Source organism: Natrialba taiwanensis DSM 12281 (assembly GCF_000337595.1).
Taxonomy (GTDB): domain Archaea; phylum Halobacteriota; class Halobacteria; order Halobacteriales; family Natrialbaceae; genus Natrialba; species Natrialba taiwanensis.
On sequence record NZ_AOIL01000050.1, the window covers coordinates 1 to 111373 of the forward strand.

The window sequence follows — 111373 nt, forward strand, 5'->3', positions numbered from 1 at the left end:
GAATCTTCTGCACAAAGACGCCTCTTCCGCTTCACCTCAATCGTTCTGACGACTTACCCCGATGCCGTCCGTGGATTCAATAGAACCGTGCAAACCGTTTCAGTTGTTACTATCGGCTCTATTCCCTCGGCTTTCTATGTGCCAGAGACGTTCGGCTCACCGTCGAGTTCAGCTCACGACGCGGCCGTCGGACGAGCGCGCAGCGTCGCGATCCCGATGTACGCACCGCTGCCGACGAACACGAGGAGCCCCACGAGCGCCTGCGGGCCGGCCGTCGCGAGCAAAAAGGCCAGCAGTCCAACGGCTGCGCCGCCGTGAGCCGCGGCGAAGTCTCGTCGACCGTAGGAACCGTGTAAGAGTGCCAGAAGAGCGAACGTGGCAGCGAAGACCCAGGTCGCAAGGATCGTCGTTCGAACGCCGCCGATCGTCTCGTTGATGGCCGTCCCGTAACCGACGAGAAGCACCGCAATTGCCGACCCGATCCCGATCACCTCTCGCTGCGCGTCCACCGTTTCGGCCATAGCCGCCATTTCGAGAGCGGATGTAAAGCCGTGCCGTTTCGCCGGCCGCGAAACGAGCGCAAATGCCGGCTCAGAGCAGCCGATACTGCCCTCGACTTTCGCTCACCGTCCCCTGTCTGGCGAGTTTTTCGAGCGCATCTCGAGTGAACTCGGGGGAAACGCCGTGTTCGCTGGCGAACGCAATAATATCGTCCTCGGTCGGCCGCTCGAGTTCGGCGAGCGCCCGCTCGACGATTTCTTTCTTGCTCCCGCTTCGGGAGGAGCCGCGCGGGTCGCGGTCGCCGGCCGCCTCGACTTCAGCGGCGTCGAGGCCCGCCTGTTCGATGTACTCGGCGTCGTCGACGACGCCGCCTGCAACGTCGTCCTCAAGCGCATCGAAGGAGTCGAGTTCGGCGAAGGCTTCGCCCTGGTCCTGGCGGTTGGCGAGCATCGAGGCGCGGACCTCGCGGGCGTGGTTCGCGTCGTCGGTTTCGACGAACTTCTTGCGCTTTTCGTAGGCGCGGCGGGTGCCACAGCGGGGGCACTGGGTCGTCTCGGAGCGCCCCTCGATGATCCAGAGATTCGAACACTCGCTACAGCCGACGACGGCGTACATGCTGGTTCGTGGGGCGGCGTTGTAGTTGAAGGTTGGGCAACCGCAGCGAAAGTGAAGCGCCGGACGAAGGGCGCACCGGCTACCACGCGCCGTCGACATCGAGGACGACCTTGCCCGTCAGCCCGCTTCCCTCGACCAGTTCGTGGGCCTGTGCTACCTCCGTGACCGGACGCACCGAGTCGATGACGGGTTCGAGCCGCCCCGCCTCGACGAGTCGGCGAAGCGCATTGAGTGGCCGGCGGTCGCGCTCCAAGAAGCACATCTCGAGCGTGTAGTTTTGCTGGTAGGCGCTCCCCCACTCCCCCTCGGGTTCGAGGATCGTGACGAGTCGGCCGTGCGGATTCGTGACCGCGGTGCTGTCGACCAGCGTCTCGCCGCCGACGGTGTCGAAGACGAGGTCGACACCCTCGTCGAACTCCGAGTCGATCACGTCCGCGAAGTCCTCGGACTCGTAATCGATGGCGCGCGCTGCGCCGAGTTCTTCGGTCTGATCGACCGTCTCGGGGCTGGTCACGGCGACCACCGTCGCGCCGCTCTCGTCGGCGATCTGGACCGCGTGCGCCCCGACGCCGCCGGCACCGTGGATCAGGGCCGTCTCGCCGGCCGTCACGTCGCCCCGCGTGACAATCGCCTCCCAGGCGGTTGCCGCGGCAAGGGGCAGCGCCGCGGCCTCCTCGTGGGACAACGACTCGGGCTTGGGCGCGACGATCGACTCGTCCGCCGTCTGGAACTCGGCGTAGCTTCCCTGTTCGCCGAAAATTTCGGGGGTGTAGAAGACTTCGTCGCCGACTTTGAAGTCGGTGACGGCCTCGCCAATGTCCTCGACGACGCCCGACACGTCGTAGCCGATGATCGTCGGCGGAGAGATGCCGGCCCACGAGCCGGCCTGCCGGATCTTGCAATCGACGGGATTGACAGACGACGCGTGGACGCGGACGAGCAGTTCGGTCGGCCCGGGTTCCGGGCGGTCCACGTCACGCTGTTCGAAGACATCGGTCTCGCCGAACTCGGTGATGACCATCGCGTCCATACGGACCGCTGTCGTCGGGTGAGCGGATATAGGTTCGACCCTCCTTTCTCGTGCCGTGAAACTCGTTTCGGTGTGTACGTTCCGCTTCCGCTCCGGCGAGGTACGCGGGGAGCGGTGCCAGCCCGTACATTATTGGGAGAGCCCCCCGTCCCCGCTCGTATGCAACGGCGTTCACTGGCCGACATTGAGAGCACGGAAGCCGCGGACGGAGTTCACCTGGCGCTCATGGCCGGGTCCGACTCGATGAACGTCCAGCACTTCGAGATCGAACCCGGCGCGACCGTCGAGGAGCACAGCCATCCCCACGAACAGACGGGATTCATCTACGAGGGCGAACTCACCTTCCGCAGCGACGGCGACGAACTCGTCTGCGGCCCGGGCGACTCCTACGCGTTGCCCGGCGACCAGCCACACGCCGCCGAGAACAGGGGCGAGGTGACGGTTCGCGGCGTCGATATCTTCAGTCCGCCCCGCGAGAATCCGACCTGGAAATCGGAGTAGCCGGCCCTTGATACCACGGTAGAATACCACGGAGTTATATGGTGGGCTTGGCAAGGGAGCCCAATGGCAGCCGAGACGCGCTCGACCGAACGGTCGCTCGGACGAATCGGGGCGTTTGTGAGACGATTGGGGCCGACGTGGCTCGCCGGCGCGATCGCGGCCGGCCCGGCGACGATGGTCAGCCTGCTGGTCGCGGGAGCGAGTTTCGGCTACTCGCTGCTGTGGGTTGTCGTCCTCTCGGCCGTCCTCGGCACCGTCGGCCAGTACCTCGCGATGCGGCTGGGATTGCTCACCGAGGCCGGTATCGTCGCCGTCGTCGAGGAACATCTCGGCTCGGTCTGGGCCTGGGTCCTCGTCGTCGACGCCGTCCTCGCTGCCGGGCTCGCACAACTGGCAATCATGAAGACGCTCGCGGATGTCAGCGCGACGATCGTCGGCAACGCCGGACTCGCTGCGCTTGCAGATCCCCGACTCTGGGGGCTCACTTGGGCGGTGCTGCTCGCGCTGGGCCTCGCCGGTGGCGGCTACCGGATCGCCGAGATCGGTGCCAAGGTACTCGTCTCGCTGGTCGTCCTCGCGTTCGTCGCCTCGCTGGTCGTCGTTCCGATCGATCCCGCCGCGGCGACGACCGGGCTCGTCCCCGAACTGCCGGCCGGCGGCGCGATCGTCGCCGCGGGCGTCCTCGGCGGCGCGGTCCACATCACGCTGCTGACGATGCAGAGCTACACGATGCGCGCCCGCGGCTGGACCGAACGGGACCGGGACATTGCAACCTTCGACGTCGCGAGTTCACTGCTCGTCGCGTTCGGGTGCTTTAGTCTCGCCGTCTTCCTCGTGGCGGCGAGCGTGTTGCCGGCGACCGGGATCGATCCGGCGACGATCACGGAGATTCAGGCCGCGGAGGCGCTCGGGCCGATCGCTGGCGAGCACGCGATGTGGGTGTTCCTGGTCGGGCTCCTCGGGGCTGCGGTCTCGACGCTCGGCGGCAACACGATCGTGCCGCCCTATCTCGTCGCGGATAAACTCGGCTGGGAGCAGTCGGTCGCCGACCCGCGCTACCGGGCGGCGCTCGTCGTCGTCGCGCTCGGCTCCGCGCTCGGGGTCTTCCTCGAGGGGGCGTTCGTCCAACTGCTGGTGCTCGTCCTCGCGTTCGGGCTGGTCGGCACTCCCTTTGCACTCGCGGTGATCCTCTACCTGCTCAACGACCCCGCCGTCGTTTCGGAGCCGAACTCGGTGCTCGAAAACCTCGGCGGCATCGCGCTCTTTGCGGTCGCGACGGTGCTCGCTGGCGAGTTCGTGCTCGATGAACTCGCGGGAGCGACGGCGGGCGACCCGGTGTCGGTGTTCGTCGTCGCCTTCGCGGCCGCGATGGTGCTTGCGATCTGCGGACTCGCGGGGCGATACGTTCGCGAGCAGTACTGACGACGAGGCCGTCGGCTTCCGTTTCAAAACGCAAAACGTGTTCGATCGAGGATATTGTAGGGGCTGCGGTCGAATCGTCCGGTATGAGCGAGCGCACCCCCTCCCGGAGCGTTCCCGGCTCGATCCGGTCGTTCGTCGGCGTCGCCGCCGAGCGCCAGACCTACCGGAACCTCTGTTACCTGCTCCTGGCGGTTCCGATCGGGATCGCCTACCAGTTCGGACTCACGCTCGGCTCCCTGGGCGCTATTTTCGCAGTTGTTCTCGTCGGGATCCCGATCCTGCTGTGTACCATCGTCGGCGCTCGCTACCTCGCCGCCTTCGAGCGGCGACTCGCCAACCGACTGCTGACGACCGACATCCGGCGACCGGCCAACCGGCGAACGGTCGCGGACGACGGTCTCGTCTCAACGCTCGTTGAACTCGTTCGCTCGCAGACGACCTGAAAGAGCGGTGGGTTCGCCCGCTGGAAGCACGTCACAGTCACTGTTTTCGGCATGAAGAGAGCCACGGCTTCCGCAAAACCGAGAATCGACTGAAGTACATGAGCGACATTCGGGAAGTGCTTAATCTGGAGGACGGAGACGTGCCCGACTTCAATACGCTCAACAAGTCGTTTGATCGATTCAAGATGTGGGTCTGGCGGGCATTGCTGCGCATTTCAGCGCAGCAACACCCGCAATCTGGTCATGTCGCCCTCGACAGCACGTTCTTCGACCGTGGGAACACGTCAGCGTACTATCTCAATAGGTCAGACCAAACGGTAGAAATTCTCCAAGTGACATCGCTGACCGATATGGAGTCACTTGCTGCGCTTGATGTGCAGTGTTACACCCAGTGAGGCATGATACGAAGACTGGCCCGTAGGTCGTCCGCCGGAACGCGGACGACCTGCAGTACGTGGCCGCTGATAACGGGTTTCAAGATTGGCACACCGAGTACGAGTACTATATCCTTGACGTTGAGCCGCTGATTCACTATCACAGTTCCTCGCTGAATGCTGTGGGACACAACGCAGTGATCCGAGAACAAGATTACACGCAACGATGGATGGGTGGAACGTCGTATTCGTCAATCAAGCGCTCGCTCGGCGATGCCGTGCGAGCGCAGTTCTCGTATCGAGAGTTAGAGATCGTCCTGATGTTCGCCATCTCGAATATCGAACAACTCTGTGATCCGCTATGATCACCGCGCCGTACCCTATTCAACACAACAGAATATAGAGTTATCTAATCATGATAGAAGATTTATTCGATAAAGATCAAACAATCAAAATTTTAAATGGGTGAAATAATAGTACATTTTAAGTTTTAATAGACCATTTACAAAAACCTGACCATGCCCGATAGCTCAGAAACGGACGTTGACCTGCGGCACACCGGAGAAACGGATGAAAGGGAGACCACGCGACGGAAATTCGTTCAATCGGGGGCGATGGGTCTCGCGATGCTAGGAGTATGGGACATCTCCGGGGTAGCAGATGCTAAAACTACTCAACGATCCAGTATAAACACTCCCCTCCAGAGACCTGTAAATAAATATTCTTTCAGCAATGGACTCATTGGTCTGCTACAGCGAAACCAAATGTGGACAAACGCATTACCGGACGACTATTTCAGCGATGTCCAAAACAGTCAAGAACCCTCTGTGACCACAGTCTGTTGCTCTGATTCACGAGTCTCCCAAGAAGGCATGTTTCTTGGTTCTCTTGGGGTAGATTTCTTGTTTAAACCAAGTAATATAGGAAATAAAGCGATTAGTGTAGTAGATGGTGAACGAGTTGTAGACGGTGATTTTCTTTACGGACTCGAAAAGGCGGATTCCGAAAACGGAGTTGTTGTCGGGCATACTGACTGCGGTGCGATTACTGCTGCCTATGAGGTTGCAACTGGAAAACAACTCAATGAACCACCTGGAATCAGACAAGAACTGGAAGTACTGGTAGACATTGTTGATGATGGGCTCAAATCTGACCTTGTTAACACAGAGACGAAGGATCTTGAGGTCATCAATCAACTCGTCGAATACAATGTTCATCGACAGATTCAATTCCTTCTCGACAGTGACGCAGTATCTGAAGAGCGGAATCTCTATGGGTTCGTCTACGATTTCCAAGGGGCGTACGAAGGTATGCGAGGACGAACCTATTTGGTCAATATCGACGGTGAAACCGACCAGTGTCAACTCAAGCAACAAGTTCCGAATCGGTACAAGATGTTTGTTCAGAGTAAACTTCAGTAAGTGCAAACTATATCTCACAGGTTTTTAAGTGGCAAGGGATGGGTTTTCTCTACCCAAATACGGCAACCCAAATCAGTCATCAGTGCCACGGTGTAGACGGTGCGAAGAAGCAGTGTCACGGTTAAAGGATCAACATGGACAACTCTCGGCACTCCACGACGATATCGAGAACGAGAACCTTCTCATCGCTCCGATCATCGTCCGTGAGGCGGCGATAAATTCGCAAATCGAAGGTACTGATATCACAGTCTCCGTGTGCTGTATTGACTCGATGGAAACGCTGGCGGTCGCGTTGCTCGGGGATCAGGGGGCGTCGTCCGATCGCGACCCGGTCGATCCGGCGTAGCGCCACCTGAACGCGGCCACGGACGGCTGCGTTCATGTTCGCGCTGTATCTCCGGATCGTCGACCATGCGAATACAGGCGGCGGTCGCAAGGGTATCATTGCCGTAGGAACGTTGAATGCAGCTACCCGAGATAGCGAGACGGGACGGTCGCCCGCGTTGTCGTATCGAGCGTGCGAGTTCACGTCCCACGCTGGTCGTCCAGCGTTCGGTTCCGTTTCTGAACTCGACTCACCGTCTCGACAGCGACGCTACTGTGCCATGACCGTAGCACTCAAGCCGCTCGACGAGCAGGTGATCGTCATCACCGGCGCATCCTCCGGCATCGGGTTGACCACCGCACGGATGGCAGCCGACCGCGGGGCGCGACTGGTGCTCGTGGCCCGGAGTGAAACAGCCCTCGCGGAGTTGACCGAGGAGATCAGACGCGGGGGCGGCGATGCAGAATACGTCGTCGCCGACGTATCGGAGCCCGACGACATCCGCGAAATCTCGCAGGTTGCACGGGAGGCCTACGGCGGATTCGATACGTGGGTAAACGGAGCCGCCGTCCCTATTTACGGCAAACTCAGAGAGATCCCGATCGAGGACCTCCACGAACAGTTCGACGTCAACGTCTGGGGCCTCCTGTACGGATCGTTCGAAGCCACCGAGCAGTTCCGAGAGCGAGCGCAGGAGCAGGACCGAGATTACGGCGGCGCACTCATCAATATCGGCAGTATCGCCTCCGAGCGCGCCATCTTACTGCAGGGAAGCTACTCGGCGTCCAAACACGCGGTCAAAGGATTCACCGACGCCCTGCGAATGGAACTCGAGGAGGAGGACGCTCCCGTCTCCGTGACGCTCGTCAAACCGAGTTCGATCGATACCCCATACCCGGATCACGCGAAAAACTACATGGATGACGACCCGACGCTCCCGCCGCCTGTGTACGCACCGGAGACGGTTGCGCGGGCGATTCTCCACGCAGCAGTGCACCCACAGCGAGAAGTAACCGTCGGCGGGGGCGGCAAGAGTCTCACGGTACTCGACCGCTACGCACCTGGGCTGCTGGATCGGATTATGGAGACCGTGTTCGTCCGCCAACAGCAAACGGATCACTCCTCTGGCCCGGAACCGGAGCGAGATCTCGACACCCCGTCCGGGACGCTCGACGAACGGGGCGACTACGAGGGCCACGTCGTCGAGACGAGTTCATACACCAGGCTCCTCCAGCGGCGGTCGCTTCCGACGACGCTCGGTGCCGGCGCTGCTGCGATCGGGGCATACGTCCTCTACAGGGTGCTCCGCGGTACCGATCCTGGTGACCAGTGACTGGTGACCGGTAACCCCGGTCCCATCGCACCGAGTCGACTCCGGTGAGTCCTCAGTGTTCGTCCCCGTCCAACTGTTTTCGCATTTTGACGTGCGGGATGCCCGCCTCGGTGAACTCGTCACCGATGGTTTCGTAGTCGAGTTCACGATAGAAGCCGGCCGCGTGCGTCTGAGAGTGAAGCGTGAGTGCGGCAAGTCCCTGCTCGTCGGCTTGCGCTTCGATGGCGAGCATGAGTGCGCGACCGACGCCGGTCTTGCGCCAGGGTTCGCGGACGGCGACGCGTTCGACCTTCCCGATGTTGCTGGCGTCCGCCGTTCGGAGCCTCGCGGCGCCGATCGGGTCCGCGTCGGGGGCGTCGGAGGCGTCAGTTTCGTCGCTGTACGCGACGAAGTGCACGGCGTCGGCCTCGGGTTCGTCGTATTCGTCGTACTCGAGCGCTTCGTCGACACCCTGTTCGTCGACGAACACCTCGTGGCGAACGTCGAAGGCGTCCTCGCGCGCGGCATCCGCGTCAGCGACACGTACGTCGACCATCGTGTGTTCTTCAGCCTCGGCTCTCGAGAACGTTACGACTCCGGAGACCGGCCAAAACCGGAATCCGATCGGTCACGGTCGTCAACTGCCGATGTCTTCGAGACGAAATAAGAACTGGGATAGAAAAACCGCGTTCGGCTGCGCTCGCGCTTACGCGAGTTCCTCGATATTGCTGACGACTTCGTCGGCGAACTCGCTGGTGGCGAGTTTCTCGGCGTCGTCGAGCTGGCGCTCGAGGTCGTAGGTGACCTTGCCCGAAGAGATCGTCTCTTCGACGGCGTCACGGACGAGGTCTGCAGCGTCGGTCCAGCCGAGGTACTCGAGCATCATGCGGCCCGAGAGGATCATGGCGGTCGGATTGACCTTGTCCTGGCCCTCGTACTTCGGTGCGGAGCCGTGGACGGGTTCGGCGAGCAGGCGACCGTCGCCGAAGTTGGACCCGGGAGCGATGCCGAGGCCGCCGATCTGTGCACCGGCGGCGTCGGACATGTAGTCGCCGTTCAGGTTCATCGTCGCGATGACGTCGTACTGGTCGGTACGGGTCAACAGCTGCTGGAGCATGTTGTCCGCGATGCGGTCGTTGACGACGACGGCGTCTTCGGGCGCTTCGCCGTCGTTTTCCTCCCAGAGGGTGTCCTCGGTGATGACCTCGTCACCGTACTCCTCTTCGGCGACCTCGTAGCCCCAGTCGCGGAACTGACCTTCGGTGAACTTCATGATGTTGCCCTTGTGAACCAGCGTGACCGAGTCGCGGTCGTGTTCGAGGGCGTAGTCGATGGCGCGCCGGACCAGCCGCTTGGTCCCGAACTCCGTGATCGGCTTGACGCCAATGCCGACAGGGCCGTCGTGGATGACGTCGTCCTCGCCCATCTCGTCCTCGACGAACTCCTTGACTTGCTCGACTTCGTCGGTTCCGGCTTCCCACTCGATGCCGGCGTAGACGTCTTCCGTGTTCTCACGGAAGGTGATCATGTCCATCTGTTCCGGTTCGGAAACGGGAGACGGAACGCCGTCCAGATGATAGGTCGGACGAACGTTCGCGTAGAGATCCAGCAGCTTGCGCAGTCCGACGTTCAGCGATCGAAAGCCGGCACCGACGGGCGTCGTGAGCGGACCCTTGATCGCAACGCGGTGTTCTTTGATGGCTTCGACGGTCTCGTCGGGCAGGTTCTCGTCGTACTTCTCGCGGGCGGACTCGCCGGCGTAGACGCGCATCCAGTTGATCTCGCGGCCGGTCGCATCCGCTGCGGCCTCGAGCACTTTCTGTGCGGCCGGGCCGACATCGCTGCCGACGCCGTCGCCGTGGATGATCGGAATGATCGGGTTATCGGGGACCTCGAGTTCGTCCTCGGTTCCCTCTTTCAGCGTGATCTTTTCCCCGTCCTCGGGGACCTCGATCTTGTCGTAGCTCATCTCGTCTAGACGGTTCTCCGACTGTGGTAAAAGGGCTACCATTTCTATTGCGACCGGCGAATATTGCACCCGAGTTCGACGAGGGGTTTCCACCGCGGGGAGCAGACTGGGACGAGAGCCGAACCGAGTTCAGTGATCGAAACCGTCAGCGAGACGCCGAGTGCTGCCCGTCAACTCCCGTCTATGGGGAGACTCCGATGAGAACGCGATCCAGCGGAGCGTTGTCTTTCACGGACGTGCTCTGTGGCAGATGCGCTCTCGGTCGGGGCTGTCAGGCAACGGCTGTTCCTTGAACTGGGGTCCCGTTTAGTATTGCTGCTCTCTGGGAGACGGCTGACAGCGTCCTCACCGGTGTGCCATTCCGGTGTCCGGATCGGTCTTTCTTCCCGGCGCATCTTTCCTGGTTTCAGGAACGGGGCCCCTTCGGACCGACATCGTCGCTCTCCGTCTCGTCCCAGTAGCGCACGAGCAACCAGCCGCCGACACAGCAACTGGTTCCGCCGGCCAGTGCGAGCAGGAGCTGCGCCCCGCCTGGAAGTCGCGAGTGGGTGCGAACGGTCCACAGTATCGAAAACAGCGCGATCCCGGCGACCAGGGCCGTCGAGCCAAGGTCGACCCGATCCCAGTCCGCCTTGATTCCCAGCCGCACGACCGCGAGCAGTGCCATCGCCGTACAGAAGACCCCGAGCAACGCGGCTGGCGTCGTCATCCTCGGTGGCGGTTTTCGCGCTGCCGTGGTAAGTATGTCTGTTTCGGTGCGTCCTCCGGTCCGCGTCGGTCGAATCCAAAACCCGTTATGAGCGTCACCCGTCAGTCAGGGTATGCAGGTACTCGCCCACGGTGGTGCCGGTAGTGATCCCGACGACCCGGCCCCGCGACAGGCAGTCCTCGACGAGGCTGCCGCAACCGGTGCAGCGACATCCGACCCAGTCGGTGCAGTCGAAGCGGCGCTGCACGTCCTCGAATCCTCGCCGCGGTTCAACGCCGGGGTCGGCAGCGCCGTTCAGAGCGACGGCGAGATCCGCACGGATGCGGGGATCATGACCGATTCCCGGGCGGTCGGTGCCGCCTGCTCGATGCCGGGCGTCGAACACGCGGTCAGCGTCGCCCGCGTCGTCATGGAAGCGACGCCACACGGCTTCGTCTCCGGCGATCACGCCGTCTCGCTCGCCGACGCGTTCGGCATCGAAACCGGCGTCGACCTCTGGTCGGAGCGAACGCGCGAGCAGTGGGCCGAACTCGATCGACCGACGGACGGTGTACAGAGTGAACTCGCGTGGATCGAAGATCAGTACGGCCAAACGGACCCGGGCGGACGCGCCGGCGAGAATAACGGCGAAATAGACCAGCCAGCACAGACGGCAACCGACCCGCACGAGAGCACCCACGATCACGACACCGCCGGACAGGACCCGACGGATCACGACACCGTCGGTGCCGTCGCCCTCGATGACGACAGCGGCCGCCTCGCCGCCGCGACCTCCACGGGCGGCCGCTGGCTCGCACTCGCCGGCCGCGTCGGCGACGTCCCGCAGGTCGGCTCCGGCTTTTACTGTGCACCCGCCGCCGCCGTCAGCGCAACCGGTGCCGGGGAGGACATCGCCCGCGTTACGCTCTCGCGACGCGTCGCCCGACACGTCGAACAGGGCCGCGACGCCGATACCGCTGCTGCGCTCGCGATCGACGAGTTCGCCGAACTCACCGGCTCGACCGCCGGCGTGATCGCCGTCGATGCAACCGGGACGCTCGGCTCGGCGTACAACAGCGCCGCGATGCAGACGGCATGGGCGACGGATCGCTGAGGCCATCCCGCAGCGATCGGAGACGCAACCTCTTTTTGCCGACCGGTGCAACTCCAGTGCATGGCCGACTCCGAGGATCAGGTGGACCTCCAGTCTGAGAAGTACGAGAAGCACCGCGAAGCGGGCGACATCCTCGCACAGGTGCGCGAGGAGACAGCCGAACGCGTCGAGGTCGGCGTCAGCCACCTCGAGATCGCGGAATACGCCGAGGACCGAATCCGCGAACTCGGCGGCAAACCGGCGTTCCCCGTCAACATTTCGATCGACGAAGAGGCTGCCCACGCAACCCCGTCGATCGACGACGACTCGACCTTCGGTGAAGAAATGGTCAACCTGGACATCGGCGTCCACGTCGACGGCTGGCTCGCAGACACCGCCATCACCGTCGACCTCTCGGGCACTCCTGAACTCGCGGAGGCCTCCGAACAGGCGCTCGAAGCTGCTCTCGAGATCGTCGAACCCGGCGTCGAGACGGGCGAGATCGGAGCCGAAATCGAAGACGTGATCGACGGCTACGGCTACAACCCGGTCGTTAATCTCACCGGACACGGGCTGGACCACTGGGAGCAACACACCAGCCCCAACATTCCAAACCGCGCCGTTTCCCAGGGAACGACACTCGAGGTCGGCGATGTCGTTGCAATCGAACCCTTCGCGACCGACGGCGGCGGCAAGGTCACGGAGGGCGCGACCGAGGAGATTTTCGGGCTCGAACGCGAGGGGTCCGTCCGAAACCGACAGGCCCGCGAGGCGCTCGCACAGATCACCGACGAGTTCAAGACGTTGCCGTTCGCGACGCGATGGCTCGAGACGGATCGGGCGGAGATGGCCCTGCGGCGGCTCAAGCGAAACGATATCGTCCACGGCTATCCGGTGTTGCAGGAGGACGACGGCTTCCTCGTCAGTCAGAAGGAGCATACCGTGATCGTGACCGAAGACGGGTGTGAAGTGACGACGCAGTAGGGCGTTCGCCGCTGTCAGTTTTCGTCTGTCTTTTCCGCGATCAGTTTCCGTTCACAGCCCACAGCCCCGCTTGGTCCGTCGGTCGGTGTCGTCTCGCTCTCGGGCGCGGTGAATAACGGATTTGCTGGCCGCGAGTCGACGTGAATTTGCCGGCCGCGAGGAGAACGCGACGGCGACGATTCTAGAGACGGTCCGAATGCACTCGACAGGGGCGGACAGTAGAGCGCACTATCCGTGTTGAGGGGTGACAGTGAAGGGATGATACCCGGGAGAGCAAGTAACGCGCGGAAATAGCAGAGAGGGCGGCAGCAGTACGACAGATCAGGCGTTGTTCATCCGCTGACTCGTCCGATTCCCACAGCGCTGGCACTCGCTTACGCGGTAGGGTTCACGGGAAAACTGAGCGTTTTCCTGTTTGACACTCTCGGTTCGAATCTGGACCGACACTTCGTGGAGCGTTTGCAAGTCGCAGTCATCGCAGTATTCAGTAAGGCCGTTTACAGAGTCGTCAGTCGTTGCCATTACTGGAGTAGTTGCAATAGTGAACTCTTAAAGGCGCGTCTCATTTCGAACTCTGAGTCAAGGTATCTGACATGTTATGGGAAACCACTAGATCTTTCAATAGTCGTCCTCGAACGAAGAGAGCGATTGTCTCTATAGCTAAGGTATTCAATATCACGGTAGTGAGAAGCACAGCTACGCTCGGATTGAGATGGGGACACTCGTAACTGACACACATTTTATGCTATTTCAAATCACAACTCGAGTGGGGGAAACGGATTTCGGATCGATTGTGGGTCGCCTGTCCGGAGACACAATCAGTATAGGGTCGCCGCAAGTGATACCGTGTATGGACCAGGTGTTTGCCCCGTGGCGGATCGAGTGGATCAAACGCGACGAGCAAAACCCCGATATCGAGGAGTGTGTCTTCTGCGAGTTCCCCGAGATGGATGCCGACCGGGAAAATCGGATCGTCGCGCGGAGCGAGCACGCGTTCGTCCTGTTGAACAACTATCCGTACAGTCCGGGACACGTGATGGTGATCCCACACGCACACACGGGGGAGTACGGCGACCTGACCGAAGCGGAACTGCTCGATCACGCGCGACTCAAACAACGAACGTTCGATGCGCTGGAGACGGGACTCGGACCCGACGGCTTCAATGCGGGGCTGAACCTCGGCGACGGCGCTGGCGGCTCGATCGACGATCATCTCCATACACACATCGTGCCGCGCTGGCAGGGCGATACCAACTTCATGCCCGTTATCAGCGATACGAACGTGATCGTGCAGGCGCTCGAGGAAACGTACGATCAGCTCCACGAAGCGTTTGCAGCCCAGGACGGCGCGCGTGTTGTCGATGCGGAGACTGCCGTCACCTTCGACTAATCGTGCGAGAACTCGCCGTCGGATCGCTCGTCAGGCGTAACTCGCGTCGAGGAAGTCGACGATCCGTTCGGACTCGGCCATCGTCACGCCGGCGTCTTCGTCGACGATAACAGGGACCTGACGCTGACCGGAGACGCGCTTGACCTCGTCGCGTTCGGAATGGAAGCTCTCGACCCAGTTGCTCTCGTAGTCGACATCGAGTTCATCGAGCCGGTCGGCGACGCGTTCGCAGTACGGACAGCCCTCGAGCTGGTAGAGCGTAATCGCACCCATGGCGGGCATTCACGGTACGGCGGTAAAAGCGTACGTGACGGTCGACGCGGATCGAAATCGACAGCGGTGCGGGACGCGGTGAACTCGAGGCTCACTCGATCGGGACGTGGGCTTGGGTCTCGGCCGGGTCGGTGGCGCGACCGGGACGTTCGGCGAGTACGACCTCCTCGGTCGTCCGCTGTCCCTGCCGTCGCACCTCGATCTCGATGATCTGTCCCGGCCGCGTTTCGGTCAACAGGTAGCGCTGGAGTTCCTCGTGGGAGTCGATCTCGTGTCCGTCGATGCCGACGATCACGTCGCCGCCGACGGGAACATCGCGACCGCGTACCCGGCGGACGCTTCGACAGCCGCGCAGTGCGGCGCTCGCGGGGCCGAGCGGCGCGTCCACGACGAGCACACCTTCCGGAGTCGCCAGGTCGTTGGCCTCGGCGACGGTGGGCGAGACGTCCACCGTCCGAACTCGCAGGTACGGATGGCGGAATCGGCCACGTTCGACGAGGTCCGGAACGACCCTGGAGACGACGGCCGCGGAGATGGCGAACCCGATGTTCTCGCCGGTTTTCGCCCGGTTGACGCCGACGACGGTCCCGTCGAGCGTGACGAGCGGGCCGCCGCTGTTGCCCGGATTGATCGGCGCGTCCGTCTGGACGGTGTCCGGGATGGTGAACCCGCTTCCGGTCGGCGACGACCGGTTCACGCCGCTGACGATCCCCGTCGTGATCGTTCCGTCCAGGCCCATCGGATTACCGAGCGCCGCGACCGGTTCGCCGGGCGTCGGCGGCCGGTCCGCGATCGGCAGGGGGTCAGCGTCCGACGGCAGCGCGTCGGTACGGATCACCGCGAGGTCCGTGTGGGCGTCGGTTCCGATCACGTGCCCGGTTTCCCAGGACGCGTCGCTGAACCGGAGATCGACCGCCTCAATGTCGCCAACGACGTGTCGGTTCGTGATCACGTGGTCGGCGTCGTAGACGAACCCGGATCCCGTCCCGCCCGGTCGACGGCGCTCCGGATCGACGTACACCGAGACGACCGACGGGATCGTTTCACGGTACAACTGTTCGAACGTAGTTGGCGTACTCATTTATCTCCCGGGACAGCACACCGCCGTGCTGCCGCCAGGTTCACCATCGGTTAGGGGGNACAACTGTTCGAACGTAGTTGGCGTACTCATTTATCTCCCGGGACAGCACACCGCCGTGCTGCCGCCAGGTTCACCATCGGTTAGGGGGTGTGATAGCATAAGCCAGTCGGTGCCCTGAACTCGTCAGTCGTCAGTTGCCAGTCGCCGATCGTCCCCCTTCCTGCCCGTTCCGTACACTCGTACTGAGTCCATTATGACCGCTGGCGAGTTCAGCGGAACAGAGACGGAGCAGTCGCGGTCGCTCGATCGGCGCGAGGCGTCACACCGGCTCGCCGAAGGCGTACATCGTCTCGTGGGCCGTCACGTCGACGTCGATGAAGTCGCCGGGTTCGATCCCGTGCTCGCTCGCGTTTTGAACGATGATCTGTCTGTACGCGGAGTCCCGACACTTCACGGAGTCGGCGGTCCCCTCCTCGACGACGAGCACGTCCTCGCGACGCTCGCCGACCATGTCCGCGTAGGCGTCGGCGACGATGTCGCGCTTGACTTCGCTCATCTCCTTCGAGCGCTCCTTCTTGATCGTGCCGCCGAGGCCTTTCATGTCGGCGGCGTCGGTCCCCGGCCGCTTGGAAAAGCGGGTCACGTTGATCTTTTCGGGGCGGGTTTCGCGGAGCAGCGCCATCGACTGCTCGTGATCGTGGTCCGTTTCCGTCGGGAAGCCGACGATGAAGTCCGTCGAGAGCGTCCAGTAGTCGAGCGCCTCGTCGAAGGTCTCGACGACCTCGACGTACTCCTCGACCTGGTGCTGGCGGCGCATATCGCCGAGTACGTCGTCGCTGCCCGACTGGACGGGCGCGTGCAGGAACCCGTAGAGTTCGTCGTACTCGGCGAACACGTCGGCCAGTTCCTCGCGGATGCCGTGGACCCCCTTCGGGTTGGCCATCCCGACGCGAACCCGGAAGTCGCCCTCGAGTTCACAGATTTCGGCGAGCAGGCGGTGGAGCTTGCGCTCGCCCTCGTCCCAGCCGTAGACGCCGGTGTCCTGGCCCGTAATTCGAATTTCCTTCGCGCCAGCGTGGATCAGGGCGCGAGCCTTCTCGACGTTCTCCTCGATCGACGGGGAGTCGATCTTGCCCGTCGCGTGCTTGGTGATGCAGTACGAGCAGTTCGACATACACCCCCGAGCGATCGGGAGGATGCCGACGACGCCGTCCAGAATCGGTTCGGCGTCGGGCGTCGTCGTCGGACACTCGCCGTTGGTTACGGCCTCGGGGACCTCGTCCCAGTGAAGCACCTGGCCGTCGACATCGGCCTGAGCGAACTCTTCGCCCTGTGCGAGGGCCATACAACCGGTGATAAAGAGGTCGGCTGTCTCCTCGGAGAGTTCTTCGGCCCGCCGGAGCATGTTGCGCTCGGTTTTCTCGACGACGGTACAGGTGTTGAGGATGGCGACGTCGGCCTCGTCGGGGCCGTCGACCTGGTGGTGGCCGGCATCGCGGAGCCGTCGCTCGATCTCGCGGCTCTCGCCGCGATTCGATGTACAGCCGTATGTTTCGATGTGATAGCGGGCCATCCGTTGTGATTCGGTTCAGGGTCGGGAAGGCAAAAGCCCGACGGATCGGGGCTCTCGAACTCGTCCGCTCACGTCATCCCGTACTCCTCCGCGAGTCGCTCGTAGTTGTCATCGAGGACGTTGATCGTCGCGATCAGCGCACCGAGGACGACCGGGCCGAAGAACAACCCCATCACGCCGAACGCGTACACGCCGCCGAGGACGCCGAGGATGATGACGGCGGGATTGAGCTGGGCGTACCGATCGACGACGATCGGCCGCAGGTAATCGTCGGAGATGCCGACGATGACCGCACTGTAAGCGAACAACGCGACGGCCAGGATCGGCTGGTTCATCGCCAGGAGATAGACGACCGCGGGTCCCCAGACCAGAAACGCCCCGACCAGCGGGATGAGCGCGAGCACGATCATGATGACCGTCCAGAAACCGGCGTTCGGAATGCCGGTCGCAAAGAGGCCGAGCCCGGCGATAATCCCCTGGATGAGCGCGATCAGGACGTGACCCGCGAGGACGGCCCACATGACCTCGTCGAGTTCAGTGTAGAACTCGTCTTGCACATCCGACGGAAGCGGCGTTACGTCGCGAATCCAGGCCAGGAGCTTGTCCCCGTCTCGGAGGAGGTAGTAGAGCAGAAACAGGGCGACGCCAAACCCGACCAGGGCGTGCGTGAGGACGCCGATCCAGGCCGTCGTCTGTTCGACGAGAACGGAGCCGAGCTGTTGTGCCGAATCCGAAAGCGTGGCCGCCAGGTCGACCTCGTACCCGGTTTCGGCCGCGATGTAGCGCTCGATCTCTGCGACCTGGAGCGTTTCCGAATCGAGATTCTGGAGCATCCGCGCCGCGTCGTCGGCGACCGCCGCGAGGACGATAACGAACGGAACGATAAACACGGTAATCGCGAGCGCCAGGAGGGCAAACGCCGAAACCGTCGGCGAAAACCGTCGTTCGAGACGGCCCTGGAGCGGATACAGGACGAAGGCGAGCAAAATCGCCATCAGAATGTACTGGAGAAACGGCACGACGAGCTGCCAGGAGAGGTATGCAAAGATCGCGACGAGCGTGAGGAGATACCCCTTGCTGATGTTCACGAGTGAACCGACCACGCTCGCCGGGATAAAATTGCTACCGGCATCAATCAATCTCCGCCGTTCAACCGGTCGCGAGACCCCTTACCTGCGGAAAGAGCGAGCCGACTGGCGGAGACACGTCGCCGTCTCCGTTCACCCTGTCGCTGCTCCGGACCTAGTCCTCACGGTCGGCGACCGTTGCAGCGGGGACGGCCTGCCGGACGCCGTGGACGGCGCGCTTGGCGTTGGCCCGACTGGTGTAGCCCTCGCCGCTGTCGGCGAGGATGTTGCCGTTCCAGTGGACCAGCCGCCACCGCCACTCGTCGGCGCGGTCCTGGTAGACTTCGAAGCGGCTGGTGCGGCCGAATTGGGCGTCTGTTCCCGTTTCAGCCGTTTCCTCCGCGCTCTCCCCACTGGAACCGTCCATTTCCGCCGCGTCGTCCACCACGTCAGTTCCGGCGTCGACTCCCGGTGAAAGCATCACGGGATCGGGCCCCGACGCGTCGACATCGGTGTCGTCGACGATTCGGGCGGTTTCGTTTTCCTCGTCCCACTCGAGTTCGATTTCGAACTCGACGGTGGCGGGGCGGTCGGCGTCTGCTGTGTCCGTAGCTTCGTCCTCGTCGTCTTCATCGCCCTCGTCTGCGTCAGCCGGCTCGCGTTCGGCTTCGAGTTCGAGGTCGACCTGTGATGGGATCGTTACGGAGACGGTTCGGTCGTCGTTCTCGTCACCGAGCAGGTGAATTGGACGCTCGTCCTCGATAGCGACGGCGAGGTCTCGAAACAGTGCTCCGAGTTCATCTCGGTCGACGGCCGTCTCTCGTTCCAGTTCGAACTCCGGGGGGTGGTCGTCGTCCATGGCGGAGGGTACGGCGCGCGAGGGTGTAATGGTTGCTGACGATTACGGTTCGGGTTCGGGTACGGATTCGGATTCAAATTCGATTTCGGATTCGAATCCGGCTCCAGTCGAGACCCGAATCAGCGACCGACTCGACGGCGATGGTACGTTGTTCCAGTAGTGGAATGAGTTCTTCGTTCGGAACTCGGATTGAAAGTGACCCGGCTGTTCGGTGACTACGTGTGCGAACTCGCCGACAGAAGGCCTATTACCCGATCAATCGAGTAACGCCTATGGTTGACTGGTCGTTTGATTATACCGTCGCTATCCTAATCACCGTCACCGTCATCCTCTCCGCGTTAGATGTCTTGGGTACTACGCAGGCGATCGCTATGCTGTTCATCACCGGATCTGCCCTGCTGTTCTGGATTGCGAAATACGTGTTACGAGGATACTCGGACGCGACGCAGGATCCGAATGAATAAGGGCAAACGGGCCGCGACACGGATCGCGCGGCGGATCGGGCCCCACCCCGCTGGTCGCCGAGAAAGGGTGACCGAGGCCGGAGTGCTTTTGTCGGCGCGCTGTCTTCGCTCGCTCGTGACTTCCCGCGAGTGGGACATCGACCGGCGCGTCGTATTCGATCGAGACGAGTTCACCTGCCAGCACTGCGAAAGCGCGGGTGACGAGGAGACGCTTCGGCTGTATCCAGTCGGCACCGTCCCGACCGACGGCCCGGTCCACGAGAGTTCACTCGTGACGGTCTGTTCGACGTGTGCGGCTGTCCTCCGGGACGACGCCCGACCTGCTCGCGAGCGGAGCGCCGTCGACTCGGCTGCTTCGATCGACGCGGACGGCCCAGCAGCGCTGGCGGCTATCGCTCCCGACGAACTGTTCGCGCTCGTCCACGAGACGACCCGCAAGCAGGGAACGGCAGTCTCCGATGTCGCCGCGTTCGCCTCGTTCGCGACGACACTCCCGTCCGCGCTTGCGGGCTCCGACGGCGACACTGCCGGGAGTGCGGGTAGCACCGATAGCACCGATAGCGCTGATCGCGCCGAGAGCCCCGTGAGTCCCGAAAGCACTGCTCCTGCAACTGGAGACGAGACTGACGGTGAAACTGCGGATACAGCCCCTGAATCGAGCGTCGACGACCTATCACGCGAGTTCGTCACCGCTCGGCGCACGCTCTTGCTCACGCTCTCGGTCGTCGACCGCCGCCTTGCCCGTCTCGACCAGTTCGAGAGCGACGCAACCGAGTCGGCAGCAGCGCCGCTGCTACTCGACTTCGTCGACACGGCAACGAAACTGCAGTCGGAACTCCACGACCTCGTCTCGCTGGCCGAACTCGTGGCCGCATCGATCGGTCGGTGCCACAACTGCTTCGAGCCGCTGGCCGTCGCTGCTCCCGGCGGACCGGCTCCATCACAGCCCTGCCCGACCTGTGCCCAGTCCCCCCGCGATACCGAGGCGTGGCACCGCGCCGATTCGAACGTCGTCGACTTCGAACGCCTCTTTTCGGCGACGAACGACACCCTCCGCGACGCCGCGGCCACGACCGAGACGCTCACCGAGCGAACGACGGCACTCGCAACTGAACTCGTCGAAAAATAGCGCGAAAACGGTCGGCGCTCGTGGGTCGGCGTCGCGTGTCTACAGGTCGGTCGCCGCTTCGAGTGTGATATCGATTGCGCGGCCGACGTTGTTCTTTGCCTTTTCAGGGAGTTCGTCGTCCTCGGTGTCGGTTCCCTTCTGGGTCCCCTCGACGAGGTTGCCGTCGACGGTACAGATCGCGCCGGCGCGCAGCCCCTTCCGGCGGGCGAGCGTGAAGATCGATGCGGCTTCCATCTCGACGGCGAGCAGCCCTGCGTCCTCCCAGTCGGTGATGTACGCGTCGGTCTCGGCGTAGTACGCGTCGTCCGAGGCGATCGGGCCGACGTGAACCTCCTCGTCGTTCGCTTCCGCCGAGTCGACGAGCGACGAGAGCACGTCGTAGGACGGAACGGCCGGGTAGGAGACGTCCTCGTAGCGCTTGGACGTGCCCTCGTTCTTCGCTGCGCCGTTGGCGACGATCATGTCGCCGATCTCGATGCCCGATTGGAGTGCGCCGGTCGTTCCGACGCGCACGAAGGTCTCGACCCCGACGTTCGCGAGTTCTTCGACGGCGATGGCGGCCGAGGGGCAGCCGATCCCGGTCGAACAGATCGTCAGCTCGCGGCCCTCGTAGGTGGCGTTGACGACCTTGTATTCGCGGTTCTGAGCGACCGTCTCGGACTCGTCGCAGTGGTCTGCGATCCGGTCGACGCGACCGGGGTCCCCGGGGACGAGTGCGATATCGGTCAGGTCACCCTCCTCAACCAGTAGATGTGGTTGTGTACCCATACCGTCGCCTTCCGCGGGTGGCGAGAAAAAAGATTCGAGAGCGACGGAGTCGACCGTCAGTCAGCCGAGACGACGACCTCCTCCGGATAGACGGTGACTGCGGCGTCGTCGACGCGGAACGTCACCTCCTCGACCGCCCGCGGCATCCCCGTGTTCGTGTCCTCGAAGAGGGCATCGAGGGCCTCGGGGTCGACGTAATCGTACAGACGGGTGCTAGCTGCTGTCACGTCTTCGTCCCGGAAGCGTGCCAGTGCTGTCGCAGCGGCGATACTCGGTGGTTCCGATGCTGTTCGATCGTACCGGACGCGCCGCCCGAGTTCGCATCCGTAGGACTTGCGTGGCCTTTGATCTGTCATGTCTCTCCGTCACGTCTCCGTGACTTTCTATGCTAATTGCCAACGGGATCGCCCATATAGCTACCGTCAGACAACATGGGGTGAGAACGCCGGACGGCGTCGACATCGCCCCACTCGAGCGTATGACGTATTTTTCGGTTAGAATCGCGTTCTGAGAAACCCTTCGACTGCCGGTCTCGTCGGCGCACTTCGAGCCCCCTCCTGGCTCGCTGTCAGGGCCCCGCAAGCGTTTGCGAACTCGAGAGCGCGTTCGATATTCGACTCGGCCTCGAGTTCAGGTGTCGAGTCGGCTGTGAGTGTCGCCAGCGTGTCGACTCGGTCGAGGAGTGTCGCGATGAAGCCGGCAGCGAAGGCATCGCCGGCACCGGCCGTGTCGACGGTTTCGACGTCGAACCCCGGGTGGACGTACGAGCCGGCGGGGGTGTGAACTTCCGCGCCGTCGCCGCCGTATTTGACGGCGACGATGCGGTCGTCGAAGTCGGAGCCGACGTACTCGTCTTCGAGGAGGGCAGCGATTTCGCGGTCGTTTGCGAAGACGATATCGGCAGCAGCGAGCGCGTCGGTGTAGTCGCGGTCGCCGAGTCGTCGGCCGGGGTCGAAACTGACGGTGAGGCCGGCCTCGGTCGCCGTGCAGGCGATAGCCGCGGCGGTATCCGGGCGCTGACTCGTCAGGTGGACGTGATCGGCGGTTCGAATCCGTTCTCGATCGAGATCGGCCGGCGTCACCGCCTCGTTGATGCCGTCGTTGCCGAGGACGGCAACCTCCCCGTCGTCGTCGACGAGCAGGTACTTGACGGCCGTTTCGGCACCGTCGACGACGCGGAGCCCATCGAGGGTGACCCCAGCAGCCTCGAGTTCGCGGCTGGCGAGCAGTCCGTTGTCGTCGTCACCGACGCTGCCGATAAGGCCGGTATCGACGGCGAGTGTTGCGAGTGCGGTCGCGACGTTTCCGGCGCTCCCGCCGCCGGACTGGTGCTGGGAGCGGATCGCAGCCTCGCAGTCGGCCTCGGGGAGCCTGTCGACGCGCAGCGTCACGTCCCAGTTGACGTGACCGGCAGTGAGCACCCTGACCATGCACCGAACCGACGACCGCCGGCGAGAAAAGTCTAGGCAACTGCGAACAGAACGACGTTGTGAATCCCCGGTCCGAAGCCGACGGCCGCGATGAACGCAAGTAGTAGTCGGGCCTGCCGCGGCGCGTCCTCGACGTACTCGCGGAACAGTCCGAGGACGCCCATCACGAGGGCGACCTTGACGACGACGAACAGCCAGCCCGCGCCGATGAACTCGGCGGTCGGCAGCGCGGAGCCGGCATTGAGTATGAGTGCCGAGAGGGGGACTTCCTCGCCGGCGTTAAGAACGTCGTAGCCGATGGCCGTCGAGACGGCGTCGAGTGCGTGGCCGAAAATGACGAGCACACCGGTCGTGGCCGTGACTGCGGCGACATCGGTAAACCAGAGTCCGAGGATTAGCCAGGCGATGGCAGTCGCGATACCCGCGGCGACGACGGCGATAACGGACCAGAACGGTTCGAACGTTCCGGACTCGATACTCTGGAGGAGTGCGAACATCGTAAAGACGACGAAGAAGCCGGTGCCGACGGTCCCGAGAACGCGTTCGATCGTGGGCTGGAGCCCGCCCGTATAGATGAAAATCGAGAGAATCCAGACGAGCCCGGCCCCGGTCGCCGTGATGAGGTAGACTGTCGGCGTGGCAAACAGGACCTCGATCGAATCCGGATAGGCCTCGAACCGGTGCAGGACGTGTAACGTCGCCCCGAACATCATCCACGGGGTCAACGCGAGAACGGTCCGGTCGGTGACCGGCGGATCGAGCGCCCACAGCAGTGCGACGACACCCCCCAGCACGGCGAGCAGCGGTACCAACAGGTACCACGGTGGCAGCACGAATCCCTCAGGCAATACCATACCCCCTACTGTCGACACCAGTAACTAACACTTTCCGATCAGCGGTGACACTTCGGGGTGGAAGATGGTCTCGAACGCGGACACAGGGCGGCGCTCCATGTCTGGGAGTTAGGTGGTATCCCAGGGTTCGGCGGTCGTTTCACCGAATAATTCGCGCATGAGCGTGACGATACTCTCGGGCGGGAACTGGCCGCGTTCGGTGACGATCGCATCGACGTAGCGCGGCGGGGTAACGTCGAACGCGGGGTTTTCGACGCGCAAGGGCGGCATCTCGTCGGCGTTTCCATCAATCGCCGTCCGCTCGTCCGCCGAGAGCACTTCCGCCTCCTCGCGCATTTCGATTGCGACCGTCTGTCCCGTCATCGTGTCCGGATGCAGTTTGATCGTCTGGGCCGCAACCATCACGGGAACGCCGCGTTCGCGCGCGTTGACCGCCAGTCCGCTGGTGCCGATCTTGTTGATGACGCTCCCGTCCGCAGCGATGCTGTCCGCCCCGACGAGGACGTGATCCGTCTCGTCCAGATACCGACGCGCCGCGTTGTCGACGATCAGCGTCACCGGCACGCCCAACTCCCGCAACCGTTGGGCCGTGATGTGACCTTGCTTTCTGGGACGCGTTTCCTTGACGATTGCCTCGACGGCCGTTCCCGATTCGAGCGCCGCCTCGATGCACGCGAGCGCGTCCGTCGAATGGCAGTGAGTCATCACGACATCGCCGTCACGCAATCGATTCGCACCGATCTCCCCCAGTTTGGACTGGGCCTGCTCGAGTTCAGCGCGGAACGTCTCGGCGGCGTCGATGGTCGACGATTGCAGCGCCGAGACGGTTTCGCCCTCCGTTCCGCGGAGCACATAGCGGAGTGCGTTCGGCAGACTGACCGCCGTCGGACGCGTCTCGTAGAGTTCACGTGCACTGGCCCGCAGATCGCGTTCGAACGCCGCCGGGGTCGCCGCGTCGGAGCGTTCCGCCTGCGTCGCAAGTGCCGCTGCGGCCGCGTCCGCGATCGTCGCCGCCCCGCGAATCTGCATGGCTGCGATGTCGTCGGCGGTCGCCGTGACGGCTGGATCGACGACAGGCTGGTCCGATCCCATGCCACCTGGTTACACGCCCCAGGTCAAAAGTAATCGGGCGGGTTTTTGCCCGTCCGCCGAGTCGGTCCGCTATGGCCACGGAACTCACTCGCAGTGAACTCGCGCCGCTGATCGATCACACGGTGCTCGGGCCCGAAACGACGCCCGCCGACGTCGAAACCGTCCTCGCAGCGGCCGGTGATCACGGCATGAACGCCTGTATTCCACCCTACGCCGTCGCCGAGGCCGTCGAGTTCGAGTACGCCCCCGACGTGACCATCGCGACGGTCGTCGGCTTTCCCCACGGCCAGCACGACCACGAGGTCAAACGCCGCGAGGGCGTGGCGGCCTGGCAGGCCGGCGCGGACGAACTCGACGTCGTCATCAACGTCGGCCGCCTGAAGGCCGGCGAGGACGACGCCGTTCGCGCCGAACTGGCTGAACTCGTCGCTGCGGTACCGGTTCCGGTCAAGGTGATCATCGAGACGGCGCTGCTCACCGATGAAGAGAAGCGTCGGGCCTGCGAGGCTGCCGTCGCGGCGGACGCGGCGATGGTCAAGACGTCGACCGGGTTCGCCGATGGCGGGGCGACCGTCGAGGACGTCGAGTTGATGAGCGAGTACCTCCCCGTCAAGGCGAGCGGCGGTATCGGCAGCTACGACGAGGCGATGGCGATGATCGAGGCTGGCGCGGAGCGGATCGGAGCCTCGAGTGGCGTCGAGATTCTAAACGGCGCGCCGGAAGCGGAGTAGTGCAGTCGATGGAGCAGCGTTCGGTTTCGATGGGCGGCATGAATTCTGGTCGGTGAGCAGGCGGGAAAGTGGCGAGCGATCGTCGTGGTTTCGCCCCTATAGTGACAAATCCTTTGTGAATCTCGCTGAAACGAATTTCGTGGCCGTTTCTGCTTTTCGGAACCCGAAACCGATACCGCGCTACGCTCTCAGCACTGCGTCCGAGCGAGTTCGAGACTGCTATTCCGTCTCGAGCAGCCGCGACACCACCGGCGACTCGTCCGACCCGAGCGCCGAGCGGACCAGCAAGTGACCGCCGAGTTCAGTCAGGTTGATGACGTCGTCGGCACCGGCGCGCTCGAGTTTCGGCGTGTTCTCGCGGTCGGTGGCGGCAGCGACGATGCGAATGTCCGGTCGGAGTTCGCGTGCGGTGAGGACCGCCAGGGCGTCTCGAGCGTCGTCGTTCGTCGCGACGAGAATCGCGCGCGCATCTTCTATTTTCGCCCGCTGGAGCGGCTCTTCGTCGCTCGGGTTCGCATCGAGAACGCGAATGTCGCGGTCCGTGAGCGAACCAGTCACTGATTCGTTTTCGGTGACGATGAGAAACTGTTCGCCCGTCGCGTCGAGTTCAGTCACGATCGGTTCGGTCAGGTCCCCGTAGCCGAGGACGAGGACGTGGTCGTCTAGGAGTTCGAGTTCTGAGTCGGTCATCATTCCGAGTGTCTTCGAGATGCGGTCCTGTATCGCGGGCCCGACGAGCGCCCCGATGGCGATACCGAAACTGGCGACGCCGAGGACGACGACGGACATGGTAAACAGCTGCGCCTCCGCGGTTTCGGGTCCGATGTCTCCGTAGCCGACGGTGCTCGAGGTGATCAGCGTGAAGTAGAAGGCGTCGAGCAGGTGTTCGATGCCGTCGAAGTCGTCTCGGAGCGCGTACGCGCCGAAGGTACCGTAGGCCTGGACGCCGACGAGCGCGCCGCCCGCGGCGAGTTGCGTCGTCGTCAGCGAGAGCGATCGATCGAAGCGCTTGTAGGTGAGAAGGAGCGTCGGCATCGAGACCAGCGACAGCACGACGAGCGGAAGCGAGTACTGACTCGCCTGGAGCAGCCCCTGGATCGCCGTCAACGGTAACAACAGCAGCGTTGCCCACCAGCCGACGCGCAAGCCGCGCCTGAGCGCGAGCGCGCTGGCGACCATGAGAAACCCGGTGAGTGCACCGGTGAACCCGACGGCTTCCTGGACGGCGAGCGGTACGTGCGGTGCGATAGGACCGAAATCGGCCGCCTCCTGATCGATTCTGAGAATGCCGGTGGCGACTGAGAGCAACGCGACGACCAGCGCGAGAACGACGGCTGCGCGCGTCGTCACGATCCAACGCCAGTTCTCCGGTACCTGCTCCGTCACCCGCTCGCCGACCATACATACCGTTTCCAGTCCGGGCGTAGTTAAGCGTCTCCGTCGATCCAGACCCACATCGCAAGCGCCACAGCGCTCCGACCAGCATCGGCACCCACCTTCGGAGCGGTAGCTACTTGCCTCCGGCACCGATACCGCCACCTATGCCAACGGAGTGGAAACTGTTCGCGGACCTCGCCGAACGCGCCGGCGACAAACACGTCACCGTCGAGGCCACCGCCGGCGACACCGTCGGCGACGCCCTCGATGAACTCGTCGCCAACCGCCCCGCCGTCGGCGAGCGCGTCCTCACCGATGACGGCGATCTCCGATCCCAGATCAACGTCTTGCGAAACGGAACCAACGTCCTCGTCGAAGAAAACGGACTCGCAACCGAACTCGAAGCCGACGACGAGTTGGCGCTGTTTCCGCCGGTCAGCGGCGGGTAACACTGTCCTGCGATCCCTATTCGCCGTCACCGAGTGCAACGCTGAGGACGAAGTCCGGTTCCTCGGCGATGCTGACACCGGCATACGAGGCGTCGCTAACCACGGCCGTCGTCTCGGGGATCAGCACTCGAGCTCGGTCCGCGTCGAGGGCGGCGGCGTCGCGGGAGAGTGCGGCGAGCAGCGAGCGGGCCGCGTCGATGTCGTCCCAGGCACTGACGCCGTATTCGGCCCACGTTTCGGTCTCGCCGTCGTCGTTCTCCCGCTCGTAGCTTCGGACCCGATAGGCCGCTCCCACCCCGTTTCCGTCGCGCTCGACCGAGAAGACGGCAGTGTCATCGTCACGATCGTCCGCGAACGCCAAGAAATCCTCGCGCGTGAGTTCGCGCATGGCCCACGTCTCCTCCGGCGCAAGTCCCAGACCCCGCAGGTGTTCGTGGGCGTCGCTGTGCGTCCAGTAGCGCCACGCTGCGGCGGGATCGTTCGAGACCGGATCCGGTCCCGACGCGTTCGGGTCCGGTTTCGGATGTGCCATCCTGAACTCGGTCGTCGGCTCGAAGCCGCTCGTTCGCGCCGCGCCGAGCGAGGCGGCGTTCCACGAGAAGATCATGATCCGTCCGACGGTCGCGCCCTGCTCGCGGGCCCACTCGAAGCAGGCGTCGTTGAGCCGGCCGCTCAGTCCCTGCCGCTGGTAGTCGGGGTTGACACGCATGCCCTGAAACCAGGCTTCGTCGGGCGATACCAGGACGGCCTGGACGATTCCAGCGATGGCGTCGCCGGCGTCGGCAACGAACGTCTTCTTGTGGCTCTCGTCCTCGTCTTCGAGCCAGTCGTGGTAGATCTCCGGAATGTAGTCGCCGCCGCGATCCTGCCAGAGCGTCTCGGTGAAGGCCGCGACACCCTCGTAGTCGTCGTGTGTCGCTCGCCGTATCTCGATTCCAACAGCCATTGTGATCACTCCCAGGGAACCGACCGCTCCTGTAGTTCGCCGGCCAGCGAGGTCTGCATCGCCTCTTCGGCAGATGCTTCGTTCGCAAGCGCCCACATCAGTTTGACCTTCGCCGTGCCGGGAAGGGTGTCGCCGGCTTCGATCACGCCGGCGTCGAGGAGGTCGCGGCCGGTATCGTAGACCCGATCGCAGACCCGTCCCCCGAGACACTGACTGGTCATGACGACCGTCGTCCCGTCGTCGATGAGTTCCTCGATTCGCGGGATGAGGTCGGTGTGAACGTGTCCGAGGCCGGTACCCTCGATAACCAGTCCCCCCGCACCCTCGACGACATCGAGGAAGGTGGGGTCCATCCCCGGCGTGAACTTGAGCAGTTCCACGTCGTTCTCGAGTTCAGCGGTGAGTTCGAGTTCCGCCTCGCCGCGTTCCTGGTGGTCGCGGCGGAACGTCACTTCTTCGGCATCGTAGTCGACGGTGCCGAGCGGTTCCGCGCCGATCGTCTCGAAGGCGTCGCGACGGGAGGTGTGGTTTTTCCGGACGCGGGTCCCGCGGTGGAGGGCGCAGGTGTCGTCGGATTCGGAGGCGTGCATGCAGACGAGCACCTCCGCGCAGTCGCTCTTTGCGGCTTCGACGGCCGAGACGGCGTTCATCACGTTGTCCGAGGACGGCCGGTCGGCGGAGCGCTGGCTGCCCGTGAAGACGATTGGGACAGGCGTCTCGAGCATGAACGCGAGCGCTGAGGCAGAGTACTGCATCGTGTCGGTGCCGTGCATGACGACGACGCCGTCCGCGCCGGCCTCGATTTCCTCGAACACCGCCTGCGCGAGTTCTTGCCAGATCGGCGGCTCCATGTTCTCCGAGAGGATATTCGCGACGACGCGCCCGCGGTAGTTCGCGCGGCCGGCGAGGTCGGGAACGGCACGCAACACGTCCTCGGCGTCGAACTGAGCCGTCACCGCCCCGGTACGGTAGTCGACCGTCGAGGCGATGGTCCCGCCGGTCGAGATCAGCGAGATGGTCGGCAGGTCGTCGTTGAACTCGATTTCGGAGTCCGCACCGGCGTTCTCGTCTTCGTCTTCGGTATCGCTCCCGTCGATCTCGTAGACGTCTTCGTCGAGGACCTCGATGTCGGCGTCGTCCCGATCGATGCCGACGTTGTAGCCGCCGTCGAGTTTCACCACGAGGTTGTCGTCCGTGCTGGAGGGGAGCAACACGCCTTCGTACGTGCGATCCGCGCGGTCGACGCGAACGCGATCGCCTGGATTCATGCGAAAGCGTTGCGCGTCGGCGGACTTGAAGGCACGCTTTCGATTCCGGCCGTGGCACAAAGCTGGGTGGGCTAGCAAGTCAGGCGATTCCAACGACGACGAGGCCGATGCCGGTTAGCAGGAGTACGGCGGCGATCAGCGCCGTCAGTAGCCGTACCGTCGCAAGCGCATCGTCGGTGAGGTCGAGTCGGGGATAGAAGTGACGGGCTGCGGAGAGCACTCCCACCCCGATCGCGATCGCAACGATCCCGAAAGCAACCAGATCGACGTTCACACTGCACTCTAGCAGCCGAGTCATGATAAACGTCGTTCGTGCCAAAGCGGACGGTCATCCCCCGAAACCGGATCGGACGAGCGACTGCGCTTCCTCTCGTTCCGCTCGACGGGATAGCTGACAGCGTGGCGAAAAGACCATGGTGCCGGCCGCCCAGTCTTCGGATATGAACGATCGCTCGGACGAGGTGACCGAGCGTCGAGAGTCCCCCTCGACGGACGACCTCCTCTCAGAGACGGAGCAGTTGCTCTCAGACACCGGTTCTGGCACCAGACCGGATACGAGTACGAGTACGAGTTCAGGAGACCGGGGACGCGAGCAGGGTGCGATCGAATCGGGCGCTACTGCTGGGCCGGTATCCGAGTCGGCTGACGAGTTCGCCCAGCCAGCCACGTCGGCCGAGCCGGCAGATAGCCGATCGGGCGGCTCTCGCCTCGCCGGACTCACGGATCGACTGTCGCCTCGCAAGTACTTCTCGCCGAAGGCGTTTCTCGCGCTGGTGTTGACAATCGGTGCGGGTCTGTTCGCCGTCGACGCGGTGCTCCCGATCGCCGGTAAGATGATCGGTATCTTCGCGACGGCCTTTCTGGTCGGACTCATCACGTCGAAGCGGCGGTATCTGGAGCTGACCGCTGCGGGGGCCTCGGCCGGCGCGATAACGCCGTTGGCCGACCCAGTCTACGTGGCACTCGGAGCCGGCCGAACGCTCATCGCGATCGGCGTCGCAATCGGGCTGGTCGCGTCAGTTGCCGGCTACTATTTCGGTCGGGATCTCCGCGATGGTCTCTCACGAGATGTGACATAGTGGCCGTTCAACCGGCCGTTGGGCCGTAACAGATCCTCTTTCCGAGCCCGTTCCGTGCCCGTAGCGTTCGGTTCTCCGAGACGAAACGATGCCCGTACGGACTGACTTTCAGGTCGTCGTTAGCTCCCAGCCGCGTTCGGTTCGGCGAACGAGCCCGTCGTCGGCCATCGATTCCAGCAGTTCGGCGATGATCTCGCGGGGAACATCCAGTTCGGAACGCAGTTCGCCGACGGATTTCGGCTCCGACCGGATGGTCGCCAGGAGATCGGCGTAAATACGGCTTTCCGGGCCGTCGCCGACGCTTTCGGAGATCTGATCGAGGACGTCGTAGAGTTGGCTCTGGACCCATCGCTGGGCGAGCGAGAGTTCGTTTTCGAGCTGTTCGAGCTCTTCGAGGGCCTGCAGGAGGTCACCGAGTTCGTCGAGTTCATCACAGGCGATGTCGAGCGAGAGATGCCGGCAGGTGGTGATATCGAAGCCGTTGTTGGTCGGATAGGCGCTCTTGCTCGCGAAGCCGTAGGGAGAGACAGTGACTTCGAGGCGAACGTTGCGAGCGATATGGAAGTACTTGCGACGTTGGTCGTCGACGCGACTCTCGACCAGTCCGGCCGACTCGAGTTTTCGGAGGTGTTCGATGACCGCCTTGGGGCTCACGCCGAGATAGTCGGAGATTTCGGTTACGTAGCAGGGTTTGCGAGCGAGAAGGCGGAGAATCCGCCTCCGGTTCTCGTTTCCCAGCAGATCCAACAAGGCGGCGGAATCCATCGTGGGGCCGTATGGCGTCGCCGCTGAAAAGCGTGTCTGCTCGGGGAAGCCCTGACCGCGTGCGGTCATCCGGTCAGACGCCGGTCTGTCAATGCTTGATCGTATCCGATGCCGACTACCGACAGCGATTACATCTCACTCGCTCGCGGCGTCTGGCGTGATATCCGGCAATTTCAGCCGTCTGCCGGCGTCTCGGTGGGTGGTGTGTCCGTGTCGCTATCGGCGTCAGTATCAGCGTTCGATGAACTCGTGTCGTCGGTGGTCGGGCCGCTAGCTGAGTCTGCGTCTGTCTCCGGCGTCGATGGTTCCGTTGCGTCGGTCGGCGGGCCGGTCCGTGCCGGCGAGCCGTTGCCCGGTGGGTCGGAGTTCTCGCCCGAATTCCCCGAGTTCTGTTCTTGAGCCGTGCCCCGATCGGACTGGTTCCCCTGCCCGGGTCCGTCGTCGGTTCCCGTCTCGTCAGTGGGCGACTCGGAGCCTGCGTTCTGTGCGGGGGTCGGAGTCAGAGTCGGATTTTGGCCGCGGGTTTGGCTCTGATTTTGGCCGTGTTCCTGGCCGCGATCCTGACCGGCTTCCTGTCCACCGTTCTCCGGGCCGATACCCGGACTGTCCGCGGCGGGCTGCTGTCCGGACGGGCCGCCAGTTCCTGCCGAGGCCGACGAGTTCGGCGGGCCGCGGTCTGCGGGCGGGCCGTTGGCGACGCCGATGCCGCCGCCCGGATGCCGGTCGACGCCGACTACCTTCTGTGCCGTCGCTGCGATGTCTGGCCCGGCGAGATCGCTCGCGTTTTGCTGGAGCGTTTCGAAGCGCTCCTCGTCGAGCCCGGCGGCGACACCTTGGGCCTTCGTCCGTTCGATCGAGCGGTTCAGCGACGCGATGGTGACCGTGAGTCTCGTCAGGCGGGCCTCGTATGCGGCCGATGAGAGCGAGTCCTCCTGTTCACGGAGTTCCTCGCGTTCGGCCTCGAGTTCGGCGAGGCGCTGTTCGAACTCGTCGGCGCGGTCGGTGACGAGTGCGGCGCGACGCTCGGTGTCTGCGGCGTGGTACGTGGCGTCAAAGAGGCCGGTTTCGACGCTCGATTGGGCGTCTGCGCTCGTGGTTTGGAGGAAGGTTGCGACGGTCGTGTTTGTGGTTGTATTCGCCGTCTGTGTTTGCGTTTGTGCCTGTGTCTGTCCGTGTGATTGTCCCTGTACCTGCGCTTGCGCCTGTGTCTGTGTCTGTAGCCCCCCACTCGGTTCGTTCGCGCCGGCAGCCGACTGGTGGGCGGCCGGCGTTGTGAGGGCGCTCCCTGCAACCGGTGCGATCGCGAGTCCAATAACCGCTAGGAGGGCGAGACCGACGATCCGGGTGGCACTCATCGTATTCACGTTGGCTCACTCGGACCGTCCTAAAAAGTCGATCTTTCGTTCGAACCGTTCATTACCGATGGTGGGCGGTGAACGGTCGTGAAACGGGACCGCTCGCTCCCGCCCAGCGCCGTCCCCGCTGGTCGATCTCGCGTCGATTTTCAGCCGGCAGGAAGAACGTGAACGATGAAACGGTCAGTTTCGTGATGACGACTCCGCGTCGGCATCGATGTCGTCGACCAGGTCGCTCGCGATACCGGTGTATCCGGTCGGCGTCAGTGCCCCGAGTTCGTCGCGCACGTCCGCGTCGACATCGAGTTCGTCGAACAGGTCCTGGAAGTCCTCGAGCGTGACGTTTTTTCCGCGGGTCAGGGCTTTGACCTGCTCGTAGGCATCCGCTCGGCCCTCGCGGCGGAGGATCGTCTGGACGGCTTCACCGATGATTTCGGGCGTCGATTCGAGGTCTTCGCGCATGACCTGCTCGTTCGGGACGATTTTCGAGAGACCGGCGGCCGTTTTCGAGTAGCCGATCAGACAGTGAGCGAACGCGGCCCCGATGTTTCGCTTGACGGTCGAGTCGGAGAGGTCTCGCTGGAGCCGCGAGGTCGTGATGTAGTCGCCGAGGAACGAGAGGTCAGCATTCGCCTTCGAGAGGTTCCCCTCGCTGTTCTCGAAGTCGATCGGATTGACTTTGTGGGGCATCGTCGAGGAGCCGGTTTCACCCGCGACGGTCTCCTGCCCGAGATAGCGGTCGGAGACGTACAGCCACACGTCCAGATCGAGATCGAGGAGCACGGTGTTCGCACGCTCGATCGCGTCAAATAGCGTCGCGAGGTCGTCGCAGGGATTGACCTGCGTCGTCAGCCGGGCAACGTCGAGGCCGAGTCGCTCGATGAACTCGGCGGCGACGGCCTGCCAGTCGACGTCGGGGTAGGCGGCGACGTGGGCCGCGTAGGTCCCCGACGCACCGGCGAGTTTCCCGTGCAACTCGTCGGTCGCCGTTCGGATCTGTCCCGTCGCGCGACCGAGGCGGGCCGCGTAGACGGCCAGTTCCTTGCCGAAGGTCGTCGGGGTTGCGGGCTGGCCGTGCGTGCGTGCGAGCATTGGCAGGTCCCGGTGCTCGCGAGCCATGTCGGCGAGCGTGTCCTGCACGTCGTACAGCGCCGGCAGCAGGACTTCGTCGACGGCATCGCGGACGAGCAGCCGGTGGGCGAGGTTGTTCACGTCCTCGCTCGTCAACCCGAAGTGGATCCACGCCGACGCGTCGCTGTCGTCGCCCAGCCGGTAGCGAATGAAGTACTCGACGGCCTTGACGTCGTGATTCGTCGCCTCGAACTCGTCGTGGCCCTCGGTCTCGAGTTTCTTGATCAGGCGGGCGTCCTCCTCGGCGAAGTGTTTGTACAGCCCCCGGAGCTCCTCGCGCTCGTCGAGGCCGAGTTCGAGCGGCGTCGCCTCGAGTTCGGCGAGCGTAACCAGGTACTCGACTTCGACGCGGACGCGAGCGCGCATGAGGGCGGCCTCGCTGGCGTACGGCGAGAGCCGCTCCGTTCGGTTGCCGTAGCGCCCGTCGAGCGGCGAGACCGCATACAGTGCGTCGGTGTCGCTCATCGTGTGAGCGTTTCTATCCCTGTCCAAAAGCGTATCGAAACGATCGTCGGGTTCGCCCACAGGTGTGCATACCTCTTCTATTTCAGGCGAGATTACGGCGGTATCAATACACGTGTATGCATATCTCCCGGGGAGAGACCGCAACCACTTTGACTCTCGCGGGCGGGTTTACACCTATGACGCGAATCGCCGGGATGGCCGGCAACCGAGGGCGTAACCTGTTGAACATCGCCGACCGACGACCGGGCGGCGCTGAACTCGGGGTCGTCCTTACGACCGACGAGGACGCGCCGGTTCTCGAAGCCGCCGCCGAGCGCGGGGTTCCGACCGAAGTCGTCCCGCTCGCGGACGATATGACCCGCCGGGAGCACGAGGAGGCAGTGCTCGAGGCGCTCGCGGACTACGAGTTCGAGCTGGTCTGTCTGGACGGCTACATGCGCATCCTTTCGGACACGTTCCTCGATGAGGTACCGATGACGCTGAACGTCCATCCCTCGCTGCTGCCGTCGTTCCCCGGCACGGACGCCTGGGGCGACGCGCTCGAGGCCGGCGTCTCGGTTACTGGGTGTACGGTCCACGTCGTCACGGACGCGACCGACGAGGAGGGCGACGTGGTCGAGAGCGAGGTCGACGGCGGACCGATCGTCACGCAGGAGCCGGTGCCGATCTACGAGGGCGACGACGCCGAGGGCCTGAAAGAGCGCGTGCTCTACGAGGGCGAGTTCAGCGCGTACCCGCGTGCGGTGAAGTGGGTTGCCGAGGGCGTCGTGACCGTCGACCGCGACGCCGGGACGGTATCCGTCGACGCCGACGTGGCGAGTACCGATACCGATGATCACAGCGGTCTGCCCACGCGCCGGTTCGTCTCGAACGACCGGGTCGATACGCTCCGGTACGGGGAGAATCCCCACCAGGACGCCGCCGTGTACGCGGACGCCACCTGCGACGAGGCGAGCGTCGTCCACGCCGAACAGCTAAACGAGGGTGCAAAGGCCCTGTCGTACAACAATTACAACGACGCCGACGGCGCGCTCAACCTCATCAAGGAGTTCGACGAGCCCGCGGCCGCGGTCATCAAGCACACGAACCCGGCCGGCTGTGCAACCGCTGGCTCGCTCGCCGAGGCGTACGAGAAGGCGCTCTCGACGGATCCCATGAGCGCCTTCGGCGGCATCGTCGCCCTGAACCGCGAGTGCGACGCCGACACCGCCGAGCAGATCATCGACTCGTTCAAGGAGGTCGTCGTCGCGCCCGGCTACACCGACGACGCGCTCGAGGTCCTCTTCGAGAAGGATAATTTGCGGGTGCTCGACGTTGACGATCTCGGCGAGCGAACCGAACGCTTTACCGAAAAACCACTCGTCGGCGGCCGACTCGTCCAGGAACGCGATCTGCAGTCGATTTCCATCGACGACCTCGAAATCGTCACCGAGCGCTCGCCGACCGACGCCGAACTCGAGTCGATGGTCTTCGCCTGGCAGACGCTCAAACACGTCAAATCCAACGGGATCCTCTTCGCGGACGGGACCGAGACCGTCGGCGTCGGGATGGGGCAGGTTTCCCGCGTCGACGCGGTTCGACTCGCGGCGATGAAGGCGGACGAACACGCCGAGGGCAAGGACGCCGAGGGGGCCGTGATGGCCTCGGACGCGTTCTTCCCGTTCCCGGACGGCATCGAGGAGGCCGCCCAGGCGGGTATCGAGGCCGTCGTCCAGCCCGGCGGCTCCGTCAACGACGACGACGTGATTGAAGCCGCGGACGAGCACGGGATGGCCATGGCGTTTACGGGCTCCCGTAGTTTCCGCCACGACTAACGGGACGAGACAGGACTACCGACCGTCTCCGCCGCCGTCGGTCTCGGCCGTTCCGAGCAGAACACTACCGGCGTAGACCAGGAGGTAGCTCACGAGGTAGTAGAGCCCACCCAGCGTGAGGACGATGAGCCCCTGTCCGAGAACGGGAACCGCAAACAGCCGTTCGAGACCGATCGGGTCGAACAACAGCCTCCTGGTCGCGCTGACTGGCATGTAGACGAGCAGCCAGAACACCCATTCGAGTTCGGTGAGCAGGGCGTCCGGAAGCGCGATCGGCTGGCGAAAGGAGAGGCCGGCGAGGACGAGCGGCCCGGTGATGAGGAGGACGAAGACGCTCGTGACGGGCCGGTCGGCCGCCCGCTCCAGGAGGGATTCGAGGCGGGTCACGTGGTCGAATTGGCGGGTTGACACTATAGTCATTGTGGAACGACGGTGCGCACGAGGCGAACGTCTCAACTGAGAAAACTTACTATCTTCGAGAACAACGTGTCCCGCATGCCTGATTGGTCACGTTGTCGTCCCTCCCGACGCCGACTCCTGGCAGGTGTGGGGACGGGAGTCTCCGCACTTGCCGTCTGGGGGCTGTCGCCGCTTATTACGAGCGGGTCAGTGCCATCGACGCGCCCGCGTATCATCGGCCACCGCGGCGCATCCGGGCTGGAACCGCCGAACACGGCAGCCGCGATTCAACGCGCCATCGAGCTCGGCGTCGACGGTGTCGAACTCGACATCCGCCGAACTCGTGACGGCACGCTAATGCTGTTTCACGACCCCGTTTTGGACTGGGATTCGACGGGTCACGGGTGGATTCGAAACACCACCTGGGAGGAGATCCAGGGCGCTCGCATCGACGGCGAACCGCTCATTTCGCTCGCCCGCGCGCTCGAACTCCTCGCCGACACCGACGTGTCGATCTATCTCGAACTGAAAGAAGCGGGCTACACCGATGCCATCCTCGAGATGGCGCGTACCCACGGTGTTCTCGATCGGGTCACGGTGATCTCGTTCGAGGCTGCGCCGCTCGAGCAAGCACAGACATCTGACGTCCCCACTGGCCTGGTCGGCTCGGTGCCGACGTCGGGGCTGGCGGATGAGGCGACCGACTGCGGCGCCGGGAGCGTCTTCAGTCACTACGTTCCACGCGCCATCCCGAGATTCCTCGAGACGGCGCGCGAGGCGGGACTCACCGCCGGCGTCTGGAAACTCGTCGACACCAAAGGCAGCGTCCGCGACGCACTGACCACCGAACCCGACGTGTTCGTCACGAACCGGCCGGACTACGCGTTCGAGTTCTTGAACTCGACGCCCCGGAAGGGTGAAAGAGCGGTTTGACCCTGGCGAATCATTATTTGGCGTGCACGTGTCGAGAGCGTATGGATCGACGACAGTTCCTTGCGGTATCGAGCGTCGGTGTTGTGGCGGCGATGGCAGGCTGTGTCGGCAGCGCGCTCTCGACCGACGATCCGGCGCAGTCGGGCGACGAGACGGGATCGAGCGCGACGGACAACGAGATTACCGTTAGCGCCGAGGGCGAGGTCGAGGCCGAGCCGGATACGGCGACGGTGAGCCTCGGCGTCGAGGCGACCGACGAGTCCGCCGAGGCGGTCAGCGACGAGTTGGCCACGCAGTCCGAACAGCTCCGGGACGCCATCGACGATCTCGGGATTCCGGACGAGAACGTCGAAGAGGGCCGCTATCGGATCAGCCCGTCGGCGGCGGCGAGACGGGAGGAGGGGGTCGACGAGTTCGCCGGAACCCACTCGTACCAGGTGACGATCGACGATGTCAACCGGGTCGGCGAGATCATCGACGCCGCCGTCTCCGCCGGGGCCGACGACATCGGCCGGGTGAACTTCACGCTACAGGAAGAGACGCGGGCGGCGCTTCGCAAGGATGCGATCGACGATGCGCTGGCGACCACAGACGAGGAGGCGGCCCACATTGCATCGAATCGAGAGGTCGAACTCGCCGGGACGAAATCGGTGACGACGAACGACGTCCGGGTGAACTCGGTGCGACACGACGTCGAGTTCGCAGCGTCGGCGGACGACGCGAGTGCGCCGCCGACCGAGATCGACGCCGATCCCGTGACCGTGACGGCGAGTGCGACGGTCGTGTACGCCTTCCAAAACTGAACGCCGTCGTCAGCCGTCAGGTTTCGGCTGACCTAAATCGAATCGTTTTTGAATGATTAGGTCGGCCTAAACCGTATGGACGACCGAAGTGTCACTGGACGGGTGGGGGTCGACCGGAGCCGCCGCCGATTCGTCGCCGCGAGTACGGCGCTCGGCGGTGCGGTGCTCGCTGGTTGCATCTCCGGCGGAGACGATCCGACCGGAAACGGCCACTCGAACGGCGACGGTCACACCGCAACGTTGCAACCGGTGGGCGACGTTTCGTTCGACACCGTCCCCGAACGCGTCTTCGTCGCCTTCCCGCAGTACGCCGACATGGCCGTCGCACTCGGCCACGGCGATGCCGTCACCACGCTGTTTTCCACCGAGATGTCCGGCACGACGATGAACAAGTTCTACGACCACCTCCCCGGCGTCTCCTTCGACTGGGAGGGCCTCCCGAACCCGCTCGAGGGCGGCCTCCGGAAGGAACAGCTCTACGAACTCGACAGCGACGTTCACTTTCTGGACCCGTCCTACGTCCTGAAACACGACGACTGGACCGAGGACGACATCGATGACATCGCCTCGACCGTCGGACCGTGGATCGGCAACTTCCACAGCGGCGTCCACAGCGATCCCGCGGACGCCTACGCCGACCAGTACGAGTTCTACACGCTCTGGGAACTGTTCGACCGTGTTGCGGACGTGTTCCAAGAGCGCGAGCGCTACGCGGAACTCAAAGCAGTGTACGACGAACTGCACGATCACATCACGTCGAACCTTCCGCCGGAAGACGAGCGCCCGACCGCCGCCCGCGTCACGCTCGGCGACGGCCAGTTCTATACCTACCACCTCAACGCGCCCGGCTACTGGCAGGCGGATACGCGTCCGCTCGCCGCCGCCGACGCGCTCGCCGACCGCTCCTGGTCGGGCGACTGGGGTACCGTCGACTACGAGACGATGCTCGACGTCGATCCCGACGTTATCTTGCACCTCTGGGGAATCACCTCCCAGTACAGCATCGACAACATCCGCGACGAACTCGAAAGCCATCCCGTCGGAAGCGACCTGACGGCGGTGCAAAACGACCGCGTCGTCGCCGGCGGCATGCGATACCAGGGGCCGCTCATGAACCTCTTCCAACTCGAGATGACGACCAAGCAGCTCTATCCCGACGAGTTCGGCGCTTGGCCCGGTTACGAGCCTGGGACACCGTACCCGGATATCCCCGAGGACGAACGGCTGTTCGACCGCGAGCGCGTCGCGGCGATCGTCCGAGGGGAGTTCTAATGGGCGAATCCGCGTTGGATATCGCCGCCGAGACCGACGTTGCCGTCGCCGTCGTCGGCGGCGGTCCCGCGGGCTGTGCAGCCGGCGTCTTCACCGCCCGATACGGCCTCGAGACGACGATCTTCGACCGCGGACCGTCCTCGTTGCGTCGATGCGCCTCCCTCGAGAATTACCTTGGCTTCCCCTGCGGGATCGGCGTCGAGACGTTCCTCGGACTGGCACACGACCACGCCGAGACGGCGGGCTGTCGAATTCGGGACGAACTGGTCGAATCGATCACGACGCTCGAGGACGGAACCGACGGCTTTCGGCTCGAGTCGCAGTCGGGCGAATCGATTACGGCGCGGTTCGTGATCGCTGCAACGAAGTACGACGGCACGTACCTCCGAGAACTCGACGACGAGGCGAGGATGTTCGTCGCAGATGACGACGAGGAACGCGAGCGGTTCGATCGCGACTATCCCGGCGACGACGGAACCACGCCCGTCGACGGCCTCTACGTCGCCGGGCCGCTGGCCGGATGCGGCGATCAGGCGATCATTGCGGCGGGTCACGGCGCGACGGTCGCTCGAACGCTGCTTCGAGACTGCCGTGAGGAAGCGGGCTTTTGGGGCTGGTTCGCGGATCACTACGACTGGCGGCGCACGACCGAGAACCGCCGCGAGGAATGGGCGGAGCCCCAGCAGTGGCTCGACCTGCTCGAGGATGACGCCCCCGACGATGTCGACCCGCACACCGTTCGACGGCTCTCCGAAATCGCCGCCGAAGAACGTGACTCAGACTACGTCGCGTCCGACGTTGCGAATCGTCGGGCCATGCGCGGTCAGCGACGCCTCGCCGCCGCGCTCGATGACGACGTGATTCGCGAGCGGGCCGCGGAGATCGAAGCCGACGAGTTCTGATTCGAACTCTCGTCTCGGTACCGGCGTCACTGCGCGCTCTGGAAGCTGGTGGCTGGTGACTAGTGACTAGAGACCACGCGAAACGAATTCGAATCGCTCAGTCGTCCGCCGGAACCGCTCGCTGATCCGTTTTCTCGGCCATGCCGAGGACGCTGTCGAAGAACTCGAGGGTATCTTCCGGCCCGGGATTGGCCTCGGGGTGGTACTGACGGGTGATGATGTCGTGTTCGACGCCGTCGAGTCCCTCCGGAGTGTCGTCGTTGACGTTGATCTGCGTGACTTCGAGGTAGTCGCCGGGTTCGTCAACGGTGTAGCCGTGGTTCTGGGTCGTCATGACGACCTGCCCGGACTCGAGGTCGAGGACGGGCTGGTTGACGCCGCGGTGACCGAAGTTCATCTTCGCCGTCGTGCCGCCAAGTGCCTCTGCGACGATCTGCTGGCCGAGGCAGATACCCGCGACGGGCGTTTCCTCGACGAACGCCTCGACGAGTTCGATTGCCTGCTCGTAGTTGGCGGGGTCGCCGGGGCCGTTCGAAATGAACAGGATATCGGGGTCGAGGGCCTCGACATCGGCTGTGCTCACATTGTAGGGAAGGACGTGAACCGTCGCGTTGCGGTCGAGCAGCGAGTCGACGATCGAGCCCTTCGCGCCGCAGTCGACGAGGGCGACGGTTTCGCCGTCGTTGTCCGCGCCGTAGACGGTGTGGTCGTCGACGCTGACCTGCGCGCCGATGTCGGTGTGTTCACTCATGCCCTTGCAGGCCTCGAGTTCGGCCAGGGCGTCTTCCTCGGTGGCGTCCTCGCCGACGGCGATGCCGCATTTCATCGCGCCGCCGTCGCGGATGTCGGTGACGACGTCTCGCGTGTCGAGGTGGTCGACTGCGGGAACGCCTTCGCTCTCGAGCCAGTCGGCGACATCGTCGGTGAGTTCCTTTGCGAGCACGGCGCGGGGGTGGACGCGATCGTCCTCGAACCGTTCCGTTCGGACGCCGTAGTTGCCGATCAGCGGGTAGGAGAAGGTGAGAATCTGTTCCTCGTAGGACGGATCGGTCAGGCTCTCTTCGTAGCCGGTGTAGGCTGTCGTGAAAACCAGCTCGCCGCGAGCCGTTCCCGAAGCGCGACCACGTCCCTCGAGTACGTGTCCGCCCTCCAGTGCAACGTAGGCTGCTGTCATTACGAACTACGTATTGGATACACCGGCATAAGTGTTGTCTTCGAAACTCAGTTACGAATTTCGTAATCGGTAAGTGCCACTCGTCCGTAGTCACGGATCTCAATGGACGAACTCGATCGAGCGATCCTCGACGTGCTGCGACGGGACTCCCGAACTCCCTACACGGAGATTGCGGACGAGGTCGGGACGAGTGAGGGGACGGTTCGCAATCGCGTCGAGCGGATGATGGACGACGAGGTGATCGAACGGTTTACGATCTCGACCCGGACGGGCAACGTCAAGGCGATGATCGAGATCAGCGTCGCGGTCGACGTGGATACGAAAGGCGTCTCGGAGCGAATGGCGGAGTGGGAGGAGGTCGACTTCGTCTGGATGGTTTCGGGCGAGCAGGACGTCGTCCTCGTCGTCGACGCCGCGGACACGCGCGGCGTGAACGATCTCATTACGAAAGCGCGCGATCAGGAGGAGGTCGTCAACACGAAGACGCGGCTGATCCTCGACGAACAGCCCGGCTGATCGGCGTTTGATTGGCGTTCAATCGGTGTCCGGTCGGCGTTCGTGCGGCGTTCGAGCGGATTTCGAGCAGCGTTCGAGCGGCGTGTCAAGGCGGCTTACTCCGTCGACTCTTCTCCCGGCGGCGTTCCGACCCCCGGCGTCGGCCGCTCGATCGCGTCGATGACGCGCTTGCGGCGGTGGATGGCCCGGTACCCGCGTCGCACCACTTCATCCAGCGTCGACCGGGAGACCTGGGCCTCGACACGGCCGTCTCGAATCGCTTCGACGACCGCCTCGGGCGTGAGCCGCTCACTCTCGATAGTCGTGTACGCTCGTCCGACCTCGAACGGATAGTGGGCGTCGCTGCCGCCGACGAGCGGCAGGTTGCGTTCCGACGCCAACTTCTCGACCAGCGGACGCGACCGCGGGTGTTTGCCGTTGACCTCGATGGCGTCGAAGGGAACGTCCGTGAGCTCGCGAACGGTGCTGTTTCGAAACGGGTGTGCGACAATAGCGGCGCAGTCGTGATCGTGGGCCAGCGCAACCGCCTCCGCCGGGGACAACGCCCCCGGTTTCGTCTCCGCCGGCGGATCGGGTCCGACGACGAGGACGTGACCGCGATCGGTCGTGATCTCGATTCCGGGCAGGGAGATCGCGTCTGCGGCAGGGTTCAGGCGGGTGTAGTAGTCGTGGTTCGTCGTCGCGACCCCGTCGAGCCCGCGTCTCGCAGCCATCTCGGTGAGCACTCGTGCACCAAGCGGGTCGAATCGATCACCGAGAGACCGGTGACCGTGAAAGAATCGCGTGTGCGCGTGAAGATCGACGAGATACACACGAAGGCAAACGCCAGCCAGACCCTTTTGCGCTCGGCCGGCATACGGTGGGGTATGCACTCGGAGGGTAGAGACAGCGACGCCGATCCCCGCCGCGTCCTCGTTCTCAATCCCGTCAGCGGCAGCCAGGACCACGTCGACGATATCGTCGAACTGGCGGCCGACTACGGGTTGACGGTCCGGCAGACCGAGGGAGCAGGGGACGCGATGCGGTTCGCCCGCGACGCCGCACCCGAGGCGGACCTGATCGCCGCCGCCGGCGGCGACGGCACCGTCAACGAAGTCATCAACGGAATCGCGGCCGCGGACGAACTCGAGACGACGACGCTCGCCGTCGTTCCCGCGGGCACCGGCAACAACTTCGCGACGAACATCGGCATCACCGGCCTCGAACACAGTTTCGAGGTGCTCGAAACCGGCCGGCGGCGGCGGATCGACCTCGGCGTCGCGAACGACCGCGCGTTCGTCAACTCCTGCGTCGGCGGCGTGACCGCCGAAGCCAGCAGCGAGACGACGCCGGACGGCAAACGAGCGCTCGGCGTCCTCGCATACGTGAAAAACACCGTCGCGACGGTCGCGGACTTCGACTCACTCTCGCTACGGGTCGAGACGGTCGAAGGACCGAACGGCGAGGCCGCCCAGTCCTGGACCGGCGACGCGATGTTCGTCCTCATCGGCAACTGCCGTCGATTCACCGGCACGCGCACCGCACAGGCACACGTCGAAGACGAACTCTTCGAGGTCACGATCATCGAAGACGCGCCAGCGACCAACCTGCTCGGCGACGCCGCCCTCGAAGGGCTGTTCGACCGCGAGAGCGCGCACATCATCCGCCGACGAACGCCGTCGCTCACCGTCGAAAGCCTCGAAGACTCCATCGAATACAGTCTCGACGGCGAAATGCTCGAAACGGAGACGCTACGGCTCAAAGTGAACTCGCAGCCGCTCGAAGTCGCCGTCGGAGAGAGCTATCAAGAGAATCCCGACGCGGACGAAGGGTGGCCGCTCGAACCGACGCACTAGGCGAGCACCGAGTTCAGTTCAGACGGTCGAGTTCTGTGGTCCGGGTTCCACGGGGCCAGTAGCAGGCGCTCCTTCCCGTCGTTCAGCGGTAGATATAAGTCACTACCAGTTAACAATTAGGACGGAAGCCACATCGGACATGAAAGTGTCCCGGATGTTGGAGCATCCGAGACGTGGCTTCCACCCCGCAAGGGTCAAAGCCATGATTGCGTACATTCTCACGGGATATAAACATCCCGCACGACTGACGGATCGGTATCCCAAGCGAGCAGCGGCTCTTACAGGCGGTCTCGGGAACGCGCCGAGGTGTTCGACTGCGTGACCGACGACGATGCCGCACGCAACGCGACTAGCGACGGCACCGGCAGAACGGTCGAGACGAGCACGGCTGGCACTGATACCGGCGAGACGGACGACGCGGAATCCCTCGGGTCGGAGGTGTCCATGACGGATCCCGACAATGCGGACCCCGACAATGCGGACCCCGACAATACGGACCCTGGCGACACGACGGACGGTCCAGAAACCCCGTTTCCGCGCTGTCCGCGCTGTAACACGCCCATCGTCCAGCGGACCATGATCGGGCCGGGCGAAGCCATCGCCGGTCCCTGCGGCTGTCGCGTCGCCCCCCGCGTCGGCACGCGCTCACAATCGGACTCCGACGACTGAGCCACCGCACGCCGAGTTCAGTTCACCTGCACTCGGGTCGCGGCGGCCAGCCGAGTTGGCGGGGGTGTGCGAGCGGATCACCGCGGTCCGTCCGCCACTACCATCACCACCACCACCATCGGAACCACACCACCACCGCCCAACTCGGTCCGTATCCGCGACACCGATTCGAAGCGATGAACTCGTCGCACGCCTGAGCAGACTGGACAGATTCTCAGAGTGTACCGATTCTCACAGGCTATCTCTATGCGGTTGGCCCCGTACTACGGGTCGTGAACGATTCATGCCGACCGACAACCGACAGTACGGAGCGATTGGTCGTCACTACGGCCGACCGGTGAAGGACGGGAACGCGAGAAGAACCGCCCGAGGAACCCGAACTGGCGTTCTTCGCGCTGACAACGCTGCCGAAATCCCACCAGTTTCCGGACGAGGTCAGCGGGCATGACGACTCCGAACGGTGGGGGACCGAGCACGCAGGTGACAGTGGGTATTGACGCCCCGCAAGAGGAAGTTTACCGAGCGTTCCTCGATCCCGACGCGGTGGCCACGTGGCTGCCGCCGGAGGGCATGGATGGGCACGTCCATTCCTTCGATCCGCGGGAGAGCGGCGAGTTCAGAATTTCGTTCACGTACCGGGATCCCCGGAACGATTCGCCGGGAGGAGAGGGTGGGAAGACCGCTGACGATACGGATACGCACCGCGGGCGGTTCGTCGCGCTGGTGCCCCACGAGAAAATCGTGGAGACCATCGAGTTCGAAACGACGGACCAGCGATTTGCAGGCGAGATGAGAGTCACCGTGTCTCTAGAGGAGACCGACGAGGGAACTGCAGTCACGTACCGCTGTGAGAACATCCCGGAAGGTATCCGCCCCGAAGACAACGAAGCCGGGAATCGATCGTCCTTACGGAACCTGGCTGAACTCGTCGAGTGAATCGCTGTCTCTCGTGCGGAACAGTCGCTGCTCTTTACCGGTTACATACTCTAGGCCGCGGTTAGAGTCCGGTAAATCGCGTATCTGTTAGCAGAACACGAAAAAGACGTATTATTTTCCACAAACACGATTCTGTAGGCTAAAGTACTTGTTAGGTGAGAACCATTCTAGAGTGTATGTGTCCGCCACTATCTCGTCGGAAGCTACTCGCCGGTGGTTCTATTGCTGGTCTCAGTACTCTCGCTGGCTGTCAAGGGGCAATGAGCCCGTTGACCCAGCGTACACCGGACAAAAGCGAGACTAACGGGGGCGGCAAATCACTCGGACTCGCCTACTCAGAAAGCCGTACATCCTTCCCAAGCGAGAAGGAGACTCACAGCGGATGGGTTCACATCGTCAGTGACGGTGAATCAGCAGATTTGACGTTTGATGTCAGGCTATGTAGCGAATTAGGAGACGTTGAACCGGAACTGACCAATGCTATTTCGAATGAATACGTCTTGAGATTCACTGTGAGTGGTGAATTCAGTAGCGGCACGCCGTCCAATGAATCGACCGGTGATTCGGAGTGCAGTTCCGTGACTCACCTTGTCGGTGGTGCAAATGTTCCGAACGACTGGGAATCGCTCACCGTCGCGGTGAACAACGATGAAATCCAAACGATTGAGCGGTCAGGATCGACGCCGGAACTCCGGCCGCTTCCGGACCCAGTACGTCCTCGATAGTCTCACACACTGTTCCGAGTGGTTCTGACGGGGAGTCTGCCGGAACGACCCGTTCTCCAGTGTCTATATCGGCCCATTCCCTGTACCCAGCACGCGATTCTATACGTCGGCTCGGTAGATCAGCACCGGCGTGCTCATCGTCCACTGACACCAGATTGACTCTAAACACCAGAATTAACGACACATGTGTATGATCTACTGTCCTCTCCCGCAGTGCAACTCGCTTCTCGTGTTCATCGATGCCGCTACCGAACGACCAAAAGCCGATACTGGTTTCACGACCCTCTGCAATGATGCAGACATGACTACGCCGCGGGACGACGACTTGCAGCACGAAAACGCCGGCCAGGACGTCATCGCCGTCGACGCCGACGACACCGAACTCGAACTCGTCAACCGACTCGAGGCCCACACCGGTGACGGCATTCGCCACCGGGCGTTTACCGCCCTCGTCTTCGACGACGAAGACAACGTCCTGCTGGCCCAGCGCGCCCCCGACAAACGCCTCTGGGGCACCTACTGGGACGGCACCGTCGCCTCCCATCCCGTCGACGGCCAGAGCCAGACCGACGCCACGCGCCAGCGACTCGAAGAAGAACTCGGCATCACCCCCGACCAGTACGACAACCTGCGCCTGACCGACCGCTTCGAGTACAAACGCTACTTCGAAACCGCCGGCGTCGAGCACGAAGTCTGTGCCGTCCTCAAACTCACCCTTTCCGATCGCGAACTCGAGCCGAACGAGGACGAGGTCGCCGGCCTGCTGTGGGTCCCCTACGAGCGGCTTCACTCGAACCCAGAGTGGTACCGTCAACTCCGGCTCTGTCCGTGGTTCGAAATCGCGATGCGTCGGGACGTGCGCTGAGACGCCCACGTTCAGTAGCCACCACTGTGTTGCTCCCGCCTTTCTGCGCCGCTGTCGTTTTCACCCACAGGATCGGCTTCGTCGCGAGCCGTCCCACCGGTATCATCCGCTACCGGCCGGTCGAGCCGACCCGAACGGACGACGACGGTGTCGGCCACCCGATCCCCGACGCGCTGGCCGGACGGCGAGACGGCCGACGCAAGGACGCCCACGGCGTATAGCAGCGGCGGAACGCCGAGGCCGTCGACGTACCGCAGGAGGTTCCGCACCGCACTGGCCCTGAGCGTACACGGCTCCCCCTCGGCCGTGGTGACCATCAACGAGCGGGCGACCTTGCCGGGCGTACGACTGTACCGCCACTCGAAGACGAACGTATAGGTGAGGTTGACCGGGATGAGAACACCGAACGAGAGTGCGACCGCGACCGGTCCCTGCGCATCCAGCACCGGCAACACGGAGAGGATGACGTAGCAGATCGGCGCGACGAGCAGGACGTAACAGAGCCCGAGATCGATNGGTCCCTGCGCATCCAGCACCGGCAACACGGAGAGGATGACGTAGCAGATCGGCGCGACGAGCAGGACGTAACAGAGCCCGAGATCGATACCCGCCGCCAGCGCTCGGTCCACCAGAAGCTGTCGCCCTGCGGTCTCCGGGTTCGGCCGTGGCGGCTGTGAACTCGGCCAGATTTCCGGTACCCGCATTCGATCACCGAACTCGAGAGTGGCACTCGCCGATCACGGGAATCACCAGCCGCCGGTCAGTTCCTTGCCCTCCGCAAGTCGCTCCTCGGCCTGCTCCTTCGCCGTCGCGAGGGCATCTTCGATGGCTGCATCCCCGACGATAATCTGGTTCATCATGTCCGCATAGTGGTATCCGCTGAGTCCGTACTGCTCAGCCCCCGTCGTCGGACTCTCCTCCGTGTTCTGGCCGTACAGCGGGACGATCTCCTCCTGGATCTGCTGATTGAGTTTGAGATGCTCCGGCCACGACTGGAAGTACTCGAGGTTCGCGTAGGCATCCGACGTGACCACGTCGTCGTAGGCCGGCAACAGCCGCATCGGCTCCTGCTCGAACAGCGACGCCGTCCGCTCGATCGAGTCCGCGTACAGCCACTCGATGAACTCGACCGCGCCCGCGGGATTGGTGCCGCCCTCGAACACCATATAGCCGTTCCCCGTCGGCAACGTCATGTACGACTCCTCCAGCGGAATGTCGTTTCGCGGCAGCGGCGCAACCGCTGTATTCTCCGCGATGTGATCGACGCCCTCGGCCGCGGCGACGCCCGCCGCCCAGCCGTTGACGTGGTACATCTGACCGACTCGACCCTGCACCCACTGTTCGAGGGATGTCCCCCAGTTCAGGCCCGATGGGTCCGGCGAGTACTGCGCGAGTTCAGTGAGGTATTCGAGCGCTTCGATGGCTTCGTCTTCGGGGACCCAGACCTCGACATCGCCGTCTGCCAGCCGATGGGTGTCGACGCCGTTCTGGTAGAGGAACATCCAGAACAGTTCACGACTCTGGCCGACGACCCCCGCCTGCGTCGCGAAGCCGCGGGCGGTATCGAACTCGTTGGATTCGTCGATGGCTTCGGCGTTGTCGACGAGTTCGTCCCAGGTTTCGGGGACGTCGAGTCCGAGCGCCTCGTAGATGTCCTCGCGGTAGACGAGGACATTGGTGTAGCCGCCGTGAGAGACGTGGAAGGTGTCGCCCTGGCTGACGACGCCTTCCTCGTCCTCGAAGGTCTCGACGTTGATGTCGCCGTTTACGTCCTCGACGGCTTCGAGGGTGTCAGTCATGGACTGGAGCATTCCCTGGGCCCAGATGTCGGCGGCGGTGTAGAACGTTTCGACGTGGATATCGGGCGGGTCGTTGGCCTGGATCAGGTTCATCAGGCGCTCTTCGCTGTCGCCCTGAAATCCCGCGTACTCCGGGTTGACGGTGTGATCCGTTTCGTCCTCGAACGCCGGAATGAGATCGTCCTCCCACCGATCCTGCCAGGTTTCCGTGCTGTAGTCGGTGTAGAAATGAATCCCGTCGTCGTTGCCGCTCCCCCCGAGACACCCAGCGAGTGCCGCTGCGGCGCTCGCGCCCGTCGCACCCAGTATCCGTCGTCGCGAGTGTCGGTGTTCTCTACTCACGTGGTATGATACCAAGTTTCAATATATTACTCTTTGGGTTAGCAGAGTAATGAATAATTGGGAATACTACTAACGATCCAGTTATTTATAGAGAATTGCTAGAACGACGGTTAGAATAAATGTGACTCTAGGAACCGATGGTAGAGCTCGAAGTGGAACCGCCAGGCAGTATCACAGGAATTGGTGTTCGAATCTCTTTACCAGTATTTTTCCTGTCTATAAAAGTGTTACCAGCGGTTTCTATTTTACATATATTCGCTACCATATATTGGTAATAATTGGAAAACTATGAGCAACCGGTCGAAGCGTTTAATAGCAGATGGGAAGATGGGTGGTAACACATGGCAAATGAAACGGTCGAGTCGACAGCAACTACCGACCGCCGATCCGTGCGGGGGCGGCTCGGCCTCGATGGGGAAGCGCTCTGGGGCTGGGCGACGGTCGCCCCGGTGATTCTGTTGTACCTGTTCGTGGCCGTCACGCCGATCGCGTTCGCGATCTACGCGTCGCTGTTCGAAGTCCCGCTCTTGAACCCCGACTGGACGTTCACGGGGCTCTCGAACTACGTCGAGGTACTGACGATGAACTCGTTCTGGTCGTCACTGTGGCTCGGCGCGCTGTTTATGGTCGGGAGTACCGTCGTCCAGTTGCTCGTCGGACTCTGGATCGCGCTCGTCCTGAACCAGCTCGATCGTGGCCAGCGATTTCTGACCGCCGTCGCGTTCACCGCGTATCTCGTCCCAACTGTGATCGTCGTCCTCGTCGCGCTGTTCATGTTCGATGTCGAGGTCGGCGTGCTCCACATCGCCGGCTCGACCCTCGGGCTGTGGGGCGAACGCACCTTCGCGCTCGGCGACCAGACGTGGGCGATGTCGCTGGTCGTCCTCATCGGTTCGTGGAAGTTTTCGATCTTCGTCACGATCTTCACGCTCGCGCAGTTGCGTGCGATTCCCGATCGATTCTACGAGGCCGCCAAGATCTGTGGTGCGTCCCGCTGGGAGATGTTCCGCGACATCACGCTTCCGCGGATCACCGGCGTCCTCCTGATCGCCGTGCTCTTGCGCGCGGTCTTCATGTTCAACAAGTTCGACATCATCTGGATGCTGACGGAGGGTGGCCCGGCCGGCGCGACGACGACGTTGCCGATCCTCGCCTACCGAACCGCCTTCCTGCACAATGACTACGGCGTCGCGAACGCGATGGCGGTGGTCATGTTCGTCTTCCTCGCGATCGGGGCCTACTGCTACTTCCGGGCGTTCGACCCGACCGCGGAGGTGGATACATGAGCACTCCGACGGAGACGGAGACACCGTCAGAAACAGAGACAGAGGGCGGGACGCGACTCTCCTACGAGACGCGCGACCGCCTCTACCACCTCGCGCTGTACGGCAGCGCCGCGTTGTTCTCGGCCGTCATCCTGTTCCCGATCTACTGGATGGTCCAGAACGCCTTCACCGACAGTCAGACCGTCATCACCGAGTTCAGCTGGCTGCCCTCGCCCGAGACGGTGACGCTCGATAACTTCAGCGTGCTGGCTGCCGGTGCAGTACCAAGGTACGTCATCAATACGATCGTCGTCACCGCCGGGACGATCGTCGTGGTCGTCGGGGTTTCGCTCGTCGCCGGGTACGGCATGGCGCGGTTCCGATTCCGGTACAAGGAGTCGTTCGCGCAGTTCCTGTTGCTCGGCTACATGTTCAGTCCGATCGTGCTCGGCCTGCCGCTGTATCTCATCTGGTCCGAGATCGGGCTGTTGAACGCCCAAATCGGCCTCGTTATTGCGCTCTCGTCCATCTCGATGCCCTTTGCAGTCTGGCTCATGTGGAAGTACATCCAGACCATTCCGGAGTCGATGGAGGAAAGCGCCTGGATCGCCGGGGCCTCGCGCTGGCGAACGTTCTGGGACGTGGTCGTCCCGCAGACGAAACCGGCGATCGTCGCCTGTGCGCTGTTCGCGTTCGCGATCGCGTGGAACGACTTCACGTTCGCCCAGATCCTGCTGCCGAGCCAGGAGTCGACCACGTTCGCGCCGGGCATCATGCGCCTCATCGATCAGGGCGGCTACACCTCCTGGGGCGACATCATGGCCGTATCGCTCCTGATGACCGTCCCGCCGCTACTGTTCGCGTACTTCCTGCAGGAGTATCTGCTGAAGGGCTTCGAAGTTCGCACGCGATAACGACCATAGCCCGTTCGAGCACCGAATTCACACGACAGAGGACACAAACTCACGATACACGACTCGCGACACACACGCACCATACACACAAATACCATCCACTACCCATACAATGACCGTCCACATCGACAACATGACCCGGGTGTTCGACTCCCCGAACGCCGATCGCATCGTCGCCGTCGACGAACTCTCGCTGACCATCGAGGACGGCGAGTTCCTCACACTCGTCGGCCCCTCCGGCTGTGGCAAGACCACGACGCTTCGCTGTGTTGCCGGCCTCGACACGCCGACCGCCGGTACCATCCGTGTCGACGACCGCGACGTAACCGAACTCCCACCACAGCAACGCGATGTCGCCCTGCTCTTCCAAGATATCGCGCTCTACCCGCACATGAGCGTCCGCAAGAACATGGAATACGGCCTCAAAATCGCCGGCGTTCCCGAAGACGAACGGCGCGAACACGTTGCGGAGGCCGCAGCTCTCCTCCAGATCGGCGACCAACTCGACAAGATGCCCGCCTCGCTCTCGGGCGGCCAGCAACAGCGTGTTGCACTCGGCCGGTCACTCGTTCGGGACCCCTCCGTATTCCTCTTCGACGAACCGATGAGCGATCTGGACGCCAAACTCAAGCGTGAACTCCGACCGGTCGTCCAGCGGATCACCGACGAAATCGGCTGTCCCGTCCTCTACGTCACCCACGACCAGGAGGAGGCGATGACGATGTCCGACCGAATCGCTATCATGGACGACGGCGAACTCCAACAGGCCGGCTCGCCCAAGGAAGTTTACTCCGAACCCATCAACGACTTCGTCGGCGAGTTCATCGGCCAGCCGGCGATGGAGTTCTTCGACGCCCACGTTGAATCGGCAAACGGAACTGCAGCCGTCTCCATGGGCGACCACACCGTCTCGCTCCCTGCGACCGCCGACGAACTCGAGGGGTACGTCGACAGTCCGGTTCGCGTCGGCGTTCGGCCCCAGCAAATCGGTATCGGTGATCCAGCCGAGGGAATCGAGGCCGAGCACGTTCTCGACGAGCCCCTGGGCGACGAAACACACAGCATCTTCGAGACCGAGTTCGGCGACGTGACTGTCGTCACGCACGCGGATTTCGACGGTGACGGCGATACCGAGTATGGGCTAGTTCTCGACGAATCGGCGACGCAGTTGTTCGATCCGGACTCCGGTGTCAGGATCCACTAACCTTCAAGAAGTCTCACTGGACCGGTCGTTCTGCCCGCACGCTTCGCTCGAGAACTCGTCGTGCCGTTTCACTGGGGTGGTTTCGGTACCCGACCGCTCTGTCACTGTCAGTACCGCTGGGCTACACTAGCTGATATATGATACCACGTGACAAACTTTATGAGCGCATCCATCGTAGTGTTGGGCAAGGATCGACGAAATCGATCCAGTATCGCAATGAGTACCCCACCATCGGAAACCGAACGCCACGAGGTCACGCTCTCCAGAGAGGAAGAATGGGTCGTCCACCATTCACTGGTGGCACGCGTCGACGAGGCCCTCGATGAGGACGCGTCACCACCATCGCAGCTCCTTACACTGGTCGAACTGGTCGAATCGAACGACAACACCGGTCGATTCACCCAGTCACAGCTCCAACGACTCAGTACACACCTAACCGACTATCTCGACCATGAGGAAACGCCGTCCCGGGATATCGAGTTCGGCCGCTCGGCGATCGATGAACTCGACAGGGTACTCGAGACACAGGAGTAATGCCGGTCGCTGCGTGCTGATCGCTTTTTTATCGATACTACATGAAACGCAGTCCAAGCAAACGCACGTCAGGGGCGCGTCGTCGCCCACACCGCCGTCAGCGCGAGCAACGCCGCCGGTAGTAGCGGCAATATCAACAGCGCCACGAAGTAGTTCAGATGCGGCGGCCACAGCAAAATCGACAGCGGCGCGACGACGAACGCGAGCACGATCGCCCCCACGAGAACCCACCCTCGCCAGTCGAACTCGCGCTCGGCCGTCGCCGGATGGCGGGGCGCGTCGGTCCAGTCCCCGTCGGAGTCGCCCTCGGCAGTTTCGGTCTCTGCCCCACGGCCGTCCGGCCCGTCGAACGCCGCAGGGTCGTGAACGTAGCCGCCGTCGTCGCTCGAGGTCACACGTATCGGTTTCGACTCCGTGATGAAAGCACTCACGGTTCGTGATTTTGCGGTCTCGAGTTCACACTGAATCGTTCTGCTCGGTGCTGGTTCGTGTTGCTGTATCGGGTACCGGTTCATACGGACTGCTGTCAGTCAGTTCCGGCGCAACCCCAGGACGGTTCGCGGTTGCGCCGGAAACTCGGTACAACAGACCGTCTCAGAGTTCGCTATCCGGCCGGACGACGACCTTGCCGAATCCTTCGCGGCCTTCGATGATCTCGTGTGCGCGGGCGGTTTCGCTCATCGGCAGCACTTCTCGAACCGCGGGGGTGAAGGTGCCGTCCCAGACGAGTTCCATCACGTCGTCGACCTGACCAGGGGTGCCCATCGTCGAGCCGATGATCTGGAGTTGGTTCCAGAAGATGCGCGGAATGTCGGTTTCGGGGTTGCCGCCGGCAGTGCCCCCGCAGGTGACGAGGCGGCCGTTCTTCGCGAGGCTCTTGATCGAATCGCGCCAGGTTCCGGCCCCGATGTAGTCGACGACGACGTCGACGCCGCGGTTGCCGGTCTCGCTGCGGACCCACTCCGCGAAGTTCCGTTTCTCGTAGTTGACCACGTGATCGGCGCCGTGTTCGCGGGCGTAGTCGAGTTTGTCCTCGGTGCTGCCGGTGGCGTACACCTCCGCGCCCGCGTAGTCTGCGATTTGGAGGGCGGCGTGACCGACGCCGCCGCTGGCTCCGAGGACGAGCACTTTCTCGCCAGCCTCGATATCCGCACGGTCGATCAGTAGCCGCCAGGCGGTCTGGAAGACGAGCGACGACGCGCCGGCGGTGATCCAGTCGACGTGTTCCGGGACCGGGATCAGGTTGTCCGCGGGAACCGCGGCGTACTCCGAGTGGACGCCAGTGACGTGCTCGCCCAGCAGGTGGAAGTTGACACACAGCGTCGGGTCGCCGCTGCGACAGAACTCGCAGTCGCCGCAGTTGACGCCCGCCGTGACCGCGACGCGGTCGCCAGGGTCAAATCGCGTAACGTCTTCCCCGGTGGCTTCGACGACGCCCGCGGCGTCACTGCCGGGGACGTGGGGCAGTTCGAGGTCGAGCGTCGGCAGCCCGCGGCGAACCCACACGTCGAGGTGGTTGAGCGCGCCGGCTTTCACGTCGACAAGCACCTCGTCGCGGCCGATTTCGGGGTCGGGATACTCGCCGTACTCGATGACATCCGTCCCGCCGTGTGCCGTGATTTTGACTGCCTGCATACACACAGGTTGACCAAAACACCGGCATAACAGTTGTGACTACGTTCAGTAGGGCCGGTATCACGGCGAGGACACAGTGACTTGCTGACTGCTTTGCGTGTGCCAGCGTACCGTCGAACCAGTCGGTGACGACAGCGATGCCCACTACCGATGGCTGCCCGGATGGCCACGATACCACGATAGTACGAGCAACTAGCGTTTTACCCGCCGCCGGTCAAGTCGACGTATGAACGAGTCGACCGAGTCGGACCCGGACACAGCAGCCGGCAGCACAGAAACAGCCACTGAATCGAGTTCTCGAGAGCACACCACTCCACTCGGCGTCGGGATCGTCACGATTGCCGACGATCGAACGCTCGAATCCGATCCTGCCGGCGAGGATCTCAACGACGAGTTCACCCAGGCAGGTCACGAGGTTGCGATGCGAGAGCACGTCAGTCCGGATCACGACAAGGTCCAATCGATCGTCTCGCGCGTGATCGACCGCGACGATGTCGATGTCGTGGTGACCGCCGGCGGAACGAGTGTCGAACCCAGCGATCGGACGATCGAGGCGGTAACGCCGCTTCTCGAGAAGCGCCTGGAGACGTTCAGTGAACTGCTGACGACGATCCTCTACGAGGCAAACGGTTCTCGCGCGCTCGCAGCACGAACGACCGCCGGCGTAACCGACGGTCGACCAATTTTCTGTCTGCCTGGAAACGCCGATGCGGCGCGGCTTGCCGCTACGGAACTCATCATCCCCGAGTGTCGCCATCTCGCTGAACTCGCTCGGCCGGCGGAGTCAGCGGATGATTCGACCGCCGCCGAGGATGCGAACGGGAATGAAGATGAAAGCGAGGGCGCAGGAGAGGGCGAAGACGAGAGATCGGCAAACGGAGAGCAGCCGGGAACGCACGAGAGCACCGAGGGAATCGACGGTGATCTGCAATGACGAATCGGGATAACCTTTCGAAAGAAGCCGTCCGCGAGCGCGTCTGGGACGACTTAGAAGACAGCGGCGTCGCCCGATTTCCGTTTCCGCCACACGGTCGCATTCCCAACTTCGAAAACGCGGCGGCCGCCGCCGCCCGCCTGGCCGACCAACCCGAGTGGCGGGCGGCGACGACGATCAAGGCAAACCCCGATGCGCCGCAGTTGCCGGTCCGTCGCCGCGCCCTCCGAGACGGCAAAACGGTCTACATGGCCGTCCCTCGGCTCCGCGACGAAAAGTGCTTCCTGAAACTCGATCCCGACGAACTCGAGGACTACGATGCGGCCACCACCGTCTCCGGCTCGACCGACCACGGCGAACAGGTCGGTCCAGCGGCCGTCGACGAGATCGACCTGATCGTCTCCGGAAGCGTCGCCGTCTGCATCGACCCCACGCCCGTCTCCAACGACGATTCCGGCAGCGTAGACGGCAGCCGAATCGGAAAGGGTGAAGGCTACAGCGATCTCGAGTTCGCAATTCTCACTGAACTCGAACTCGTCGACGAGGAGACGCCTGTTGCGACGACGGTTCACGAGCGCCAACTCCTCGCCGGTGACGACGCTGCAGCGATCAGCTTCGACGAGCACGACGTGCCGATGGATCTGATCGTCACGCCCGAGCGAGTGAGACGGCCAGCGAGGCAGGCAAGTGAGACCAGAACCGGCGCTGATAGGCCGGACGGCATTGACTGGAGCCTGCTCTCTGCCGAGCGGCGCGCGGAGATGCCGGTCCTCGGTCGATTGGCAGAACAGCGCTAAGGCCGATTACAACGATCTATGCGAGGGTTTCCGGCAACTAGTCGATTGGGTACGCGAGAATGAATCCTGAAGGACTCGGGACGAAAGACGCCCCGAGTACAGGTGCCAGAGCCGCAGTTGCCCGCGGGCTGGTGCAGTTCCCACGGGACAGCGATTGCGGTGTGGCAATGGTGGGGGAAGGGTGCTGTGGTGGGATTGCTGGAAGTCACGGGAGTCGTGGGTGCCTCGGATGAGGTGTACCCGTCGACCTCCATCCATCTCTATTGGCGGGACCTACTTGAACCAGGGTGATGGTCCACTGCTCTTGTGCCGGATTTTCCCGAATTTAACCCGGATTTAATCGACCAATCCAACCATTAGAACCGTTTAAAGGAATGAATCCGTTCTTGGTGGTCAGTTTGGCGGTAGCGGGCTCGTGGGTGGCAGAAATTGCCGGAATAACTGCTGCAGGGTCGCAGGATGCTCCCGCCTATTCGGCGAGTTCATCCGCGACGACATCGGGCGACATGAGGCGGGGGTCGATCGCGAGGTCGAGTTGTCCCTTGACGAACTCGGGGACGGTCCGGCGGGCGTAGGTAACGGTCCGCAGGTCGTCGGTGAGATCGTAGACGATCGGAATCGTCGTCGCCTGGTCGATGTCGGTCAGGACGTAGAGGTCAGTTTCGACGATACCGGCTTCCTCTAATTGCGGGCGTGAGATGACGCCGCCGAGTCTGGTGACGGTGACGCCTTCGGCTTCGAGCGCGTCGGCGAGACCGTCCTCGTCGGGACCGGCGACGATTGCGTGCGGGCCTTTGTCTGGATCTGTGTCCGTATCCGTGTCCGCGTCTGTGTCTCTGTCACTCATTCGTACTCGATCGTTGCCGGTGGCTTGTGGGTCACGTCGTAGACGACGCGTGCCACGTTATCGTTCTGACCGGTGATCCGGGACTGGATGCGCTGGAGCGTCTCCCAGTCGATTTCCTGTGCGCGGGCGGTCATTCCGTCGCGGGATTCGACCGACCGGACGGAGACGACCCAGCCGTGAACGCGGTTGTCGCCCTTGACGCCCGTGGCTTTGCCGATCACGGCGGCCAGCGCTTGCCACGGGTCGTACTCCTCGAGTTCGTCTTCGACGACGTGGCAGGCGTGGCGTGCGACCTCGAGTTTTTCGTCGGTGACTTCGCCGATGACCCGCACTGCGAGGCCGGGGCCGGGGAACGGCATCCGCTCGGCGACGACCTCCTCTAAGTCGAGGTGGCGGGCAACGTCGCGGACCTCGTCTTTGTAGAGGTCGCGAACGGGTTCGACGATGCCGTCGAAGTCGACGACGTCGGGGAGTCCGCCGACGTTGTGGTGGGATTTGATGCCGCCCTCGCTTTCGATGCGGTCGGGGTAGATCGTCCCCTGGACGAGGTAGTCGGCGTCGGCCTCCGTCGCCTCGCGTTCGAACTCGCGGATAAACTGCTCGCCGATGATTTCGCGCTTTGCTTCGGGGTCCGTCACGCCGGCGAGTGCGTCGAGGAAGCGGTCTTTCGCGTCGACGATCCGCAGGGAGTCCATGTAGTCGAACGTGTCGCGGATGCCGGCGGTTTCTCCTTTGCGCATCAGGCCGGTGTCGACGTAGACGGGTGTGAGCTGGTCGCCGATAGCCTCGTAAGCCAGGGCCGCAGCGACGGAGGAGTCGACGCCGCCGGAAAGTGCGATGACGGCGTTTGCGTCGCCGATTTCGGCCCGGATTTCATCGATCGCGTCTGGAACGAACGTTTCAGTGTCTACCATCAGTGGGTTACCTCTGTTTCGGTGTCGGTTTCGCCGTCCGTTTCGGTGGCGGTGTCCGCGGCACTGGTCGTACTGCCGTCGATGGCCGCCTCGACCAATCCGAGGAACGGCGGACTCGGCTGGCCCGGACGGGACGTGTACTCGGGATGGAACTGCGTTCCGAGGAAGTACGGATGGCCCTCGAGTTCGAGGATCTCCATCCGGTTGCCTGCGGTCCCGGAGAAGGTCAGCGGTTCGTCCGCGAACTGCTCGAAGTATTCGGGGTTGACCTCGTAGCGGTGACGGTGGCGCTCGGAACAGGACGTGTCACCGTAGAGGTCGTAGGCGAGCGTTTCGGGTTCGATGACGGTCGTGTGTTCGCCGAGTCGCATCGTCCCGCCCATGTCCTCGACTTCGTACTGCTCGGGGAGGATGTCGATGACGGGGTCGGGTGTATCCTCGTCCATCTCGGCGGAGTGGGCGTCCTCGAGTCCCAAGACGTTGCGGGCGTACTCGACGACGGCCATCTGGAAGCCGAGACAGAGTCCGAGGAAGGGGACGTCGTTCTCGCGGGCGTATCGAACTGCCTCGATCTTGCCTTCCGTCCCGCGCATCCCGAAGCCGCCGGGGACGATGACGCCGTCGACGGCCTCGAGTTGGTCGTCGTAGCCGTCGGCCATTCCGTCGGCGTGGACCCAGTGGACGTTCACGTCGACACCGAGTTCGAAGCCGGCGTGTTTCAGCGATTCGTGGATCGACATGTAGGCGTCTTCGAGGTCGTACTTACCGACCAGTGCGATGTCGACGGTTCCCGATTTCTCGGTCGTGACGATATCGCGCCACTCGTTGGCTCGTTCGCCCTCCGGCAGCGCCTCGTCGGCGAGGCCGAATCGCTCGAGGACGTACTGGTCGAGTCCCTCGTCTTCGACCATCAGCGGGACGTGGTAGACATCCTCGACGTCGGGATTCGAGAACACGGCGTCGGTCGGAATGTCACAGAACAGCGCGATTTTCTCCTTGGTCTCGGGATCGAGCTTGTCCTCGCAGCGGCCGACGATCACGTCGGGCTGGAGACCGATCGAGCGGACCTCTTTGACCGAGTGCTGGGTCGGTTTGGTCTTCTGTTCGCCGTTTTTCGAGTACGGAACGAGGGTGACGTGCGTAAAGAGGATGTCCTCCTCGTCTTCCTCGTGGGCGAACTGGCGCAGGGCCTCGAGATAGGGCATCCCTTCGATGTCTCCGACCGTCCCGCCGACCTCGACGATACAGACGTCGTATCCCTCGGCGGCCTCGCGAATGCGGCGTTTGATGTCATCGGTGATGTGCGGGATAATCTGGACCGTCTTCCCGAGGTAATCGCCGGCGCGTTCCTTCTCGATGACGTGTTTGTAGGTCTTCCCGGTGGTGATGTTGTGATCCGAGGTCATATCGACATCGAGGAATCGCTCGTAGTTCCCCAGGTCGAGGTCGACCTCGCCGCCATCCTCCAAGACGTACACCTCTCCGTGCTGGTAGGGGTTCATCGTCCCCGCATCGACGTTCAGGTACGGATCGATCTTGACGGCGGTAACGTCGAACCCGGCGTTTTTGAGAAGTCGACCGGTGCTCGCGGCCGTAATTCCCTTTCCGAGTCCCGACATCACACCGCCGGTGACGAAGATGAACTTGTTCCCCAGGGAGGGGTCATAATGAGTGTCCGGTTCCGTCGGCATACCGAGTGTCCGCGTGAGCGGTTGAAAACGATTTCGGAGGGGATCGGAAACGACAGTAGCTACCATACGCCGAGAGCACACGGGTCCCGGTCGGATTCGGCGATGATCGGCTGTTCACTCTCTTCGCGATTGATCGACCGCCGGCGCGCCCGTCTGCTTTCGGCCCCGACTAGGGGTTTTCGTCTTGCACTTCGACGATTGCGGCCTGTTCGAGGGTTTCGATGCCGCTGTCCAGGCGGAGTTGGACCGTTCCCCCGGGAAGGTCGCCGTCATCCCTCTCAGTCGGATCATCCGGTACGGAGACAGCGGTGACGCCGTCTATTGTGACGGAGCGACGCTGGATCGGATCGCCCCTGAACTCGATGGTATCCCAGGTTTCAACCTCGAAATCGTCGATATCCGCCCCGAAGTAGTCCTCCGAATCCGGATTGACCGTATCCTCGGTCTGGGACTCGCCTGTCGTCCGATTGTCATCGAACTGTACTTCCTCGTGTTTGTACTGGCGACAGTGGACGAGCATAGATAACACTACCCGCAGTATCCATATAATGATTCTAGTGGAACTCGCAACCCACCGTGTTACTATAGCACCCGCGGGGATTGACGGGGGTCAGAGAGACATCGCAGCGAGAGAGTATCCAAAGCGTATTTTACGATAGGGATCCGTGGAGTATCTATCAGTGACAGCTCACGAACGACGGGCGACTCTCGAAATTAGCGACCCCGATATCGGCTTTCAGGCCGGCTTCGGGTTCTACCTCGGGGTCGTCGTCACCGGGATCGCGGCGGCCGTAGCAACTGCGGCCGGGGCAGCTACTGCGACGCTGCTTGGACTCTTGCCCAGTGTGGTCACCTGCGTGGCGATTCTCGGGCACATCCTCGCGAAACGAGCCTACGGCCTTCCCGAGCGGATCGGCCGCAGCCGGCGGCGACGGCTCGGCTGCTATCTTCCAGCAATCGTGCTCACAGCGCTTGTCGCCGCTCCGGCCGTCGTCGCAGCCGGTCTCTCCGCTCGATTTCAGCTCGTCGTGGGCGTTTTCGCGCTGTTGGCCGGTCTCTCCGCGTACGGTCTCGATCGAATGAGCCGCAATCGCTACGTCGCGGCACTCACTCCCGAGGAACCGGCCGCAAGCTGGGAGTACCACCCAGCCGGCATCAGCCCCAGCGAGTTCATCTTCGCCGGAATCATGGCCCTGGTTGTCGTCTTCGGACTGGTCACCGCGGCGGCGGGCAACGGACAGGGACTGATCTGGGCGCTCTACGGCATCCTGATCTTCCTCACCTCCCACCGCGGCCCGGGAAGCTGGAACGAACTTGATCCCGGCGACCGGTGGAATCCGCCCGAACTCCGGGCCCACGAGGCAGGGCTCATCCACAAACGCCCGTTCGCGCGGAAGCTCATCCCCTGGGACGCCATCACCGACGTTCGGCTGACCGACGACGAACTCGTCCTCGAACGGCAGTGGTTCGGCCGGTTTTCCTCCCGCTGGCTCGACGTTCGCTGCGACCGGGAAGCAATCGAGTCCGATGCCGAGTCGCTTCGGGATGCACTCGATCGCGTTCGACAGACCGAAACGCACCGGCTGCGCGACGGGCGGTGCGACGAAGGCGGCGCGTCGGTTCCCGAGCGTTCGACTGCGGCCGAGACGACGGCAGATCCCGACGCGGAAGCTGAACTCGAGACGACCGAGTGACCGCTGCTGAAACGCCGTTCTGACGTGCCGTTCTGACGCGGTTGGATCGCCGTTAGCACCGTCGACGACGATATCAGTCCGGAAAAATATCGGCGCTAGCCGTCGTTACTTGCCCCAGAACGGATCTCGGCTGCGCTGTTTGTCGAGGTACATGTTCAGCGCCTCGAGTTCGTCGCCGGGGATTTCGCTCGCGAGTTCTTGTTCTAAGATCTTGGCGTGTTTTTCGGGGATTTCTGCCCAGAGTTCGTCGTCTTCCTCTATCTGGCGGCCGACGGTGGGGCCGTCAATGGCGACGGAGACGCGGTTGCCGGCGCGGGCTTCGTCGACGTCCTCTCCTTGCTCTTGAATCCCCTTGACTTGCCCGACGCGCTCGGGTTCGGAGCCGTCGAATTTCACGATGTTGGTGTTGTTTTGGACGGTTCCGGAGTTCACCTCGACGCCGACGACGGCGGGGTCGTTCTGGCGGAAGGTGTGGTCGGGAAGGATGCGAAAGCGGGCGGGGCGGACGATGTTGTCGAGGATGGTGTCTTGCTGGGCGCGTTCGAGTTCGTCGACGTACTCCTCGTACTCATCGATGAGTTGATAGATGACCTCGTCCGTAAAGATCGTCACGTCTTCGGTTTCGGCGCGCTGATCGGCGTCGGAGAGCGTCTCGACGTTGAATCCGAGGATGGCCTGCTGTTTCGGGTCGTCGGCGGTCGAAGCGACCGATACGTCTCGGGGAGCAACATCGCCGACTTCGGCGCGAACGATCGGTACTTCGGCCTCGTCCAGCGCATCGGCCATCGCCTCGAGACTGCCGAGGGTGTCGGCTTTGACGACGACGCCCTCTTCGGCGGTGTCGACGGCGATGTCCGCGAGTTCGGCCTCGACCTCTTGAATAACCTCGTCGAGGTCGCGGTTGCGGACGACGCGGACGGGTGCGCCGGCCATCGCGTCTTCGAGTTCAGGGGCGGCGATTTTGATACCGGAGGCGGCCGAGATTTCGTCGACTTTTTCGAACCGGCTCTCGGTGCGGATTTCGGCGAGCGGGCGCGGTTGGAGCAGCGCGCGCACGTCGGTGACGATGGGTTCGTTCATGCCGCCGACGACGAGTTGATCGTCGGCCCTGATCGTGCCGTCGTAGAGGACGGTGTCGATGGTCGTCCCGAAGCCTTTCTCCTCTTTGACTTCGAGAACGGTGCCGACGCCGGGGCCGGTGACGTCGATTTCCATCTCTTCTTTCATATAACGCTGTGAGAGCCCCATCATGACGGTGAGCAGGTCGGGAACGCCCTCGCCGGTCATCGCCGAGACGGGGACGACGCCGACGTTGCGCTGGAAGTTTTGCCCCCGCCAGTAGAGGTCGGCGGAGAAGCCCTCGTCCGAGAGGTTGCCGATAATCTCGTAGAGGCTTTCGTCGAGGCGCGAACTGACGCGGTCGGTCTGGGCCTCGTAGGTCGCGTTGATCGGCGAGTCCTCGGTTGCGTTCCAGCCGGGAACGGTGTCGATCTTGTTCGCCGCGACGATAAACGGCGTCTCCGAGCGCTTGAGAATGTCGAGCGCCTCGAGCGTCTGGGGCTGGAAGCCGTCGTTGACGTCGACGACGAGGATGGCGATGTCAGCCAGCGCGCCGCCGCGAGAACGAAGCGTCGTAAAGGAGTGGTGTCCCGGCGTGTCAATGAACAGAAGGCCGGGGAGATCGAAATCATCGGGGTCGACGAGGTCGCCCGCAATCGAAGAGATCACGTCGAGCGGAACGGCCGTCGCGCCGATGTGCTGGGTGATTGCCCCTGCTTCACCCTCGATGACCGCCGAGCCGCGGATCTTATCGAGGAGACTCGTCTTCCCGTGATCGACGTGTCCGAGGACGGCGACGATCGGCGTTCTGAGAGATGTGGAATTGCGTGCGCCCGCGTCTGTGTCCGTGTCCGTATCGGTATCCGACATGATGAACCACCAGAGAAGCTCTTGCCTAGAGAATCCGGAGGGCGGTAGTTAAACCCATCGTCACGCCCCGAAGCCGAGTGCAGACGTGTGGGGGGCTCATGACGGCCAGCAGGGTTTCCGAACGCTCTTGTCGGGAACCCGCACGCGGGAGCGGAGTTCCCACCTCGCGCGACGCGGCGACTTCACCTGCCGTCGCAAACAGTGTTGAGCCCGAGGTTTTTAATACCGATTAGTAAATACGAGTATGCATGAGTGAGATACTCGCCGAAAACCTCTCGGGCAAGTCCGTCATGGGGTCGGACGGCACCGAACTGGGGCTGCTGTACAACATCACCATGGACCTAAAATCGGGGCAACTTCACAACCTCGTTATCGAGCCGGACGAGGAGCTTCCGGAGCGGGCCGTCGACTTCAGCGTCGACGACGCCGGTCGATTCCTCGTCTCCGTCAGCCGCGTCCAGGCGGTCAAAGACTACATCGTCGTCCAGCGCTAAGGGTATGTACGTTCTCGACTCCTCGGCTTTTATCCACGACTTTCACACAACAGAACAGACTGCAACCATCCCCCTCGTCCGCGAGGAACTCGAAGACGAGAGCGCCTACCGCTTCGACGCGATGGAGGGCTCGGGCATGCACATCCACATCCCGAACGAGGACACCACCGAGAAGGTCCGCCGCGCCGCCAAAGAATCCGGCGACCTGAGCGTCCTCTCCGATACCGACATCCGCCTCGTCGCCGCGAGCTTCGAACTCGACGCCACGCTCGTCACCGACGACTACGCGATGCAAAACGTCTCCGAGAAATTAAACGTCGCCGTCGACGTGATCGCCCGCGACGGCATCGAGGAACAGCGCCACTGGCACTACCAATGTCAGGGCTGTGGCCGCGAGTTCGACGAGGAAAAAGAACGGTGTCCGATCTGCGGCTCCGAACTCGCGCGGAAGAACCCGTCATAACAGCAGCAGGCTCTCGACAGTGCTTGCCGGGTTACGCGCTGTACGTGAAATAGAGGTTTGCAAAGAGGACGGCGTTGTAGACGCCGTGAACGAGCGCTGGCACGAGCAGATTCTCCGTTCGTTCGTACAGCGTCCCCAGCACGAGTGCCAGACCGAAGATAACGGCGAGGCTTGCGACGACCTGTCCCGGGCCGGCGGTCCAGTAGGCCTGGGTGTGAATAATCGCGAAGATGACGCCGCCGACCAGGATGGCACCGCCCCGGGAGAACGACTCGTACAGCGATTTCTGGATGATATTTCGGTAGAGCAACTCTTCGAAGGGACCGATAACGAGAATCGAGGCCGGTACCAGAACCAACAGGATTTCGGGATTCTCCGCCGCTTGCTGGGTCGTTCCGTGGTCTGCGCTCTCGACGCCGGTCGACTGAAAGAGCAGCGTGATCGCTCCAAGTGCGCCGAAGATGGTGAGCACACCGCCGACGATCAACAGGAGGTTTCGTCCCGTCGGCCGCCCCAGGTCGATGTACGACAGGTCTCGCCCCGTCACCGAGAGGTACCACCAGACCAGGACCCCCGTTCCAAGCGCCATCCCGAGTTGGCTCACGACGACTGACTGGACCCGCGACAGTTCACCGACCGACGCCATCACGGGCAGTGCAATCACGAGCGCGCCCACCTGGGGGGCGAGCAATCCGCCAAAGCCGAGCGCAGACAGTATCGTCGTCCGTTGCGTTCGCTCCTTGAGTCCGGCCAGCCCGATCCCGAAGTAATCCGCAACGGCCACACCCACGGCAAGCCCGCCCGTCACGAAGGCCGCAAAGACCAGCGAAAACGACGATTGGATACCGGGAACATCGATCGAGACGGGTATCCCCTGATTCAGCGCGTACCCCGAGAGCACGACGACAACGATACTCGAAGCGCACGCGACGACGGCGGCCAGTTGCCGGTCGAGGCTCCCGTGGCGACTGGCGAGAAAGGCGACGACAGTCACGACCGCAAACGCGGCCGCCACCCAGATTGCAGGACTCTCGACCCCGCGCGTAACGGGAAGCAGCGTCGCCACGAGCATCACGGCAGCAAAGACCGCCCCGAGACCGGGAACGGCTGCAGACGTCACGGCAGCAGCCTCATCGGCCCCTGTGGCTTTGTTCATACGTCACGTTTCGTACGCGTCCACATATGGGCTCCGCAACCGGCCCAAACACCGGGTACTCCTCCGGAAACGACACCCCCGCAAGCCGATCTGCTCGCTGCTCGACTCCCGAAGCTCCCCGTCCCGTTACCGCTCGACCCGCAACTCCGTCTTCTCGGCGACCGCCTCGGCCTCCGCGAACTCGCCGCCGCCCAACAGACCGCGAGTCGCCTTCTTCGCCCACTCCACGGCCGGCTGCTCGAAGGTATTCACCCCGTAGAGTTCACCGGCGAGCACGCAGGCGACTTCCATACCGTAGAGCAGTCCGCCGAGTTCGAACTCGTCGACGCGGTCGATTTCGACGCGGACGTTGGGGCGGCCGGCGGCGGCGAGGCTCGCTTCGGTCGCTTCGAACTCGGCGTCGAGCAGGTCGCCGAGCGAGGCGTCACCGAGATAGGAGAGGTCGTCGACGTCGGTGTCGGGGATCGGCCGGGCCGCGGTTTCCTGCACCGTGACGAAGGTGACGAGTTTATCCCGCGGGCCAGCCCGATAGAGTTGCAACTGAGAGTGTTGGTCGGTCACGCCGAGTGCGCGGACCGGCGTCTGGCCGAGGTCGTCCTTGCCGAGGCTTTCGGCCCAGAGTTGGGCGAACCACTCGGCGTAGGTTTCAAGCGATTCCGCGTACGGCATCATCGCGTTCGTGCTCGCCCCGCGTGCGTCCAGCGCGTAGGTGACCGCGCCGTAGGCGTAGGCGGGACACTCGAACAGCGAGCCGGTGAGCGTCTCGGCCTCGGCGGCCGCCCCGCGGAGCAGGGCATCGAGATCGTGCCCGCAGACGGCGGCGGCGACCAGCCCGACCGCGGAGAGTGCGGAGAACCGACCCGGAACGCCGTCGGGAACCGCGAGCGAGGGCAGATTGTGGCGCTCCGCGAGTTCACGGAGCGGCCCGCCGTCGCCGGTCGTGACGATGGTTCGTTCGGTCCAGTCGACGCCGGCTTCTTCGAAGGTCTCGCGGACGACGAGGAAGTTCGCGAGCGTTTCGGCGGTCGTGCCCGAGCGCGAGACGACGTTGAGCACGGTGGTCTCGAGGTCGAGCCGATCGAGCGTCGCCGAGAGCCAGTCGGGGTCGACGTTGTCGAGGTAGATCGCCTCGGGATCGTCCGCGTCGTTCAGCGCGTCGGTGATAGTCGCCGCACCGAGTGCGCTGCCGCCGATACCGACGGTAAGGACGGCGCTCGTGTCGGGACCGGTTACCCGGTCGACGGCAACCTGTATCTCGTCTGTGTCCGTCCGGTTCGGCAGGTTCAACGCTGCGTAGCCGTGCTCGCCGGCCTCCATTCCGGCATCGATTCGCTCGTGTGCGTCGGCGACCTGCTCGTCGAGGCGCTCGAGCGCCGCCCGCGAGATACCTGGAGCGGCAACTGCCGAAAGCGCGTTTCCGATGTCGACGTTCATGTGCGAGAGGGCAACCGCCTGCGATAAAGACGTTCCGTCATCCGGCGGTCGATCCGTCGGAGCGACCCGAAACCCCGAAACCGCCCGGATGCCTACGCCGGCACATGACCGAGAAAACCGGCACCTTCGTCGTCACCCACGCCGAGGACGACTCCGCCGTCGTCCGCGACATCGAGACGACGCAGGTCCACACGCTCGCGTCGAATCCCGGCCTCGAAACGAACGACGTGCTCGAAGCCACCGTCGCCCCCGATCCCCCGCTCGAGGTCACCTGGCAAGTGATCGACGTGGCCGAGCGGCGCTCCGTCGACCTCGTCGACAGCGACCTCGACCCTACCCAGCACGCCACCGAGCTCGCTGCCGACGCCGACCCCGGCGAGTTCATCCAGGAGGAACGCGCCGGCACCGGCGAGATTCACGTCTTCTGCGTGCCGGCGGCTGAACTCGAAGCGGCGGCCCAAGACGTGCTCGAGGACGAGGAGACGATCGCGCGGGCGGCCCGCCTCGGTGCGGTTCGGGTGGAAGTTCGTCGGGCCGCGACCGAGGCGTCGTCCGAGTCCCAGGACGACACCGGCGTGCTGAGCGTTCGCTACCTGCCCGACTGAGTCACACGTACTATTACGGCAGTACGGCATTACCCATCACGCCACCTCAACGAAACGAGAATCCGTCCCCGTTAGGCCCGACTCGGCCCGTCCTCGCTCTGCACGCGCCAACTGCCCTCGATACCGCAGGCTTCGCGGATTTCGTAGCTGATCTCCGTGTCCGTGTCGATCAGTGCGCCGCCTTCAACCGCCTCCACGCGAAGCGGGACGTCGAGCGAGTTCCCGCAGCACCCGACGCCGACGAACTCGTCCCACTGGTCACCTTCGCGTGCGTGGTCGCGCGTCTTGCACAGAAAGGCGCGAAACGACGGCTTTTCGATCTGGAACCGACCCCATTCCGAGAGGTCGGCGGGGTACGAAACGACGACCCGGGCCGCTGTCTCGCCTCGCGAGTCAGTTCGATGCTGCCGGTCGGACTGGGCGCGTGAGTCAGCCGTCATAGTCACTGATAGGGGCTCGGATGGCTTGAGCGTGAGGCTTGAGCGGGAGTCGTTTCACGCCAATTCATTCTGGAACAGACGACTAAAATTGAGAAAGCTTACCTCGGGCGACACCCAGTGGTCCGATATATGGGGTATTTCGACGTACCGGACATACAGTATCCCCGGTACACTAACCGCCAGCTCGCGGCGGTACCGCTCGGACTCCTCGCCGTTGCACTGCTCGTGTTGAGCGGCTCGTTTCTGCTCACCGGCGCGCCAGTGCCACTCGGTATGGACTTTACGGGCGGTGCAGAGTTGACGATCCAGACGACGTCCTCGGAAGCCCAGATCCAGACGGCGTTCAGCGTCGAACCGGATTCCATCCAACGCATCCAGGCTCCCGGCGTCGACAATCAGTATACCGTCCAGTTCGCTGGCGTCGAAGACGACGAGGCGATTCAAACGTTAAGTGAGCAAGCCGCCGCTGAACTCGAGCAAGATGGGAACGCCGAAATCGTTCAGCAGGAATCGACGGCGTCAGCGAGTTTCGCGGCCCAGACCCAACAGACCGCGCTGCTCGGGATCGCCGTCGCGTTCGTCGGCATGAGCGCGCTCACGTTCTTGCTCTTTCGGACGTTCGTCCCCTCCATCGCGATCGTCCTCTCGGCGTTTTCGGACCTCGTGATCCCGCTCGCGTTCATGTCGATCGCGGGCATCTCGCTCTCGCTCGGGACCGTCGCCGCACTCCTGATGTTGATCGGGTACTCGGTGGACTCGGACATCCTGCTGAACAACCACGTGCTCCGCCGGAGCGGCGACTTCTACGAGAGCACCTCGCGAGCCATGACGACCGGCGTGACGATGACCATCACCTCCATGGCCGCGATGCTCGTCATGGGAATCGTCGCCTCGCTCTTCGGCATCGAACTCCTGGCGTCGATCGGGACCATCCTCTTCGTCGGCCTCGCCGCTGACCTGATGAACACCTACCTGTTGAACCTGAGTCTGCTTCGCTGGTACAAGTTCGAGGGGGTGCGATCATGAGCACAAATCCGATCGCCTTCGTCAAGGAATACTGGCGGGTTATCCTGCTCGTCGCCTTCCTCGCGTTCGCCCTGGTCGCCCTGTTCATCCCGGGCGGCATCATGGCGGACGACTCCCTCGCCGACAATCTCGGCGACAACGAAACCGCTGCCAACCAGTCCGGCGACGAGGGCTTTACGAACCTCGAGTACGGGATCGGTCTTGACGGCGGGACGCGAGTGAGCGCACCCGCAACCGGGATGACGGTCGACGAACTCGACATCGACGACAACGAGCAACGCGATATCGAGTCGACGCTCTACACTGAACTCGACATCGAGAGTTCGGATGCGACCGTGCGCTACCACGAGAACGACGACCGATACACCGCCGAGGTCTTCACCGAGAACGTCACCGCGGCGGAGTTCGCAAGCGCACTCCAGAGCGCCGGCCTCGATGTGACCGAAGACGACGTCGAAAACGGCGTCACACAGGAGACGCGCGACGAGATGATCAATACGATCGAGTTGCGGGTTAACGAAGCGGGCCTCTCCGGCGGGAACGTCTACCAGGAGGCGACCGTCGACGGCGGCTACTACATCGTCACCGAGGTTCCCGGGATGAGTCCGGAGGAACTTCGGGGCCTGCTCAGTGACCGCGGCGACGTCCAGATCGTCGCGTACCATCCCGACGGGAACGGGAATCAGACCAACGACACTGTTCTCAACGACGACGACTTCAGTGATATCAGCCCACCTGCATTCGACGAGCAAGAGGGCACGCACTACGTGCCGGTGACGGTCGATAATACGGAAGGCTCCGACGGTAACAGCGCGGCCTCCGAGTTCCAAAGCGCGATGAACGAGTACGGCTTTACCTCGGAGGGGATCGGCCAGTGTTCGGTCCACGACCGTGACGCCGGCGAGTTCAACTTCGATCAGGACCAGCAACAGTGGTGTATGCTCACGGTCGTCGACGACGAGATAATCGACGCCCACAGAATGGGGAGCGGACTCGGCGGTGATATGGAATCCGGCACCTGGGCGAACGATCCCGGGTTCCGGATGATCGTCCCGACCCAGCAGGACGCCCAGTATCTCTCCGTGAACCTGCAGTCGGGGGCGCTGACCGCGCCGCTCGATTTCAGCCAGGAACAGACCTACTCCACCGAACCGGCGCTGGCCGATCAGTTCAAGACGTTCTCGCTCCTGATCGGGATCCTTTCGGTGATCACCGTCAGCGGGGTCGTCTTCCTCCGGTATCGCGATCCGCGCGTCGCGGCACCGATGATCGTGACGGCGCTTTCGGAAGTCGTCATCCTGCTCGGCTTCGCCGCGCTGATACGAATGCCGATCGACCTCTCGCACGTGGCCGGGTTCATCGCCGTCGTCGGGACGGGGGTGGACGACCTCATCATCATCGCCGATGAGGTGATGAGCGACGGCAACGTGAGTTCACAGCGGGTCTTCGAGTCTCGCTTTAGCAAGGCCTTCTGGGTCATCGGAGCCGCCGCGGCGACGACGGTCATCGCTCTGTCGCCGCTCGCGGTGTTGAGTCTCGGCGACCTCCGCGGGTTCGCCATCATCACGATCCTCGGCGTGCTGATCGGGGTCCTCATCACGCGGCCCGCCTACGGCGGTATCCTCGAGCGGCTGCTCACGGATCGATAGGTGTGATTCATATAGGGGAGAATTAGTATTGGTATAGAAAGAACTATTAAAACCGACGGTGAGTTATAATTATGCCGAAGTTGGTAGGACATTTAAAAGACGATCAATATACCGGGAAAAACAGATGCTTTAAATGCACAATCACCAATATAATTTTGTCTATCTTAATATCAGCTATATTATCTGTATCGCTCCTGTTTGGAAACCGATTCTCAGTGATACAATCAATATCTCTCACAATTATATTCTTATCTACATCTATTACGATGATATGGCTAAAGGGTTATTTTATCCCATATACGCCAATATTAACAAAGATGATATTCCCTCAGAAAGTACTACACTGGTTTGGTAAGGAGACTACCTCCCCGATTAGAAACTTCGACCCATCGTCACAAATACCTATCCTCGAAAATGAGGATATCATCCGATATTCAGAAAAATCCGAAGATTATGTTGTCTCAGAAGAGATTGTTTCCAATATTGCTAAGAATTATACAGGGCAGAAAGATAGTCTATGTGTTGATGAAATACCCGAGAACCTTGATATTGATGATGTTAGTGTTTTATACAGGGCTGAAAAGATCTATCTTGTGAGTGATGATAGGAGAATCCATTATTGGCCATCTGAGGTAGCAATAGTTATCGACCTCATTCTAATTGATGTTCTTAGGGAATCAATTACTAGTTGGAATGTGATTTCGCCGGAAAAAAGGTTGAATTTATTAGCTACTATTAGATTATTCCTTCAAGAATGCCCAAATAGGGATCCAACGATTGGTAAGATATCCGAATATGAGACCTGTTGTGATGAAAAAAGGATTTTTAAGACCATTTGTGAAAGCTCTGACGAAGTGTTATTTTCGAGATCGATTGAATAACTATAATCCTATATTTGACCATCTTGCTGTAATAGAAATCATCACCGGAAATATTTTATACATGTGGATATTAGTAATGGTATGGCAAAATCAGATTCAAAGGAAATCACAGAAAAACAGACTACTAAGGTCCCAAAGCGAGCGGATATCGCAGATTCCATCTCTCCATCACAAAATAGAGTGTTCTTTAGACGGGCTTTCTTCAAAAGTTCCCTTGCAACGATTGCTGCAATCGTTGGGGTTGGTAGTACTTCTTTGAGTGTGGCTGCTGAAGAAGATACTAAATACAAGAAGCAAGCCAGCGATGATGATATTATTGACATTGTTAATGATTGGGAAGAAGAAATTCTATTAGTACTTTCAAAGAAAGAGAGTATACCAGACATTCACAGCACGTCAACCACTTCTTCTTTGCACCGTTTCATTCGAAATCAGGATCCTATCTTAATCAAATATAAAGATCATATGGAAGGTACAGAATATCTAGTATTTACTTCATCTGGACCAGTTAGTGACTTTAGTATTGGCCTTGGAAGAGATAGACAAGACTTCTTCTATAAACCAGAGAACATTCAAGATGGTATTGAAATAAGAGATGAACTCAGACAAAATGTAGAGGAAGTACCAGCACAATCCTCCGGAGGCGATTTAAATAGTCAAGAATCAATTGAAATGAAATCTGACTGTGACCCGCTTTGTGATGATTATCCTAATAGCTGTGGCCCAGATTGTGGGCACAATCATTGCTGTGTTCCATATGGAGAAGAGGAGGATATGTGTACTGTTTTTAATGGTGCATGTGGTAGATGGGATAGTGTAGTGACTGGATGTTGTTGCAATTGTCATACATGCTACGATCTGAGAATTGACTGTTGTCCCGGCCATACCTGGTGTCCAACTGGTGGCTGTCCATCTCCCAATCCACAGAATTGTTAACAATAATTCGAAGACAGTGCCGGGCTCTGTTGAATCGCTGTAAGGCGGTGGATTTCACTGTTTGATGGCACGGTTGATGTTGTAGACGACACACATCAGAGCGATTTCACGGAACTCTCGATACCAGGTTCGCGCTCGCACGGCGTAGCCGAGCGAGCGCTTGACGGCGGAGTTGACGGTTTCGGTCATTGACCGCTGAGCGTATCGATCTTCGTCAATGCGGGCGTTGTGTGCGTGATCATATGGAGCGAAGATCCGGTGTTTGATCAGCGGGCGAATGTCGAGTTCACGGAGTTGTTCGCGGAGTTGTTGCTTGTCGTAGCCCTTATCAGCGGCTAATGACCGCAGATCGCCCGCGTTCCGGCGGGCGATCTGCTCACAGAGGTCGGCGTCACTGCCTTCTAACGTCGTCGAGCAGTGAAGGTCGAACACAGCTTGCGTTGCTGTATCGACGAGTTTTGTCACTTTGAGCGTCTGAACCCGATAATTCGTTCGGTGGCAGTAATGGCGGCTAGCACGATCCCGTTCATAGAACGTTGCATCGATCGCAGCGTGCTCAGAGAGATCGTGCAGCTGCGCCGACTGGCGCAGCAGCACTCGACAGACACTCATTTCGATCCGATCAAACGCCTTACACAGCGTGGATGGTGCAGGGAGATCGGCCGGTTCAAGGCCGATCTCTCCTGTTATTTGTGGCATTTCCTTCAGTAGATCGATCGTCATTCGATAGGATGTATCGAGATAAATCCGGAGACAATGCAGCGAAACAAGGGCATAGTCGGCGAATCCGCCGCCACCGCTTGGGGCGGCGGATTCGCCTCGTTCACCCGTAACTCTTTGTGCAATTGAGACGCAACGCTCGGTGAAGCGGGAGATTTGGGTCATGAACAACTGAAGTCTCCCGCTTCAACTCCTTCGATTTACTGACTTCCCCGANGAGACGCAACGCTCGGTGAAGCGGGAGATTTGGGTCATGAACAACTGAAGTCTCCCGCTTCAACTCCTTCGATTTACTGACTTCCCCGACGCCGTCTAGTGATTCAACACAGCCCAGTGCTGGCAAGGGCGCTATCTAATTGAGAATGTTTGAGAGACGATCAGGCTGTAGTGAATGCTGATCATGTCATACTAGTATCCACTCAGAGAAATATTAAATATAGTGTATGGTAAGGATTGGTGGATGAGGGAATCCCTTTCCTCCTAACGTGTCTCTGGATATACCTGTATTTGATAGGATTGTCAGTTCGGGCGATTGTTGCAGTACTTGAATTACTCGTGTTAACTATTCATACAGGGGCAATTTGAATCCAATTTCTCAGGTGGTCTGCCGATGGTTCAGTCAGCGATGAGTCGTGGTTGATGAGAAACAAATCGAAGTAGACGGCTAGAAGAAGTGGTTGTACGCTGCGATCGGCACAGAACTGGAAGTCCTGCTGGAAATTGACGTGTTCGGTCACACGGAACTGCCCCTATGGAAGCGTTCTTGGAACGTCTAGGCGAGAAACACAGCATAGACGAAATAGGGCTACTTGTTGATGCTAGTGGCGATATGAATACAATGTCTAAAAGATAATATTATATGATGTTTCGTATTCCAGGGCTGACACCAATCGACGGTACCTGCCTTTTCGTCACCGTGTGCACGGACGAAGTCGATTGAGACATTGTTTTCACACTGCGTACAGATCGGCATCAGTTAACTACCTCCATTGGCTCTGTTCTTCGCTCGATCGCCACGTCGAGTGATCGCTGCGAGAGAGAAGAATCGCGCGCCTGCCGTTGCAATGCGCCTATGTCGTCTGTATAATAGAGAGCAACCCGATGCTCTCGAGGAGGAGCCAGAGCACGAACAGGCCGTACACGCCGAGCAGGAACCAGGCCTCCCGTTCGGAGAGGAGCATATCTGTCCTCGCGATCGTGAAAAAGACCGCCGTCGCGAGGACGAGAAAGGACATCATCGGAACGACGTGGGCGAACTGGATGTCCATTCCTCTCGCGGCGAGAACGCCGATCGGCACCGCGACGAGCAGGTCGAAGATGTTACTCCCGAGTACGTTGCCGAGACTGACCGACGAGCGGCCGGACCGCGCCGCGACGACGCTGACGAACGCGTCCGGAACGCTCGATCCCGCCGCGACCACGGTCATCCCCCACAGAAATGACGGCGTTCCGAAGGCGTCGCCGAGCCCGACCGCCGCACGGACGAGCCCTTCGACGCCAACGATGATGACGACCAGCCCCAGCCCGAACCAGAGCCAGTTCCTGGCGAGATCGATGCTCGTATCGACCTCGAGTTCATCCTCGGCGGCGTCGAGATACTGGGTGAAGACGTACAGCCCGTACAACGCGATCGGGAACAGCGCGAGCGGGCCCGTGACGGTGCCTCGGACGCCGGTCTCGCCGATCGGATAGTAGATCACCGCGAGCGAGAACGTCAACAGCAACACGGCGACCGCGAGCATGTAAAAGAGCGACTCCTTGTAGACGAGTTTGCGGTTCGTCTGCATCTCTCCGGGGCCGGCGAGCGCGGCGAGGCCGGGGATCACGAGCAGGTTAAAGACGGCCGAGCCAACGATCGCGCCGACGCCGAGTCCGGACTCCCCGTGTACGAGCGTCGCGAGGAGCACGCTCATCAGTTCGGGCATACTCGAACCGGCGGCGGCGATGAGCGCGCCCTGGACGACCGGCGGCACGCCGTAGCCGGCCGCGAGGCTGTTCGAAGCGGATTCCAGCCAGGAACTTCCCTTCCAGACGACGCCGGTGGCAACCGTCGCGAGTGCAAGCAGGAGCAGAATGTCGAGCACGTATAAGGTATACTCGGGAAGAGAACTCATATAAAACAACACGACTGTCATCGCCTGCTCGCAACGAGCCGTCTCAGAACTGCCCGAGCCCTGTCTGTTCGGCCGCCGCGAGCACGTCTTCGCACGTCGCCCACGACGCTCGCGCTACCGGCGGTAACTCGCCGTGTTCGTCGACATAGCGTTCGAGGAACTCCCGGGTCGTCGGATCGCTCGGGTACCCGCTGCCGACCGAGCCGAACTCGTCGGCGATCGTCTCGACGTGCGCGTCGCGGGCGACCTTGGCGACGATACTCGCCGCCCCGACGATCGGCGAGTTCTCGTCCGCGCCGTGGCGCGCGTCGAGTTCGAGTTCGAGCGTGCAGGCGTCGGTCACTCGCCGCGCGAAGCGGTCGGCGTCGGTGTCGCAGGCATCACAGAGCCCCGTCAGCGGATCGGCGCTGAACTCGTTTTCGTTCTCGTTCTCGTCCTTGTTTTCGTTCTCGTTCTCGTCCTTGTTTTCGTTCTCCTTCGAGAGGGATTCGATCGCCTGCGCGTGCGCCCGAACAGTGAGCGAGTTCATGTCCGTCTCGGGATCGTCGATCTGCGCGGGCGTTATTTCGGCGAGACCGATACCGATCCGGTCGTCGGCTCGCAGCGTATCCGCGAGTTCGTCGCGGCGGGCGGGTGCGAGTCGTTTCGAATCCGCGATACCCTCGGGGAGCGCCGCGTCCGTCTCGACGTGGACGGCGGCGGCGAACATCGACCCCAGGGCCGGACCCTTGCCGGCTTCGTCGACGCCGAATGGCATACGCCGAGGGTCGGTCGCGGATCGGTAAACCGTTGCGTTCTTCCGGTCCATTTCACCGAGTGACCGACGGGTGACAGCGGCCGGCTCGCGTCGAGAACGACGAGCGAGTCGGTGGGAATCGAACCCGAGACGTGGCGTACACTTTTGGTCGTCGCCGTGAATGGTACTCGAACAAACATGATTCGAGGTGCTCTCGCGTGGCTGCGCGAACGGATCGCCGTCGAGGATGCCGACGAACGCATCGAGGGCTCCGGAGAGCCGATCATGTCTCCACAGCATCGACGATCATCGGACGCAGAAGGCGAACTCGGTCGGCTCGAAGAACTCGCCGATGAAACCGAGCGTGACGATTCGTAACTCTGCTGCCTTGCAGGGGCGAACGCGCTACTCCTCGTCGGCTCGCGGCTCGTCCCGAAAGTACTCCTCGAGTTCGAACGGCTCGGTCTCTCCCTCGACGCCGGTCACGTCGAGCGCCGTCACCTCGGCGTCGGTGCCGAGCAGGCCGGCCAGACTCGGCTCCGTTCGCCCGTCGTCGCTGCTGACGAGTTCTTTCACGTAGAGGCCGCCCTCGCCGTGGATTCGAACCTCGGCCCGGGTCGGTTCGGACAGGTCGCCGTCGGTGTCGTAGACCGTCCGCTCGCGGGTCAGCGCCGCCCGTCGGTGGTCGACGCGTTGTGGCGTGTCCTGTTCGACCGTCGTGCCCCGGAGTTCGGCGAGCGCATCCTCGAACGCCGTCTCATCGATTGGCTCACTGAACTCGACGTCCGCGCGGTAGTGTTTGCTCGCGTCGTGTTCCTTGACGCGTTCGACCATCTCGTAGGTCGCCAGCCGGAGTCCCGCGACTTCGACGGAGCCCGCGGCGGCCTCGTTGATCTCGCGTTCGAGCGCCGCTGGATCGGGGTCGCGGTTCCGGGGCCGTTTCACTTCGAGGACGAACGGGCGGCCCGCCTCGAGCATGCGGGCGTCGACGTCCTCGCGGCCCGCGCCGTGGAAGGTGCCCTCGTCGCCGTCCATTGCGTCGACGACGTGGGGTCGAACCGTCTGCTCGACGCTCGTCTCGTACATGTATCCCGAGCCGCCGCAGTAGTCACAGGGTTCCTCGCCGTCGTCGCCGAGCTGGATGCCGCTGCCGCCACACTCCCGGCAGGGCCACTCGGTCTGGGGAATGTCGCGCTCGAGTTTGCGGTAGCGTCCGTAGACGAAGGCCGGATTGATCTGTACGTCGATCGCGTGGCTCGTGACTTCGGCTGCCGCGCCCGATTCGAGCACGTCGAGGGGATCGAATCCCTCGAGATCGATGACCGCCAGTACGTCCGGCCGGTCGAAGTCGACGTCGGTACCCGTCTTCGCGCCGACGCGGCGGCCCACCTCGCGGTTCAGCTCGCGTTTGAGCGATTCGCCGCTGTCGGGTTCGAGCGACGCGTCCTCCCGGAGGAGGCGCTCGTTCTCTTCGGCCAGCGGCGGGACCTTCGTCCCGACCTGGTAGGTCTCGAAGTCGACGCCGTCGAGTTCAGCGACGATGGTGTCGGCGATGGCATCGAAGGTGCCGCAGTAGCCTTCACAGACCCAGCACGCGTCGGGGTCGTCGGGATCGTAGTCCGCGTCGTCGGCCAGTGCGATGGTCGTCCGAAGTGCCCGGCCGCGCTCGGCGTTCGTCAGGCCGAAACTCCGGTCGGCAAAGGGGCGACCGAGACAGGAATCACAGAGGGGCCCCGTCGCGAGCAGCGCGCGGGCGTCGTCCTCGAGCGTCGTCATATCCTATGCGTCGGGCGGCCGCGGGTAACACGTTTTCCCTTCCCGATTCGCATCACTTGCAGTAGTGTTCGCGTGTCCTCACGTTTGCCGCCCGATCTCGGCCGTCCTCGGTACTGCAAAATAGGTGGACTCTCATCCATCGACTATGGACGATTTTCGACCGGGTCGACGACGGTTTCTGGCGGCCGCCAGCGCCGGACTCGCCGGCGTCGTCGCCGGCTGTTCGGAACCCTCGACATCGGGACCGATCGAGGGCAGTTCCTCGCACGAAATTGACCGCGGAAACCTCGCGGACGGCTCGACGTTTACCGATATTTACGAGGCGGTTATCGACTCCGTCACGCAGGTTCGCGTCTTCGGCGTGAAGGACCCGAATAGCGACTCTGAAGGCCGCGGGCAGGGATCCGGGTTTCTCGTCGACGAAAACCACGTCGTCACGAACGCACACGTCGTCGCCGGCGGCGAAGAAACCGATCTCCAGTACATCAACGGCGACTGGACGACGACTGAACTCGTCGGAACGGATACGCACAGCGATCTGGCGGTCCTCGAGACGGATCACGTTCCCGATATCGCAACGCCGCTGACGCTTGCCGACCAGCGACCAGTTGTCGGCCAGCAGGTCCTCGCGATCGGCAATCCCTACGGGCTCGAAGGCTCGATGTCCGAAGGGATCGTCAGCGGCGTCGATCGAACGCTCGACGCACCGGGACGCGAGTTCTCGTTCCCGAACGTCGTCCAGACCGATGCCGGCGTCAATCCCGGCAACAGCGGCGGGCCACTGGTCGACCTCAACGGAAACGCCGTCGGCATCGTCAACGCTGCCGGCGGCGAGAACATCGGCTTTGCGATCTCTGCAGCACTGATGCAGCGTGTCGTCCCGTCGCTGATCGCGGACGGGGAGTACAACCACTCGTTTATGGGAATTACGTTTATGACCGTCGACCGCCTCGTCGCCGAGGCGAACGATCTCCCTGAGGCCACCGGCGTTATCGTCGATAGCGTCCGGTCGGGCCAGCCAGCAGCGGGGACGCTCCACGAATCGACACGGACGACCACGCGCGGCGGCGCACCGATACCCGTTGGCGGAGACGTCATTCTCGAACTGAACGGCGAACCGGTTCCGGATCGACACGCGTTCTCGACGTATCTCGCCCTCGAAACCAGCCCCGGCGACACGCTCTCGCTCACGCTTTGGCGAGATGGCCGGGAAACGACCGCAGAAATGGTCCTCGGCGAGCGATAGGCTCCGCAGCAGTTGTCGCACTCGCTCCCCGCTGGCCGCTATCGTTGCAACTGTTTCCTCGATCACTCGACCGTTTCTCCATCATCCGTTGGATAGGCACCCGCCGCAATAGGGGAAGCAAATCACTGATTGAATCGGTCCGTTTCCGTCGTTACGCTACCGATACAGCCGTTTTGATCCCGATAACAGTCTCGTACAGGTTAGCCGCTGTCGAGTTCTTTTTCGGCGAAATGAACGGTTCGAACCGGCTCGAAATGGGGATCAGGGTCTCGTTTGCCGCGTTTAGCCTCCCGATAACAATAGGTTCAACCGCTGAACCCGAAGTTGGCGCGAACACTCGACGCCTGCCATTCAATGACTCACGATGCTGACAACTGGTCGTCGGATACCGCAGTCGGTGACGAACAGTCGACGTCGAGCACGGTGGACAACGCGAACGCACCCGTGGATACGGACGCGCGGCGACAGACACACGACACCGGACCTGAACTCGATCACGTCAGAATCGACAACGGGGACTCGCCCGATGAGTGTGCTATCTTCCCGGCGGAGGCTCCCGAAGAAGAACTCATGTCGAACTGGATCGCGGCGACCCAGGGGTCGTTCGTCGATCTGGAATCGATACGCTAGTCCAATGCACCTCGGGAGTACAGTTACGACAATCGGGTTCTGGGTCGGGACGCTGCTCCCTGTCGTCTATCTCCCGCTGTTCGTGGCGGGCATCGGGTCGGCGACCAGATTTTCGATCTTTCTCTGTGTGCTCGTGATCAACATCATCGCCCTCGTTATCGGCCACGACTATCGCGGCTCTCGGTCGTACGACGAGCGCCAACTCGACGGGTCCCGCTCACGATAGCGATCGCATTTCCATCGGAGAGCGGCAACTTGCACCACTCTCGTCGTCACTGCAAGTCAGTGGGCACCCGATCGGACAGCCGTCGTGCGACCAGTGCGTAACCAGTTGTAACCAGTTTCAGTCGGTGCTGGAGGAGTCACGAGGACCAGACCTGCGCCTGCGGCGTTCCACAACTGTCACAGACGACGGCCCGGTTTCCCTTGTAGCGGTCACGTTCGAGTTCGCCGTCAGCGCAGGCCGGACAGGGCCGTCCCTCGAGGAGCGACAGCAACTGTCCATGTGCCGCGTTCTGCTGTGACGATTGTGATTTCGCCATATAGACACTTCAGCCCGAGATACTGGAAACGATTGGCCCTGTCTATGCAATGTTCGGCCGCCCCGTCTCACCGCGCGGGACGAGTCGAAGCACCTATTCGTCGATCCCGAGAAGGGCCACGGGATGTGGCCCTGGGGACACCTCGCTGTCGCGTACCTGCTCTATACCGGCTACACTGCGCGTCGATTCGACCGCTCGCCGCGGTTCGTACCACTGGTCGCACTCGCGATCGGCTCGCAGTTTCCCGATCTGATCGATAAGCCGTTCGCCTGGACGTTCGGCGTCCTCCCCGGCGGGCGGACGCTCAGCCACTCGCTGCTGTTCGTCGCGCTGTTCCTCCCGGCGATATACGTGGCTGCGGATCGACTCGAGTTCAGGTCGGCGAGTGTCGCCTTTTCGATCGGTTACCTCTCGCACCTACTCGCGGATATTCCGCCGTCGGTGCTCACCGGTGAGCCGACGGGTGCCGCGTACTTGCTCTGGCCGGTGGTCGAGCAGCCGCCCGAGGATCCGATCGGCGGGATTCTGGATGCGTTCCTCAACTACTACACGATGGGACCCTACGAGTGGCTCCAGCTCGGCCTGTTCGTCGGTGCGGTCCTCGTCTGGTATCGTGATGGCGCGCCGGGGTTGGCGACCGTTCGGGCGTCGGTTCGCCGGTATCTGCCGACTCGATCCTGACTGGTCACCCACGTTGTCCGCCCCCATTTCCTTCCCTTCTCTTCTCTTCTCCGCCCCTCCATACCTTCCCTCTCCTCGAGCTGTCCTCCCCCCGAAGCCGTTCGAAACCGTGGCGGCTATCCCGCCACCCGCCGTTCATCGCGTATGCGCCAGTTCGTTCTCATCGCTCACGACGTGCCGCTCGAACCCGACTTTTCGCTCGACGATCTCGCCGGCGGTGCCGGCCGACTCGACGCGCTCTGTCGATCGATTACCGCCTCGTTCGTCACCTCCCACGGCATCCGCGAGGACGTCCGCACCCATCTCGTCGTCCAGGACGAGTTCACGATCACTTTCACCGGGAGCGATCTCCGGCGACTCAATCCGGACGAGCGAAGCACCGCCGCCCTCGTCCGCAACGCGCTGGAGCACCGCGAGGAAGCCATCGGTGCCTTGCCGGCCGAGCCCAGTCCTGGCATCGAACTCTACCGCCGCGGCCTCGCGGACACGCTCGCTGAACTCGCCGATGACGGGCCGGTCGTGCAACTACACGAGGACGGCGAACCGGTCGTCGACATCGATGCAGCTGAACTCGAGTCGGGGGTATTCGTCCTCTCGGACCACCGGGATGTCACCGAGGCGGAGGCAGAGCTGCTCGACGCGCACGTTGAGCAGCGCCTTCGACTCGGTCCGGAACGCTTGCATGCGGATCAGGCGATCACCGTTGCGCATCACTATCTGGACACGGCGGGGTACGACCGGTTTTGAGGACACTGGGCGTTACGACGGAGATGTGAACGGAAGACACAGTCCCGCTTGCGGGGTTTCGGAAGCGTTAAACGAACGGGCACCCAGGTATAACCTGCGGGCCGGTGGGGTAGCTTGGTATCCTTCGGCCTTCGGGTGGCCGTAACCGCGATTCGAATTCGCGCCGGCCCACTTTTCCCGCATTTTTCTTCGAGAGTGCTCACTTTCGGGTGTTTAACTGCGCGCCGCGAGTTCTCGTTCTCGTCGTTGTAGCCAGCGGTGACGAGATCGAGCCGCTCGATTTCGAGTGTTGCCTGAAATACCATCGTGTGACAGCGTCGTAGTACCAAAAACGGTCACCGGTGTGGATTGCTAACGAGCGAGGAAAATCCGAGTGAATGCATCGTCAATACGGAGCAGAAATATCACTCTGCAGTCGTCCCATCCGGTGCCGGTTCCCCATCGTCATCGACGAGAACGAACTCGGTCGAACCGCAGGGACAGCCGTCGTTCCCGATCAGCTGTATGTCTCCATTCGGCCACTGTCGGGCCGCGTAAACGGAATCGCACTCGGTGCATTTGGCGAGTTCTCTCGAAACGTCATCTCTGTTTGCCATTCCCCGACAGTATAATGACGATATTGACTGAATTAGCGTTTCTATTTGCGAAACTGTTAGCGCGGTTCCAGAAGGGGAGCAGTGAGAATCTATCGCGGCGGTGGGCATACGGGCTGCTAGCAGCCCGTTCCGGCACACCCACGACTGTGCGGGTGCGCGGAGAAACGGCCAGTAGACCGTTTCAGTCCTCGTGACTGCCGTCAGTGTCTTTCCAGTCGCCGCTTTCGACGCCGTGGATTTCCCCCTTCGCACGGCGTCTGGCGGGCCAGGCTGCAACCGCGATAACGGCGGCGTAGAAGACGGCCAGTCCTGCCGCCACGGCGATCCCCGGGATGCCTGGGAGTTCGGCGGCTTCGGTCCACTGCGATTCGGGGGTAAAGAGCGTGACTTTGCTCACCCAGGCGACGCCGACGACGGCGAAGAGGAGCGCGTAAACCCGTCTCACCCGTCGAGAAAGTGCCTCGAAGAACGACACTTTGAACGTCGGCTGTCTGAGGTCTTCCCCGACTTCCTCTCGCCAGCGGGGGTGTTCAGCGCCGGCCGGGTCGAACGCGTTGGCGAAGACGTTCTCCTGCAGCAGTCGAACGCGGGCGCGCCAGACGTCGTAGAAACGATAGCGACGCACCTCGAAGAAGAGGAACATCGCCAGGAGCAACAGGCCGACGAGCAGGAGGTACGCCGGTATATCCTCGCTGGAGAAGACGATCGAGAGTAACGCCGCGATCAGCGTGATCGCCCAGTCGGTCGTCCGATCGAGCCGATCCTGCGCGCTCGTCGCCTGGGCAACCTCGCCCCGATAGTAGTGCGGGACGAGCGAGAGGAAATCATCGGAATCGGTCGCCGCCGCCGCTGCGACCTCCTCGTGTTCTGGATCAAGTGAATCGTTCTCGCGACTCATAGATAGTTTACGACGGCGACGAGTATAACGGAGGCGTGTCGAAACGCGAATCGGACGAGTTCAGCGCTGGGCCCCTGAACGTTACATGGGTGGGACGGTCGACTGATCGGCCTCGGTTGGCCCGTCAGCGCCCTCCTGCGAGACGGCAGTCTCGAACCGGTCGAGCGTCTGTGAGAGTTCGGCCGCCTGGTCCGCGAGGCTGTCGACGCTGTGGGTGACTTCCGAGAGCGAGGCCGTCTGTTCTTCGGCGGCGGCGGAGACGTTGCCGGCCTCAGCGGCGGATTCCTCGCTGCTGCTTGCGACCTCGTCGACGGCGGTGACGACTTCCTCGGTCGAGGACGCCTGTGCGTCGGTCGCAGCGGAGATTTCCGTGACGCCGTTGTTCGTGTCCTCGGCGAGTTCGGCGATCTCCGCGAGTGCGTCGACGGCCGGCTGGACGGCTTCGGTGCCCTGCTCGACCTTCTGGCTCGTGTGCTCGACGACATCGACGGATTCGTCCGTCTTTTCCCGGATGTCGTCGATCCGGTCTTCGATCTCCGCAGCGGCGTCTTTCGCGTCCGCGGAGAGTTCTTTGATCTCCTGGGCGACCATGTCGAACCCGCCGGCCTCGCCGCCTTCGCCGGCGCGCGTCGCTTCGATGCTCGCGTTCAGCGCGAGCAGGTTGGTCTGGTCCGCCACGTCGGAGATGGCGTCGACGAGTTCGGTGATCTGTTCGACCTCGGTTTCGAGCGACTGGATTGTCTCGACGGCGCGTTCGGCCTCGGTTTCGACTTCGGTCATCTCCTCGATCGCGACGGTCGCGGCCTCGCGGCCCTCGCGGCTGGAGTCGACGGTCCGTTCGGCGACCGTCTCGACCTCGCTCGCCGTCGATGCGATCTCCTCGGTCGACGCTGAGAGGTCCGACAGCTCTGCGTCGACGGTCTGGAGTTGCTCGCTCTGGCGCTCGGAGGCGTCCGAAATCTCCTGCACCGATTCGGCGACCTGTTCGCTCGCGCTCTGAACCTCCTTGCTCGAGGCGCTGACCTGCTGGCTCGCGGCAGCCACGTCGGTCGCGAACTGCTTGACCTCATCGACCGTCGACTCGAGTTCGTCGAGCATCGCGTTGAACTCGGTGCCGATCTCCTGCATCTGCTCGTTGTCGGTGTCGACGTCGGCGCGGACGGTGAGGTCGCCGTTTGCGGCCTCGCGCATCGTCCGGCTGTACTGGTCTGCGCCGCGTTGCAGTTCCGCGGTCACCTCGGCCATGCGTTCGCGCTCGGACTCGGCTTCGGCCTGTGCAGTCTCGGCTTCCGTTTTGGCTTCCTCCGCCTCGGCCTGGGCCGCCTCGGCCTCGGCTTGGGCCTCCTTCGCTTCGGTGATCCGCGTCTCGAGCGCCGTGCTCATCTCGTCGAAGGACTCGTAGAGCCGGCCGACCTCGTCGATTCGGTTCGTCGAGAGGTCGATGTCGAGTTCACCCTGTTCCATCCGCTTGGCCCGATCTCGAAGGGTTTCAAGCGGCGTCACGGTCTGGCGCGCGAGGAAGACCCCGCCGACCACCAGCGTGAGCAGTCCGGCTCCGATGACCGAGAGCAGGCTGTGCCCGACGGCTGAACTCGCGGCGAACGCCTGGTCCGTCGGGACGGTCGTGATCGCAACCCAGTCGTTGTCCGCCATCGCGCTGTAGCCGATGACGAGATTGCCGTCGCGTTCGAACGCCGTGCCCTCGCGAACGGTGCCGAGGGATTCGACGATTTCCCCGTCGGGGTCGCCGCCGAGTTCGTTGCTCGCGAGGACGGTGTCGCCCTCCGTGTTGAGGATCATCGTCTCCTGGTCCTCGTGGAGTTGCCGCAGTCCGTCGACGCGGTAGTCGATCGTTCCGACGACGACGGCGATTCGGGCCTCGTCACCCTCGACGGGGCTCGCGAATGCGATTACCTGATCATCGAGGGTGCCGGACTGGTATGCCGCCGGCGAGTACCAGATGTCGTTCGCCGCCGTCAGGTCGACGCCGGGCTCGATTCCCGTCCAGGGTTCGTCGATACTGGACAGCGACCGGCCGCTGACTTCTCCGTTCGTACTCGTCAGCACTCGATCGTAGTTCGTGTCGACGACGTGGATCGCCCGAACGTCGACCGGTAACTTCGCCTGTTCCTCGATGATGTGTGATTCGGCCGTTTCCGCATCGGTTTCCGACAGTGCGGGAGCGGACGAGAGCGAACGGGTGTGTGATTCCATCGAGATCGTCCACTCGTTGATGGAGTCCGCGTGCATGTCCACCGTCGCCGTCAGTTGCTGTTCGGCGTCGGTTTCGACGGTGTTCTGGGCGTTGACGTACCCGATCGCCCCGACGGCAGAGAGTACGACGAGGATCGCCAGCACCGAGATCACGAACTTCCACCGATAGCTCCCACGAATCACTGACGGGACCAGTGACCGCATCGTGGAACCGAGTTCAGACCCGTCCCCGAGCGTCTCTGCAGCGCGCCCGTCGCGTCTCTCGGAACCCTCGTTTCCAGTTGTCTCTCCCGTCTCAGAACTCTCGCCCGCAGTCGTCTCTTCCGGCTGCTCCGGCTCGTTCGCCGTCATTGTGCTACCCCCTCCGGCGTTCGCTCCTCGATCGAGACGATCTCCTCGCCCTCGAAGGTGAAGTACTCGTATGTAACTGACCCACCATCACCGCTTTCGTCGAACGCGACTTCACCGGAGGCACCGCGGTACTGAACCGGCTCGCCGTCCGCGGCGAGTTCGAGTCCAGTGGCGAGTTCACCCGGCATGATTTCCGTTCCCCCGCTGGTCGTTACGTCGATCATATTCGATCGGATAGCCGTCCCGTCGTTTGCGCCCGCCGCGGCGTTCGAGAGCAAAAGCGTCGCCGCCGCATCGTAGGCGTTTGCCGTGAACAGCGGCGGTTCGCCGCCGTGTTCGTCTTGGTACAGCGAGGTGAACCCGTCTCGACCGGGTCCGGACGACACCGGTGCGGTTCCATAGACGTTCGAGAGCGATGCGTCGACGCCCCGTGGAATCGCCTCGTCCTGGAGCCCGTCACTGACGAGGACGGTTTCCGTTCCCTGGTGGTTCTCGTAGTACTCGGCCAGCAGGTCGACGCCGCTCTCGGCGTAACTGACGAGAAAGAGGATATCCGGATCGTCTGACAGTGCCTCGCGAAGCGGCTCGGTGTAGGAATCGCTGCCCTCCGTGAACGAGACCTGGTGTTGAATCGTTCCGTCGAACGACGCCGAGAACGCGCCGGAGAGCTGCCGGCCGTAGTCGCCGGCTGTATACAGCGTCGCCGCCGTCTCGGCATCGTGTTCGGATACCGCAATCTGTGCGGCGATGACCGCCTGCATCGAGTCGTCAGGTGCCGTCCGAAACGAGAATCCGCGATCGTTGAGGATGCCCATCGTCGGCGACGTGCTTGCCGGTGAACAGGTGACTACTTCGGCTGGAATCGTCGCCTGTTGGGTCATCTGTAGCGTTACGTCCGACGCTGCTGCCCCGACGATGGCCGGGTAACCCGCATCGATCAGTTCCGCCACGTTGTTGACCGCAGCCGTTGGCGCTGTCTCCGAATCGACGACTTCGAAATCGACCGAGACGTCTAGGTCGGATCCCTCAAGTTCGACGATCGGCAGCATCGCCCCGTTTCGGAGCGGGTCACCGAACGCTTCGAGTCCGCCCGAAAGCGGAAGCACACCGCCGTACTGAAGCGTCCGGTCGGCCAGTGCCAGTTGGTCGTCGTCGGCGTTCCTGCCGAGAAATCCGTCGCCCAGACAGCCAGCGATCGCTGTAACCGCACTGCCGGCGATAACCCCGAGAGACTCCCGTCGCCTCACGGTTTCTCACACCCGTTCGTCACTTCCCCCTGATTGCAGTCGCTCTGCCTCGTGTCACGGCGCATAGTTATCCGTCTGCTGTTGAGACTTTCAACGTTCTGGCCATATTCCAGGACAGTGACCACTCTCCGGTATCTCGCGGGATGTCACTGAGTCGCTATCGAATAGCGTGCTGGCACCCGACAGGACGTTCGTGAGACGCCCCGTCGGAAGCCACGGCTACCACCACGGGAAACGAGTTCAGTCACTGACAGAGCGACGCGACGCTACAGATCTCGAAGTCGAATCCCGTCTTCGACCAGCCGAGCGTTTCGCTCGCGGTCGATATACTCGGCGAGTTCATCGTGGTCGTGGATCTGCGCGATGACGTCCGCGTAGAGCGTCCGCCACGCGATCGCGTAAATCGGCGACTGCCCCCACGCTCGCAGTTCCGGCACGAGGTCGTCGTAGGTTTCGTATCGCTGCTCGAACCGGTCGAGCACGTCGAGGACCTGACCCGCTGCCTCGCGGTCGTCATCAGCGGCCTCGAGCGCCTGATTGAGTCGCTGTTCCCATCCGGCCACGGCTTCTTTCATATCGGCCTCGGCGACCTCGTCGTCCGCCGGCAATCGCTCGAGCAACGGTTCCGGAACGCCGAGTGAAATCGAGTCCATATGATGGTGTCCATCGGCGACCCTCAAGAATCTGTAGGCCAGGTCGCAAACAGCACCTCGTCGACGAACTCGTCGTCGAGACGATAGTGATCCGCTCGGACGCCCTCGCGCTCCCATCCGTTGGCCTCCAGGAAGGAAATCGCCGTCTCGCTCGAACTCGGGACGCCTTGGACGACCTTCCGGTAGCCGGCCTCCCGAGCCCACTCGAGGCCGTGCTCGAGGAGCGTCCGTCCGATTCCTGCACGACGGTGTGCTGGAACGACACCAACCGTCAACTCGGCCGTATGCGATCGGGAGTCGAGCGCCGGAACGTCGAGATGGAGCCAGCCGACGATCCGAGTATCGTCGGGTTTGTCGGCGGAGGTGGGGTCGGTCTCCGGGGTAGAGTCAGTGTCAGAGTCAGAATCGGAGTCAGCACCGGACCCAGCGTCAGCAGTCGTCTCAGACTCGGTGTTCGAATCGAGCACCGCAGCAAAGCACATCCGCGACTGTGAGCCGTCCTCGGTCCCGTTCACCCGAACCAGCGCCGGTGCTCGTTCGAGCCGCGTCGCCAGATCGGCCGCGACGACGTAACTTCCATCCTGTGCCACCGTCCGCATCGCCTCGAGAATCCCCTCCCGGTCCGGCTCTCGGGCGGTCCGAATCGTCACCGCCCCCGACTCGGTCTCGAGTTCAGTTGGCGATCCGGGAACCGAAACTCGGAGCGTCCCCTCGGATTCGGTCAGGTACCCCTCGGCGAGCAGCGTCTCGAGACACGACTCCAGTGTCGACGGTTCGAGGGCCGTCTGCTGCGTATAGTTGCCCGATCGAGCCGGCTTCGAGTGCGCCGGGCCTGCATCGACCCGCACCGACCGGAGCAACTCCGCCCGCGTCGCCGTTCCGTGCCGGTCGACGAACTCGTAGACCGCCCGCTGAACGTCGTCGAACGAACTCGTCGGGTCGTCATCGGTGTGCATGGCCATAGTGGGTTCGCCATCGGGAACGGGTATGAGTGTGCGGGTTGCAGACGAAACCTGTTGTGTCCCGACACGGCGTCTCGCCACGTCGATAGCCGTCCCACCTGTGACCACCCGATCAGCCCGTGACTGAACTCGACCTAATTCTATATCGCTGCATATGATTCATCACTTATATCGATCCCCGCCAGCGGGTGAGCTGCATCGATCAGTAACTCACTGCGCTCGATGACCGCCCACCGAGACGAACACCAGAGCCGCACTCACTGTCAGGAACAGCGCACCGACCGGAAGTCCGAGGACGGGACTCGAACCGCGTATCTCGCTCACACGGAGCGAATCTTACCGTTAGACCACCTCGGACACGCTTTCGCCATCGTCACACACACCTGCTACCCACTTCAGCCCACCTCTCGTTTGCATCAGCTGAAACGACGTTCTCATCATTTGAGACGAGCACTCTCTATAGTACCAGGCAATCTGCACTGAACTCGTGGCTGTTCGGTGACGCAATCACCGTCGCATCCGGAGGTAGAGTTCACGGCCGGCGGTCACGAATTTCCAGCGGAGTCCGTCGCCGCGTTCCCAGTAAAGATTCGGGACGAGTTCGCCGCCGAACCCCGCTTTGAACCGGAACAGTCCGCTTCGAAAGTCGCCGGTCGCCCCGCCGAAATCGTAGGCGTCGTACCCGTTGTCGATCGCCCACCGGATCACGGCGTCGTAGAGCAGTTCCGAGGCGTGGTCATCGTAGTATTCCTCCGGGACGGCGGCGAAGAAGCCGTGAACGGCGGACTGTTCGTCGTCGAGCAGTTCGAGGAAACCGCCCGCGTACTCGCCGTCGAGTCGGAGGGTCAGGAGGAGCAGCCGCGAGTCCATCGCTAAGAGGTTCTCGAAGAACGCGAGTGGGTAGGCGTCGCCGCCGATCTGTTCCATGTGTCGTTCGTACGCGCGGTGAAATCGTTCGAGTGTCGCCCGCGTGAGTTCCTCCTCGACGATTTCGTAGGGGTGGGCTTTGCCCTGCTCGATTCCCTTACGTCTCGAGTCGCTCATTCCCGACCGGACCTGGTCGTACCCATCCGTAAGGGAGAGGACGAATCGACCCTTCGACCGTGCCGGTCGATACCCGTGCGAGCGGAGCACGTCGCTGTACTGGAGATACTCCGTATCGTGGGCCCGAATTTCGTGAACGATCGTCCGGCCGGTACAGAGCGTCGGAATCGTCTCGAGGATCGCATCGAGTGTCTCGGCGGTGTCGGTCGTAATCGCAGGGCCGCCAAATCCGGGGTACGTCGACCAGAGCCGTTGAAACGGGACTTTCGGGAGGTCGACGACGAAGTTCGGGAGGATTCCGATCGGATTGCCGTCTTTGGTCACGACGACGTGGTTTGGCGTGTAGCCGAGCCCGGTTTCGATCGCCTCGAGCCACTCGTAGCGATGGAAAACGCTCGCTTGTTTCGCGTGGGCAATGACGTGATTCCACCGCGAACGATCGATACCGTCGATCGTCTCGTGGACCGTCACCTCGTAGTCGGTGTTCGTCTCACGAGTTCGCTCGCCGATGCCCGGTCGCGTTCGACTGTCGAGTTTCGTTTTGACTGCCGAGAGAGTACCCATCAGTGAACGCTTCCAGTCAGTGACTTGTGGTCGTTTGTTCGCCCATCACGAACTGAACGGAGACACTACACTTAACACCGATTAGGTGCGCAGAGAGGCGATTGCTGCCCCACAGCGATGAGTTAGCCAGTAGTCGTTGCTATTCTGGATAAACTCTATTACACGATATGGAACTGAGTGAATCGGTCTACCACTACTTCGGAGGTTGGTACACTATGACCCAGAATTGGTGGAAAACGAGCGTATCTCAGTGAGAACCAGGAGTCAACGAGTCCAGAGAGTGGCGTCGATCGACGGCTTTCAGTGTTTGAGACTGCAGTAGCTCTTCTCAGTTGGTTTTCTGGACACAGCTATCGCTCACGACCTGGCAGACCGATCAGTTTCAGCGAATATCTTCAGTCGACAGGCCAGAGGTATTTTGCGACGTAGTCGACGAACTCGCCAGCCGTGAGATACGGTGAGAAGTCCACGATTTCTGTGGAAACACGTGCTTTGAGCAGGAGATCCGTTAGCCGCCACAGATTGTAGAGGAGTACCGCAAACACGAAGTAGAACGACCGAACGCGGTAATCCTTCGAACTCGTCGTCGCGAGAAAATCGTGCTTGATCGTCTTGTACTCATTCTCGATTTGCCAGCGATCGCTGTACCGCCGGCAGAACCCTTCTGCATCGGTAGCAGAAACCGCCACGTTGGTCGCGAACACCGCAGTCCCATCACTATCCTCTGAAGAGGTTGGGACGTAGCAAAACCGCATCTCGTGACTTCCGTGCTCGACGTCTACCTGGGCAGTTTCGACTGCCACGTCCTCGCTGTCCGCTTCCATCTGTTCGAGGACGGTCGCTTCGGTCTGCATCGTCCGCTTTGGAATCAGGTAGTTCACGTTTAGATTCGACAGCGTCTGGAAGACATTCATCGAATCGAACTCGCGATCGCAGACCACCGTATCGACGGTCACGAGTTGCTTTGCACGCCGGACGAGGCGATGCAACTGATTAGGGCGATTCTGGTCCCAGGAGGAACTCTCCACAACCGGTTCGACGGCGAGAATGAGCGGGATATTCTATCCGACGAGCGTCAGCGTCGCGAATTTGTACCCGCGGTACTCGTGTTTCGTGCCGCTGACCATCGGCATATCCTCTACGGTCCCGTAGTACGGGATGGTCGTCGTGTCGATCGCGACCGTCACCGGCTCTTGGAGCGGGAGATGATCGATCGCCTCGAGCATCTGCTGGGTTGCCTCGTCGAACCCCGTCAGAATCTGTTCGGGATCGAATTGCTTGATCGTACGGAGATGTGTATCCCCATGTGGCGTCTGCTCTCGATGAGAGTGGGCGGCGAAGCTTCGTGAACCCTGATCAGCGCCGCAACCGACCATCCCGATGTAGCTCTGGAGCTCCAGAAAGCAGTTATCGTCATAGGAGCTGTTATCGGCGCGTTCTGAATCGAATGGTGCGAACGCGTAGGACCGGCCGAGTTTGAGCATCCGCGTGATTTGCTGAGACGAAAAGGTATTCTCGTCCGATTCTGCGGACTCGGAAGCATCACTCTCCGTAGACCCCTCTCGGACAGTCTGGATAGGGACACCGTACTCGTGGGCATACTCACGGATTTTGGTGACCCACGAAGAGACGATATCGCGCAGTTCCTCGGGGAAGCGATTTCGCCAAGTCCGCGAGAACGTCGATGCGTCGGGGACGCTTTCGAGGCCGACAGCGGCCGAAACTTCGGGCCAGCGTTGGAGATCGCGGGCTAACTCCTCGTAGTTACGATTCGTGAGCTCCTTGTACAGCAATGCTTGAACCATCGGCCCCAAATCGTATGCTGCTGGGTGCCACTCCGGATACTCGTCGAGTTCTTCGCGAAGGAGCTCTGGAATTGTCGTCGCTTGGAGAGTCTCGATCAACGACGAACACGTCCGTAGCTCGTAGCGAACGTCCATCGTAACTCCACACCGCTAACCGACGCTTCTTCTGGGCTTTTCTCGCTGGATCATCGACAGTGTCTGGACGGAAGTCAGTCTGCCAGTCGATCGTATTGAAGCCCGTCGTCTCCATCTAATCGACCGACTCGACTGGAGTCATGAAGAAGTGGTCGATCGAACAGTGAAGTAAAGTAGTCTCTATCCGGTAGAGAAACGAATGGCATTTGTGATGAATTTGTCTCTGCTGAAATCACTGACAGGAGATACATAAAGACCACCAGCGGTCAAGACAGGTGACACAGGTATCGTTGTATTATAAAATCATTTTCCATATTTAATTGGATGCGGGAAACAAAACTGCAGTGTCGACGGCGCACCTGCGAAAACTGCTAGGAGGAATAGGGATATATCGATCTCTTTCAGAAATTGTCTGTTTGGACATTCCATATTCAAACTTGAATCCCCTTGGTTGTTGGGGTTCCTTTTGCAGTATTGATAGCTCCTTTTCCTCTGGGTGCAGAGGATATGAACGCATGCACCAAATTAGTGAAGTCCACTTTACGACTCACGGCAAGACTGAAAACCGGCAACTCATCGACCGATATATCTTAGATGCAGTCGAGAGACTCCCGCAGCAGGAGTTCTGCGATCACGCGGCGTTCATGCCCTTGACGCACGACGCAGTCGGTGGCGGCAACGTCTGGATCACGGTTGCAGGCGATATGGAAACTCTCGTTGATCACGAGTCCGACAATTGGGACGATTTCGTTGAAGAGGGGTTCGTGTCGGAATGGGACGTGACCGAGGTGACGGAGGACTGGTACGAGATGGCAGGAGAGCAGGGTGGAGAGTTACTACTCCAACTTCATCGCGTTGCGAATCAGGCGACTAAGGCCGCTTTCGAGGAATTCGAGACCCCACCAGCGCCAGTTGACACCTATCCGGAAGAGGATGCAAAACACCCGGTCGGGTGGTGGATGGTGCTTGACACTATGTCGGGGCACCAAGAGTACACCTTTGAGGAAAGAGTGGAGGCATTCTTGTATGGGATTCGGCACAAGTACGAAGATGTTTCTAAGTTGGAATCGCCCGAGAAGGCGGCTCAGCAGATCGATGAGTGCATCCAATCACTCGAAACGCTCCGAAACGAGATGCAAGACTGACGAAATCATCGCGAAAAATTCGCACATCGACTGAACAGAGGGTTCAATCCAATTTGGCGTGGAAGAAAGCCACGCATCAAAATCATCTTCCGAAGTTGTGGTCTACAGAGTGGGCGTTTAGATCGTTACAACTCTCAACCGAGTGGACTGCTGCTTGCCATTTCGTTGCAGACAGTCGCGGTATCCGCTTTTGAGAGACTGTGATGGAAGTTCGAATTCGCACATCCACCACATCTTGGAACCGTTTTGCTGAACTGACGAGCGGTCTCAGTTACACTGAGTCAGCGGACGCCGGAGTGAAGAACCCAGTCGGGAACGTGCTCACTACTCGGTGATCGGTTGCCGAGTTTCGGTTTCACAGGCCGTACAACGGATAATGACCGCCGACCGATCGTCGGCTACTTCGGACGTATGGATGGTTTCCTCACTGCACTCTGTACAGTCCAGCAGGTACTCGATATCTTCGGAATCGCGTGGTGCACCGAGTGCGAGCGCTTTGACCCGGTCCGACGAGTGATTCGTTCCACGTTGGAACTCTCCCGGCTCGAATCTGATGACCTCACCGGCATCAACCTGTATCTCGCCCATTTCCGTTCGGAACGTTGCCGTTCCCCTCAGAACGAAGAACACTTCTTCCTGATCGTGGTGGCGATGATAGGCAAAGCCGAAGCTCTCACCCGGCGCGAGTTCGAAATAGTTTATCGCAACCCCGTTTGTCCCGAGTGCCTTCGAAATTGGTCGGACGATGTCTGCAGGGCTGTTCGTCGGTGGAACGTCGACAGCATCAATGACGATGTGTTGCATCGGTCGGAGTACCACGAGACACGAGTTATGTCTGTCCCCGAGAACAGCAGGTCCGTTTAGAGACCAATATCGGAAACGGAGCACCATCTCTTTCGTCACGGAACGCGAGCGGAGAGTATGGGCGAATCTCGGCGGACGCAACCAGTCGGTCGGACGCGGGTGCCGATATGGGCCGGCTACGCGGCCTGTCTGTGGGCAGCGGTGTTCGCCGCGATGAGTTTCTACTGGGCGCTCGGGGGAACTCTCGGACTGAAGACGATCGGCACGTTTGCGCAGTCACGAGATGCGACGTTTGTCGCGATGCTGTGGGCAACCGGGATCGTGAAGGCCGGCGGCGGACTCGTTGCACTTGCGCTCGTTCGGCCCTGGGGTCACCGCGTTCCGCGTCCGCTCTTACTCGGTTGTGCCTGGGCAGGCGGTATCGGGTTGATTTTGTACGGCAGCGGGAATCTACTACAGCACGCGCTTATGGCGGTCGGAATGTACAGCGTCCCCGACGCAATCGGTTCGACGACGGCAGTCTGGTGGCATCTCCTGTTCTGGGACCCCTGGTGGATCGGGGGCGGCGTGCTGTTCAGTATCGCAGCGTGGGGCTACACCACTCGTACGCGCAACTGACGCTGACGTCGGTAGCGGGCTCCAACGGAGCCAAAACGAACGTGGAACCAGCCGAGGAGGGCACGGCTCTCGTCGTTCCGGTGGACGCTCCGAGTTCACCGTGCTATCCGGCACCGGCACCGTCGGTCTCCGTCTCTGCCTCTGTGGGGGCCATCACTTATTGTGATCGGTCAGCAACAGTGACGGTGTGATCGTCGACGGTCGAGTGCTCCGCGAGGACTTCGTTCCGAGCGAGGTCGTCCATCGCCACGACGAGGTGAACCTCCTTTCGGAGGCCCTGGAGCCGCTGCTTTCAGACCGCCGGCCTGATCCCTCGTTCCTGTTCGGCCCGACGGGCGTCGGCAAAACCTGTATCGCCCGCTACACGCTCGCCCAGTTGCACGAGCAGGACCCGGATGTCCGGGTCGCCTACGTCAACTGCTGGCAGGAATACACGCGATTTCGCGTGCTGTACAGCCTTCTTGAAGCAACCGGCCGAACGACGGATATCCACCGATCGACGGCGAAAGACGAACTCTTCGACCGACTCGCCGAGGGAGATACCCGACCGCTCGTCGCCATTCTTGACGAAGTCGACCAGCTCGAAGAAACCGCCGCACTCTACGACCTACACCGGTTACCCCACGTCTCGCTGGTGCTGATCGCCAACCGCGAGGAAGAACTCTTCGCCAGCTTCGACGACCGCGTCCGGTCGCGGCTGCACGCCGGTACCCGAGTGCAGTTCGACCGGTACGGAACGGCCGAACTCCGCTCGATCCTTCGCGAGCGAGCAACGCAGGGGCTCGAACCGGATGCGGTGACGACCGACCAGTTACAGACGATCGCCGACGCGGCCTCCGGCGATGCGCGCGTCGGGATCGGAATCCTCCGGTCAGCAGCACGCCGTGCGGAACGAAACGGGTGCGAGTACGTCACCGAGGCCACGATCGCGGCGGCGATCCCCGACGCTCGAACGGCGATTCGGCGCAAGACCGTCGAGGGACTTCCAGACCACCAGCGCGTGCTCTATGAAATCATCACCGATGCGGGCGAGATCGAGCCGGGTGAACTCTACGAGGCGTACGAACGACGGGTCGCAGAGCCAAAGACGGCGCGGACGCTACGAAATTACCTGACAAAGATGGTGCACTACGACCTGATCGAGTCAGTTGGTGAGCACCGCGGGAGGCGGTATCGGCCCGTCGCAGACGGGGACGAGGGCGAGGAGTCGGAGCTACCGACCGAGAAGTGAGACGACGAAAGCGAGAGGGGTGGAGCGAAGCGGTGACAGCAGGGGCCGCGGCGCAGTTCGTGCCAGCGCGTGCCATATTTCGCTCCGTTTTGACTGTCCGCGTAGACGGAGCGTCCCATCCTGTGTAGAGTGAACACTACATTTATCCCTGCCAGTCGATTTTGCCATACTAGAAGCTGCAGCACAAACCGGCTGAGAAACGCGTTCAGAGTGGTTTACATGGGTGGATACCGGAAATCTGAGTTAGGTGCCAGACTGGGTATCGAGGCAGCAAACGCCGCAATAGGGGCGACAGGGACAACCAGCCTGCCCGTGACTCGTTCACTGCGAGTTCATACTGTCGGACAGTATCAGAAGCGACGGCGACACGGACGGGCCGATGACTGACGGTCGAGCGGCCAAATCGATGCCGGTACAGATCCTGTTAGTAGAGGATAATCCGGGGGATGTTCGGCTCACCGAGGAAGCGTTCAAGCAGGGACGAATCGAGAACGAACTGCACGTCGTTTCCGACGGGGCCGAAGCGCTCGAGTACCTCTATCAGCGCAGTGAGTATGCGGACGCACCGCGTCCGGATCTGATTCTGCTCGATCTCAATCTGCCGCGGACGGACGGGACGGAAGTGCTCGAAGAACTCAAAAACGACGCTGAGCTCCATTCGATTCCGGTGATCGTTCTGACGAGTTCACGAGCGGAGGAGGATATTGCAACGTCCTACGAGTTGCATGCAAACGCGTATCTGACGAAGCCGGTTGACCCTGACGAGTTCATCGAGACGGTACGGACCTTCGAGAAGTTCTGGTTTTCGGTGGTTCGGTTGCCGTCGGAGCGTGATCAGTAATGACGGACAGTGACCGCGAGGACGAGCGCCGGAACCAGTCCGACAGCGAAACGACGGCCGAATCGGGCGAACACGACAAACTCGATACCACGACCGCGATACCGGAGCAATCCGAGACACTTCGAGCGTTACTCATCGAGGACAATCCCGGCGATGCGCGGTTGATCGAGGAAATGCTCCGGGATACGGAAGAACTCGCACAGCGGGTCAGTCCGACCGAGTCTGCCGGGCAGACACCGGAGATAACCCGCGAAAATCAGCTGGCAGACGGCCTTGAGACGTTCGAGCACAGTGCCGTCGATGTCGTCCTGCTCGATCTAAATTTGCCGGACAGCCAGGGACTCGAGACGCTCGAAACCGTCTCCGAAGCGAGCGATACGACGCCAATCGTCGTGTTGACTGGTCTGCGGGACCAGCAAGTCGGTATTCAGGCGATCCAGCAGGGAGCACAGGACTTCCTCGTCAAAGACGAAGTGACGAGCGAGTTGCTGGTTCGAACGATTCACCACGCGATCGAACGCGCCCGCCAGGAGCACGAACGACGCCGCCAGCGCGAACAACTCGAGGCGATCAACCGCCTCAACGATATCGGTCACGACATTATCCACTCGGTGATCACCACCGAGACGCGCGCTGAACTCGAGCAACAGGTCTGTGACCGCCTGACAGCGTCGGACGGCTACCGCTTCGCCTGGATCGGCGAGATCAACCCGGGAAGCGACGACGTCGTCCCGAAGGCAACGGCCGGCGTCAAGGACGGCTATCTCGAGGCGGTCGAGATCAGTACTGACGAGGACAAGCCGATCGGCCAGGGACCGGCGGGAACTGCGGTTCGAACCGGGACTGTGCAGGTCGCAAACAACGTCGACAGCGACCCCGAGTTCGAGCCCTGGCGCGAGGAAGCGGAATCGCGCGGCTACCAGTCATCGGCGGCGATCCCGATCATCCACGAGGATCTCATCTACGGCGTTCTCAACGTGTATGCCTCGTCCCCACGCGCGTTTACCGCTCCGGAGACGCAGATTCTCGCCCGCATTGGCGACACGATCGCCCACGCGATCACCGCGATCGAACGCCGCGACGCGCTGGTCAGCGACGCCGTCATCGAACTCGAGTTCAGAATCGAAGAGATGGTTCCGGAACTGGTCGCGCTGACGGATACCGAGTCGCGGACGATTTCGATCAAGCAACTGATCCGGGGCGACGAGGCGCTACTTGCATACGGGACGGCCCGGGATATCTCACAGGAAGCCTTCGAAGAGGCCATCGAGCGAAGCGAGGGCGTCACCGCTGTCAGATTCCTCTCCGTAAAGCGTGACGAGTTCGAACTCGTGATACCGGCTGCGGCCTCGCTGTTCGAGGCGATTGCGACCCACGGTGGCCGGGTCGAGTCGGCGACGATCGCGGATTCCGAGTTCAGATTCGTCGTCGAACTCCCGCGCGGCCGGGATACGCGCCAGATGATTGAACTGATCAAAGACCACCGGGACGATGCGACCTATCTCGCACAGCGAACGACGGAGCGGGGCGAGCGGGCCGAGCCGGGGTCGGGTGGATCGGGAGCCGGGAGGCGAATGATGGGCGTCCTCGAGGACGATCTCACGGCGAAACAGCGAGCGGCCCTCGAGACGGCGTACTTTGCGGGGTACTTCGACTGGCCGCGCGAGAGTACGGGTGAGGAGATCGCGGACCGCCTCGGCATCGCGCCGGCGACGTTCAATCAGCATCTCCGAACCGCAGAGCGGAAGTTTTTCGATTCGGCCCTCGGGGAGTAGCCCCGGCTTGCTGTTGTGAGTGGGTGAGGCGCGGCGCGATCGCCTAATGAGCGTTCAATCCGACAGCCTCGGCGAGCAGTTCGTGCGAGCGGAGCACGTCGTCGTGGTCCGCGATGAGGTTCTGGACGATCACGTCGTCGACACCGACCTGGTCGGTCAGTTCGTTGAGCAGCGTTCCCACCGTCTCCGGACTGCCGGACATCGCGCGGGGCCACTCGCCGGGCGGCAGCGACTGCGGTGTCGGGTCGGGGACGCCACCGAGTTCGTCGATGGCTTCGTCGACCGTCGGCGTCGATCCGGTAACACCACGTTGCATGCGCTTGTATGACGCCTCGGCGCTCGCCCGAAGGCGTGCGGCTTCCTCGTCCGTGTCGGCACAGGCGACGTTCACCGCGAGCATTCCCGCCGGTTCGTCCACGCCGGCGTCCGACGCGGCGGGGTCGAAGTGCTCTCGGTAGGTCTCGAAGGCGCGCACGGCGAGGGTCGGCCTTATAAATGCTGCAAAGCAGTAGCGGAGCCCGAGTTCACCCGCGATTTTCGCACTGGAGGGACTGGATCCGAGCACCCAGATTTCCGGGACATCCTCGGCCGAGCGAGCCAGTTGGAGGTCGGCGTACGGATGGTCCGCACCGAACTCGTCGTAGAGGTGGTTGGCGGTTTCTTCGATCTTCTCGGCGTGGTCCTCGTCGGGGTTTCGCTTGCGTCGCTCGGTCCGAAGCGCGCGGTCGGCGGCTGGTTTGCCGGTGGCGCGTCCGAGTCCGAGATCGATGCGGCCGGGTGCGAGCGCGTCGAGCGAACTGAACGTTTCGGCGACTTTGAACGGGCTGTAGTGGTTGAGTAACACCGTTCCGGAGCCGACGCGGATCGCGTCGGTTTTGGCCGCGAGATGGGCGATCAGGACTTCGGGCGTCGTGCTCGCGATCGAGTCGGCCATGCTGTGGTGTTCGGCGACCCAGAATCGCGAGTACCCCAGTTCCTCGGCCAGTTGTGCGAGTTCGACGGTGTTCTCGTAGGCCTCGGTTGCACTCGCTCCGTCGGGGACGGGTGCAAGATCGACAATCGAGAGGTTCACACCGATGATTCGGGGTGAAGGCCGAATAACTGCTCGCTTCTCTCCGACTGTGAGGTGGAGACACAGAGCGTGACACTGGTGAGCGAAGTGGCGAGCAGCAAACGCAGGTCAAAATGTTCCGGGACCGGTTCGATCGGCCGGCCGGCGTCTCATGCACTCCGTGGTTCGCTCGCGGCGGCGCTCGTCTCGTCCATGTTCCGGCCCCCGAAGGCGACGATGGCCATCGAGAGGCCGGTCATGAAGAGGCTTACGCCGACGAGTAGGCCGATCGCCCAGGTCGCATCCGCCGGGAAGCCGGCCCAGAGCAGGACCGCCAGCGCGAGCGAGAGCACGCCGCTTGCGGCGACGGACATGCGTCCGGGCTGGTCCGCCATCCGCATCGACATCCAGAGTTCGGCGATGCCATCGGCCAGCAGGTACGCGATGGCCAGGATCGTGAGCGTCAGGAGGCCGATAACGGGGTTTGCGAGCAGTAGGAGCCCGGCGACGACGGCGACGATTCCGAGTGCGAGTTGCCAGAGCGAGCCGCTCCACCCGCGTGCGGTAACGGCGTGTGCGCCGTGGACGATGCCGCTAAGCACGAGCAGCACGCCCAGTGCGATCGTCGCCGAGATCCCCGTCACGAGCGGGAACGCGATCGCGAAGAGACCGAGGAGGCCGACGACGGCCCCGGCGATGGCGAGCGTTCGCCAGCCGTGCTTGAGCGAGTAGCTGTGCGGTTCGTCGTCTGTAGTTACTGTGTTCGAGGACATTGCTGTCTCCGATAGGGAGTAGGGCGTGTAGGGAGATAAAACGCATTTATATTTTGACAATAATTCCCGAGAATGGACCGGTCCGAAAACTGGAGACACCGACGGATTGGGACGGAGCGATCACGCGTTGGTTCGATGGTACCGACATGAAGTGTCGGTTTCAGAAATTGTCTAGAGCCCGGTTGATTACATCCATGGCCCACAAACCGAATCGTAATGGTCGAACAGGAGGCGGACACGGACGAACACGATTCTTATTGTCGCTGTGATCTCTGTGGGGACCGAGTTCAGGTAGCGATCTATCGTGAGCATCTGCTCAAAGACTGTCCCGGTCGCTGATCGCTCGCGGTCGTCGCTGGCAGTACTGCCGTCGACGCGACGGCGGGGAGACGGCGCGATGAACTCGCGACCATCTCACGCCCGAACATCTCGGCGCGGCCGACGGGATCTTCGAACCGGTCAGTTCGAGTTCGCCGATCGTGCATCGACGGTGAACTCAAGCAATCCGAGAGCCGCCACGCAGTCGGGACAGCAGGGCCGGCTGGTGACTTCGTAGGTTCCTGTCACGCCGGGTCCCGGACGCGCGGTGAGGCGAATCCAGCGGTCGGTTTCGATGGGGCGGTCACAGCGGTAGCAGACCGTCTCGTTCTGTGCGTCGAGGTCGGTCGGATCCTGGGTGTGCGAATCGCAGGATATCGACCCGTCGGCCGGGCCGTCGAACTCCGCGGTCATCGACGCCGCCTCTGCTGGGGAGCGAGGATACAATTCGGTGCAGGTCCGTACGTGGAGCCATACGGCTCTGTGCGCTGGTCGTGAGCGATAGCTATCCCTGTCCGTCGTGCGAGACCTTTTTGTCTCGGTAGCAGTAATGGAAACATGGCAACCATTGCAAGCCGCAGTGGAAGCCACGTCTCGGGTGTCCTATCACCCGGGGCATTTCGTACGCATGCCCCCGCGTATTCGTTTGGAGGTGACTTCCATTCTGACAGTTCCGCAAGGAGAGTAATATAACTACTGGAATTTCTGTGAAGAAAGTGGGCAGATGGGTGCCCTCGTTATCGTGCGGAGACGGGGTCGGTTCGTCAGTCGTCGCGGTCAGTCGCGGACACAAAGGTGGAAATGGGGTGGTGGGTACGATTAGCAACACAGTCACCAAATATTTAGTGTGGCGGAGTGAGCATCTACCGTGCCTTCCATGCGTCGTCGCCAGGTCCTCGTGGCCGCATCCTCCGCGACCGTCGGTCTCGCTGGCTGTACTACGGCTCGGGAACGCCTCGGAGATGTGCGCCGCAGTACCCCGGAGCGCCGCGTTGACCCCGACGGCGTCCCGGGCCGGGAACGTGGGCCGAAGACGACTACGGCCCTGCGAAGCGCCGGTACAATCCGCACGCAACACCACCACGAACCGAACCCGAGATCGACTGGCGGTACGACCTCGACGACCGGCTCGGTGACGGGTCGCTCGTCGTCGCCAACGGGACAGTGTACGTCTCGACACGACACCGGCTGGTGGCGCTCGACGCCGCCGACGGAACACACCAGTGGGAGCACGATACCGACGGCGCTGCCGGGCTGAAGTACGTCGATGGACGCCTGTACCACCTACACTGGGGGCTCCAAGAATCGGAGCTAGTCGCGCGTTCACCCACAGGAGACGAGCAGTGGCGAGCCACCGTACCGAGCCAAATCACGGGTATTCACGAGCAGAACGGCTACGTGTTCGTCGCGGGTCGAGATCGGTACTGGACGCTCCACGCAGACACTGGTCAGATCGTCCGCGAGCGCGAGACGTGGGTTCGAAACATGGCGGCTGCCAACGGCATGCTGTACGTAGCCTTTTCCGGGATTCTCGCCAGCTACGAGGGAGAGGGCCGAACGCTCGCGGAACGCTGGCGCGTCCAGAGTCGGGACCCCACCGAATCGCGTCATCCAACGATCGCGGAGGAACTGATCTACGTTTCACAGTACCAGCCTCCCGCCGACGGCGGAGACGTGGTTGTCTACGACGCCGACGGAGAGACACAACACAGAGTTGAACTCGATTACGGGTCGTTCGCGATCACCGTTGCCGAGAACGGACCGATCGTCGCGCCGATCGCGACGAGTAACAGGGAACTCCTCGCGATGCGGCCCGACGGAAGTCGACGATGGACCGCCGGCGTGAGCGGGGCTGCCGGCGCGATCGTCGCCGACGGAACGGTGTATGCCGGGTATCCACTGACTGCGATGGACGCCGAATCCGGCGAACGTCTCTGGGAGCAAGATGCGACCGGAACTGCCCGATTCGCCGCTGCGGACTCGACGCTGTACGCGTCGACGGCCGACAATCACATCGTCGCCTTACGCGAGTGATCCGCCTCGGTCGGCGGATAATGCCACGGAGAAGCGGGTGACCAGCGCCCAATTGTGACAGCCATCAGGCGGTCTCTCGGATGAACCGACCACTTACGATCTGCTATCTCTCCCATCTCGGTCACATGTAGACGTAGCGCAACAGCCCGTTCGTCCCTTTCGCTACTGAGCCACGAATCCCCTGCTCAGTCAAACTGTGAAGGAACTCCAAACGGCTCTCTAATTTCTCCCGAGTGGACTTCGTGGCTGAGCCCTCAAAGGCCAACAGATGAAGGACCCTACTCACTTCTCTTCGACGTGGCGAATCTCGCAGGCAACGCCGCGTGAACTCTCGGCCATCTCGCGGCCGAACATCTCGGCGCGGCCGACGCCGAACGCCTTCGGCCCCTCGACAACGACCTCGTCGCCGACGCGGATCGTTTCGTCGGCGTCGACGACACCCGGCGCGAGCACGCTGCCGTGGGGAACGAAGCCGTCGATTTCGACGCGCTTGACCGGCGCGTCGCTGTCGACCCACTGGCGGGCACCCGCGAGGGTAAAGGAGAGGGTGCCGTACTGGGGCACCATCGTCGCCAGCTGGGTATCCTCGCGGTCTCGAACCTGGATTTTCGGGTACCGGCTGGTAGTCTGGATGTCGGCGAAGAGTTCGTCGCCGGCTCCGTCGCCGAGCAGGTAGTCCGCGATGGCGCGGACGGTGTTGTGCTCGCGCTCGCGCTTCGAGTACTTGAGTTCGCCCGCGAGCGCCTCGCTGAGATTCGCGAGGGACTCGTCGTCCGTGGGGTGTTCCGCGACGGTGTAGGTCACGTCGAGGTCGAGTTCGTCCTCGACGCGGCCGACGATGTCCCGATACCCTTCGTCGGGAACGTGAGCGATGATCCGCGGGTACTCGTTGCGCTCGAGGTACCGCCGCAGCACCGCGCTGACGAACTGCTTTTCGTCCTCGGACCAGCGCCCGGTGACGACGGTGTCGTAGTGTTGGGCCGGATAGGTCGTTTCGAGTTCTTGCGGCACGACGCCGATGGGGCTGGTCATCGAGACGAGGTGGGCGCGCCACTGGATGGCGTCGTGGAACTGGCGGTGGCTCTGGGACTCGCTGTAGGGCTTCGCCGCGGAACAGGGCACCAACACGAGCGGGTTGTCGAAGCGGTTTCGGTACCGCGTCGTGACGCGGTCGGCGTAGCGCTGGATCTCGACCCGGCGGAGGGTGTCCTCGGTCGCCGCGTCGATCTGTGCATCCCGGAGGATCGGCGTGCGCTCCTCCAGGTAGCCCCACTCCGAATCGAGTTCGCGCATCGCAGCGGTGAGCCACTGGTCCTGGCGGGCCTGTCCCTCGACGTAGTCGCGCAGGCGGCCGTCGCGAATGCGCCGGCGGACGATTCCAAGCTCCGCCTCGAGCGCGTTGACGTTGTGCTCGACGCAGTCCTCGCGGGTGAACTCGTCGCGGGGCTGCTGGCAGGCGGGACAGGAACAGGGCAGTTCCTTGAGATCTTCGAGGAAGTAAGCGTCGTCGGTCGTCAGGTACCGGCCTTCGGTGCCTTTCACGACGGCGGCGGTGCGATCGAAGAGGTCGACGCCGGCGTAGGCGAGCAGGGCGACGTTGCGCGGCGTGGCCACGCCGGAGAAGAACAGTGCGGTGTCGGTCGGAATCTCGCTTCGAACATCGACGACGGCCTCGACGAGTCCCGCCCCGTGGCCGGTGAACGATTGCACGTCCGAAACCGCGTAGGCGTCGGTGCTGTGGTCCGCGGAACTCTCGCTCGAGACCACTGCGACGCTCGGGTAGTCCACGTCCGGATACTCGACAGCGAACGACTCCTGGACCTCCTCGGCGGTGCCGCCGGGAAACGCTCGGTGGGGGAGGACGGTGAGTTTCGAGTCGTCGCCCGCGGGGAGTTCGCGGTCGGCTGACCAAAGCGAACCCGTGTCCTCGAGCACGTCGTCGACGAGCGCGGGGGTCGTTCGGGGTGGCTTGCGATCGGGGTCCGAATCGGCAGCCGCAGCCTCGAAATCGAGGCGGAGTTCACCCACGCGCGCGGCCCCGTCGCGCTCGTGGACTTCGAAGTACTCGGTCATACCAGAACTGGGCGGGGGAGCGCGAAAGAGGCTGTCGGTGTCGGTCGCCGGCTACCGTGTGTCTTCCCCTCGTGCTATGCACTTCCAACGTACCTCGCCGTCGCCGACGTGTGTCCCCGATTGAACGAGAGGATCGAAATCCGGATCACGTCCGTCGGCTCGCAGCGGTCGGGCACGTCCTCGACGAAGACGACGAAGCCCTCGATCTTGCAGACCGCCTGGCGCTCGCCCGTGTGGTGTTCGGAGAACTCCTGAATCGCGACCTCGCGTTCGTCGCCGATCTCGACCGGCGGCTCGCGCTGTTGGGCTTCCCTGTGGCTTTCCCACGAGTCCCGTTGAGCGGCCGAGCCGCCCGGGCCACGAACCCGCCGCACGACCCACGACGCGAACAGGACGATTACGAGCAGTCCGAGCACCAGCGACGCTACACCGAGCATATCGGATACTGGATCGTGCTCACACCTTTGCTGTTCTGATTCGACTGTTTCACTCGCCGGTCAGATCCACGAGTTCAACGCGGGCCGGCAGCCGGTCTCGAATCGGCGCGGGCCAGCCCCGGTGTGCCAGGGTGAACTCGGTGTCTGGGTTGGATTCGACAAGTCTGGTCACGCCGTCCGCGGCGGCCGCGATGGCCGCGCGATCGGTTCGATCCGGTACCTCGGCTGTGAGCGGGTAGCTCTTCGAGAGCGCCCGCGGGAAGGGGCCGAACGGCGGCTCGACGCGCCAGGAGGCGTCGAACTCGTCGCCGCGGGGGGCGTCGCCCTCCGTCAGGAGCAGCGAGTCGGGAACCGAGAGCCGGTCGAGTCGCCGGTGGTGGCGGCGCACTTCGGGTCGGCGCGCGCTCTCGTGGGACGTATAGAAGAACGCGCCTTTCGAGACGGGGTCCGTCCGCTCGAGTTCGGCCGCGTGATCGAGCAGCGTCCGGTAGCCGTCGAGCATCGTGGGGTGGGAGCGAGCGCGCTGTTCGACGAGTTCGAGCAGGGTGCCGGCGCGGATGGCCTGTTTGATCCGGCGGATTTCGGCGAAGGTGACGTGGAGGTTGTGGGCGGCGAGTGCTTCCTCTCGCTTTCGGTCCGGCAGGTCGCGGATCTCGGCGGGCGAGTGGGCGGCACAGACGGGACACGAACAGGGGAAGTACGCGAGATCGTCCAGGTTGCGAGTGCCGCGAACGGTGAGGTAGCGGTCGTCGCGGGCGTAGAGGGCGTAGGCGGCGGAGTCGAAGAGGTCACAGCCCATCGCGGCGGCGAGGGCGAACATCATGGGGTGGCCGGCACCGAAGAGGTGGACCGGTGCGTCGGCTCCCAGCCCGCGTTTCGCGGCGGCGACGGCGTCGACAACGTCGTCGTAGCGGTAGTCGTTCATCAGCGGGACGACCGCGCCGACGGGGAAGACGTCGAGGTCGGTCGCGTCGGCGTGGCGGCCGGCCCGCTCGCGCAGATCGGGGTAGGTCGAGCCCTGGACCGGCGCGCTGACGAGCATCTCGCCCGTGTCGACGGCCTCGGCGGCTTCGAGTCGCTCCTGGGTCGTTTCGAGTTCGGCTTCGGCGCGCTCGCGGGAGACATCCGGCGGGGTCGGAATGTCGACGGGCGTGCCGATGTCGGAGCCGATCGCGTGCTGGAACTCGAGGATTTCCTCGGTTGTCACGTCTATCTCGCCGTACTCGGCGAGCTGGAACGAGCCGGAGTCGGTCATGATCGCGCCGGGGAAATCGAGCACTTCGTGAAGGCCGTATTCGAGGGCCTCCTCGCGAACGTCCTCGGTGCCGTGGATGATGTAGGAGTTCGTGATGAGGATCTCAGCACCGAACTCGTCGGCGAGCCGGCGGGGGCTGATCGTGTCCAGGTTCGGGTTGATTACGGGCAGGAGGGCGGGCGTTTCGACGGTGGCGTCGGCCCGTGGAACGGTCAGTTCGCCGAGGCGGCCGCCGGCGTCGGTCGCTCGAATTTCGAAGCACTCGCGCATCGACCGTGTGTTGGCGAGGGGACCGGTAAACGTTCCGTTCCGCGGCGTTCCGATGGGTGCCCTTCGCTAACCGGCGGTGCAGACACACCGGTCTTCGTTTTCGACTCGGCCGGTGGCCGTCCCTCGGCTGAGACGGCCACACCCAATTACGCCGACTCGTCCGGCCCGAACAACTCGTAGTACGATACGGCCAGAACCGCTCGTCCATCGCGGACCTCACCCGCAGCGATCGCGTCTACGAGTTCATCGAGCGGCGTCGGGTCGACGCGGATATTCTCGTTGTAGTCGAGTTCTTGCTCGGCGGTCGGACGACAGTCGTGGGCGACGAAGAAGTGCATGACGGAGTCGGCGATGCCGTTTGCCGGTTCGACGGTGACGAGCGAGTCGAGACGGTCGGCTTCGTAGCCGGTTTCTTCGGCGAGTTCGCGGTGGGCAGCGGCTTCGAGGTCGTCGTCTTCGGGTTCGGTGCCGCCGACGGGCAGGCCGTAGTTGACGCGGGAGACGGCCTGTCGCCACTCGGCGATGCAGACGACGTCGCCGTCCGGCGTGAAGGGAAGGAGACAGACGCTTGCGGGTTCGGAGAGGTAGTCGAACTCGGCGTCGGTGCCGTCGGGGAGGCGAACGGACTCGTTAACGAGATCGAAGCCGGGACAGGTGTAGGCTACCTGCCGATCGACGGTCTCCCAGGCGAGGGGATCTGCTGGCATATCGCTCGATACGACGCTGTGTCTCAAAAGCGCCACGTCATCCGGGCCGGTGATCGGAGCGGTGAATCGACGTGGTAAGTGGTGCCCTGTATCGACACTATGGGGTCCGTTCTCCGCGATGGACGGCGTGTACTCGCTCTATAACAAAGCCACGAATCGATGAAGGTTGGGATTCAGAGGATGATCCATGGATCAGCTAACTGGATTCCAGCGTGATTTGCTGTACGTGATTGCAGGCAAGGATCGCCCGTCCGGCCAGACGATTCTCGATGATATCAACCACTATATCGACCAGCCGGTCACCCACGGACGGCTGTATCCGAATCTCGACACCCTCGTCGAGAAAGAACTCATCGAGAAAGGACAACTCGACCGCCGGACGAACTACTACGCACTGACACCGAAGGGACGACGAGTGTTACAGCGTCGTCAGGAGTGGGTTAATCAGTACGTCGACGTCTGATCACTGCTGGCGAGCGACTGCTCGAACCGTCTCAGGTGTTTTTCTCCACTGCCACCGCAATTTGATCCGTTTCTCCACTGTCACCGCAATCTGAACCGTCCTCTTCGATCCGAACCATCCTCCATCAGAACCATCCTATCTGAACCGTCATCCCATCCAAACCACCCGATGTCTCGAACGGACCCGGCCTGGATCGGTGCAGTTGAACTGTTAGCCAGTCTCGGCGGTAGATTCCGTTTCAGTGTCGGAACCGGTTTCGGTTCCGCTCTCGTTGTCGGTACCAGTGTCGTTCTCGTTTCCGTTTCCGTTGTCACTCTCGTTCCCGCTCTCTGTCTCGGAGTCGTTAGTCACGTCAGTACCGGCTTCTTCATCACCTTCTTCTTCTTCTTCGATATCCTGCCCGTTGCCGGTCTCTTCTTCAGACTCAGGCGTCCCGTTTTCGTCGTCTTCCCCAGGGCCGCCACAGCCCGCAACGAGTACCGTTGCAACCGCCGTTCCTGTCAGCCCGAGCAATCGCCGCCGAGATGGACCAGTCGAACGAGCCATACCGACTCTCTACCAGTGAAACGAATAAACGCTGAGCCGACATCTGCGTGGATCGTCACGCACTCGGCGTCGACATTTATACCATCGCCGGTCAACTAGCCCGTATGGAACTCACGCTGCGCTTCTTCGCCACGTTCCGGGACGCCGTCGGCGAGAAAGAACGGACACACACCGTCGATGCCGACGCCACCGTCGGCGACGTTCTCGCCGACCTCGAAACGACCTACGACGGCCTCGATGGCCACCTCCTCGCCGAGGACGGTACCGCCGTTCGCCAGCAACTGAGCGTCCTCAAGAACGGCCGTGATATTACCCACATGGCCGGCCCGGATACTGAACTCGAAAACGGCGATGTCGTCTCGGTCTTCCCGCCGGTCGCCGGCGGCCGCGTCGACCACTGTCGATGAACTGAATCGCGAAATCGGCTTCCGGTAGCGGATGCTGCTCGGGAACCGAGTTCTCTTTGAAGCTCTGTTTCGAGAACACTTTACGCGTCGGCCCACCGAACTACTGTGAGGAGTGATCGAATGGAGTTCGACCCGGAAACTGACGAGTACGCCGACAGCGAGGCCGATGGACGACGATCCGAACGCACGAGCCGGCGGGCAGACGGTCGTGAGGACGCGGCGGCCGACGTGACGCCGGCCACAGCCGAACCGAACACGGCATCGACCACAGCCACACCCACCGCCGAGAACGAGGCAACCGCTACTGAGATCGCAGCCGGCGCAACCGAAACGGACACCGCCGTCACGTTCGACCGAGACGGTCTTCGAGCCGGCTTTCTCAAAACGATCCCGGTTGCCCTCGGCGTTGGCGGCTACGGCATCGCGTTCGGCATCCTGGCCGACCAAGCCGGTCTGAGCGTCGCCGAGGCTGCACTCATGAGTGCCACCGTCGTCGCCGGTGCATCCCAGATCGTCGCCGTCGAACTCTGGGCCGACCCGCTCCCGATCGCCGCCGTGCTCGTCACCACGTTCGCCATCAACCTTCGGTACTCCCTGATGGGTGCCGCCCTTCAGCCGTGGTTCAAGCGCCTCTCTGCCACCAAGGTCTACGGCAGCCTCTTCGTCATGGCCGACGAGAACTGGGCGCTAACCATGCGCTCGCTGAAATCAAACACCGGCTACGGCGCGTTCCTCCTCGGCAGCGGCATCGCCGTCTGGCTCGCCTGGGTCGGCGCAACGATCGTCGGCACCGTCGCCGGCGGCGTCGTCGGCGATCCGACGACGTACGGCTTCGACTTCATCCTCACCGCCGTCTTCCTCGCCCTCACCGCCGAACTCTGGGAGGGTCAGTCCTCACTCCTCCCCTGGACCGTCTCGCTTGCCACCGCACTCATCACCGCTGAACTCGTTCCCGGCCGCTGGTACATCCTCCTTGGCGGCCTCGCCGCCGCCACCGTCGAGGTGATTCGCCGTGGCGAGTGACGCTCTTATCCTCTCTCTCGACCCGCTCGTCGTCGCCGTCGTCCTCGCGATGGCACTCATCACGTTCCTCACGAAGGTCGGCGGCATCTGGCTCGTTCGCCGATTCGAACTGAGCGACCGTCTCGAAGCCGGCCTCACCGTGCTCCCCGGCGCGATCGTCATCGCCGTGATCGGACCTGAACTCGCAGCCGGCGGCCCGGCGGAGTGGGCTGCTGGGGGTGCCGTCTTGCTCGTCATGTGGCGAACTGAGAGCATCCTGCTCGCGCTGTGTACCGGCGTCCTCGCCGTCGTCGCGTTTCGGATGGCCTTCTGAGACTCGAAGCGCAAGGATAGCTACGTCTGGATCGCCCGCCGCGCCAGCGACGCACCAAGTGCGAGCAGCCCGACAGCACCAAACAGCACTGGAATCAATGTTCCGATAGTTTCGGTCGTCGCTCCGGCGAAGTCCAGCGGCGCGATACCGTTCAGGGGTCCCGCGTACCAGAGGACGAGATAGCCGAGTTCGAACGACCGTCGTGTTCGGCTCCACAGGCCGACTGCCTGAGCGACCGCGGGAACGAACAGCACCGCTCCGACCAACACGACCGCTCCCTCGAATCCAGTATTGAGGATGGTTGGCCAGAGTGCGACGCCAAGAAAGGCCGCTGTCACGACCGCGCCGGCGGCCCACTCCGCGAGGAGTTGCCGGTACGGTTGGTTTGAGGTGACGATGAAGGGTGTAATCCGGTGGTGGTCCGTCCGGTAGCCCATCCCCGACCAGACGAACAGCGGCCAGATCGCCGCGACCGAGACAATCGCGTTTGGCAGTGCGGAGCCAGTGACCCCGACGACGACGATGAGCGCCGCTCCGACGTACCACCACCGAGCATGGCCTCGGGCCAGGAGCGTGAACTCCTGAACGAACAGTCGTCCGAACCCGCCCGCCGAACGGTCGATGACGGGAGTCAGCGAGCGATTCGCGGGTTCGTCAGTTTCGGATTCGGCGGCAGCAGTATCCTCGCTGGAGAAGACGGACGTAACGAACCGATCGAGTCGACTGACGACGGCAGTACCTGCCGATTCGTCGCGAGGCGCGTATCGATCGTACGGCAGGGTCGCGATGAGTGCCAGTCCGACGCCCGCCAGCGCGAATCCGAGGCGATTCGCGTAGAACCACGCGGGCCAGGAGCCGCCGTTCCACTCGAACGTGGCCATCTCGCCGTCGAGTGTGCCGGTCCCGTAGTTCGCTACCGGCGGGCCGTCGTATCCGGGAGCGACTTCGAGCAGCGCGTCGAACGTCATCTCTCCGGCT

Annotated in this window: 118 protein-coding genes, 1 tRNA gene and 1 pseudogene (1 of these 120 cut by a window edge); 56 read left to right on the plus strand and 64 right to left on the minus strand. The window is 62.4% G+C overall.

Annotated elements, in window-relative coordinates:
• Window positions 1-173: 173 nt before the first annotated feature.
• From C484_RS13890 to C484_RS13900, 3 genes are all read right to left on the minus strand, one after another.
• Complete coding sequence (locus C484_RS13890; protein ID WP_006826541.1) at window positions 174-521, minus strand: hypothetical protein; 348 nt, start codon at window positions 519-521, stop codon at window positions 174-176.
• 70 nt (window positions 522-591) lie between these two features.
• Window positions 592-1116 carry a DUF5817 domain-containing protein gene (locus C484_RS13895; protein WP_006826542.1) on the minus strand — a complete coding sequence of 175 codons (525 nt, stop codon included), beginning with the start codon at window positions 1114-1116 and terminating at the stop codon, window positions 592-594.
• A 79-nt stretch (window positions 1117-1195) separates the two neighbouring features.
• The gene (locus C484_RS13900; protein WP_006826543.1) at window positions 1196-2146 is read right to left on the minus strand and encodes a zinc-binding dehydrogenase; all 951 of its coding nucleotides are present in this window, start codon (window positions 2144-2146) and stop codon (window positions 1196-1198) included.
• Between the two features lie 159 nt (window positions 2147-2305).
• Here C484_RS13900 and C484_RS13905 point away from each other — a divergent pair, with 159 nt between their 5' ends.
• The 7 genes and pseudogenes from C484_RS13905 (at window position 2306) to C484_RS13940 (ending at window position 7965) form a co-directional block, all read left to right on the plus strand.
• Window positions 2306-2647: a cupin domain-containing protein gene (locus tag C484_RS13905; RefSeq protein WP_006826544.1), complete on the plus strand. Its 342-nt coding sequence runs from the start codon at window positions 2306-2308 to the stop codon at window positions 2645-2647.
• A gap of 63 nt (window positions 2648-2710) precedes the next feature.
• Complete coding sequence (locus C484_RS13910; RefSeq protein WP_006826545.1) at window positions 2711-4069, plus strand: NRAMP family divalent metal transporter; 1359 nt, start codon at window positions 2711-2713, stop codon at window positions 4067-4069.
• Window positions 4070-4152: 83 nt separating this feature from the next.
• Window positions 4153-4512 (plus strand): sensor domain-containing protein, encoded by a 360-nt coding sequence (locus tag C484_RS13915; protein WP_006826546.1) that lies wholly within the window; start codon window positions 4153-4155, stop codon window positions 4510-4512.
• A 3-nt stretch (window positions 4513-4515) separates the two neighbouring features.
• A pseudogene (locus tag C484_RS24395) lies at window positions 4516-5251 on the plus strand (transposase); the annotation flags it as partial.
• Window positions 5252-5404: 153 nt separating this feature from the next.
• Window positions 5405-6307, plus strand: coding sequence for a carbonic anhydrase (locus C484_RS22410; protein WP_239640990.1), 903 nt, complete (start codon window positions 5405-5407; stop codon window positions 6305-6307).
• A gap of 112 nt (window positions 6308-6419) precedes the next feature.
• Window positions 6420-6653, plus strand: coding sequence for a Fic/DOC family N-terminal domain-containing protein (locus tag C484_RS13935; protein WP_006826548.1), 234 nt, complete (start codon window positions 6420-6422; stop codon window positions 6651-6653).
• A 259-nt stretch (window positions 6654-6912) separates the two neighbouring features.
• Entirely contained in the window at window positions 6913-7965 is a 1053-nt protein-coding gene (locus tag C484_RS13940) for an SDR family oxidoreductase (RefSeq protein ID WP_049915481.1), read from the plus strand.
• 52 nt (window positions 7966-8017) lie between these two features.
• Here the strand turns inward: C484_RS13940 and C484_RS13945 are convergent, their stop codons facing one another.
• The 3 genes from C484_RS13945 to C484_RS13955 all read right to left on the minus strand — a co-directional run bounded on the left by C484_RS13945 (window position 8018) and on the right by C484_RS13955 (window position 10622).
• Window positions 8018-8500 carry a GNAT family N-acetyltransferase gene (locus tag C484_RS13945; protein WP_006826550.1) on the minus strand — a complete coding sequence of 161 codons (483 nt, stop codon included), beginning with the start codon at window positions 8498-8500 and terminating at the stop codon, window positions 8018-8020.
• 150 nt (window positions 8501-8650) lie between these two features.
• Complete coding sequence (gene icd, locus C484_RS13950; protein ID WP_006826551.1) at window positions 8651-9913, minus strand: isocitrate dehydrogenase (NADP(+)); 1263 nt, start codon at window positions 9911-9913, stop codon at window positions 8651-8653.
• 406 nt (window positions 9914-10319) lie between these two features.
• Window positions 10320-10622: a hypothetical protein gene (locus tag C484_RS13955; protein ID WP_006826552.1), complete on the minus strand. Its 303-nt coding sequence runs from the start codon at window positions 10620-10622 to the stop codon at window positions 10320-10322.
• Window positions 10623-10734: 112 nt separating this feature from the next.
• Between C484_RS13955 and C484_RS13960 the strand changes: the two genes are divergently transcribed.
• Together C484_RS13960 and map are read left to right on the plus strand one after the other, a co-directional pair.
• Window positions 10735-11715 (plus strand): isoaspartyl peptidase/L-asparaginase, encoded by a 981-nt coding sequence (locus C484_RS13960; RefSeq protein ID WP_006826553.1) that lies wholly within the window; start codon window positions 10735-10737, stop codon window positions 11713-11715.
• Between the two features lie 60 nt (window positions 11716-11775).
• Window positions 11776-12678 (plus strand): type II methionyl aminopeptidase, encoded by a 903-nt coding sequence (map, locus tag C484_RS13965; RefSeq protein ID WP_006826554.1) that lies wholly within the window; start codon window positions 11776-11778, stop codon window positions 12676-12678.
• 321 nt (window positions 12679-12999) lie between these two features.
• On the opposite strand, the gene C484_RS22415 is transcribed toward map, so the two are convergent.
• Window positions 13000-13200, minus strand: a complete 201-nt coding sequence (locus C484_RS22415) for a DUF7835 family putative zinc beta-ribbon protein (protein WP_006664692.1) — start codon at window positions 13198-13200, stop codon at window positions 13000-13002.
• Window positions 13201-13528: 328 nt separating this feature from the next.
• Here C484_RS22415 and C484_RS13970 point away from each other — a divergent pair, with 328 nt between their 5' ends.
• On the plus strand, window positions 13529-14068 hold the full coding sequence (locus tag C484_RS13970) for an HIT family protein (protein ID WP_006826555.1): 540 nt from the start codon (window positions 13529-13531) through the stop codon (window positions 14066-14068).
• Window positions 14069-14098: 30 nt separating this feature from the next.
• Here C484_RS13970 and C484_RS13975 read toward each other — a convergent pair whose 3' ends face one another.
• From C484_RS13975 to C484_RS13995, 5 genes are all read right to left on the minus strand, one after another.
• Complete coding sequence (locus tag C484_RS13975; protein ID WP_006826556.1) at window positions 14099-14341, minus strand: glutathione S-transferase N-terminal domain-containing protein; 243 nt, start codon at window positions 14339-14341, stop codon at window positions 14099-14101.
• Window positions 14342-14432: 91 nt separating this feature from the next.
• Entirely contained in the window at window positions 14433-15422 is a 990-nt protein-coding gene (locus C484_RS13980; protein WP_006826557.1) for a S1C family serine protease, read from the minus strand.
• Between the two features lie 319 nt (window positions 15423-15741).
• Window positions 15742-16995, minus strand: a complete 1254-nt coding sequence (locus C484_RS13985; protein WP_006826558.1) for a tRNA (N(6)-L-threonylcarbamoyladenosine(37)-C(2))-methylthiotransferase — start codon at window positions 16993-16995, stop codon at window positions 15742-15744.
• Between the two features lie 68 nt (window positions 16996-17063).
• Entirely contained in the window at window positions 17064-18083 is a 1020-nt protein-coding gene (locus C484_RS13990) for an AI-2E family transporter (protein WP_049915483.1), read from the minus strand.
• A gap of 154 nt (window positions 18084-18237) precedes the next feature.
• Window positions 18238-18921 (minus strand): amphi-Trp domain-containing protein, encoded by a 684-nt coding sequence (locus tag C484_RS13995; protein WP_006826560.1) that lies wholly within the window; start codon window positions 18919-18921, stop codon window positions 18238-18240.
• A gap of 272 nt (window positions 18922-19193) precedes the next feature.
• Here C484_RS13995 and C484_RS14000 point away from each other — a divergent pair, with 272 nt between their 5' ends.
• Window positions 19194-19385 (plus strand): hypothetical protein, encoded by a 192-nt coding sequence (locus C484_RS14000; RefSeq protein WP_006826561.1) that lies wholly within the window; start codon window positions 19194-19196, stop codon window positions 19383-19385.
• Between the two features lie 88 nt (window positions 19386-19473).
• Window positions 19474-20514, plus strand: a complete 1041-nt coding sequence (locus C484_RS14005; protein WP_006826562.1) for a hypothetical protein — start codon at window positions 19474-19476, stop codon at window positions 20512-20514.
• 39 nt (window positions 20515-20553) lie between these two features.
• Here the strand turns inward: C484_RS14005 and C484_RS14010 are convergent, their stop codons facing one another.
• From C484_RS14010 to C484_RS14030, 5 genes are all read right to left on the minus strand, one after another.
• The gene (locus C484_RS14010; RefSeq protein ID WP_006826563.1) at window positions 20554-21282 is read right to left on the minus strand and encodes a nucleoside phosphorylase; all 729 of its coding nucleotides are present in this window, start codon (window positions 21280-21282) and stop codon (window positions 20554-20556) included.
• A 56-nt stretch (window positions 21283-21338) separates the two neighbouring features.
• Window positions 21339-21638, minus strand: a complete 300-nt coding sequence (locus tag C484_RS14015) for a HalOD1 output domain-containing protein (protein ID WP_006826564.1) — start codon at window positions 21636-21638, stop codon at window positions 21339-21341.
• A 138-nt stretch (window positions 21639-21776) separates the two neighbouring features.
• Window positions 21777-22712, minus strand: coding sequence for a carbohydrate kinase family protein (locus C484_RS14020; RefSeq protein ID WP_006826565.1), 936 nt, complete (start codon window positions 22710-22712; stop codon window positions 21777-21779).
• 32 nt (window positions 22713-22744) lie between these two features.
• A complete protein-coding gene (locus C484_RS14025) occupies window positions 22745-23566 on the minus strand; it encodes a DUF63 family protein (protein ID WP_006826566.1) in 822 nt (273 codons plus the stop codon).
• A 108-nt stretch (window positions 23567-23674) separates the two neighbouring features.
• Window positions 23675-24658, minus strand: a complete 984-nt coding sequence (locus C484_RS14030; protein ID WP_006826567.1) for a ribose 1,5-bisphosphate isomerase — start codon at window positions 24656-24658, stop codon at window positions 23675-23677.
• A gap of 71 nt (window positions 24659-24729) precedes the next feature.
• Here C484_RS14030 and deoC point away from each other — a divergent pair, with 71 nt between their 5' ends.
• Window positions 24730-25389 carry a deoxyribose-phosphate aldolase gene (gene deoC / locus C484_RS14035; RefSeq protein ID WP_006826568.1) on the plus strand — a complete coding sequence of 220 codons (660 nt, stop codon included), beginning with the start codon at window positions 24730-24732 and terminating at the stop codon, window positions 25387-25389.
• 219 nt (window positions 25390-25608) lie between these two features.
• On the opposite strand, the gene C484_RS14040 is transcribed toward deoC, so the two are convergent.
• On the minus strand, window positions 25609-26790 hold the full coding sequence (locus C484_RS14040; protein ID WP_006826569.1) for an NAD-binding protein: 1182 nt from the start codon (window positions 26788-26790) through the stop codon (window positions 25609-25611).
• A 140-nt stretch (window positions 26791-26930) separates the two neighbouring features.
• Between C484_RS14040 and C484_RS14045 the strand changes: the two genes are divergently transcribed.
• Window positions 26931-27215 (plus strand): ubiquitin-like small modifier protein 1, encoded by a 285-nt coding sequence (locus C484_RS14045; protein WP_006826570.1) that lies wholly within the window; start codon window positions 26931-26933, stop codon window positions 27213-27215.
• A 16-nt stretch (window positions 27216-27231) separates the two neighbouring features.
• Here the strand turns inward: C484_RS14045 and C484_RS14050 are convergent, their stop codons facing one another.
• From C484_RS14050 to C484_RS14060, 3 genes are all read right to left on the minus strand, one after another.
• On the minus strand, window positions 27232-28161 hold the full coding sequence (locus C484_RS14050; RefSeq protein ID WP_006826571.1) for a GNAT family N-acetyltransferase: 930 nt from the start codon (window positions 28159-28161) through the stop codon (window positions 27232-27234).
• Between the two features lie 5 nt (window positions 28162-28166).
• On the minus strand, window positions 28167-29429 hold the full coding sequence (gene gatD, locus C484_RS14055; RefSeq protein WP_006826572.1) for a Glu-tRNA(Gln) amidotransferase subunit GatD: 1263 nt from the start codon (window positions 29427-29429) through the stop codon (window positions 28167-28169).
• A 79-nt stretch (window positions 29430-29508) separates the two neighbouring features.
• Window positions 29509-29727 carry a hypothetical protein gene (locus C484_RS14060; RefSeq protein ID WP_006826573.1) on the minus strand — a complete coding sequence of 73 codons (219 nt, stop codon included), beginning with the start codon at window positions 29725-29727 and terminating at the stop codon, window positions 29509-29511.
• A 142-nt stretch (window positions 29728-29869) separates the two neighbouring features.
• On the opposite strand from C484_RS14060, the gene C484_RS14065 reads away from it, so the two are divergent.
• Window positions 29870-30508, plus strand: a complete 639-nt coding sequence (locus C484_RS14065) for a hypothetical protein (protein ID WP_006826574.1) — start codon at window positions 29870-29872, stop codon at window positions 30506-30508.
• A 108-nt stretch (window positions 30509-30616) separates the two neighbouring features.
• Here the strand turns inward: C484_RS14065 and C484_RS14070 are convergent, their stop codons facing one another.
• From C484_RS14070 to purB, 3 genes are all read right to left on the minus strand, one after another.
• Window positions 30617-31273, minus strand: a complete 657-nt coding sequence (locus C484_RS14070; RefSeq protein ID WP_006826575.1) for an ArsR/SmtB family transcription factor — start codon at window positions 31271-31273, stop codon at window positions 30617-30619.
• A gap of 173 nt (window positions 31274-31446) precedes the next feature.
• On the minus strand, window positions 31447-32628 hold the full coding sequence (locus C484_RS14075) for a hypothetical protein (protein WP_006826576.1): 1182 nt from the start codon (window positions 32626-32628) through the stop codon (window positions 31447-31449).
• 183 nt (window positions 32629-32811) lie between these two features.
• Window positions 32812-34224, minus strand: a complete 1413-nt coding sequence (gene purB / locus C484_RS14080; RefSeq protein ID WP_006826577.1) for an adenylosuccinate lyase — start codon at window positions 34222-34224, stop codon at window positions 32812-32814.
• 176 nt (window positions 34225-34400) lie between these two features.
• Here purB and purH point away from each other — a divergent pair, with 176 nt between their 5' ends.
• Window positions 34401-36038, plus strand: a complete 1638-nt coding sequence (purH, locus tag C484_RS14085; RefSeq protein ID WP_006826578.1) for a bifunctional phosphoribosylaminoimidazolecarboxamide formyltransferase/IMP cyclohydrolase — start codon at window positions 34401-34403, stop codon at window positions 36036-36038.
• Between the two features lie 15 nt (window positions 36039-36053).
• Here purH and C484_RS14090 read toward each other — a convergent pair whose 3' ends face one another.
• Complete coding sequence (locus tag C484_RS14090; RefSeq protein ID WP_152422719.1) at window positions 36054-36425, minus strand: hypothetical protein; 372 nt, start codon at window positions 36423-36425, stop codon at window positions 36054-36056.
• Between the two features lie 108 nt (window positions 36426-36533).
• Here C484_RS14090 and C484_RS14095 point away from each other — a divergent pair, with 108 nt between their 5' ends.
• The 4 genes from C484_RS14095 to C484_RS14110 all read left to right on the plus strand — a co-directional run bounded on the left by C484_RS14095 (window position 36534) and on the right by C484_RS14110 (window position 40347).
• A complete protein-coding gene (locus C484_RS14095) occupies window positions 36534-37370 on the plus strand; it encodes a glycerophosphodiester phosphodiesterase (RefSeq protein WP_239640992.1) in 837 nt (278 codons plus the stop codon).
• Between the two features lie 41 nt (window positions 37371-37411).
• Window positions 37412-38173, plus strand: coding sequence for an SIMPL domain-containing protein (locus tag C484_RS14100; RefSeq protein WP_006826581.1), 762 nt, complete (start codon window positions 37412-37414; stop codon window positions 38171-38173).
• 75 nt (window positions 38174-38248) lie between these two features.
• Window positions 38249-39445 (plus strand): ABC transporter substrate-binding protein, encoded by a 1197-nt coding sequence (locus tag C484_RS14105; protein WP_006826583.1) that lies wholly within the window; start codon window positions 38249-38251, stop codon window positions 39443-39445.
• On the plus strand, window positions 39445-40347 hold the full coding sequence (locus C484_RS14110) for an NAD(P)-binding protein (protein ID WP_006826584.1): 903 nt from the start codon (window positions 39445-39447) through the stop codon (window positions 40345-40347). The genes C484_RS14105 and C484_RS14110 overlap by 1 nt, the downstream gene beginning before the upstream one ends.
• 97 nt (window positions 40348-40444) lie before the next feature.
• On the opposite strand, the gene carA is transcribed toward C484_RS14110, so the two are convergent.
• The gene (gene carA, locus C484_RS14115; RefSeq protein WP_006826585.1) at window positions 40445-41521 is read right to left on the minus strand and encodes a glutamine-hydrolyzing carbamoyl-phosphate synthase small subunit; all 1077 of its coding nucleotides are present in this window, start codon (window positions 41519-41521) and stop codon (window positions 40445-40447) included.
• A 102-nt stretch (window positions 41522-41623) separates the two neighbouring features.
• Between carA and C484_RS14120 the strand changes: the two genes are divergently transcribed.
• Complete coding sequence (locus C484_RS14120) at window positions 41624-42037, plus strand: Lrp/AsnC family transcriptional regulator (protein ID WP_006664660.1); 414 nt, start codon at window positions 41624-41626, stop codon at window positions 42035-42037.
• Window positions 42038-42132: 95 nt separating this feature from the next.
• Here the strand turns inward: C484_RS14120 and C484_RS14125 are convergent, their stop codons facing one another.
• Window positions 42133-42849 (minus strand): PHP domain-containing protein, encoded by a 717-nt coding sequence (locus tag C484_RS14125; RefSeq protein WP_049915476.1) that lies wholly within the window; start codon window positions 42847-42849, stop codon window positions 42133-42135.
• Between the two features lie 54 nt (window positions 42850-42903).
• Between C484_RS14125 and C484_RS14130 the strand changes: the two genes are divergently transcribed.
• The 4 genes from C484_RS14130 to C484_RS14145 all read left to right on the plus strand — a co-directional run bounded on the left by C484_RS14130 (window position 42904) and on the right by C484_RS14145 (window position 47067).
• On the plus strand, window positions 42904-43872 hold the full coding sequence (locus C484_RS14130) for a diacylglycerol/lipid kinase family protein (protein ID WP_049915477.1): 969 nt from the start codon (window positions 42904-42906) through the stop codon (window positions 43870-43872).
• 318 nt (window positions 43873-44190) lie between these two features.
• On the plus strand, window positions 44191-44541 hold the full coding sequence (locus C484_RS25010; RefSeq protein ID WP_394295314.1) for a hypothetical protein: 351 nt from the start codon (window positions 44191-44193) through the stop codon (window positions 44539-44541).
• A 444-nt stretch (window positions 44542-44985) separates the two neighbouring features.
• The gene (locus C484_RS14140) at window positions 44986-45477 is read left to right on the plus strand and encodes an SRPBCC domain-containing protein (protein ID WP_006826589.1); all 492 of its coding nucleotides are present in this window, start codon (window positions 44986-44988) and stop codon (window positions 45475-45477) included.
• A gap of 1026 nt (window positions 45478-46503) precedes the next feature.
• Window positions 46504-47067: an NUDIX hydrolase gene (locus tag C484_RS14145; RefSeq protein ID WP_049915485.1), complete on the plus strand. Its 564-nt coding sequence runs from the start codon at window positions 46504-46506 to the stop codon at window positions 47065-47067.
• Window positions 47068-47078: 11 nt separating this feature from the next.
• On the opposite strand, the gene C484_RS14150 is transcribed toward C484_RS14145, so the two are convergent.
• Together C484_RS14150 and C484_RS14155 are read right to left on the minus strand one after the other, a co-directional pair.
• Window positions 47079-47771, minus strand: coding sequence for an RDD family protein (locus C484_RS14150; protein ID WP_083867351.1), 693 nt, complete (start codon window positions 47769-47771; stop codon window positions 47079-47081).
• A 42-nt stretch (window positions 47772-47813) separates the two neighbouring features.
• Window positions 47814-49208 (minus strand): ABC transporter substrate-binding protein, encoded by a 1395-nt coding sequence (locus C484_RS14155; RefSeq protein ID WP_006826592.1) that lies wholly within the window; start codon window positions 49206-49208, stop codon window positions 47814-47816.
• 341 nt (window positions 49209-49549) lie between these two features.
• Between C484_RS14155 and C484_RS14160 the strand changes: the two genes are divergently transcribed.
• The 4 genes from C484_RS14160 to C484_RS14175 all read left to right on the plus strand — a co-directional run bounded on the left by C484_RS14160 (window position 49550) and on the right by C484_RS14175 (window position 53125).
• Entirely contained in the window at window positions 49550-50494 is a 945-nt protein-coding gene (locus tag C484_RS14160) for a carbohydrate ABC transporter permease (RefSeq protein ID WP_006826593.1), read from the plus strand.
• Entirely contained in the window at window positions 50491-51387 is an 897-nt protein-coding gene (locus C484_RS14165) for a carbohydrate ABC transporter permease (protein WP_006826594.1), read from the plus strand. The genes C484_RS14160 and C484_RS14165 overlap by 4 nt, the downstream gene beginning before the upstream one ends.
• 112 nt (window positions 51388-51499) lie before the next feature.
• A complete protein-coding gene (locus C484_RS14170) occupies window positions 51500-52591 on the plus strand; it encodes an ABC transporter ATP-binding protein (RefSeq protein WP_006826595.1) in 1092 nt (363 codons plus the stop codon).
• Window positions 52592-52807: 216 nt separating this feature from the next.
• Window positions 52808-53125 (plus strand): DUF7853 family protein, encoded by a 318-nt coding sequence (locus C484_RS14175; RefSeq protein WP_006826596.1) that lies wholly within the window; start codon window positions 52808-52810, stop codon window positions 53123-53125.
• A 68-nt stretch (window positions 53126-53193) separates the two neighbouring features.
• Here C484_RS14175 and C484_RS14180 read toward each other — a convergent pair whose 3' ends face one another.
• Both C484_RS14180 and C484_RS14185 read right to left on the minus strand, forming a co-directional pair.
• Window positions 53194-53520, minus strand: coding sequence for a hypothetical protein (locus C484_RS14180; RefSeq protein WP_006664648.1), 327 nt, complete (start codon window positions 53518-53520; stop codon window positions 53194-53196).
• 199 nt (window positions 53521-53719) lie between these two features.
• Entirely contained in the window at window positions 53720-54760 is a 1041-nt protein-coding gene (locus C484_RS14185; protein WP_006826598.1) for a zinc-binding dehydrogenase, read from the minus strand.
• A 226-nt stretch (window positions 54761-54986) separates the two neighbouring features.
• On the opposite strand from C484_RS14185, the gene C484_RS14190 reads away from it, so the two are divergent.
• Together C484_RS14190 and C484_RS14195 are read left to right on the plus strand one after the other, a co-directional pair.
• Window positions 54987-55694, plus strand: coding sequence for a MogA/MoaB family molybdenum cofactor biosynthesis protein (locus tag C484_RS14190; protein ID WP_006826599.1), 708 nt, complete (start codon window positions 54987-54989; stop codon window positions 55692-55694).
• A complete protein-coding gene (locus C484_RS14195; protein WP_006826600.1) occupies window positions 55691-56491 on the plus strand; it encodes a 5-formyltetrahydrofolate cyclo-ligase in 801 nt (266 codons plus the stop codon). Before C484_RS14190 ends, C484_RS14195 begins: the two co-directional genes overlap by 4 nt.
• Window positions 56492-56960: 469 nt before the next feature.
• Here the strand turns inward: C484_RS14195 and C484_RS14200 are convergent, their stop codons facing one another.
• The 4 genes from C484_RS14200 to C484_RS14215 form a co-directional block, all read right to left on the minus strand.
• On the minus strand, window positions 56961-57338 hold the full coding sequence (locus C484_RS14200; RefSeq protein WP_006826601.1) for a DUF7126 family protein: 378 nt from the start codon (window positions 57336-57338) through the stop codon (window positions 56961-56963).
• Window positions 57335-58252 (minus strand): glutamine-hydrolyzing GMP synthase, encoded by a 918-nt coding sequence (guaA, locus tag C484_RS14205; RefSeq protein ID WP_006664643.1) that lies wholly within the window; start codon window positions 58250-58252, stop codon window positions 57335-57337. The genes C484_RS14200 and guaA overlap by 4 nt, the downstream gene beginning before the upstream one ends.
• Window positions 58252-59943 carry a glutamine hydrolyzing CTP synthase gene (gene pyrG / locus C484_RS14210; protein ID WP_006826602.1) on the minus strand — a complete coding sequence of 564 codons (1692 nt, stop codon included), beginning with the start codon at window positions 59941-59943 and terminating at the stop codon, window positions 58252-58254. The genes guaA and pyrG overlap by 1 nt, the downstream gene beginning before the upstream one ends.
• 169 nt (window positions 59944-60112) lie before the next feature.
• On the minus strand, window positions 60113-60463 hold the full coding sequence (locus C484_RS14215) for a hypothetical protein (RefSeq protein WP_006826603.1): 351 nt from the start codon (window positions 60461-60463) through the stop codon (window positions 60113-60115).
• Between the two features lie 160 nt (window positions 60464-60623).
• On the opposite strand from C484_RS14215, the gene C484_RS14220 reads away from it, so the two are divergent.
• Entirely contained in the window at window positions 60624-61637 is a 1014-nt protein-coding gene (locus C484_RS14220) for a PH domain-containing protein (RefSeq protein ID WP_006826604.1), read from the plus strand.
• Window positions 61638-61742: 105 nt separating this feature from the next.
• Here the strand turns inward: C484_RS14220 and infB are convergent, their stop codons facing one another.
• Window positions 61743-63566, minus strand: coding sequence for a translation initiation factor IF-2 (infB, locus tag C484_RS14225; RefSeq protein ID WP_006826605.1), 1824 nt, complete (start codon window positions 63564-63566; stop codon window positions 61743-61745).
• Between the two features lie 248 nt (window positions 63567-63814).
• Here infB and C484_RS14230 point away from each other — a divergent pair, with 248 nt between their 5' ends.
• On the plus strand, window positions 63815-64060 hold the full coding sequence (locus C484_RS14230; RefSeq protein ID WP_006110184.1) for a PRC-barrel domain-containing protein: 246 nt from the start codon (window positions 63815-63817) through the stop codon (window positions 64058-64060).
• A 4-nt stretch (window positions 64061-64064) separates the two neighbouring features.
• Window positions 64065-64523: an NOB1 family endonuclease gene (locus tag C484_RS14235; RefSeq protein ID WP_006110183.1), complete on the plus strand. Its 459-nt coding sequence runs from the start codon at window positions 64065-64067 to the stop codon at window positions 64521-64523.
• Window positions 64524-64554: 31 nt separating this feature from the next.
• On the opposite strand, the gene C484_RS14240 is transcribed toward C484_RS14235, so the two are convergent.
• Together C484_RS14240 and C484_RS14245 are read right to left on the minus strand one after the other, a co-directional pair.
• On the minus strand, window positions 64555-65679 hold the full coding sequence (locus C484_RS14240; RefSeq protein WP_006826606.1) for a CPBP family intramembrane glutamic endopeptidase: 1125 nt from the start codon (window positions 65677-65679) through the stop codon (window positions 64555-64557).
• A gap of 126 nt (window positions 65680-65805) precedes the next feature.
• A complete protein-coding gene (locus tag C484_RS14245) occupies window positions 65806-67113 on the minus strand; it encodes a hypothetical protein (protein WP_006826607.1) in 1308 nt (435 codons plus the stop codon).
• Window positions 67114-67217: 104 nt separating this feature from the next.
• On the opposite strand from C484_RS14245, the gene C484_RS14250 reads away from it, so the two are divergent.
• Window positions 67218-67718, plus strand: a complete 501-nt coding sequence (locus tag C484_RS14250) for a DUF5812 family protein (RefSeq protein ID WP_006826608.1) — start codon at window positions 67218-67220, stop codon at window positions 67716-67718.
• 71 nt (window positions 67719-67789) lie between these two features.
• Here C484_RS14250 and C484_RS14255 read toward each other — a convergent pair whose 3' ends face one another.
• A complete protein-coding gene (locus C484_RS14255; RefSeq protein ID WP_006826609.1) occupies window positions 67790-68158 on the minus strand; it encodes a hypothetical protein in 369 nt (122 codons plus the stop codon).
• A gap of 129 nt (window positions 68159-68287) precedes the next feature.
• On the opposite strand from C484_RS14255, the gene secF reads away from it, so the two are divergent.
• The 4 genes from secF to C484_RS23095 all read left to right on the plus strand — a co-directional run bounded on the left by secF (window position 68288) and on the right by C484_RS23095 (window position 72650).
• Window positions 68288-69184: a protein translocase subunit SecF gene (gene secF, locus C484_RS14260; protein WP_006826610.1), complete on the plus strand. Its 897-nt coding sequence runs from the start codon at window positions 68288-68290 to the stop codon at window positions 69182-69184.
• Window positions 69181-70833 (plus strand): preprotein translocase subunit SecD, encoded by a 1653-nt coding sequence (locus C484_RS14265; protein ID WP_006826611.1) that lies wholly within the window; start codon window positions 69181-69183, stop codon window positions 70831-70833. Before secF ends, C484_RS14265 begins: the two co-directional genes overlap by 4 nt.
• Before the next feature lie 317 nt (window positions 70834-71150).
• Window positions 71151-71714, plus strand: coding sequence for a hypothetical protein (locus C484_RS23090; RefSeq protein ID WP_152422720.1), 564 nt, complete (start codon window positions 71151-71153; stop codon window positions 71712-71714).
• An 81-nt stretch (window positions 71715-71795) separates the two neighbouring features.
• Entirely contained in the window at window positions 71796-72650 is an 855-nt protein-coding gene (locus tag C484_RS23095) for a hypothetical protein (protein WP_152422721.1), read from the plus strand.
• Window positions 72651-72704: 54 nt separating this feature from the next.
• On the opposite strand, the gene C484_RS14275 is transcribed toward C484_RS23095, so the two are convergent.
• From C484_RS14275 to rnhB, 4 genes are all read right to left on the minus strand, one after another.
• Entirely contained in the window at window positions 72705-73535 is an 831-nt protein-coding gene (locus C484_RS14275; protein WP_083867352.1) for an IS5 family transposase, read from the minus strand.
• Window positions 73536-74175: 640 nt separating this feature from the next.
• Entirely contained in the window at window positions 74176-74343 is a 168-nt protein-coding gene (locus C484_RS25185; protein ID WP_449289175.1) for a DUF7563 family protein, read from the minus strand.
• A gap of 97 nt (window positions 74344-74440) precedes the next feature.
• A complete protein-coding gene (locus tag C484_RS14280; RefSeq protein WP_049915486.1) occupies window positions 74441-75454 on the minus strand; it encodes a sodium:calcium antiporter in 1014 nt (337 codons plus the stop codon).
• 73 nt (window positions 75455-75527) lie between these two features.
• On the minus strand, window positions 75528-76241 hold the full coding sequence (gene rnhB, locus C484_RS14285) for a ribonuclease HII (protein WP_049915488.1): 714 nt from the start codon (window positions 76239-76241) through the stop codon (window positions 75528-75530).
• Between the two features lie 177 nt (window positions 76242-76418).
• Between rnhB and C484_RS14290 the strand changes: the two genes are divergently transcribed.
• Complete coding sequence (locus C484_RS14290) at window positions 76419-76598, plus strand: hypothetical protein (RefSeq protein ID WP_049915489.1); 180 nt, start codon at window positions 76419-76421, stop codon at window positions 76596-76598.
• Window positions 76599-76625: 27 nt separating this feature from the next.
• On the opposite strand, the gene C484_RS14295 is transcribed toward C484_RS14290, so the two are convergent.
• Entirely contained in the window at window positions 76626-77996 is a 1371-nt protein-coding gene (locus C484_RS14295; protein WP_006826617.1) for a tRNA pseudouridine(54/55) synthase Pus10, read from the minus strand.
• Between the two features lie 145 nt (window positions 77997-78141).
• On the opposite strand from C484_RS14295, the gene C484_RS14300 reads away from it, so the two are divergent.
• From C484_RS14300 to C484_RS14310, 3 genes are all read left to right on the plus strand, one after another.
• The gene (locus C484_RS14300) at window positions 78142-79242 is read left to right on the plus strand and encodes a S1C family serine protease (RefSeq protein WP_006826618.1); all 1101 of its coding nucleotides are present in this window, start codon (window positions 78142-78144) and stop codon (window positions 79240-79242) included.
• A 354-nt stretch (window positions 79243-79596) separates the two neighbouring features.
• Window positions 79597-79872, plus strand: a complete 276-nt coding sequence (locus C484_RS14305) for a DUF7511 domain-containing protein (RefSeq protein WP_006826619.1) — start codon at window positions 79597-79599, stop codon at window positions 79870-79872.
• Window positions 79873-79876: 4 nt separating this feature from the next.
• Complete coding sequence (locus C484_RS14310) at window positions 79877-80098, plus strand: hypothetical protein (RefSeq protein WP_006826620.1); 222 nt, start codon at window positions 79877-79879, stop codon at window positions 80096-80098.
• A 136-nt stretch (window positions 80099-80234) separates the two neighbouring features.
• Here the strand turns inward: C484_RS14310 and C484_RS14315 are convergent, their stop codons facing one another.
• Window positions 80235-80414 (minus strand): HVO_A0556 family zinc finger protein, encoded by a 180-nt coding sequence (locus C484_RS14315; protein WP_006664625.1) that lies wholly within the window; start codon window positions 80412-80414, stop codon window positions 80235-80237.
• 123 nt (window positions 80415-80537) lie between these two features.
• Between C484_RS14315 and C484_RS14320 the strand changes: the two genes are divergently transcribed.
• The 3 genes from C484_RS14320 (at window position 80538) to C484_RS14330 (ending at window position 82013) form a co-directional block, all read left to right on the plus strand.
• A complete protein-coding gene (locus C484_RS14320) occupies window positions 80538-81095 on the plus strand; it encodes a metal-dependent hydrolase (protein ID WP_006826621.1) in 558 nt (185 codons plus the stop codon).
• 144 nt (window positions 81096-81239) lie between these two features.
• Window positions 81240-81842, plus strand: coding sequence for a tRNA (pseudouridine(54)-N(1))-methyltransferase TrmY (trmY, locus tag C484_RS14325; RefSeq protein WP_006826622.1), 603 nt, complete (start codon window positions 81240-81242; stop codon window positions 81840-81842).
• A gap of 98 nt (window positions 81843-81940) precedes the next feature.
• A tRNA-Pro gene (locus tag C484_RS14330) sits at window positions 81941-82013 on the plus strand.
• Between the two features lie 233 nt (window positions 82014-82246).
• Here the strand turns inward: C484_RS14330 and C484_RS14335 are convergent.
• From C484_RS14335 to C484_RS24410, 9 genes are all read right to left on the minus strand, one after another.
• Window positions 82247-82438: a hypothetical protein gene (locus tag C484_RS14335; protein ID WP_006826623.1), complete on the minus strand. Its 192-nt coding sequence runs from the start codon at window positions 82436-82438 to the stop codon at window positions 82247-82249.
• Between the two features lie 181 nt (window positions 82439-82619).
• Window positions 82620-83336, minus strand: a complete 717-nt coding sequence (locus C484_RS14340; RefSeq protein WP_006826624.1) for a DUF2270 domain-containing protein — start codon at window positions 83334-83336, stop codon at window positions 82620-82622.
• An 81-nt stretch (window positions 83337-83417) separates the two neighbouring features.
• Complete coding sequence (locus C484_RS14345; RefSeq protein WP_006826625.1) at window positions 83418-85901, minus strand: methyl-accepting chemotaxis protein; 2484 nt, start codon at window positions 85899-85901, stop codon at window positions 83418-83420.
• Window positions 85898-87148: an ABC transporter substrate-binding protein gene (locus tag C484_RS14350; RefSeq protein ID WP_006826626.1), complete on the minus strand. Its 1251-nt coding sequence runs from the start codon at window positions 87146-87148 to the stop codon at window positions 85898-85900. The genes C484_RS14345 and C484_RS14350 overlap by 4 nt, the downstream gene beginning before the upstream one ends.
• A gap of 266 nt (window positions 87149-87414) precedes the next feature.
• Window positions 87415-87801: a hypothetical protein gene (locus C484_RS14355; RefSeq protein WP_006826627.1), complete on the minus strand. Its 387-nt coding sequence runs from the start codon at window positions 87799-87801 to the stop codon at window positions 87415-87417.
• A gap of 23 nt (window positions 87802-87824) precedes the next feature.
• A complete protein-coding gene (locus C484_RS14360; RefSeq protein WP_006826628.1) occupies window positions 87825-88763 on the minus strand; it encodes a GNAT family N-acetyltransferase in 939 nt (312 codons plus the stop codon).
• Between the two features lie 507 nt (window positions 88764-89270).
• Window positions 89271-90371, minus strand: coding sequence for a GNAT family N-acetyltransferase (locus C484_RS14365; protein ID WP_006826629.1), 1101 nt, complete (start codon window positions 90369-90371; stop codon window positions 89271-89273).
• A 395-nt stretch (window positions 90372-90766) separates the two neighbouring features.
• Window positions 90767-91360: a transposase gene (locus C484_RS24405; RefSeq protein ID WP_239640993.1), complete on the minus strand. Its 594-nt coding sequence runs from the start codon at window positions 91358-91360 to the stop codon at window positions 90767-90769.
• A 72-nt stretch (window positions 91361-91432) separates the two neighbouring features.
• Entirely contained in the window at window positions 91433-92311 is an 879-nt protein-coding gene (locus C484_RS24410) for a transposase (protein WP_239640994.1), read from the minus strand.
• Between the two features lie 515 nt (window positions 92312-92826).
• On the opposite strand from C484_RS24410, the gene C484_RS14375 reads away from it, so the two are divergent.
• Window positions 92827-93456: a hypothetical protein gene (locus C484_RS14375; RefSeq protein WP_006826630.1), complete on the plus strand. Its 630-nt coding sequence runs from the start codon at window positions 92827-92829 to the stop codon at window positions 93454-93456.
• Window positions 93457-93780: 324 nt separating this feature from the next.
• Here the strand turns inward: C484_RS14375 and C484_RS14380 are convergent, their stop codons facing one another.
• Entirely contained in the window at window positions 93781-94260 is a 480-nt protein-coding gene (locus C484_RS14380) for a cupin domain-containing protein (RefSeq protein ID WP_006826631.1), read from the minus strand.
• A gap of 117 nt (window positions 94261-94377) precedes the next feature.
• On the opposite strand from C484_RS14380, the gene C484_RS14385 reads away from it, so the two are divergent.
• From C484_RS14385 to C484_RS14400, 4 genes are all read left to right on the plus strand, one after another.
• Complete coding sequence (locus tag C484_RS14385; RefSeq protein ID WP_006826632.1) at window positions 94378-94878, plus strand: DUF3995 domain-containing protein; 501 nt, start codon at window positions 94378-94380, stop codon at window positions 94876-94878.
• 187 nt (window positions 94879-95065) lie between these two features.
• A complete protein-coding gene (locus tag C484_RS14390; protein WP_006826633.1) occupies window positions 95066-96109 on the plus strand; it encodes a Cdc6/Cdc18 family protein in 1044 nt (347 codons plus the stop codon).
• Between the two features lie 379 nt (window positions 96110-96488).
• Window positions 96489-96950, plus strand: a complete 462-nt coding sequence (locus C484_RS14395) for a response regulator (RefSeq protein WP_006664610.1) — start codon at window positions 96489-96491, stop codon at window positions 96948-96950.
• Window positions 96950-98725, plus strand: a complete 1776-nt coding sequence (locus C484_RS14400; RefSeq protein WP_006826634.1) for a bacterio-opsin activator domain-containing protein — start codon at window positions 96950-96952, stop codon at window positions 98723-98725. The genes C484_RS14395 and C484_RS14400 overlap by 1 nt, the downstream gene beginning before the upstream one ends.
• A gap of 43 nt (window positions 98726-98768) precedes the next feature.
• On the opposite strand, the gene C484_RS14405 is transcribed toward C484_RS14400, so the two are convergent.
• The 3 genes from C484_RS14405 to C484_RS14415 all read right to left on the minus strand — a co-directional run bounded on the left by C484_RS14405 (window position 98769) and on the right by C484_RS14415 (window position 101281).
• Window positions 98769-99797 carry an LLM class flavin-dependent oxidoreductase gene (locus C484_RS14405; RefSeq protein ID WP_006826635.1) on the minus strand — a complete coding sequence of 343 codons (1029 nt, stop codon included), beginning with the start codon at window positions 99795-99797 and terminating at the stop codon, window positions 98769-98771.
• Between the two features lie 149 nt (window positions 99798-99946).
• Entirely contained in the window at window positions 99947-100549 is a 603-nt protein-coding gene (locus tag C484_RS14410; RefSeq protein WP_006826636.1) for an HdeD family acid-resistance protein, read from the minus strand.
• Window positions 100550-101008: 459 nt separating this feature from the next.
• Window positions 101009-101281: a hypothetical protein gene (locus C484_RS14415; protein WP_006826637.1), complete on the minus strand. Its 273-nt coding sequence runs from the start codon at window positions 101279-101281 to the stop codon at window positions 101009-101011.
• Between the two features lie 777 nt (window positions 101282-102058).
• Here C484_RS14415 and C484_RS14420 point away from each other — a divergent pair.
• Window positions 102059-102901, plus strand: coding sequence for an outer membrane protein assembly factor BamB family protein (locus C484_RS14420; protein ID WP_239640995.1), 843 nt, complete (start codon window positions 102059-102061; stop codon window positions 102899-102901).
• Window positions 102902-103183: 282 nt separating this feature from the next.
• Here C484_RS14420 and arcS read toward each other — a convergent pair whose 3' ends face one another.
• From arcS to C484_RS14440, 4 genes are all read right to left on the minus strand, one after another.
• The gene (gene arcS / locus C484_RS14425; protein ID WP_006826639.1) at window positions 103184-104974 is read right to left on the minus strand and encodes an archaeosine synthase subunit alpha; all 1791 of its coding nucleotides are present in this window, start codon (window positions 104972-104974) and stop codon (window positions 103184-103186) included.
• Window positions 104975-105048: 74 nt separating this feature from the next.
• The gene (locus C484_RS14430) at window positions 105049-105411 is read right to left on the minus strand and encodes a TRAM domain-containing protein (RefSeq protein ID WP_006826640.1); all 363 of its coding nucleotides are present in this window, start codon (window positions 105409-105411) and stop codon (window positions 105049-105051) included.
• Between the two features lie 49 nt (window positions 105412-105460).
• On the minus strand, window positions 105461-106936 hold the full coding sequence (gene tgtA / locus C484_RS14435; RefSeq protein ID WP_006826641.1) for a tRNA guanosine(15) transglycosylase TgtA: 1476 nt from the start codon (window positions 106934-106936) through the stop codon (window positions 105461-105463).
• A gap of 146 nt (window positions 106937-107082) precedes the next feature.
• Window positions 107083-107643 carry an NUDIX hydrolase gene (locus C484_RS14440; RefSeq protein ID WP_006826642.1) on the minus strand — a complete coding sequence of 187 codons (561 nt, stop codon included), beginning with the start codon at window positions 107641-107643 and terminating at the stop codon, window positions 107083-107085.
• 187 nt (window positions 107644-107830) lie between these two features.
• Here C484_RS14440 and C484_RS14445 point away from each other — a divergent pair, with 187 nt between their 5' ends.
• Window positions 107831-108106 (plus strand): PadR family transcriptional regulator, encoded by a 276-nt coding sequence (locus C484_RS14445; RefSeq protein WP_006110138.1) that lies wholly within the window; start codon window positions 107831-107833, stop codon window positions 108104-108106.
• Window positions 108107-108316: 210 nt separating this feature from the next.
• Here the strand turns inward: C484_RS14445 and C484_RS14450 are convergent, their stop codons facing one another.
• Entirely contained in the window at window positions 108317-108652 is a 336-nt protein-coding gene (locus C484_RS14450) for a hypothetical protein (protein WP_049915478.1), read from the minus strand.
• Between the two features lie 104 nt (window positions 108653-108756).
• On the opposite strand from C484_RS14450, the gene C484_RS14455 reads away from it, so the two are divergent.
• From C484_RS14455 to C484_RS14465, 3 genes are all read left to right on the plus strand, one after another.
• Window positions 108757-109059 carry a ubiquitin-like small modifier protein 1 gene (locus C484_RS14455; protein ID WP_049915493.1) on the plus strand — a complete coding sequence of 101 codons (303 nt, stop codon included), beginning with the start codon at window positions 108757-108759 and terminating at the stop codon, window positions 109057-109059.
• Window positions 109060-109179: 120 nt separating this feature from the next.
• A complete protein-coding gene (locus tag C484_RS14460; protein ID WP_006826645.1) occupies window positions 109180-110082 on the plus strand; it encodes an AzlC family ABC transporter permease in 903 nt (300 codons plus the stop codon).
• The gene (locus C484_RS14465) at window positions 110072-110395 is read left to right on the plus strand and encodes an AzlD family protein (protein WP_006826646.1); all 324 of its coding nucleotides are present in this window, start codon (window positions 110072-110074) and stop codon (window positions 110393-110395) included. The genes C484_RS14460 and C484_RS14465 overlap by 11 nt, the downstream gene beginning before the upstream one ends.
• A gap of 20 nt (window positions 110396-110415) precedes the next feature.
• On the opposite strand, the gene C484_RS14470 is transcribed toward C484_RS14465, so the two are convergent.
• Window positions 110416-111373: the 3' portion of an ABC transporter permease subunit gene (locus C484_RS14470; RefSeq protein ID WP_006826647.1), read on the minus strand. It continues 692 nt past the right edge of the window; only the last 958 of its 1650 coding nucleotides appear in the window; the start codon falls outside the window, past its right edge — the gene reads right to left on this strand; its stop codon occupies window positions 110416-110418.

Bases quoted from the DNA above. Each gene is read 5' to 3' on its own strand.
- C484_RS14065 (WP_006826574.1), top strand. From the start codon at position 29,870: ATGAACGATCGCTCGGACGAGGTGACCGAGCGTCGAGAGTCCCCCTCG.
- pyrG (WP_006826602.1), bottom strand. From the start codon at position 59,943: ATGCCGACGGAACCGGACACTCATTATGACCCCTCCCTGGGGAACAAG.
- C484_RS14120 (WP_006664660.1), top strand. From the start codon at position 41,624: ATGGACGAACTCGATCGAGCGATCCTCGACGTGCTGCGACGGGACTCC.
- C484_RS14255 (WP_006826609.1), bottom strand. From the start codon at position 68,158: ATGACGGCTGACTCACGCGCCCAGTCCGACCGGCAGCATCGAACTGAC.
- C484_RS14215 (WP_006826603.1), bottom strand. From the start codon at position 60,463: ATGCTCGTCCACTGTCGCCAGTACAAACACGAGGAAGTACAGTTCGAT.
- C484_RS14105 (WP_006826583.1), top strand. From the start codon at position 38,249: ATGGACGACCGAAGTGTCACTGGACGGGTGGGGGTCGACCGGAGCCGC.
- icd (WP_006826551.1), bottom strand. From the start codon at position 9,913: ATGAGCTACGACAAGATCGAGGTCCCCGAGGACGGGGAAAAGATCACG.
- C484_RS13945 (WP_006826550.1), bottom strand. From the start codon at position 8,500: ATGGTCGACGTACGTGTCGCTGACGCGGATGCCGCGCGCGAGGACGCC.
- C484_RS14130 (WP_049915477.1), top strand. From the start codon at position 42,904: ATGCACTCGGAGGGTAGAGACAGCGACGCCGATCCCCGCCGCGTCCTC.
- C484_RS13895 (WP_006826542.1), bottom strand. From the start codon at position 1,116: ATGTACGCCGTCGTCGGCTGTAGCGAGTGTTCGAATCTCTGGATCATC.
- C484_RS14235 (WP_006110183.1), top strand. From the start codon at position 64,065: ATGTACGTTCTCGACTCCTCGGCTTTTATCCACGACTTTCACACAACA.
- C484_RS14010 (WP_006826563.1), bottom strand. From the start codon at position 21,282: ATGGGTACACAACCACATCTACTGGTTGAGGAGGGTGACCTGACCGAT.
- C484_RS14230 (WP_006110184.1), top strand. From the start codon at position 63,815: ATGAGTGAGATACTCGCCGAAAACCTCTCGGGCAAGTCCGTCATGGGG.
- C484_RS14460 (WP_006826645.1), top strand. From the start codon at position 109,180: ATGGAGTTCGACCCGGAAACTGACGAGTACGCCGACAGCGAGGCCGAT.
- C484_RS13980 (WP_006826557.1), bottom strand. From the start codon at position 15,422: ATGAGTACGCCAACTACGTTCGAACAGTTGTACCGTGAAACGATCCCG.
- purB (WP_006826577.1), bottom strand. From the start codon at position 34,224: ATGAGCGACACCGACGCACTGTATGCGGTCTCGCCGCTCGACGGGCGC.
- C484_RS14110 (WP_006826584.1), top strand. From the start codon at position 39,445: ATGGGCGAATCCGCGTTGGATATCGCCGCCGAGACCGACGTTGCCGTC.
- C484_RS14140 (WP_006826589.1), top strand. From the start codon at position 44,986: ATGACGACTCCGAACGGTGGGGGACCGAGCACGCAGGTGACAGTGGGT.
- C484_RS14440 (WP_006826642.1), bottom strand. From the start codon at position 107,643: ATGCCAGCAGATCCCCTCGCCTGGGAGACCGTCGATCGGCAGGTAGCC.
- C484_RS14025 (WP_006826566.1), bottom strand. From the start codon at position 23,566: ATGGTATTGCCTGAGGGATTCGTGCTGCCACCGTGGTACCTGTTGGTA.
- C484_RS14190 (WP_006826599.1), top strand. From the start codon at position 54,987: ATGAACGAGTCGACCGAGTCGGACCCGGACACAGCAGCCGGCAGCACA.
- C484_RS14195 (WP_006826600.1), top strand. From the start codon at position 55,691: ATGACGAATCGGGATAACCTTTCGAAAGAAGCCGTCCGCGAGCGCGTC.
- C484_RS14075 (WP_006826576.1), bottom strand. From the start codon at position 32,628: ATGAGTGCCACCCGGATCGTCGGTCTCGCCCTCCTAGCGGTTATTGGA.
- C484_RS14165 (WP_006826594.1), top strand. From the start codon at position 50,491: ATGAGCACTCCGACGGAGACGGAGACACCGTCAGAAACAGAGACAGAG.
- C484_RS14020 (WP_006826565.1), bottom strand. From the start codon at position 22,712: ATGGTCAGGGTGCTCACTGCCGGTCACGTCAACTGGGACGTGACGCTG.
- purH (WP_006826578.1), top strand. From the start codon at position 34,401: ATGACGCGAATCGCCGGGATGGCCGGCAACCGAGGGCGTAACCTGTTG.
- C484_RS14355 (WP_006826627.1), bottom strand. From the start codon at position 87,801: ATGGACTCGATTTCACTCGGCGTTCCGGAACCGTTGCTCGAGCGATTG.
- C484_RS14060 (WP_006826573.1), bottom strand. From the start codon at position 29,727: ATGACTCGGCTGCTAGAGTGCAGTGTGAACGTCGATCTGGTTGCTTTC.
- C484_RS13890 (WP_006826541.1), bottom strand. From the start codon at position 521: ATGGCCGAAACGGTGGACGCGCAGCGAGAGGTGATCGGGATCGGGTCG.
- C484_RS14410 (WP_006826636.1), bottom strand. From the start codon at position 100,549: ATGTCCTCGAACACAGTAACTACAGACGACGAACCGCACAGCTACTCG.
- C484_RS14445 (WP_006110138.1), top strand. From the start codon at position 107,831: ATGGATCAGCTAACTGGATTCCAGCGTGATTTGCTGTACGTGATTGCA.
- C484_RS22410 (WP_239640990.1), top strand. From the start codon at position 5,405: ATGCCCGATAGCTCAGAAACGGACGTTGACCTGCGGCACACCGGAGAA.
- C484_RS25185 (WP_449289175.1), bottom strand. From the start codon at position 74,343: ATGCCGATCTGTACGCAGTGTGAAAACAATGTCTCAATCGACTTCGTC.
- C484_RS13975 (WP_006826556.1), bottom strand. From the start codon at position 14,341: ATGGGTGCGATTACGCTCTACCAGCTCGAGGGCTGTCCGTACTGCGAA.
- C484_RS14050 (WP_006826571.1), bottom strand. From the start codon at position 28,161: ATGGCTGTTGGAATCGAGATACGGCGAGCGACACACGACGACTACGAG.
- C484_RS13940 (WP_049915481.1), top strand. From the start codon at position 6,913: ATGACCGTAGCACTCAAGCCGCTCGACGAGCAGGTGATCGTCATCACC.
- C484_RS14290 (WP_049915489.1), top strand. From the start codon at position 76,419: ATGATTCGAGGTGCTCTCGCGTGGCTGCGCGAACGGATCGCCGTCGAG.
- C484_RS13955 (WP_006826552.1), bottom strand. From the start codon at position 10,622: ATGACGACGCCAGCCGCGTTGCTCGGGGTCTTCTGTACGGCGATGGCA.
- C484_RS13995 (WP_006826560.1), bottom strand. From the start codon at position 18,921: ATGGACGACGACCACCCCCCGGAGTTCGAACTGGAACGAGAGACGGCC.
- C484_RS14340 (WP_006826624.1), bottom strand. From the start codon at position 83,336: ATGAGTCGCGAGAACGATTCACTTGATCCAGAACACGAGGAGGTCGCA.
- C484_RS14170 (WP_006826595.1), top strand. From the start codon at position 51,500: ATGACCGTCCACATCGACAACATGACCCGGGTGTTCGACTCCCCGAAC.
- C484_RS14455 (WP_049915493.1), top strand. From the start codon at position 108,757: ATGGAACTCACGCTGCGCTTCTTCGCCACGTTCCGGGACGCCGTCGGC.
- C484_RS14030 (WP_006826567.1), bottom strand. From the start codon at position 24,658: ATGGGATCGGACCAGCCTGTCGTCGATCCAGCCGTCACGGCGACCGCC.
- map (WP_006826554.1), top strand. From the start codon at position 11,776: ATGGCCGACTCCGAGGATCAGGTGGACCTCCAGTCTGAGAAGTACGAG.
- guaA (WP_006664643.1), bottom strand. From the start codon at position 58,252: ATGGTAGACACTGAAACGTTCGTTCCAGACGCGATCGATGAAATCCGG.
- C484_RS13905 (WP_006826544.1), top strand. From the start codon at position 2,306: ATGCAACGGCGTTCACTGGCCGACATTGAGAGCACGGAAGCCGCGGAC.
- C484_RS14275 (WP_083867352.1), bottom strand. From the start codon at position 73,535: ATGACCCAAATCTCCCGCTTCACCGAGCGTTGCGTCTCAATTGCACAA.
- C484_RS23090 (WP_152422720.1), top strand. From the start codon at position 71,151: ATGATATTCCCTCAGAAAGTACTACACTGGTTTGGTAAGGAGACTACC.
- C484_RS14345 (WP_006826625.1), bottom strand. From the start codon at position 85,901: ATGACGGCGAACGAGCCGGAGCAGCCGGAAGAGACGACTGCGGGCGAG.
- C484_RS14450 (WP_049915478.1), bottom strand. From the start codon at position 108,652: ATGGCTCGTTCGACTGGTCCATCTCGGCGGCGATTGCTCGGGCTGACA.
- rnhB (WP_049915488.1), bottom strand. From the start codon at position 76,241: ATGCCATTCGGCGTCGACGAAGCCGGCAAGGGTCCGGCCCTGGGGTCG.
- C484_RS14315 (WP_006664625.1), bottom strand. From the start codon at position 80,414: ATGGCGAAATCACAATCGTCACAGCAGAACGCGGCACATGGACAGTTG.
- C484_RS14295 (WP_006826617.1), bottom strand. From the start codon at position 77,996: ATGACGACGCTCGAGGACGACGCCCGCGCGCTGCTCGCGACGGGGCCC.
- C484_RS14400 (WP_006826634.1), top strand. From the start codon at position 96,950: ATGACGGACAGTGACCGCGAGGACGAGCGCCGGAACCAGTCCGACAGC.
- C484_RS14000 (WP_006826561.1), top strand. From the start codon at position 19,194: ATGGTTGACTGGTCGTTTGATTATACCGTCGCTATCCTAATCACCGTC.
- trmY (WP_006826622.1), top strand. From the start codon at position 81,240: ATGCGCCAGTTCGTTCTCATCGCTCACGACGTGCCGCTCGAACCCGAC.
- C484_RS14385 (WP_006826632.1), top strand. From the start codon at position 94,378: ATGGGCGAATCTCGGCGGACGCAACCAGTCGGTCGGACGCGGGTGCCG.
- carA (WP_006826585.1), bottom strand. From the start codon at position 41,521: ATGACAGCAGCCTACGTTGCACTGGAGGGCGGACACGTACTCGAGGGA.
- C484_RS14100 (WP_006826581.1), top strand. From the start codon at position 37,412: ATGGATCGACGACAGTTCCTTGCGGTATCGAGCGTCGGTGTTGTGGCG.
- secF (WP_006826610.1), top strand. From the start codon at position 68,288: ATGGGGTATTTCGACGTACCGGACATACAGTATCCCCGGTACACTAAC.
- C484_RS14300 (WP_006826618.1), top strand. From the start codon at position 78,142: ATGGACGATTTTCGACCGGGTCGACGACGGTTTCTGGCGGCCGCCAGC.
- C484_RS13900 (WP_006826543.1), bottom strand. From the start codon at position 2,146: ATGGACGCGATGGTCATCACCGAGTTCGGCGAGACCGATGTCTTCGAA.
- C484_RS22415 (WP_006664692.1), bottom strand. From the start codon at position 13,200: ATGGCAACGACTGACGACTCTGTAAACGGCCTTACTGAATACTGCGAT.
- arcS (WP_006826639.1), bottom strand. From the start codon at position 104,974: ATGACCGAGTACTTCGAAGTCCACGAGCGCGACGGGGCCGCGCGCGTG.
- C484_RS14250 (WP_006826608.1), top strand. From the start codon at position 67,218: ATGACCGAGAAAACCGGCACCTTCGTCGTCACCCACGCCGAGGACGAC.
- C484_RS14380 (WP_006826631.1), bottom strand. From the start codon at position 94,260: ATGCAACACATCGTCATTGATGCTGTCGACGTTCCACCGACGAACAGC.
- C484_RS23095 (WP_152422721.1), top strand. From the start codon at position 71,796: ATGGCAAAATCAGATTCAAAGGAAATCACAGAAAAACAGACTACTAAG.
- C484_RS14310 (WP_006826620.1), top strand. From the start codon at position 79,877: ATGCACCTCGGGAGTACAGTTACGACAATCGGGTTCTGGGTCGGGACG.
- C484_RS14185 (WP_006826598.1), bottom strand. From the start codon at position 54,760: ATGCAGGCAGTCAAAATCACGGCACACGGCGGGACGGATGTCATCGAG.
- C484_RS14040 (WP_006826569.1), bottom strand. From the start codon at position 26,790: ATGGTCGGCGAGCGGGTGACGGAGCAGGTACCGGAGAACTGGCGTTGG.
- C484_RS13970 (WP_006826555.1), top strand. From the start codon at position 13,529: ATGGACCAGGTGTTTGCCCCGTGGCGGATCGAGTGGATCAAACGCGAC.
- C484_RS14145 (WP_049915485.1), top strand. From the start codon at position 46,504: ATGACTACGCCGCGGGACGACGACTTGCAGCACGAAAACGCCGGCCAG.
- C484_RS14375 (WP_006826630.1), top strand. From the start codon at position 92,827: ATGCACCAAATTAGTGAAGTCCACTTTACGACTCACGGCAAGACTGAA.
- C484_RS13915 (WP_006826546.1), top strand. From the start codon at position 4,153: ATGAGCGAGCGCACCCCCTCCCGGAGCGTTCCCGGCTCGATCCGGTCG.
- deoC (WP_006826568.1), top strand. From the start codon at position 24,730: ATGGCCACGGAACTCACTCGCAGTGAACTCGCGCCGCTGATCGATCAC.
- C484_RS14360 (WP_006826628.1), bottom strand. From the start codon at position 88,763: ATGGCCATGCACACCGATGACGACCCGACGAGTTCGTTCGACGACGTT.
- C484_RS14015 (WP_006826564.1), bottom strand. From the start codon at position 21,638: ATGACAGATCAAAGGCCACGCAAGTCCTACGGATGCGAACTCGGGCGG.
- tgtA (WP_006826641.1), bottom strand. From the start codon at position 106,936: ATGCGCGAGTGCTTCGAAATTCGAGCGACCGACGCCGGCGGCCGCCTC.
- C484_RS14430 (WP_006826640.1), bottom strand. From the start codon at position 105,411: ATGCTCGGTGTAGCGTCGCTGGTGCTCGGACTGCTCGTAATCGTCCTG.
- C484_RS14395 (WP_006664610.1), top strand. From the start codon at position 96,489: ATGACTGACGGTCGAGCGGCCAAATCGATGCCGGTACAGATCCTGTTA.
- C484_RS13910 (WP_006826545.1), top strand. From the start codon at position 2,711: ATGGCAGCCGAGACGCGCTCGACCGAACGGTCGCTCGGACGAATCGGG.
- C484_RS14045 (WP_006826570.1), top strand. From the start codon at position 26,931: ATGCCAACGGAGTGGAAACTGTTCGCGGACCTCGCCGAACGCGCCGGC.
- C484_RS14240 (WP_006826606.1), bottom strand. From the start codon at position 65,679: ATGAACAAAGCCACAGGGGCCGATGAGGCTGCTGCCGTGACGTCTGCA.
- C484_RS14070 (WP_006826575.1), bottom strand. From the start codon at position 31,273: ATGGATTCCGCCGCCTTGTTGGATCTGCTGGGAAACGAGAACCGGAGG.
- C484_RS14245 (WP_006826607.1), bottom strand. From the start codon at position 67,113: ATGAACGTCGACATCGGAAACGCGCTTTCGGCAGTTGCCGCTCCAGGT.
- C484_RS13985 (WP_006826558.1), bottom strand. From the start codon at position 16,995: ATGGCCCGCTATCACATCGAAACATACGGCTGTACATCGAATCGCGGC.
- C484_RS14095 (WP_239640992.1), top strand. From the start codon at position 36,534: ATGCCTGATTGGTCACGTTGTCGTCCCTCCCGACGCCGACTCCTGGCA.
- C484_RS14415 (WP_006826637.1), bottom strand. From the start codon at position 101,281: ATGACCGCGGAGTTCGACGGCCCGGCCGACGGGTCGATATCCTGCGAT.
- C484_RS14200 (WP_006826601.1), bottom strand. From the start codon at position 57,338: ATGAGTGACAGAGACACAGACGCGGACACGGATACGGACACAGATCCA.
- C484_RS14335 (WP_006826623.1), bottom strand. From the start codon at position 82,438: ATGGCAAACAGAGATGACGTTTCGAGAGAACTCGCCAAATGCACCGAG.
- C484_RS14265 (WP_006826611.1), top strand. From the start codon at position 69,181: ATGAGCACAAATCCGATCGCCTTCGTCAAGGAATACTGGCGGGTTATC.
- C484_RS24410 (WP_239640994.1), bottom strand. From the start codon at position 92,311: ATGGACGTTCGCTACGAGCTACGGACGTGTTCGTCGTTGATCGAGACT.
- C484_RS14305 (WP_006826619.1), top strand. From the start codon at position 79,597: ATGACTCACGATGCTGACAACTGGTCGTCGGATACCGCAGTCGGTGAC.
- C484_RS14160 (WP_006826593.1), top strand. From the start codon at position 49,550: ATGGCAAATGAAACGGTCGAGTCGACAGCAACTACCGACCGCCGATCC.
- C484_RS14365 (WP_006826629.1), bottom strand. From the start codon at position 90,371: ATGGGTACTCTCTCGGCAGTCAAAACGAAACTCGACAGTCGAACGCGA.
- C484_RS14175 (WP_006826596.1), top strand. From the start codon at position 52,808: ATGAGTACCCCACCATCGGAAACCGAACGCCACGAGGTCACGCTCTCC.
- C484_RS14320 (WP_006826621.1), top strand. From the start codon at position 80,538: ATGTGGCCCTGGGGACACCTCGCTGTCGCGTACCTGCTCTATACCGGC.
- gatD (WP_006826572.1), bottom strand. From the start codon at position 29,429: ATGAATCCAGGCGATCGCGTTCGCGTCGACCGCGCGGATCGCACGTAC.
- infB (WP_006826605.1), bottom strand. From the start codon at position 63,566: ATGTCGGATACCGATACGGACACGGACACAGACGCGGGCGCACGCAAT.
- C484_RS13960 (WP_006826553.1), top strand. From the start codon at position 10,735: ATGCAGGTACTCGCCCACGGTGGTGCCGGTAGTGATCCCGACGACCCG.